The following is a 115,343-nucleotide window of genomic DNA, read 5'->3' on the forward strand; positions in this document are numbered from 1 at the left end:
AGGGCGGGTCAACATGATTTCTGCTTTATGTAATCGAAAACTACTTGCTCCGTTTACTGTCGAAGGGGCTTGCAATCGGCTGGTGTTTGAGAGTTGGTTAGAGCATTGCTTAATCCCGGTACTCGAACCTGGACAAGTGGTGATTATGGACAATGCTACCTTTCACAAGGGCGGGCGGATTGAGCAGTTGATTCGAGCGGCTGGTGCTCAACTTTGGTATTTACCACCTTACTCCCCCGACCTCAACAAAATTGAGAACTGCTGGTCTTGGCTCAACAGCCGCATCCGCAAACAACTCGACCAGTTTAATTGTTTGCGAGATGCAATCGAGCATGTCTTATGCTTGTCGTCCTAATTACCTTGGCGATTGCTATATTTAAGAGTGTTAGATTTATGAGCAAAATGCTCTAACAACAATCGGTGAACAAAAATATAACCGCCGCCCACTTTTTGTAACAAAATGCGCTCAGTTGCCCAGTCTAGAAAACGCGCATAGTTCCAAGGTATGTAACCGTTGCAATAAAGAATAACTCGTAAAGCAAAGTGTTTCACGCAAGCTTCACCCGCTGCAAACATTCCGAAAAATAACCCAATAATTAGTCCCCAAAATAGGGGAATCCCTATCACTCCAGCAATGATTCCTAACCCCAAGATTCCTACAATTGCAAAGAATGTTGCATTTCTTGCTGACTGCCAAATTCCTTGATTCGGAACTGTACTGGTTGCGATTCCTGGCCCCATCAACCCACGCATCAATATAAAAATTAGCCACGCACCCAGACCACCCCTTAGCCCAGAAATTAAAGTATCAGTTAACCCTGATTGGAGATTAAACACTAATCCAGAAACTAGCCCACTACTTAGTCCCAAGATTACCCCAGCAATCAGCCCAACAACTAGCCCAGATTTTAGGTTATCTTTTGCTTTTGCACTTGACCATTTCAGGGTTTCAACTGGGTTGATTTGATTACTAATCACTCCAAAAATTAACCCTGCACCCAGAAAACCACATAGTCCACTAATGAGTCCAACAATTAGTCCAACTTGCAGTCCCGCCGCGTGCCCAGAAATTATACCAGCCCCCAATGCTGCACTCAGTCCAATCAGCAAACCCAGCGTAACAGCATATATTCTTCTTTGCCTGTTTGTTGGCAACCAACTAGGCTGAATCCGTTCAATTAAAAATACCGTTTGTGACTTTTCAACTAACCTTTGTGCCAGCCAACTTAGCCAATGTATTGCTTGTTCTTTTGAATACTGAGTATTCCCACTTCTGCGCTCAAACATTCTTTGAATATATTTATCAAATAAATGTTGGCGGCGTTCTTCTAAATTTAGACCGGGTAAGTCAGTAATTGACATTCCTTGGTAAGCGAGGGTCATAATACTGAGTATTAGCGGGGATTTGGCTAATTCTTGCAGTGTCGTATCTGCTTGCAGTGCGGTGTTGAGTGCTGCTAGTTCTGTTCCCGTGCTTTTTAGATATTGGTAAATTTGTTCTAAAGTGAGCGGTTGGATAAAAACTGCGCCTTGAAATCGGAGGCGGTTTGATAACAATTCATAATCTTTGATGCGGCTACAAACAATAATTTCAGTTTGCCCGTATTCCTGGCTAAATTGATTAATTGCTTCAACACAATACTCCCGCCGTTCGGCACTGACTTCATCTAAGCCATCTAGTAACAGTAGTAGTTGTTGCTCCTTAATCCAATTCTTCCCAATTTCTTTAGAAACTTGATATTTAGTATTGAGTTCCCGAATCAGCCAGTCAGCAATTTTTTCTTTGGCATTTGTCCAGGCAGAAAGATTAAATACTACGGAAATTGGCTGATTGACATCTTTTTCGGCAAGATTAATCAGATCGCGGGCGAGTTCTAGAAGGGTTGTTGTTTTTCCTGCCCCCGGTTCGCCTAATATTAATAAAGTTCGCCCTTCTCCCATTTGATTGAAAAGGTCGATGACTCTAGTATTTTTAGATAAAGTTTGTCTGGGTTGGTCGGCAGTTTCCCAGACAATCCCCCAAGGTCGATCGATTGCATCCAAGCGTTTTTCTAAGCCGACTTCTATTAGCGCTTTGCCATGTAAGGAAGTTTCAAGAACGCCTTTTATCCAGTAATTTTTGACCTTATTGATCAATATCTGGCGATGGCGATACTCCTGACGGCTGTGGGGAATCCTAGGTTCTGACTTCTCTTGTCTAACAGATGGAAGGGGTGAGGTTGGTATCTCTGCAAAGTTAATCGTATTTACATCAGATATGGAAAGCTTTTGGGCGTGCGGCAAGGCTTGGTCGTGAGGTTGCAAAGCTGATAGCATGGTTTTGGCATCTGGATAGCGATCGCTCGAATGGCATCGCACTGCCTTATCCAAAACCTCTACTAAATTCGGGCTGAATCCTAGGGCGTCTGCATCCCACATCATCTCGCCCGTCTGAGGATTGATATGGAAGTCTTGAGGACGTTTACCTGTCAGCAGATAAATCGCAGTCAATCCTAGACTATAAATATCGCTTGCGTAGACAGGTTTACCCGCTGCTTGTTCTGGGGGCATATAACCCAGCGTCCCGACAGCAATTGATTGACTGATATCGCCTTGGGCGTCTACCGTCCTATCAATGATTTCCTTGGCGATGCCAAAATCGATTAAAACAGGCTTGTCATCCTGTTGTCGCAGAATAATATTGCTCGGTTTGATATCTCGGTGGATAATCCCTTTGGTGTGGATATAATCCAAAACTGGCAAGAGACTTGCTAGCATTTCCTTGACTAATTTTTCGCTGAGAAGTCCCTGCTGTTGCAATTTTTGACTCAGGGTAAAACCTTCAATCCATTCCTGAACTAAGTAAAACTGCTCTTTTTCTTCAAAATAAGCGTGCAACCGAGGAATTTGTTCGTTCCCTTCACCCAGTTGCTCTAAGATAGCTGCTTCTCGCTGAAATCGCTCTTGAACGAGTTGATAAACTTGGGGGTTATTGGCTACAGGTTTCAGTTGCTTGATGACACAAATACGACGGGAAGGCATATAGGTGTCTTCCGCCAAAAAGGTTTCGCCAAACCCACCTGTTCCCAACGCCCGAATGATGCGATAGCGGTTATTTAAGAGCGTCGGTGTCATCTCAGTTTACGCTGTTACTGGTTGCTGGTGATTCTATACAAGCATCATAGCTGGGAGCGATCGCGCTCAGTTGAAGAGGATATGAAGATGTGTAGGACGCAGTTTGAGGCGAAGCTGCGCTCTCACTTCGTGCAACTACTGTTACTCTGAGCTATATAGTAATCCTCAATAATTCGTGAAGGCAAGATACCCGACTTCTTCAAGAAGTCGGGTATCTGAACCGCTGGCATCTCACCACTCAAATGGGGTTGCTAATATACAGTTACATTTTGGCGAAGTGTTCTCTTAGCAAGTCGTGAATGAAGCGATAGCGTCCGCCGACTTGTTTAATCAACCTACGCTCATTTGCATAGCTGAGGAAACGCGCATAGTTCCAAGGAATCGCCCCACTCTTCCACAAGATTAGCCGCAACACAAAGTGTTGAATGACAGGTAAACCATCAAAGATAACTCCAAACATTAGTGCCAAACTAAACCCAGGAATTAGTATACTGAGAAGCTCCACAGTTTGTCCTCTAACTACCAATGGCACTGTATAAAAAAGTAGCACACTGAAAGGCAAGATAACTAAACTATTGAATCCAGTAATTTTTGCTGACTCTAAAATATCTTGGTTGGGCTTGTTTCTAGTTTTTATTTTATTATCAATAGTTACTTGATAAATAACCCCTAAAAATAACCCAGAAAATAACGCAATAATTAGCAAAAGCATCAGTTTGTTTAACCAAAACATCAGCCCGAGCGCCAGCCAGCTTAATATCCCGATCATTATATGTTTACGAGTTGTTGTCCCTGTCCAAGATATATTAAGTCTATTAGCCAATGCTATTGGATTAGAAGTAAGTCCACTATGTATTTCCACAATCAACCCAATAATCATCAGCCCAATAATCAGCGCCTTAGTCAGCCCAGTAATCAGCCCAATAAGCAGCCCGATAAATAGTCCATGTAGCAACCCGATAATTGACGAAATAATTAGTTTGTATACCAATTTTTCTAGCTTGTTGCTAAAAAATATAGGGTATATTTTTTCAATGTAAAATTCTGTTTTGTTCTGTTTTTTCAAGTTTTTTGATAGCCAAATTAACCAGCGTTTACTATCTTTTGGATCATATCCTTGATAGTCGTGAGGCTTTTCTAAGCGGAGTCTAATGTAAGCCTCAAACAAATCTTTACGGCATTTTTCTTGGTATACTTCGAGTTCAGCCGGAGAATTGAAGCGTTCAGCTTTGCTTTCTAAACCATTTGGATAAGCTACTGGAATAAGATGTAAAAACAGCGGCATCTTTGCCAACTCCAGTAAACCATTTGGGTCATTCTGCATACCATGCCAGAGATGTCCGCAGTTTAAGCGTTGCAGATAGCATTGGATCTGCTTTTCTTCCAGCGGTTTCAGACAAACTGCTCCCCGTAGCGTTAAGATTTCCTCACCTGCTTTGTACTCTTCTTCACGACAGCAGACAACAATCTGAGATAAACCAGAAGTTGTTTGCAGAAATTCATTAATTCTGTCAATACACTTTCCCTGACGAGTTTTCAATTCATCCAAACCATCCAACAGGGGCAATAATTTACCTGTTTCTAACCACTCACGAGTAATTGCATCTGGGATATTATTGCGAAACTTTAAATCAGCTACCAGCCAGTCAGCGATCGCTTGCTTATCATCTTTCCAGCTAGAAAGTTCAAATATTACCGGGATTGGCTTTTCCGGCTGTTGTTGGGCAGCTAAAATCAAGTCTTGCGCTAGTTCCAGCAGCATTGTGGTTTTGCCAGATCCGGGCGCACCTAAAATTAGCAATCTGCCTGCAATATCATCTCGCTCAAAGACATCTATAATTTTTTTGCCAGGTTCAGACTCAGCGGTTGCTCGTATAAATTTCGGTAGCCTCTCCCACCAACCAGGAGACGGTTTAGCATTCACCGTTACTTCTGGAGGTCGTCCCACCTCTTCCCGTTGGTCTTCCATCAGTAGCGAAATCAACAGATCGTCATGCAGAGAGTCTTTCCTCCGCACTGTTACATCAGTTCGCATGATTTCCAGCAATTCCTGCCGCCGTCGCTGTGAAATTGCCTCTGGTGTGCTGGAAGTTTCAGCGTTATTTCCTTGCCTACTTCTGAGCAAATACAGCGTCGTTGGCACCGCAAAAACGTAGCCAAAGCCCAAAGTCCAGCAAACCTTCTGAATCCAGGTAGCGTTTTGCTCTGCCTGTGCCGTAGTAATGAACCCGCCGCCAACGAGTGCTAGAACGCCGCACAACACTCCTAACCCAAAAATAAAGCACTTGCCGGGTAAGGAATTCTGTTTATCAAATGCGCTAGACAGCAGCCCCCCAATAACGGCTAGTAATCCCAGCAGCAATAAAAGCAGTAGCCGAAGCAAGTCAGGAGTTGTCATATTTAGAGATAACCAGGATTAGATGCCAAGCGATCGCAAGCTCAATCTGGGCATAATCGCACTATACTCACACAAATAAATTCGTCGCTATTCTATCCCTCTCCTCCTCTGCGTCCTCTGCGGTTCGATCATCTTTCATCGACGGATATCCCCGTGCTAACCTGTTGAGAATCATTACGCTGATACACTTGTACCTACCCGAACAGCCTAATTGACCAGCACCTATGGTCTATGTCAAGCGAGTGGAACTCAGTAACTTCAAATCCTTCGGTGGCACCACCTCAATTCCGTTGCTGCCGGGGTTTACCGTGGTTTCTGGCCCTAATGGTTCGGGGAAGTCGAATATTCTTGATGCGTTGCTGTTTTGCCTCGGACTCGCCAGTTCTAAGGGAATGCGGGCGGAACGCTTGCCGGATTTGGTGAATCACAACCAAACCCATCGCGGCACGGTGGAGACTAGCGTGACGGTGACGTTTGATTTGTCTGATGTACCGGATGCTTTCGCAGATGAGGAGGAGGAGACGCACAATGGGCAAGGAGAAAATCCTGACGATCCCACCCTGGAAAAAGTGAGTGACGATCCCCCCCTACCACCCCTTAAAAAGGGGGGGAGAAATGATAACTCAGACTGGAGTGTGACGCGGAAACTGCGAGTCACTCAGCAAGGCACGTACACCTCGAATTACTACATCAACGGCGCATCCTGCAACCTCACGGAACTCCACGAACAAATGAACCGCCTGCGGATTTATCCAGAAGGCTACAACGTCGTGTTGCAAGGGGATGTCACCGGGATTATTTCGATGAACCCGCGAGAACGGCGGGAAATTATTGATGAATTAGCTGGAGTGGCGACCTTTGACCGGAAAATTGTGCAGGCGAAGAACACGCTAGATTCCGTTAAAGAGCGGGAAGATAGCTGTCGCATCGTTGAGGCGGAACTGGTTGCCCAACGCGATCGCTTATCTCAAGATCGCATCAAAGCTGAAAAATACCAAAAACTTCGCGCCGAACTTCAGCAGAAAGAACAGTGGGAAGTCGTTCTAAAATGGCGCAGTCTTCAACAACAAGAGCAACGCCTCAAAGAGCAAATCGCAGCAGGCGATCGCACTTGTGTTGAGTTAACCACCCAACTAACTGCCCTCAATGGTCAAATCCAGCAAGCAACCGCAGAACTCGACCAACTCAACGCGCAAGTGAAAGCGCTGGGGGAAGAAGAACTTCTGGCTTTGCAATCGGTTCTCGCGACTCAGGAAGCGGAACGGCGTGCGGCTCAACGTCAGCAGCGCGAGTTAGAAACAGCACTTGGGACGACAACAGCGAATATAGAACACGAGGAGCGAAGTCTTCAACAACACCAGCAAAAGCTGCAACAGTTCGCTCAAGAACAACAAGTTATCGAAACCAACGATATCGCGTCTCTACGTGCCGCACGGGATGAAGCGCAGCAAGTTTTAGAGCAAAGACGGGAAGCCGCCAGTGCGATCGCTGCCGCCTCGGAAGCTTGGGTGCAGCAACAAACCGCCCTAAATCGCCAAATCGAAACTTTACTGCAAACGGTCGAACCGCAACGAACCGAGCAAGCGCAACTGAGAGAGCGTTATGCCAACTTGGGGCGGCAAATCGAGGAGCAAAACCAGCTTTTAAAAACAATTGAGCCAGAAATAACCACAAAACAGTCTCGATTAGCTGATTTTGAAATACAACTCAATGATTATGCCCAAGAAATCCAATCTTTAGCCCAATCTCTGGCAGCCGCCGAACACGAGTTGCAAATCCAGCAAGAAACTCAGAAGCGACTGCTACAAGAGCAACGGGACAAACAGCGCCAACTCGATAAACTCGAAGCGCAAGCCCAAGCCGAGCAAGAAGCGCAAGGCACCTTCGCCACAAAAGTGATTTTGCAATCAGGATTACCCGGTGTCTGCGGCTTAGTCGCCCAGCTAGGGCGCGTGGAACCCCGCTATCAGCTGGCACTGGAAACCGCCGCCGGTGGGCGTCTGGGAAATCTCGTAGTAGAAGATGACGGCGTGGCAGCAGCGGGAATCGAACTGCTGAAACAAAAACGGGCAGGGCGAATCACCTTCTTACCCCTGAATAAAATTCAGCCGCCGCGATTTTCTCAAACGGTGGCGCTGAGTTATGCGAATGGATTTATTGACTATGCGGTGAATTTGATTGATTGTGAGGCGCGGTATCGGGATATCTTCGCCTACGTCTTCGGCAGCACCGTTGTCTTTAATAACCTCAATGATGCGCGTCGTCACTTGGGGCAGCACCGGATCGTCACCGTCGATGGGGAACTGTTGGAAAGCAGCGGGGCGATGACGGGTGGCAGTAGCAATCAACGTTCCGGGCTGCATTTTGGGACGGCTGACGCGGCAGAATCAGCGGAAGCATCGGCGTTGAGAAATCGCTTGCAAGAAATTGAGCGAATTTTAGATCGCTGTGGTGAGATTATCAGTTCTTTGACCGCAAAAACCAAGCATCTGAGCCAAGAATTGACGGAGGCGAAGGCGAAGCGGCGGGAACAAGAACTGCAATGCCAACAGTTGCAAAAGGAAATTAAGAACTTAATTGCACAAACAGAACAAGCGCGATCGCTTCTTTCTAAAAATACCCAAGAATTCCACACGGCTGAGTCTCGCTTAGCCTCTCTCGATGCCGAATTACCGGCGCAGGAAGCGCAACTGCAACAATTGCGGCAAGCTTTAGCAGAATTAGAACAATCTCAAACTTCAAGCGAATGGCAACAAATTCAGGCGACGATTAAAACTGCCGAACAACAACTACAAGAACGAGAAAAAGCGCTTCGGGCTGCTGAGCAAAGATTAAAAGATTTGGAAAATCAGCAACAGCGATCGCAAGAAAAAATCCAAGAATGTCAGCAGCGCTTGCAAGAATATCGCACGCAACAGATAGAGCAACAAAATCAGCTAACAGCACTCAACACTAAAGCCGAAGAACTTAGCACTCAAATTGCCCAAACCCAAGCCGGATTAAAACAGCAAGAGGAGAAATTAGGGGAAATTAAACAACAACGCGATCGCGCCGAACAAGAATTGCGATCGCGTCATCTTTCCCAACAGCAGATGGAATGGCAACAGCAAAAACTTCAAGAAACCCAACAACAGCACCGAGAAGCCTTAGCCACCGTGCAACCGCAGCTAGAAGCACAACAGGCAGAATTACCCGATCCGCTGCCAGAAGTGCCCATGCTTGTCAATCCGGGTTCTACTGAGACGGAAGCGATCGCCTTTGACTCCTTAATCGCTCAACTCGAACAATTGCAAAAAGAAATGCGAGCGATCGCCAAACGCCTGCAAGCAATGGAACCCGTCAATATGCTGGCGTTAGAAGAATACGAACGTACCACCACCCGATTAGAAGAACTCACTCAGAAATTAGCAACATTAGAAGCAGAACGCACCGAATTGTTATTGCGAATTGAAAATTTCACCACCCTCCGACGCCGCGCCTTCCAAGAAGCCTTCGATGCAGTCAATCAAAACTTTCAGTCAATATTTGCCGAACTTTCCGATGGCGATGGCTACTTACAACTCGACGATTCTGAAGATCCTTTCGTTGGAGGTTTAAACCTCGTTGCACACCCCAAAGGCAAACCCGTACAGCGGCTTGCTTCCATGTCCGGCGGCGAAAAATCCCTCACCGCCCTGAGTTTCATCTTTGCCCTGCAACGCTACCGTCCCTCGCCATTCTATGCTTTTGATGAAGTCGATATGTTTTTGGATGGGGCAAACGTAGAGCGATTAGCTAGAATGATTAAACAACAAGCGATGCAGGCGCAGTTTATTGTTGTGAGTCTCCGACGCCCTATGATTGAGTCATCTGAACGCACGATCGGCGTCACTCAGGCGCGAGGAGCTTACACCCAAGTTTTGGGACTAAAATTGCAGTCTCAAAAAGAGTCTGTATGATTTGAATTAGTATTAGTAACTAATAGGATTCGAGATCGGGATTCGGCCTCCAATGACATCTGAACAAATCCGTCAACGCTCCGACATTTTAAATACCCAAGTCATCACCCGCGACACTGGTAAGCGCGTGGGTGTTGTCAAGGAGCTATTGGTAGACATCGATCAGCGCAAGGTTGTGGCGCTCGGTTTGCGAGACAATCTGCTCTCGATTGCGGGAATGCCCCGGTATATGCTCCTTGATAGCATCCGTCAGATGGGCGATGTGATCTTGGTTGAAGATGACGACGTTATTGAAGATATCGACGTTGATGCCTACAGCACCCTGATCAACAGCGAAGTGATTACGGAAACGGGCGAACTTCTAGGGAGAGTCCGGAGTTTCAAGTTCGATCCTGACAGTGGCAAAGTTTACTCCTTGATCGTTGCATCTTTGGGGTTGCCGCAAATTCCCGACCAGGTGATTAGCACCTATGAGCTGCCGATTGAGGAAATTGTCAGCAGTGGCCCGAATCGATTAATTGTATTTGAAGGCTCCGAAGAGCGTCTCGTTCAGCTAACGGTGGGCGTTTTAGAGCGTCTGGGAATTGGCAAAGCGCCTTGGGAACGGGAAGACGAGGAAGCTTACTTCCAGCCGACGGTTGCATCGGACAAGCAACTGGGAACTGGCATCCCCATTCGCACCCCGACCGTCACGCCACTCCGCACTTCCACCCCAGTCGTTGACAACCGCTGGGATGAGGACGAGTGGGAAGAACCAGAACCAGAGCCAGTTCGGAAGCGTCAAGCCGAATCCATTTATTACGAAGAAGACGACGAAGAAGATAACTGGAGCGAGGCAACAACCGAAACGCGGGGCGTTCGTTATGAAGATCGAGCCTACGTGGAATCTGAGCCATACGACGATGAAGAGGACTACGAAGAAGACGCATACGAGGAGAAAGATGTTTGGGAAGATGCTGAGGAACCAGAGCCTTACAAAGCACCCCGCCTAAACATTCCTGAAAAAACCAAAGCGCCGGAGTACGAAGACGGCACCTACTAAGGTGAACCCCACTCCAGATCCTTCCTGTGAACGTTGAACCCCACCCCTGCCCCTCCCCGTGAACGGGGAGGGGTTCAATATTCTCCCCTCTCCGTTCACGGAGAGGGGTTGGGGGTGAGGTTCCGAGTGTATGCACTAACAGAGACAATCTCAGTCCCACCCACTGCTTCTAAAGCAAGTTAGAAGCAGCGGGTGGGATTTTCATTCAAGAAAATTGCACGGCGCAATGTCTCCCAGCATCTTTACTTTCTTCGCCGCCAGACAAGCCAAGCGATTCCCAGTCCGAAAATGACGAATAAAGCGATCGCGCTAGCGGATGCGAAGTTGTTCGCACTAGCGGAAGCTAAGGTATCTCCAGGAACTTGCTCCTGAGTAGACGGCTGGCTAGATTGACTGACTTTTGGCACCGCCGTCCCTGCTGCCACGGTAACGGGAAATTTCAGCTCAAACGCTTGAAAATTTGCTCCCGATGCGGGTGTGCCACTGAGTTGCAGCTGATAAGTCCCCGGCTTGGGGAAGACAATCTCGGCACCCGGAATGCCTTGATACCCTTCTGCGGAAATGGCTTTCAGCGCGGGCGACAAGACGGGGGGGGCGTTTGGGGTGCGGGGTTCAGAGTAGACAGTTAACTGACAATTACACTGCTGCAAGGGGATGACTTGACCGCCCTTGCGCGTGAGTGCAAACCAGGTAAGAGAAGCTTCTCCAGCTTTGGGGTTGTCATTGGGTTCGATGTGCAGGGTACCGCCGACATCTTCTGCAATTTGCACCTTATGGGCAGTCGCGGGTGTAACCAGTAGTGTCAGGAAGAACACCGTTTCACCCATTGTCTGCAACAAATATCCGCGATTATCCCAACCCCTCTGATGAAGAGACGGTTGGTCAATTTGTAAGGTGATACTTTTACCGAGACTGGGAAGGAGGGACATATAATTTTTCAAGTGAAAAAAGTGACCAAATCCAGCGAACTCGCACCAGTAATACACCCAACGCCACCATTCCCAGTAGCCCTACCCGCAGCTGATTCGCCCAAGTCCCCCCTAAAGTACCGAGGTAATGGGAACCGATTAGCACCGCATGAATTACACACAGGAGAAACGCTGGAATGCTCAGCAGATGAATCTGTCGCCAGCGTTTGCCTAAAGATTTCTGTATCTGGTCAAAACTAGTTAGTGCTGCTGGAGTCATCAACGCCAAAGCGATCGCTCCCGCACCCATCCCCCATTGATGCACTGGCAACATAAAAAACACTGCGTTGAAATTCCTGTTCAGCGTATGCTCTACCATGTGAAAAGTGTGGGCAAGGGACAGCACATAAGCTCCCACTCCCAAGGCACGGCGGTAATGTAAGAATTGCGACCAGAAGCGGCTAACCGGACGGGCAATCAGCGCCAGCATCAAACAAAGTAACGCCGCGTGTCCCGTGTAATCTACCATTGTGTCGCCGGTTCGCATCAGGGTGAGGATACCAATCGTCAGCGTCACCCAACCGCCCAGCCGAAACAACTGGCTGCGTTTGTCAGCACTTAATTTAGATGCCGACACTCCGACACCCAGCATCATGGGCAGCGTTCCCAGCCCAAAAGCGAGCATGGTTGCTGCCCCCATCCAGAGACTGCCCGTTTCCGCTGCTTTGAGTTGAGCTGCATACAAGAATCCGCAGGGAATTAAGCCCCAAACCAGGCCCAATAAAGCCGGTGTTAAGGAGGGGCGATTTTGGCGATCGCTTGCAAATACCCCTCCGGGCGGCTGGCTCGATTTCAGTGACAGCTTGACCATTGCGGCGTTCAGACGATTGTGCCAGATGCCTTGCTTGAGGGGATGTAAAATCGGGAGCCGAGGCAGGAAATCTGGTTTAATCTGTGCCAAGCCAAACCAGATCAGCATCAGTCCGGTCAAAATAGCGATCGCGCGACGCAAGTCACTCCCAATCCCAGCGAATTGCCCTCCGGCAATTAACAGAGAACCCAGTGCCCCAAGTCCAATACCCGTGAGGGTATAACTGACAATCCGCCCCAAATTTAATAGCCCGTGAAAATACAGTTGCTGCTGCCAGCGGGGAGCGGTATTTTGCTGATGGGAAAGGGAAAACGCTACCGTGAGAGGGCCACACATTCCTACACAGTGACCAAAACTCCCCAAAAATCCCAAAGCCATGACTAGCAACAAATCCAACATTATGTTTGTTTCTTAGGAACCTCTCCAGGGGCTTGTTCGGTCGAAAGCTGGAATAGACCCAACTCCCTCAGTCGTTATTCTAGGTCTGGAAGGGGGGCGGCGATAAACAAACGGTAATTTTAGGTAGAAACATGAGGAAATGGATAGTCTCGGTGTTAGCACTGGTCGCGATCGCAGTCGCTGTCAGCAGCCATGAATTTTTCCAGCAGCGTCCGCAACCAGTTATTGAAAGCCGAGTCGAAAGCACTCCAGCACCTCCAGTCCAGCATTTCGACATAGCAGTGGCGTCTGAGAAGCCCGTCAATGCCCCGAATGTAGACCCAAAGCGGCTGATGGCGCACGTCAACGCATTAAACTTTCAGCGCTACACCCAGACAGAACGCGATCGCACCCGCAAATATCTCACCCAATCCCTCAAAAAATCGGGCTGGTCGCCCAAAATACAACCTTTCGAGGGCGGCGTCAACGTTGTTGCGACTCGCAAAGGCACCGATAAGAAAGCCGGAACCGTCCTCATCGCAGCCCATTACGACACTGTTTCCGGTTCTCCCGGTGCCGATGACAATGCCAGCGGCGTTGCCGTAATTCTGGAAATGGCTCATCTTTTCGGTTCCCGCCCCACTCCCCAGACATTACAATTAGCATTCTTTGACCAAGAAGAATTGGGACTCCGGGGCAGTCTTGCCTTTGCCGCAAAGCAGACAAATTTAGATAACCTGCGCGGCGTCATCGTCATGGATATGGTGGGCTATGCTTGCTACACCCCAGGCTGCCAGAAATTTCCCCCTGGTTTGCCCATCACTCCACCCAGCGATAAAGGCGACTTTCTAGCGGTCGTTGGGGACACCGAACACTTGCCACTGCTAGACGCTTTTAAAAAGTCCGCTCAACCCGGTTTACCCCTGGTTCTCACCGTACCCGTGCCTTTAAAAGGTCTCATGACCCCCGATGTGTTGCGTAGCGATCATGCGCCGTTCTGGTATCGGGGAGTGGGTGCAGTGCTGTTGACCGATACAGCGAATCTGCGGACTCCCCACTATCATCAGCCCAGTGATACGCCGACCAATTTAGATCGACCCTTCTTCCAAGGAGCCGCCCAGCTCGTTGCGAACGCGATCGCTCGGCTTTTGGAGAGCGATCGCCTGGAATCGGAGCCATCCACCTCCTCACCATCTGCTGGCAGCAATTTCGGGCAATAACGGCTGGCATTGCCCAAAAATAGTTGACGTTTTTTATATCCTATGCTAAAGAGCAATGCTTTAATCAGCTTCTCGGTGATACTCTAGGGAAACACCCAACTTTTCCCTAGTTTTTCACTTTTTCAGTGAAGCTCCTATGAGAATTCTGCTAGTGGAAGATGAGCAATACCTTGCTAAAACCCTGAACCAAGCGCTCGTTGACCAAAATTATGTAGTTGATTTTTCCCCTGATGGTCAAGCCGGATGGGAGCAATCGCAAACCTTTCCCTACGACTTGATTATCTTGAATTTGTGCTTGCCGAACTTGAACGGTATCGACTTTTGCCGACAATTGCGGTGCATGGGCGATCGCACTCCTATCCTCATCGTGGCTACTCAGGATAGCGCCGCTCAGAAGGTAATGCTGTTAGATGCAGGTGCAGATGATTATGTTGTTTACCCTTTTGACAAGCAAGAGTTACTTGCTCGCATCCGTGCTTTACTGCGTCGGGGTAGTTTGACAGTACCACCCATCCTTAACTGGGAAGGCTTGTGCTGTAACACGATTACCTGTGAAGTCACCTATGGCGGTCATCCTCTGGAATTGACGGCAAAAGAGTATCGCTTAATCGAGCTGTTCGTGCGAAATGGTCGCCGGGTGTGGAGTCGGAGTGCGATTCTCGACCGCCTTTGGCCCACTGAAGAAATCCCGCAAGAAGAAACAATCAAGACCCACATCAAGCGTTTACGGCAGAAATTGCAAGCGATTGGTGCCCCGAGTGATTTGATTGAAACTGTTTATGGTTTGGGCTATCGCTTGAAACAAGAGTCTCAGGTTTAAGTAGCGTTCAGTGAAACGAGGGCGATCGCTTCATCGGAAGGGAAGTCCCCCAAACTATCGATTGAATCTTACCCTGACCTCAGATTTTCACTTTTTGGCACTAACGTCATAGTTGGCACTAATGTCATAGATCGTAGATAAGTTAAAAAAATCGAAGTTCGTTACAGCCATACAGCCATAAATCTTCTAGCTGTAATGCAACTTTTACTCTGCTAGTGTCGTTTTTGTTTACACCTAAAACAAATGAATTTCACACATAGTAGCGATACAGATAACTCTCTTAATCAATCAGAAGCCAGTGAAAGACAACAACAAGCGAGGATAAGGAGCCAAAAAAACTTGATTACATGTCAAAATAACCATGAAAAGCGACAAAAAGCACTAACTGAGCAACAAAAGCTCCTAATCACTCAGCGAAATAGCCTAAGAAAACTAAGAAAAGAGCGAGAAAAACTGATAAGGCTATTGGCTTCTGCCAAAACGGTAATGGACTCAGAGGGTTCGGCTTTGCAGTCGGTGTTGAAGTGGGGAGACTTACACTTCAATCCAGCTACCCATGAAGCTACCTATGCCGGTCAACCTCTGAATTTAACTGCAAAAGAGTGTTGCTTACTAGAACTGTTCTTGAAAAAGGGTAGCTGCATATTAAAGCGAGATGAGATTCTCCAACGCCTTTGGCAGCCTGAAGAAATGCCTCATGAAGAGACCATCAAGGCTCACATTAAGCATTTACGGCGGAAACTGCAAGCAGTGGGCGCACCCGCTGATTTAATTGAAACCGTTTATGGCGTAGGTTATCGTCTCCAAAACAGCCCGCCCCGACCTTAAGCATGGTTACGCTGACAAAATCTAACTTTCCTTCTTCCCGACTTCTTCACTTTTAGGCGTTAACTTTTAGATAAAGCGTTTGAATAGAAAAGAAAAATGCCTTCTTGCCCTTGCTGTTCCCAGCCCTTAGTCCGCCATGCTGCTTTGGGGAAAGTTTACTGGTTTTGTAGCTATTGTTACCAGGAAATGCCAAATTTAATCACTCTTGTCAAAGCTAAACCAGGGTTTCACATAGACCGTTAGATGGGAAGAAGCTTAAACAACCAACATTGAGCGAACGATCTCAAAAAATCATCTGCGATACTGCTTCTTCATTTATCTAATTGGTTAATATTAAGATATTTTTCACAGCAGTTTATTCAGGGCAACAGATTCTGTTGAACAATACAAAATGAGTCAAAAAGAAGAAATTTATTTACTTGATGAAGCAACTCTGAATGCTCTTACAGTCTATTGGCAGAAAAATTGTATAAAAGAAGAAGACATCGATAAATACGGGTTCTTGGTATCCATGAGAGATGCTTACAAACTTGCTTCAAGATTTACTGAAGGAACCCCCTATCGAGATAGATGGTTTTGGATGCTGCATGAATTTATGCAAGATGAGTATAACAAAATGACTGTTGCTCAGTTTAATCTTGATGGGATAAGCACCCAGTTAAGGCAGGATTTTACCCGACAGCCTTTTCGCATTACCCCTATCCTGTAAAGAAAAGACATTACAAATTACCGATTCCCTGCTTTATAAATTAGCAACCGAATTGGTATGAGTTTTCGGCAAAGCCAGATTCATTCATCATCAGCCTTACAGAAGTAGGATAGTTATGACTCAGATACTTGATTCTCTTCCTCCAAATTCGTCTGATAGAATTCTCTGCTGTTATATCAATTCCACCAGCCAAATTCAGATCGCTCGGATTGCGAATATCCCAAATTGGTACTTTGAGCGGATTGTTTTTCCAAAAGAACGTTTTTTCTTTGAAGCGTTACCGGATGCTCAGCTAGAAATTCATACGGGTATGATATTCGATGCAAGTCTAGCGGATACAATCCCTTGCAATCAGCTATATATTCAAGAATTGACAGCTGAACTCGTTTAATTGCTACAGTTCTAAATGCTACAGTTCTAATTGCTACAATAACTCAAGGCAAAGTTGGCGGAAATGGTCGCCGCGTTGCTCAAAATTTTGGTATTGATCGAAACTGGCACAGGCTGGAGAAAGTAAGACAACTTTAGCGCCATGAGCTTGAGCTAATTCAGCCGCTCTAGAGACAGCCTTCTCCATCGTTTGTACAATTTCGTAACTGGAATAGCCAACGTCTTGTAGTCGCTGGGAAAAAACAGTGGCGGCGTCACCGATGAGTAATACGGCGGTGGCTTTGGTTTGAATCGTCTCTAGCCAACTGGTGTCATCACCCGCTTTGGCTTCACCACCAGCAATTAAAATCGCGGGACTGTTAACGGAAGCTAATCCAACTTGGGCGGCGTCGTAGTTGGTGGCTTTGCTGTCGTTGATAAAGTCAATCCCCGCCAGCGTGCAGATGTGTTCCAGGCGATGGGGAACGCCGGGGAAGTTTGTGATCGCTTCTTGGATCGCCTCTTTCTCAATTCCTGCCAGTCTCGCCGTCGCTACCGCCATCAGGAGATTTTGCAGATTGTGTTCTCCCACCATCCGCAACGCCGATGCTTGCACGATTTTTTCACCTTGTTTTTCAGCTTGTGGAGATTCCATTTGCGTCTCTACAACCCACCCGTCTTCGATGTAGAAACCTTTCTCCCCAATCAAATCGGCTTTATTCACACTTGTCCAGTAAGCATTGGGAAAGCGATCGCGTGCAGTTTTCCGCAGTTCGGGATCGTCTCCGTTCAATACTTGCTGCTGAGACTGACTCAGTAGATGTGCCTTAATGTTGTAGTAGTTTTCTAGGGTTTTATGACGGCTGAGGTGATCCGGCGTAAAGGTTGTCCAAACCCCGATTTTCGGAGCAACTGTAGCAGAGGACTCGATTTGATAGCTGCTGAGTTCTGCAATTACCCAATCTGGAGGCTTTTCCGCCAGCGCTAATTCCCCAGCAGCATAGCCGATATTGCCGCAGGCGGGAGCATGGAAACCAGCCGCTTGAAAAATCGCAGCAACTAAAGCTGTCGTGGTAGTTTTGCCGTTAGTGCCAGTAATGCCTACCCAAGGACAAGATTGGAGATATCGCCACGCGAGTTCTATTTCTCCAATTGTCTCGATACCTAGCTTCCTCGCTTCTATTAATATCGGTGCATCCCAAGGAACGCCGGGACTGACGACAATCATCTGGGGCAAATCGGAACCGTTAAGTTCCAAGGAATAGCCCAACTTCACGTCAATGCCCTCGTTGGCAAGCTGTTGTTGCTCTTGGCGAAGATTTTCGGACGAATTGCGATCGCTAATCGTCACCGCCCAACCTTCCCGTTTTAACAACCGTGCAGCGGCAATTCCCGATTTTCCTAGACCGATAATATGAGCGATGGGCATAAACTCAATGGCAGTGCAAAGTCCCTGGTTTAGCAATCCTGTATCATACCGCGATAACGGTATTTAAAAACTCATATCCCACCAATCGCCTCCTTCCTGATTCTTCCTTCGCTCTTTATAGCGAAGAGAGCACATGGCTCCGCTAGTGCGCCTTCGCGGTTTTTTTCTTTTTAATTTCTGCTTGCTCAGCAAGAAAATTCCCAAAATCAAACCTTCCTAACCGCCGACTAACTCTTTACAATCGCCCCAAAATCAGCCAACACACGGGCATGATTCCGAAGCAAACCCAGGATATTCAACCGATTGCGCTTGATATTGGGATCGGCATCCATTACCAAAACACTTTCAGCACCATCAAAGAAAGTGCTAACAGTCGGGGCAATCTGCGCCAAACCATCCACTAATAGCTGGTAATTTCGCTGTTCTTGAGATGCTTGAGTTTGCGGAACTATCTGCACTAAAGCATCATAAAAAGCTTGCTCTGATGCTTTCTGGAATAGTTCTGGACTCACCACCGTCTCTGGTTGTAACTGAGCTTTATCTAAATCGCCTTGGGCTGCTAAACGAGTCGAACGGTTGACAGTTTCGTAGATTTCATTCAGCTTGCCATTATTGCGAATTGTCTGGAGGAATAAAGCGCGATCGCGTACATCCAATAAATCTTTTAACGCTCGTTCTGTGTACTCCGGATCGTTTTCTCCCAGAACTGCATTCACCAAGTCATAATCAGTATTGCGCTCATCTTGTAGAAGATTGCGAATGCGTTGCAAGAAGAATTCCTGCAATTGCCGCACTAATTCCTCCGATTTTGTCTTCGGATATTTAGCCACAAAATCAGCAACAATTTTTTGCAGCAATTGATGCAAATTAATTGGTAAATCTGCTGCCCAAGTGATATTAATCACTGCATTCGCCGCACGACGTAAAGCAAAGGGATCGGAAGAACCTGTAGGTAGCATTCCCAACCCGAAGATACTGACCAAAGTATCCAACCTATCCGCTAAAGCAACAACTTGCCCTGTTATCGTTTGGGGTAAAGAATCCCCTGCACCTCGCGGCAAATAATGCTCAATAATTGCGGTTGCTACAGCCTCCGGTTCGCCACTTGCTAAGGCATATTTCTGTCCCATAATGCCTTGCAATTCCGGGAATTCTCCCACCATTTGGGTCACGAGATCCGCTTTACATAACAAGGTAGCTCGTTCGATATTGTTCCTTTCATCCTCGCCTAATTGCAGTTGCTCGTTAATGTGACCGGCAATTTTAACCAACCGCTCCACTTTTTCCCGAACTGACCCTAAAGATTCCTGAAAGGTTACTTTTTCCAGTTGAGGTAAATAGTTCTCTAAAGATTGGGACAAGTCAGCTTTATAAAAATACTGACCATCCGCTAATCGTGCCCGAATTACTCGTGCATTTCCTTCGGCTATAATGTCCGACTTCGCCGGGTCGCCATTAGAAATTGTGATGAAATAGGGAAGTAATTCTTTAAATTTTTCAGTTTTAAAAACTGGGAAATAACGCTGGTGAGTTACCATCACTGTGGTAATCACTTCAGTCGGAAGGCTCAAAAACTCAGAATCAAATTTTCCGACAACTGCTGTGGGAAACTCTACTAAATGAGTAACTTCTTGCAGCAAATCTGGGTAGATTTCGGTGTAGCCATCCATCTTTTGAGCCGCAGCCTGGACTTGCTCTCGAATTTTGGTTTGACGCGATTCTGGATTCACTTCCACTGAAGCAGAACGTAGAGAATCGACATAATCATCTGCCTGAGAAATCGTCACAGATTCGGGGTGCAAAACCCGATGAGCGCGTGTAATGCGATCGCTTTTAATCGTCTCCGAACCATTGACTAACTCTATAGGCAGTACGGCATCATTTAATAAAGCCACCAACCACTCAATCGGTCGCGGAAACTTGATGTCCCCATCGCCCCAGCGCATCAACCGCTTGCCTTCTAATCCAAAAATCCACTGGGAAACTAACTGGGTGAGAATTTCAGCCGTTGGGCGTCCGGCGATGGTTTGCCGAACAAAGACAAAATCGCCTTTGTCGGTGGGGCGAATTTCTAAAGCGTTGACTTCCACACCGAGCTTCCGCGCAAACCCTTCTGCTGCTTTTGTTGGTTGCCCATCTTTAAACGCTGCCTGCGCGGGTGGCCCTTTGACTTCTTCTTCTCGATCCGGTTGCTGAGTCGGCAACCCTTTTATCAGCACCGCGAGGCGTCTGGGTGTGCCATAAACTTCAATCGCCTCGTGAGCCAAGCTATTTTCGGTAAGACTGGCAGGAATGCGCGATCGCCATTGCGCGATCGCATCATTCACAAAGCTTGCAGGTAATTCTTCTGTACCGACTTCCAATAAAAATGAACTCATAGCGCACTATCTTTAATTCTTCGGGGGCTGAACGTTACCAGCTAGTTTAAACAGTTTACCGCGCTGGGAATCCAGACAGGCTGCATCTAAAACGATGTCGAGTAGAGGCACAGCAATACCGTGCCCCTACTGGTAATCAGGTTGAGGAAGCGATCGCCTCCTCCGTACCTAGATTTAAGTCAATCTCTCCGATCGGGAACGTGGATCAAATCAACTTACACTCATTCACGCATTCACGTTCTGTAGGGGCGTGGCATTGCAATGCCCCTGCCATGCCCCTACGCAAAACAATCGGAGCGCGATCCTGACCCAATCCAAGATACATCAAGCTTCTAAGGGGTGAAGAGCCACTAAAGACTTAAATTTTGGCGTCTCCATCAAAGCCGGATTCAGCCCAAACCAGCGCCCATTCTCATCCCGATATTCAAAGACAAACATACTTCTGAGCAGCGTCTGATATTCTTTATCGCCCTTCACATTTTGCTGCTGCACCACCCGAAACAATAAGTCCCACTCCTCTTCATCAATCGCCAGCGCCAAATCATCACGGTATTCTTTAATCACATTCTCCAAACAAGCACGGGAGAACGGTGGATCTTCTTGCTGAAGACAGCTGTAAAGCAATCCCAGTAAGTTCCGCACATGACCGCCACTGACCCGGCACAACCGATCCAGCGTTTCAGAAGCATCAAAAACCTTGGTCAATAGCTCTAGGTGCTGCTGTTCGTTCGCTTCTGGGAAGGCTCGTACCATCACCATCTTTCGCAGCAACGTCATTCCTGCCTCGCAATCCCGACCATCGCGGTTCCGCACCGGCACCATTGGCAACACTTTGGGAGCCACCCCACCCCCCAAACGATTCTTCAAAGCTTCGTAATCGTTAGAGAAAATTAAGGACAAGGGGATCGTGTAAACGACATGGCAACTCAAGCGGCGTAACTGTGCCCCCCGGTCGATAAACAGGTATTCTGGCAGGGTACCTCCCGAAGGCATTGGTCGAGGATCGACCCGATCCAGGTTATCGATAATCACCACCAAGCCTTTTTGACCGCGTCGCTTCAGTTCTTCGTTTGCCCGTTTCAGGATTTCTTCATTGATCGCTTTTAAAAAGCCTTCAGTGCGGGGTTCTAGGTACTGCCGCAACTGATCCCGCAGCTTAGGGCTATCTTTGGTTTTGGCAGTAATTTTGCCAATCCCCACAGACAATTGGGCTTCAGCGGAGACATCAATCGGAGTCTGCAAGATGTCTTTGATCTCGTTGAAGAGGTTAGAAAAGTAACTCGGTTTGAGTCGAATTTGAATTTCTTCCAGGCTTTCACTGACTTGACGCGCGATCGCCAGCAAAATATCGCTGATATCGATATTCGCCATGTCTAATTCTTGACTGGACTCGAAATAAACCACATGAAATTGCTGCCGTTCTAACTCGGCTTTCAAGCGAAATAGCTCTGTAGACTTCCCACAGCCGATGTGTCCGGTAAATAGTTGACTGGTGGGATCGTCGGGTGAAATCCGGGCAATGGTTCGCCCCACCGCCTCAATAATTTTGCCACCTCGCACCGCTGAGAAATCGATATAGTAGGGACGATCTTCCGCCCTAGAGAAGATGAGCGTCTTCGCAGGGTTACAAGCCTTATAGAATCTCTCCAAATCCAATTTCATGCCGACCTCTTGAGTATGCAGATCAATCCCTGTACTGATTTTTGTACTGCTAGACAGCTTCCGTTAAAGCGACCCTAGTCGGACTGGAGGGGCGCACCCCTCTTGCACTGAGATAGATACATCCTGGTAGAGTTGAGGGGATTTGAGAGGAATGCTTCGCCCTGAATCGTCTAACCACCGGCTACTTTGCGGCTATAACGCGATCGCTCTCAGCTTGGTTCTCAGATGCGCTTCGATTCAGGTCGAATTGCGATGATTGCCTCGCCGAATCGTGCCGAGTGATCCAAAAAGCGATGGAAAAAGCCCAGATTTTGGCGGCGAAGAGCGATCCCCAATTTTAAATTCTTTTTCCGTAGTCTAAACAGAGTTCATAATGACCCGGTCACGTTAATATTTAGACGTTAGAATTTCCCGCTACAGTTCCTGATGAGCCGTACTGAAAAGAGAAAGAGATTCTGTTAACGTCCTGTTAGATGAAATTGCCGAGGGAACCGATCGTGACTTTCTCCCCGGTCAGCGGATTGGCGAGCATAGGGCGATAGCCCCGTCAGGAGGGGATAGTCGGAACTCCCAAGCGCTCTGTTTAAGTTAAAGAAGGACGCGCCTAAACTTACGGCGAACCACCATCAAGCTGTGTTGAGTGCAGTCTACCTCAAGCACCACAAACTCCCGATTGAGAAGTTAGGATGACAAGCATCGCATCAGTATCACAAACCGAATTGAGCCAACGGCGTCAAAAACTACGTCGCCAACGACGGATAAAATCTTTTCAAGCGATGTGGCGAGCGATCTTCGTCGCCGGTTTAGCAGGCAGTTTAGTTTGGGTGACAACTTTACCCGCTTGGGTGATCCGCAAACCCGATCAAATTGCGATTGAGGGCAATAAAACGCTTTCAATCCAAGCGATTCGGTCGCTGCTGCCCCTATCTTACCCTCAGTATTTGCTGCGGCTACAGCCGCAAATCATCGCCGATAAGTTGGAATTACAACCTGCCATCAAGGAAGCTACCGTTACTCGGCAAATGTTGCCGCCAGGACTCACCGTACAAGTTACGGAACGACAGCCAGTCGCGATCGCCCTCCGCACGCGCACGCGCCAGACTCCCGCTTCCAGCCAAACCGCCTCAAATCGCAAAACGCGATCGCAGCCGGTATTGGGATTGTTGGACGAACAAGGTGTCTGGATGCCCTTAGAAAGCTACACCGAACTAGAGCGCACCATTCCCTTGCCGACCTTAAAAATCATTGGCTATCGGGATGAATATCGCCCCTACTGGTCGGCACTTTACCAAGCCGTTAGCCGCAGTCCGGTCAAAGTATTTGAAATTGATTGGCAAAACCCAGCCAATTTAATTCTGAAAACCGAGCAAGGATGGGTACATTGTGGTGCTTACACTTCTCGGTTTGCCTATCAGCTCACCGTTCTCGATCGAATGCGAGATTTGCCAGCACATTTTTCAACCAGCGAAATTGCCTATATTGACCTCAAAAACCCCGATTCCCCAGCAATTCAAATGAAAAAAGGCAACCCTCCCAAAAAAACCAAAACCTTATAAGCTTGGAGGGAACGCGAGTTCTGGCTTTAGACAGAAGGCGTCTTGTGAGCTAAATTCATTCTTCATCCTGCCAAGAGCGCATCTACTTTACGAATATCCTTCACCTTTTAGTAGGATCAGCCTTCAGACAGTTGACTCTAGACCTCTTCAAGAACGTCAATGCACTATGACTCTCATTGGTTTTAAGGGTCAACTTACCCTATAGTTGACTCATATCGCTACCTAAACTAAAAAGTTGTTTATTGACCCTTTCTATTGCAATGACGCTCAATAGTAAACCAGGGCTTGCCCACCAAAACTCAAATCCCTCAGGGAACGCAGGTCGTTCACCCGCAGTGGACGGCGCGAATCCTTTTAATAACACCGTGTTACATTTAGGCCATAATCACGATGCTAACGGAACACCCAGGGAAGAATCTAGGAGTGACAACATCGTGCTAGGTAGCGTCGCCAAAATTAAAGTCATTGGTGTTGGTGGGGGTGGGGGCAATGCGGTGAACCGCATGATTGCCAGTGATGTCAGTGGCGTAGAGTTTTGGTCAATCAATACTGATGCTCAATCGCTGTCTCACTCCTCGGCTGCTAAACGCTTGCAAATGGGACAGAAGTTAACGCGAGGTTTAGGTGCTGGAGGTAATCCTGCCATTGGTCAAAAGGCAGCGGAAGAATCGCGCGACGAGATCGCTCATGCCTTAGAAAATACCGATCTCGTATTTATTACCGCTGGGATGGGAGGCGGTACGGGTACGGGTGCAGCCCCGATTGTGGCAGAAGTTGCCAAAGAAATGGGAGCCTTAACGGTGGGCGTTGTCACTCGTCCTTTCACCTTTGAGGGACGCCGTCGCACTTCTCAGGCAGATGAAGGCATTGCCGCTTTGCAGGGTCGGGTAGATACGCTCATCGTCATCCCTAACGATAAGCTGCTGGCAGTGATTCCAGAAACCATGCCGGTTCAAGATGCTTTTCGAGTAGCAGATGATATCCTGCGTCAAGGTGTGCAAGGGATATCGGATATTATTACGATTCCCGGACTGGTCAATGTAGACTTTGCAGATGTCCGAGCCGTGATGGCAGATGCGGGATCGGCAATGATGGGGATTGGCGTGGGTTCTGGGAAATCGAGAGCCAGAGAAGCCGCCGTCGCCGCAATTTCCTCACCGTTGCTAGAGTCTTCGATTGAAGGAGCCAGAGGGGTTGTCTTTAACATTACCGGCGGTAGCGACCTGACGCTGCACGAAGTGAATGCCGCAGCCGAAACAATCTATGAAGTGGTCGATCCGAATGCGAATATCATTTTCGGGGCAGTGATCGATGACCGGATGCAAGGTGAGGTAAGAATTACCGTCATTGCGACTGGATTTAGCGGGGAAACTCAGTCTACACCGGCGGCGAGGGAGGCACGCACTTCCAGACAGCCACAGCGACCCATTGCACCGTCACCCGTTCCTCCTTCTACCCCCACGTTTGAGCCTAAACCTCAACAACAAGGTGGAGGATTGGATATTCCGGAATTTCTCCAAAGACGGCGTCCGCAACGCTAGAAGAATTAAAAATTAAAAATGGAACATTTCCTTTTTAATTTTTAATTGATGCGTGGGCAATCCAGCCTTAGTTAGCAGGGTGCGAAATTCTTCTAAACTTCCACGAAGCCGATTGAATTCGGTAGAAGTTCCGAATTCAATGATTACCTGTCCCAAAAGTGGGAAGACTTGACTGATTACAGGAGCGATCGCTACATCCATGCTCTCACGCCGCACGAATTTCCCCTCCTAAACTGGAAATCAGTGCGGCTCATCGTATATTTCCTCTGATTAGGTCTTTAGGCACATAACTCAGTTCTACTCGCTTCTCAAGGGCAGCATTGCAATAATTTGCCGATTCGTCGGCAAATTGTAAATTGAGCAGCACTCGATTTGCAGCAATTTGTAAAATCTAATCATTCAATTCAATTTAGATTGGGATTGGTTTCATCAAAATTTAGAGTAAAAGTAATTGTTAGTAGTCCTTAATTTGCGGGTATTAACTAATTACCCATTTCTCTTACCCATTCCTCATTCCTATGACCGTTAAAAACCCTTCAAGCGTACCTGTTGCTCTCACAATTGCCGGTTCAGATAGCGGCGGCGGTGCTGGCATTCAGGCCGATTTACGGACATTTGCCTTTCACTGCGTTCACGGCACCAGTGCCATTACTTGCGTGACAGCGCAGAATACGCTGGGAGTCACGCGGGTGGATGCTTTACCGACAGCAGCAATTGTCGCCCAGATTGAGGCTGTGGTGACGGATATTGGCGTCCAAGCAGCGAAAACGGGGATGTTGCTGAATGGGGAGATTATTGCGGCTGTAGCGCAAGCTGTGGAAGGTTTCAAACTGGACAAATTAGTCGTCGATCCCGTCATGGTATCGCGCACGGGTGCCCAGCTGATTGACAATAACGCTGTGGCAACGTTGCGGGATGTCTTAATCCCCAAAGCAGCGATTGTGACCCCCAACCGCTACGAAGCTCAATTACTGAGCGGATTGCCGATTCATAACTTGGATGATATGCGCTCTGCTGCCCAACGGATTTATCATTTGGGAGGTGGTGCGGCTGTATTAGTGAAAGGAGGCGGAATGGAGGGGAATCTACGCGGCATCGATATCTGGTTCGATGGGCACCATCTGGAAACCTTGAAAACCGCAACCGTAGAGACGACCAATACTCACGGCACAGGGTGTACGCTCAGTAGCGCGATCGCGGCTAATCTAGCCTTGGGCAAAGATCGGTGGTCTGCGGTTCAAAAAGCCAAAGATTATGTCACCACTGCTCTAAAATACGCTTTAGCCATTGGTCAGGGTCAAGGGCCAGTGGGACACTTTTTTCCCCTCCTACAATCGGAGAATTAAAACAATCGGAGAATACAAAGGTTATAGCAATGACACCGTAAAGATCGATTGGGGCACATTCCTAGTTGATTAAATAGCAAATTTGTTAAAAAATGGCTGTCAGAGTCGCCTCACTTTCCATTATTGTTGCCTTACCAAACTTAAACTAAATCCATGATGTCTAATCCCTCGACCCGCTCGCCAATGCAAAATGCTTATATTTCTGAGCAGACTCCCCAAATCCCAATGAATACCTACCGTCCCTCAGTGCCAATTTCGGTTTACAAAGAACTCTCAGCAGAGTTACAAACAGCGCAAGCGATGCTGGACTCGCTGAATTCCCAGAATCAGCAGTTAGCCAAAGAAAATCAACAGCTGCGCCAAGAAATCGAAAAAGTTGTTCAGTCAGCTTTGCACGCACAACAGGTAGTAACTTCGTTTCCCTCCGGGGGTCGAGTTGAAGTTCCCCCTCCCCCCATTGAACCGGAAATTCGGACTGGATCAAACGCAACACCTAAGCGGCGTCCTCCGCAGCCTCCTCGTCCTCCTCGTTCGGCTGCGATCGCTCCGCCAGTGGAAGTTCTACCTCCTCCCCCTCCCAAAGCGGAACCAGCACCATTACCTGATTTTTCAGAAAGCTTGGTAATCGAACAAGAAGAAGGTCGGTATCGTCGCCCAACTCAGCCAGAGCGTTCCGCAGATGTGAGTGGCTGGTGGTTAATCATCGTCATCTTTTTGATTGTGGCGACAGCGTTTGGCACTGGCTTTTTGATTGTGCGTCCGCTTTTGAATAATAGTCGTTGAGCTTGCTGGTTGACGGCTGAAAGATTAACTCTGCTAGGAGTCGGAAGAACCGGGTGCATCTGCCTGGAACAACCGCTTTGATACAAATGGGGAAAATATTGCCAAACCCGCGCATCTTCACTGTACTGTCTAGTCAACGATGTCTAGTTAACGAGTCAGCGATATCTAGAGAAACCTGTTAGTTAGGGTTGGCACAATGGATGCCTCTGGTAGGAGTGAAGAGCAATATGTATCATATAATACAAAAATCTTTGTTTGAGCAGTGATAAAACATAGCCGCCGCTTTACGAGTACCTTTGGTTGTACAAATTGATTGTACAGATCAAATCCAGAACGAACTGAGGAGTTAGAAGCTTGAAAAAAGTTGAAGCGATTATCCGGCCTTTTAAACTCGACGAAGTTAAAATTGCGCTAGTCAATGCGGGAATTGTGGGAATGACCGTTTCTGAAGTCCGAGGATTTGGGCGGCAGAAAGGTCAAACCGAACGTTATCGCGGTTCCGAGTACACGGTTGAGTTTCTGCAAAAACTTAAAGTAGAGATCGTTGTTGAAGACAGCCAGGTTGATATGGTGATTGAGAAAATCATTGCCGCTGCCCGAACGGGTGAAATCGGTGATGGTAAGATTTTTGTCAGCCCGGTAGAGCAGGTCATCAGAATTCGGACGGGGGAAAAGAATCTGGAAGCTGTCTAAGTCAGGACTGAGGACTGAGGGCTGAGGACTGAGGACTGAGGGCTGAGGACTGAGGACTGAGTCATCAAGGTTAGAGGTCAGGAGTCATTAAAAATCAGAAATTAGAATTTTTGGCGATCGCAAAATTCTGATTTCTGGTTACTGGACTTCTAACTTCTGGACTTAACCCTCAGTCTTTAAAGTCTGTAGCTGGGGTAAGAGAATTTTAAAAGCTTGACCGCGATGGCTCCACTGGCGCTTCAACTCAGGAGTCATTTCCGCAAAGGTCATTTGCTCTTTGGGAACGTAAAAAATTGGATCGTAGCCGAATCCTCCCGTACCGCGAGGGGCGTGGAGAATTTCGCCGCGGCAAACTCCTTCGGCTTGCAGGGCGATCGCGCCATCGGGACGAGCGATCGCGATCGCACAAACAAATTGCGCTTCCCGATTCAGTTCGTTGCCGAGTTCATTCAACAGGCGTTCAATTCGATCGGGGTCGGTTTTGCCGTAACGCGCGGAATAAATACCGGGTGCACCCTCTAAGGCGTCTACTTCCAAGCCAGAATCATCCGCGATCGCCCACTCTCCAGTCGCCTGTGCCACCTGGGATGCCTTCAGACAAGCGTTAGCCATGAAGGTGTCACCCGACTCCTCAATCTCCAGTTTCTCTGGCTTCAGGGTCAGTTCCCAGCCAAATCCGCTTAAATATGTCTGCATCTCTCGCAGCTTACCTGGATTTCCCGTAGCGACTACCAACACAGTCATCGCGATCGCTCCCTTGCTGAAATAAATAAACGCCTACACGATTATAGAAACCTGTTTTTGCAGAAGTTAAATTTTTTGGCTGGCGATCGCTATCTGGAAACTTCTAAAAAATCACCCATTCAGGTGAACTAAACAGCGGAACTAACTCGCACGATAGCAGCGTCAAGCTTCTTATCTGCTATATGCATTCGATGAGCGTTGGAGTGCCGCTCGTCTCACCTAACACGCTCTCCGCTTGCCAAAACAACTCTATTGAGGTTTCTATGAGACAGATTTTCAAAAATCACTCCAAACCCGTAAACTCTGGTAAAACAGTTCACCAATCCGATCGGGTTTTTGCCGCTTTAGTTCTAACTGGCATCTTGTCTTTAGGCGCAGGTCTGACACTGTTACAAACCGCATTTGCTGCCCCAGCCGGACTTTCTGAGTCTATCACCAGACTGGTTAAGGTTAAAGACCAGAAAGTTGGGCAAAATCTTGACCGTAAGCAAGCTAATCGCTTACCGCCTCGGATTGCTAACGCTGTTCGTCAAGATTTGTCGCGTCAAACTGGCATCGCTCCAGGAAAGCTCAAAATTACTCAGTTTAGTCAGGAAACTTGGAACGATGGCTGTTTAGGACTTCCGAAATCGGGTGAATTTTGTACTCAAGCATTAGTTCCCGGTTGGCGTGTTGTCGTGTCTAGCAATAACAAAACTTGGGTCTATCGCACCAATTCTACAGGGCAAGTTTTACGTCAAGAAAAGTCGAATACTCCTGGCAGTAACATCCCCGGAAACTTCCCCAAATCTGTTGCCAATGCTGTGATTTCTGATGCCTCCACGCAGCTGGGTTTGCCGGTAAACCAGATTCGCGTCGTCCAGGCCGAACAGAAGACTTGGCCTGATGCGTGTCTAGGGATTTACGCACCTGATATTTTGTGTGCGCCAGCGACAGTAGAAGGGTGGCAGGTGACGGTAGAAGCAAGCGGAAAACGCTTGGTCTATCGCACGAATGCAGCTGGTTCTGTCGTGAAGGTGGATCAACTCGCGAGTTTGCCGAATTCCGTTCGAGATGCAGTCTTAAGGGAAGCTTCCAGACAGTTCAAAGTGCCCACTACCGAACTCAGCATCGTTCAAGCTCAACAGTACAATTGGGATAGCTGTCTGGGTTTGGGCGGTATTAACGAGAGTTGTCTTACTAATGCAATACCTGGGTGGCAGGTAACTGTACAAAGCAAGCTACAACTGTTGGTTTATCACACCAACAGCGATGGTTCCATTATTAAGTTCAATCAAGCAGCAAGTAAACTAAGCGATGCTGGCATCCTCAAGCCAATGCCAATCCCGACTAGCGAACTACCACCATCCTTAGATAAAAATGTGGTGTTTCGAGCGATCGCCAGTGGCGGTTTTGCTGGCAGAACCTACGAAACTGTTTTATTGAATGACGGAAGCTTGATGCGGGTTCGCATCGGCGATGCTAATGACTCCGAACGTAGCGTTCTCCGCATTCCTGTGCAACAGGTACGACAGTTTCAGCAATTGCTAGAACAGCAGCAATTTGCCCAATTTAAGAACCTGAGTTACCCAGCACCCAGTGGTGCTGCCGATCACATCACCTACACCCTTAGCAGCCGCAAGGGTACAGTTCGCTACACCGAGATTAATCAAGGGAGTTTGCCTGCACCTTTAGAGAAGGTGATCCAAACCTGGAATCAGCTTGGCAGCAGCGCCCAAAGATAAGATCGGGCAGAATCTAGATACTCTCATTCTTAGCCAATAGGGAAAGCAGCCCCAGTCTGGGGCTGCTTTCCCTATTAGCTGATATCTTGCCAGTGAAGCAACTGAATAACACAGGGATTGCTGTTTGGCGATCGCTAAACAATTCCGGCTACGGATCCTTGAGGAAGGTGTTTTGGCGATCGCGACGACTTTTCAAGGGTTTCAAGAGTTTTAGAGAGTCTTGCCAATCGGTATTTTTGCAAAAGCTCCCCTGAGCGCACTTCACACCCAACAATGAAAGTCTCTGTAGTTTTGCCTAGTCCGCGCGATCGCGCCGTTGCGCTAACAGCACGTTAAAGTCAGCTCTAATGAAGTGTGATTTGGGTCTAAACTAAGAGTCGAGCCGCTTTCCGAAAAAGGATTTGACAGAATTTCACACTTGATTATTTATCTTTCATACTTTTTACTTTGTAATTTCTGCTTTTTTGGGCATCCTGAAAATAGACATGAATTTTTTTTAGGCTAGCGACTATGTCCACTCCGTTCCTTATTGTAGATTTGCGATTGGCTCAAACCCCTGCCAAGAAGGCTCAACCTAAAGCCCCTGCCAAAAAAACTCAAACCGCCCAACCAGCAGCCGCAGCCGCCAACGCTCAACCCGCGCCCATCTGGATGTACACCTCCGGAGGACTGCTGTTACTTCTCATTGCTGGGGCAGTATTTGTCAAGCTTAAAAAGGATGAGATGGCAAAGAAAGCCAAGATCCAGGATTTTAAAGTCAAAGACCTCCAGAAAAAGTTAAAGTTGGCGCTTGACTCTATTCATAGAATGGAAAGCAATCCTGACTTGGTTAACTCACGCGAATTCAACCTGGATTACCTCAGAATGCGAATGGATGAAGAGGTATTTCACTTTGCCATTGTTAATCAAATCAAAGTCAGAGTAAAAGACTTAATCACTATCGCCCTGCGTCCTACCCAAGCATCACAAGCCTCAGTGGGCATTGCCAGTACAGCGGGACGCCAAGTTGATGAGATTTTTGATGTCATTTATGAGACGGGAGAGGGGACGAAGCGCTCTAAGCGGGTGCTTTTCCGCATTCAAATCAAGTTAATGAAATTACCTACCCAAGCGACTTCTGCTACGATTAGCCAAATTATTGATTGTATTGAAACATTCCTCAGTCCAGCGGAAGACCACGATACTTGGCAACCCACAATTCAGGGTCGTCTTGCAAAACTACAATGGGATCAAAAAGCCAAACCGACACCTTTATTGGTCCTAGAACAATTAAGTGAAGGTGGCAATGTCACTATTCGCACGAAGCGCTAGGATGTTGAGAAATAAGTTCTTTTCCATCAGCAACCAGGGTGGATTCTGCTTAGTTATTCTTTAGTGACATCTTGCTCCGGGCAGTTGAAACCGCACAGCGATAGGAAGCACGCAAACGAAACCTGCCGAGAGCAGGTTACAAAACCCTTGTTTTCGGTTAGTCCGCGCTTTTAGATTTGGAATGCAATCGTCCCAGAATTCTATTCTGAGAGCTTGATGCAAGATATGAGCTTAGTTACAATCATCTCTAAACAAAAGGCTTTCTTGAAGTGTAAATGGAAAATGAAAAGATTGCCTTTTGTAGAATGAGCCATTCGCCAAAAACTATGTAGTGTATCAAGAGAAATCAACCCACTTCAATCGGATTTTTCACTCAGAAATCTGACTTAAGCAGGCGTTTTTTCGGAAATAACTGTATCGCGAACTAGACGCCCATCTTCCATGTGAATAATTCGGTCGGCAACATCTAAAATACGATTGTCGTGAGTTACCATCAAAATCGTACATCCTTGTTCCTTTGCCAATCGCTGCATCAGCTCGACAACATCGCGCCCGGACTTACTATCTAAAGCAGCCGTGGGTTCGTCAGCTAATACTAATTTAGGATGACTCACTAAAGCACGCGCGATCGCTACCCGTTGTTTTTGTCCCCCAGAAAGATTTTCCGGGTAGTAATTTACGCGATCGCCTAACCCCACCGCTTCCAACATCGCGGCTGACCTGGTTGCAGCTTCCTGTGACGGAATATCCCGATGCAGTTCCACCGACATTTGTACATTCTGTCGCGCTGTTAGGCACTTCAGCAAATTGTGAGCTTGAAAAATATAGCCTATGTGCCGCCGTACCTGCACCATTTGGCTTTTAGAAGCTCCAATTAGTTCTTGTCCTAATACTTTCAGGCTACCTTCTTGAGGAGACCTTAAACTGCCCATTAAAGTCAATAATGTAGTTTTTCCTGACCCTGATGGCCCAGTCATGATTGTAATTTCTCCCGGCTGCATTTCCAGATTTATATCAAATAAAATCTGTTTTCTGAGCGAACCTTTGCCAAAGTAATAATTGAGATTTTTAATTGCAACAATCGGTTCTTGCAGCATAATTTTTCAATTTCATTAAAATTAGCAACTAGCTATGTTAAAAAATACTATTTAAAAAATATCAGCGGGGTCGGCAGCTCGGAGCTTACGGACTGCGATCGCACCTGAAATCAAGCACATAAAAATAGTTAAAAGCAACACTACGGTTGCTCGAACAACAGTCATTGCAATCGGTAAATTTGTACCGCCTTTTATAAAAATATAAAGCCCTGACGCTAACGAAAAGCCAGGAATATAACCTAAAACTGATAAAATTAAAGCTTCCTGAAAAACAACAATTAGTAAGTATAAATCCGTATAGCCTATCGCTTTTAACGTAGCATATTCAGCTAGATGATCGGCAACATCAGTGTATAGGATTTGGTAGACAATAACTGTACCAACAACAAATCCCATTAAGGTTCCTAAACCAAAAATGAATCCAATTGATGTACTGGTTTGCCAATATGTCTTTTCAAACTCAATAAATTCTTCATGGGACAAAATTTGTACATCTGTACAATCTTTATCCATATTTTTTAAGTCTTGGCATTTCGCATCATTCTTCTTTAAATTAAAGGACTCCTTCATATTTTGAATAACTTGACTTACATCCGCACCGGCTTCTAAATTAACCACTCCAATATCAATCAATCCTCTCTGTCGTCTAGGGAACATCCGAAAAAAGTTCAAATCGCTCGTTATCAGATTACCATCGGCTCCAAATGATGCGCCTAGCGTGAATAAGCCTTGTACTTTGACGCGACGGCTTTCTACTTCTGTTTCAACAGTTTTTCCCTGCTTAAACCAATCACCAACTGCCCCAAATTCTGGACGAGACGCTTCATCAAATAAAACAACATCTGGAAGTTTAATTTTATCTCGGTTATTTTTAACTTCGGGTAAATTTAGAATTTCTGCTGCGGGATTAAATCCAATTACCATCAATTGGCGAGTGCGGCGATTTTCTGGATTTTTCCACAAGCCAAAGCCAAGATATACTGGACTGACCGATTTTACTCCGTCAAAGCTGAGAGCTTGATACAGTCGCCGCTGTGGGAAACTTTTCATGGCAATCAAAGCCGTGGACTGGGAACTGACCAAAAAAACGTCCCCCTGCATATTTTCATGCAAGCTTACGGAGCTTTGAAAAAGGGCATCGCGAAACCCTAACTGCACAAACATCAAAATGTCAGCAAAACCAATACCGGCAAGTGCCACCAGCAGCCGCATTTTTTCACGGGTAAGCTGTAACCAGGCTAGAGGAATTTTTGGCATGATTCTACAAAACTTGTTGGCAAGGGGCTAATGGCTAATTGTTCAAAAGCCATTAGCAAAAATAGCTAAATATGAATTTTGACGGTAACTTTAGAGTTAGTTAAACCGGCAACGCGGCGGCTGGACTCTGCATTTAGGCGAATTTTTACTTCCACCACTCTGGCATCTACATCTGCGGCTGGATCGGTATTTAAAATATCTTTTTTCCCAATTTGCAAGCCAATCTGATTGACCGTTCCTTTGAGTTCATCGGCAAAAGCATTGCCCTCGCTGTTAATCGTCGCTTGCTGCCCTAGCCGCACTTTTCCGATATCACTTTCATAGATTTCTGCGACAGCAACCATCAAATCGGTTTGCCCAATTTCGACGATTCCATTATTACCAATGGTTTCTCCAGGACGGGTATGAACTTTCAAAACTTGACCAGCAACGGGTACGCGGACATAGGCTGATTCCAAGTCGGCTTGCGCTTGTTTGACGGATGCGATCGCGTTCTCAATTTCGGCTTGTGCTGCTTGGACATCGACGGGGCGAATTTCCGCAATTTTTTCTAACGTCGCTTTGGCTTCGTTAATTTGCTGTTCTAAAGTGGCGATTGTCTCTTTAGCAGTGGCTTTGGCTTCGTTAATTTGCTGTTCCAGGGTAGCTACTTTCTGGTTAGCAGTGGCTTGAGTTTCGTTGAGTTGCCGAAGTGCCGTTTCTACTTCTAAGCGCTTGGTGTCAAAGAGAGAAGCTCCAACTGCACCTTGTTGATATAGCTGCTCATAGCGCTCAAACTCCTTTTTCGCATTATCCATCTGGGCAGTCAGGCGGGCAATCTTGGCAACAGACGCATTTTTTTCCCCTTGCAGTTCGGCTTCTAAGCGAGCTACCGTCGCCTGTTGAGTGGCAATTTTCCCGCGTAACTCCTCTTGAGTACGAGCGAGCGCTGCCTTCTGAGCGGTAATTTCCCCGGTTTGCGCTCCAGCCTTAACTTTATTGAGATCGGCTTGGGCGACTTTGACTTGTTGTTTTGCCTTGTCCAAAGCTGCTTGTAAGCGATCGCGATTGTCGAGAATTGCCACCACTTGACCTTTTGTGACCTTATCTCCCTCACCGACCAAAAGTTGATCCACGCGAGCAGCGCCCTGAACCGACATAGGAGCAGAGAGTTTGATCACTTCCCCTTGCGGTTCCAGACGCCCCAAGGCAGTCACAGCAAGCTTAGGAGGCGTACTCGGCTCTACTGCTGGCACCGGCTGCTGAGCAGCCTCTCGCAAGGCATAGAGGTTGTAAACGGTAACGCCGCTGGTTGCTAAAGCACCAGCCACGACAACCGCGATCGCCCACCGCCCTACAGGTTTTACGAATGGTTGATTCTTGGAGCCAGATTCCTGTGCCATAGCCTCTAAGGAAATTATTTTTATTAATTAATCTTAAGAGGTAGGCATCAATCTGGCGAGGGAATCTTACTAGCAGATTAAGCACTCGGTAAGTCAAACAGAACTGTCGTCATATAATGTTCTGCCCACTCCTCGCCAAAAGCTTTTTCTAGCACTCGACGGGTTTTGTCGTTTTGCTGCTGTTGGGTGCAGTAGTTGCGTTGACCCTGCAAAATTTCAGCTTGCTGTTCGGCAGAAACGGGTTTGGCGGCTTTGGCATTAACACAATGAATGTCTAAAAACGCCTCGACGCGAGAGAGAAACTGGGTTTCTTCCTCTGGATTACTGGGTCGAATAAAGATGCAGAATTCTGAAAAGATTGCGCCCCAAGCGGGTAGTTCGCGCGGTTGGGAAAATTGAAGGGCTGGTAGCGCCTGAAGTTCAGCGGTATAGTTTGCCGGTAAGGTACGGTCGCTGCTTGTAGGAGAAAGATCTGCGATCGCGGCACTAATCTGTCCCCGTCCCCCGACTAAATCGCAGCCAAACATTGGCAGCGCGTATTCTGGACGCGGAAACATCACGCAATGCAAAATATCCAGCATTGTGCCGACTTTTGCCAATTCCAGGTGCATTTTGCGGAACTGCGGCGACTGGTAGCAGCGATTTTCAATCGTTAGCTTTTCACCTTCTAATCGCCCTTCCACATACCCCAACTCTTCTGGCAGGTGGTAGGGAGAAAGGTCGAGATGGCGGTGCCAAACTGCCTCGATAGTGTCCGCTAAATTGCGAATCAGAGGGTGTTGTTGTTCGCGTAGGGAAGGCTTAGAAGTTTCGAGCATTTTTTTAAAATTTGTTTTCTTTAGCGTACAAGAATCCAGTAATAAAGGCAGGTAGGTTAAGGATATCAGCTTGCCACCCGCGATAACCCAGAGTTATAACAACAGCTAATAGCTAGGGGCAGGCGATAAGTATGAAGGGTGAAGTCTTTGGCGATCGCTACCAAATCGAACAACAGCTTGGAAAAGGCGCTGGAAGACGCACACTCCTAGCGCGTGACCAAAAAACGCAACAATTAGTAATAATCAAACTATTGACTTTTGGCAGTGATTTTGAGTGGGAGGAGCTTAAGTTATTTGAACGGGAAGCGGAAACTTTAAAATCTTTGACACATCCGGCGATTCCGCGCTACCTGGATTATTTTGAGCTAAATTCACCGAACTACAAAGGATTTGCCCTCGTCCAAACCTACGTGGAAGGGAAATCTCTAGAGGAACATCTCAAAGGAGGAAGAACTTTCAGCGAAGCAGATATCAAGCAAATTACCACTGCAATTTTAGAAATTCTCAACTATTTGCATAGTCGTCAACCTCCAGTTATCCACCGAGATATTAAACCCAGCAATATTTTATTAACCAATCGTTCTGGTAATAATGTTGGCGAAGTTTATTTAGTTGATTTTGGGGCGGTGCAGACTCTCGCCGCCAAGGAAGGCGGGACAATTACAGTTGTGGGAACTTATGGTTATATGCCGCCGGAACAATTTGGCGGACGTGCAGTTCCCGCATCCGATATTTACAGTTTAGGCGCAACTTTAATTTATCTGGCAACAGGTCAACATCCTGCTGATTTCCCTCAAACAGATAACTTGCAAATTGAATTTGAAAAAACTGCCAATCTCAGTCCTGTTTTAATCAATTGGTTAAAGCGGATGACACATCCCAGCTTAAATCGACGCTTGGCTTCTGCTAGTGAAGCACTACAAGCATTAAAACAAGAACATCCAACAGCAGATAGCTTTCCTCTAGTTGTCAAGAAACCAACTGGTAGCAAAATTTCACTGACTAAAAATGCAGATTTTATTAAAATTAGTATCCCTCCGAAGGGACTTACTGCTTCTACGATAGGGTTGTGCTTTTTTGCGATCGCTTGGAATTCATTCATCTTCGTGTGGACAAGCTCTGTCCTATTTGCACCACTAGGCTTCAACTTGTTTATGGTGTTGTTTTCACTACCCTTTTGGTTTGCTGGCGTGAGTATGATCTGGCAGATTCTCTTTGCGTTATTTGGACGATCGCAGCTTTATAGCAATCAAAAGCAAATTTCACTGACATGGGAAATATTTGGATTTAAATTCCATCGTCCTCGTCCAGCATTGAGACAGGATATTAACAGGTTGGTATACATCCCGAAACACCATAAAAAAGACTCAGAAGGAAACCGGGTTGATGTTCCAGGCAAAATCATTATTGAGGCAGGATTAAGGCAGTATGAACTTAACGCTGAGAGTGGCGGCATCCATGAAGCGGAACTCGAATGGTTAACCCAAGAACTTAGCGAATGGTTAGAAATACCCATTACAAGAGATTATCTTCCTCCAGCCGCTCGATAGTCTCCTATAGTTGATTGTGGATAGTTCGCAGGAAACGGGTATGTTTGGTTTAGGATGGCCTGAAGTGGGAGTAATCGCGATCGCAGCAATTTTAATTTTCGGTCCCAAGAAGATTCCCGAACTGGGAAGTTCGCTGGGTAAGACTTTACGCGGCTTCAAGGACGGAGTAAGGGGCGTGGACGAGGAACCATCAGATGAAAATCAAGACCTCAAATAACGGGTAGGGACACGGCATTGCCGTGTCCCTACAAATACATAACTGATGAGCGTTTAAAGGGTCTGGGCTACAGACGCCTTCAAGCTATTTTGATTTTCTATCGACGGTGCAACCGGCTGATGTCCGTTTTCCCCTTGAGGACGACGCGCCTCAATTAAGCTAATCGCACGGGTGACGCTTTCCGGCAAAATGACCACCAAACTGCCTTCTGGTGCTTGCCCCAGCGCCGTATTTATGGCGGTCGTCTCATCCAGAATGGTTTCATAGCGGGAATCTGGCTTTTCTTGCTGAATTCCCTGAGAGATTAAGGCAGCTGCCTCACCGCGAGGTCGCCCCCGCGTATCATCATCTTCCTTGATGATGATGCGGTCAAACATATTAGCCGAGAGTATGCCCAGAGTAACGAAATCTTCGTCGCGGCGATCGCCAGGGCCACCCACCACACCAATTCTCTCACCAGGCCAGTTGCGGACAAAACCACCTAACGCCTCATAGCTGGCTGCATTGTGAGCATAATCGATCAGAGCATTATATTTGCCCATCTCGAACATATTCATCCGTCCTGGTGTCTGAGCGGTTGAAGCGCGGAACGTATTTAAGCCCTGACGAATTTCCTCAATCTTCACCCCTTCCGCAAAAGCCGCCAAACTCGCCGCTAGCGCGTTGGCAATCTGAAAAGGTGCCCGTGCCCCCATCGTCAGCGGCACATTCACCGCTTGTTCAATCCGTAGTACCCAATCTCCCTTCAAAATCGACAAATAGCCATTTTCATAAGCCGCTGCCAAACCGCCCCGACGGGTATGTTCTCGCACCAGCTCATTTTCTGGATTCATGGTGAAATAAGCCACTTGTCCCTGCACCCGCCGCGCCATCGCTGCTACCAAGGGATCGTCGGCGTTCAGGACGGCATAGCCTTCTGGCATCACCGCTTCCACCACGACGCTCTTGAGATGAGCCATATCTTCGATCGTTTCAATATCCCCAATTCCCAGGTGGTCGGCAGCCACGTTTAAGACGACACCCACATCAGAGGCACTGAAAGCTAAACCAGAGCGGAGAATCCCCCCCCGCGCGGTTTCTAGCACCGCCACTTCTACCGTGGGATCGGAAAGAATCAGCTGGGCACTTTGAGGGCCGGTGTTATCCCCCGGTTCCACCATATAATCCCCAATGTAAGTGCCATCGGTGGTAGTGTAGCCAATCGTTTTCCCCGTCTGCTTGAAGATGTGGGCAATTAGACGAGTCGTTGTTGTTTTACCGTTGGTGCCAGTAATGGAAATGATGGGAACGCGAGTGGGCGCTCCAGGCGGAAAGAGCATATCTAGCACTGGGGCAGCTACATTTCGCGGCAAACCCTGGCTGGGACAAACGTGCATCCGGAATCCAGGGGCGGCGTTCACCTCAACAATCACCCCATCCATTTCTCGCAAGGGTTTGCTGATATCGGATGTCACCACATCAATTCCAGCAATATCCAACCCGATAATCTTGGCGACTCGTTCGCAAAGCCAGATATTTTCGGGATGAATTTCGTCAGTCCGGTCAACAGCAATCCCGCCAGTGCTGAGGTTGGCGGTTGCCCGCAGATAACAAATCTCTCCGGCAGGTAGCACGGTCTCTAGGGTATACCCCTGCCGTTGCAATAGCGTGAAGGTGGTGCGATCTACTTCAATTTTGGTGAGGATGTTATCGTGCCCTTCACCCCGATGGGGATCGCTATTGGTTAGCTCAATCAATTGCTCGATGCTGGATGTGCCATCTCCTACCACATGGGCGGGGACTCGTTCCGCAACTGCCACCAATTTGCCGTTGACCACCAATACTCGGTGGTCGCTTCCAGTATAGTAGCGTTCAACAATCACCGAGCGAGTTTTAGAAGCGCTCTTGGCAGCATCATAGGCTTCTTCTGCTTGTTGGAAGTCGGTGATATTGATAGTAATGCCCCGTCCGTGGTTGCCGTCGAGGGGCTTGAGGACGATTGGGTATCCCCCCACCTCTTGAATGGCGTCTTCAAGTTCGTCCAGGTAGTGAATTACCGTGCCGCGCGGAACCGGCACCCCGGCTTGGCGCAACATTTTTTTGGTGCCTTCTTTGTCGGAGGCAAGTTCGACACCCAAAATGCTAGAGTGGTTGCTCAAAGTTGCCTGCATCCGCTTCTGGTAGACGCCATACCCTATCTGAATCATGGCGCGAACGCTTAAAGGCATCCAGGGAATTCCCCGCGCTTCGGCTTCTTTGACAATGGTTTCGGTGCTGGGACCGAGGGCAGCAGCCCGTGCGAAATCCCTCAGGTCTTTAAGATCCTGTGCTAACTCCTGGGCGGAGTAGGTGCCGGTGTCTACAATACTCTGACAAAGGCGCACGGCGGCTCTGGAGGCATAGCGACCGGCTTGTTCATCGTGGTACTCAATGACCACCTGGTAAATGCCTGGGGTGGCTGTTTCGCGGGTACGACCAAAGCCAGCTGGCATCCCAGCGAGTTCCTGGAGTTCTAGGGCAACGTGTTCGATGATGTGTCCCATCATCGTGCCTTCTTTGACTCGGCTCAAGAAACCACCTCGACAGCCAGGGGAACAGAAGTGTTCTTCCAGACTTGGTAGCACCTGAATTAATCCCTCGTAGAAGCCAGGAATCTGATTGGATGGCTTTTCTGCAAGTTCTTCTAAATCTAGGCGCATGACGACCAATTTTTGCCGTCGAATACTCCAGTAGTTGGGACCCCGTAATGTCTGGATTTTTAAAATTCTCATGGCTACTTTTGCGGGTGATTCAGAGGATGTGGGCTGTCGAATCGCGGGTAGGGACGAAGATGCAAGCGATTTCACATCTGCTGCTTTTAAGAGAAAACTTTGCCAGAAAGGCTTCGCCCTTACTGAATCCGCTGCTACTTTAAGCAATTCCCTAGTTTCCAGCTTTAAAAAGTCACTAGACTGTTCTCCACGAACAGTTTTTTGCCAAAAAGGCAATCATGACAAGTTTTAAATTTGGAATTGAAGTACCGCTAGTAATATTCACTCATCAGCCATCGGGTAGCAGGATGACTCGCTGGTGTAAATGGTAGCGATCGCCATAACTAAGAATATGCAACCGTAGATTGAAAATACTAATCGGATCGGTTGCTCCCACTAAAGATTGATTGGTGTGAGATATCTCCCCAGGATCGACGATAGACACGGTGCCTTTACCGACTACCTGTAAAAGACCATCCGCTTCCACTAAGGCGCAGGTATCTTCGTCAATCCCGATCCCTAATTTGTCTGGATGAGCCGAAATCGCACTAATTAGACGCGCCATGCGATTGCGATTGTGAAAGTGTTGATCTACGATCACATCCGGTAAAATCCCTAACCCTAGCGTCATATCAACTAGGGAACGATTGGGAGACTCGCCGCTACCGCCTCCCGCAATCATATGATGTCCCATCACCGCCGCTCCTGCACTGGTTCCTGCCAGCGTAATCTCTCCCAGTTGCGCGCGGTATCGGACTCTTTCCATAAATGGCGTCTCGCCAAGCAGTCCACAGAGTCGCAGTTGATCGCCTCCAGTCATGAAAACCCCTGTACACTCTTCAATGTACTCCTGCATCAAGGGATCGTAACTCTGCTCCCGTTCGCGGATATCTAATACTTTCACTACTTTCGCACCCATTTCTTGAAAGATGGTGAGGTAGCGATCGCCAATCACCGCAGGTTCTCTGGATGCTGACGGAATAATCGCAATGCAGGCATCAGTCGAGCCAGCACGATTAAAAAAGGTTTGTAATATCTCTCGTCCGTGAACTTTGTCTTCCGCACCGCCGATCACCATGATGGCGGTTTTCGTTGATTGGGGCATCCTCTGTACTAAGGATTGAGGTTCTAACTGCAGCATCATGTTGCTCTTGAGCATAGGGTGATATCGAATACTATCGTTCTGCCAGTTGATAGGAATGCCAATTTATCCTGATGCATGGTTCTTGCTCAACTCTCTCTAACCCCCTTGCTCACCAGGACAATCCCTACTTTCACGCTTGTCAATCGTCTCAATTTCCTTATCAATCTTTACTGGCAGGCGTTCCATCAACATCACCAAACAATTTAATTGTTTTTCTAGGTTGTTGAGTAACAAACGTTACAGATCGCCCCTAGTTTGTCGCTTTTGGGCTTAATCCTATATGCATAATGCCAGATCGAGTCAACTTTTTTTATAAAATATTTAACATTATCTTGCGATTAGGGATACCGGGTAGTGGGTAATCGGTAGGAATTCGTAGGGAATGGGTAAAATCAACCTACTACTTAACTATCACCGACTTCTGCTGTGCGATTTGATATTGTTACTCTTTTTCCAGATTTTTTCTCCTCTCCTCTGAGTTCGGGACTGTTAGGGAAAGCTTTAGCCAAACAGATTGCTTCCGTGCATCTGATCGATCCCCGTAACTTTGCCACCGATAAACACCGCCGCGTGGATGATGAGCCTTACGGCGGCGGAGTAGGGATGTTGATGAAGCCAGAGCCGATATTTGGTGCTGTGGAGTCACTGCCAGTTCTAGCCAGACGCGAGACGATCCTGATGACGCCGCAGGGAGAACCGATGAAGCAACCGCTGTTTCGAGAATTGGCAGCCAATTATGACCAATTGGTAATTATTTGCGGTCATTATGAAGGTGTCGATGAGCGGGTGCTGAATTTGGTGACACGGGAGGTATCTTTAGGGGATTTTGTCTTGACTTGTGGAGAAATCCCGGCGCTGGCACTACTCAACGGCACCATTCGCCTACTACCGGGAACGGTGGGGAAGGAAGAGTCTTTAAAAGCAGAAAGTTTCGAGGCGGGGTTGTTAGATTATCCTCAATACACCCGTCCTGCTGACTTTCGCGGGTGGAAGGTGCCGGATGTTTTACTATCGGGGAATCATGCGGAGATTGAACGCTGGCGGCGAGACAGACAAATCGAGAGAACGCGCGATCGCCGTCCCGATTTATTTGCTGCTTGGTTGCAAGATTCCAGTTCTAACCAAAAACCAAAAACCATGAATCAGAATGAGCTTGAAAATGATATCGTCACCGTTAGCACACTACAGATAGCGCTAACAGCCCAAGCTGGTACGATTCAATCAAAATTGTCTGAATTAAGTCTTACGGCTAATACTCAAACCCAGGAAGGGTTGATGCAGCTACTACAAGCATCTGTGCAAGCACTGCTAGAAAATTCCGAATGCTGGACTCATGTGTTGGGGAGTTCACAGACAGTTTCTAGTCGGGAGGAAGCTGAAACAGTCTTCAACAAACTTTCGTTACAAGAACGTAGCAAATTTACGGCTGAAACCCTCTCTAACGTAGATGGCAAAGTTACCCAGCAACAAGTTGAACTCGATCCAGATGAAGAACAACCTGCATACATCGTCGTAACATTGCTAATCGGCACGGCTGACGATCAGCCGTTATTTGAAAACCTCAATTCTGCACATACTGTAAAGCTTGCTTTAGAGAAAGTTACAGCCATCAGCCTCGACTATCTAATGGTGTTTGAACTACTCTGGAGTCCTCAGGTAGAAACTGATGCACTTACTCAAGAGGAACTTTTGAGCGAGTACCGTGACCTGGTAGAGATCGCTTAATCTCAAGTTTTACAACTGACTGCTTGCAGGCTAAAAAGCTTAAATTATGGAGAAAATCAGCCGGGTTTAGTCTGTTCCAAATTATGATTTTCTCAGGTTGAAGTGGAGTCGTCCCGGTGTTAAAAAAGCTTTTCAAATATGTACTGGTAGGTGTAGTGCTGGTGCTGGGCTACCACGCGATCGCTTCTGCCATTAGTGCGGCATCGACTCGTCAGCCTGTGTGGTCAGTAAACCTACACGCTAGTACGGCACCAATCGCAACAGAGAACCGATTGCTGGTGCCAACGGGGAATACAAAGCCCTCAGCACTTCAATCACTCGATCCGGCAACCGGGAAGGTGCAATGGCGGAGCCAGCAGCCGATTGGCAGGGTGTTTGCTATAGAGGGTAATACTATCTATGCCAGCGATTTCGGGCTACTGCCACTAGTTGACGATCCCAAAAACCTGGTGACGCTTGATGCCAACACAGGCAAGACAAAAGCAGTATTGCCACTTGACAATTCAGACTTTGCGGGAATGATTGGAGTATCTCAGGGAGCCTTCATTCTCAACAGCTATGTCAGACAGGGAGTAGAGAGCGATCGCAACGAAATTTCTGCCCGTACTCCAGATAAACTGCTCTGGAAGTTTGTCACCCCCAAAGACAGTATGGTTTCTACCTTTGAGAGTGTGGACTCCAAATCGCCTGTGGTTCAAAATGGGGTAGTGTTTTTGCCCATCTTAGTTAATCCCAGTACACCCCAAAGAGGATACCAACTCACCGGATTGGATGCCGCTACAGGCAAAGTCCTCTGGACTTGGAACACCTCAGCTGAGCTAACGGATGTCACAGTTTTAGGAGACACTGTATATCCGGCAGTGTATAGCAAAGACCGTACAGGAAAGGAACCTGGTTGGGTCAAGGCACTCGATTTAAAAACGGGCAAGGAACGCTGGACTCATACGATGCGGGGCGGTGAAGCCAAGCTAGCGAGCGATCGCGAAGTCTTCATTTGGGATGGTGATGCCAAGACGAGTACGCGATTTGTCGTTTTGGATCGGCAGACTGGGGCTATGCTTCGGCAATTTACCTTATCTCGCCAGGATCGGCAAGAACCCAGACCCATCGCTCTGGCAGACAATATTATTTACACGGCTGATATGGAAATCGAAGGTGTCAGCGCTCTTGGTTTCTATGGTTCAGCAAAGAACCATAGTCGGGTGAATGCCTTCGATGCCACAAGCGGACAGGTGCTTTGGCACACCCCGACACTCCGTGAAAGCCATATTTATCGATTTGTTCTGAATGGCGATCGCTTGTTCTTAAGCAGTAACGGGCTAGAAAACAATGTCCAGAGTGTTGTGCAGTCCTTTTCTACTCGCTAGAACCGCTGACGCAAACTCCAGACCAGAAACCCGCCTGAGATCGCAGCGTAAAGCACAACGCTGACAGATGCGATCGCCCAAAAGAATGGATTCCAAGCACTCTGGCTGACATCAATCCCCATCGGGCCGACAAACCTTTGCAGCACATCGATACCAATACTACTTGCGATCGCGCCAACACCACTGATTAGCACCCACCAACCTGCTTGCGGCACTTTTGTTCTCAGCACCAGCCACTGTGCTACCCCCAGCAAGATGCCGTAGATACCATCAAACAAAAACTGAGGCAGCACGGACATCGTGGGCATCATGCCACCTATCAAGCCGGAAGCTGGGGGCATAAGAGTCACTGCCCATAGCCCGTTGATTACCGCTAGGGCGATCGCACTTCCCAAACTGGTTGCCAGCACCCAGGAGCGAATAGATGGGAGCCACTGCCTTAAAACCAGCCATTGAGCAGTTCCACCTAAAGCACCGCCGATCAATCTAAATACGATGAGGATTAACAAAAGGCTAGTGCTACCCCCAGTGAATCCTCCCCCTGTCGCTGATGCAACCACTCCGGCAACTCCGTCCACAATGATTTGCAGCAGTTTAGCCACGACACAGGCAACTAACCATTGCCACAAAAGTTTCTTCCATGCCAAAGATTTGTCTATCGTCACGCTCAATCACTCTTTAAGTCATTTATTCTGTCAAATGTGGCTTATTTTAAGGGCAGATTATTGACCACAAAACCCCATTTGCCGTCCTGATAAACAGCTGCCAGCCCTTCAGAAAACTTCGTCGCCACATCAAATTGAGGGGTAATCATAAACTTGCCAGTTTTATCAATAAAACCCCATTTACCACCCTGAGCAGCCGGTGCCAGCCCCTGAACAAATTGGTCTGTCTCTTCAAACTGCGGTGAAATAAGGATTTTCCCTGTTTTATCGATGTAACCCCATTTACCCGCCTGATTGATGGCTGCCAGTCCTTCAGAGAAATTTATCGCTTGGTCAAACTGAGGAGAGATAATCATCTTTCCTGCTTTATCAACATAGCCCCATTTTCCCTGTTTTTGGATAGCAGCTAATCCTTCAGAAAAAGGAGTACAGTCATTAAACTGGAGTGGGATAGCAACCTTACCTTTACTGTCAATATAGCCACATTTCTTGACTTGTCTGACGGCTGCTAAACCCTGAGAATATGCGACTGTCGCGTCAAATTTGGGTGGAACAATAAACTTGCCAGTTTTATTAATAAAGCCCCATTTCTTGCCCTGCTGAACCTCTGCCAATCCCTCAGAAAAAGGCATAGCGGGTAAAATCTGGGAATCAAACTGAGGAGGAATGATAAACTTGCCAGTTTTGTCAATGTAGCCAGTTTTGCCACCCTGCCGGACGGCTGCCAGCCCTTCGGAAAATCCACTACAACGCTCAAACTGTAACGGGATGGCAACTTTACCTGTTTTACTGAGATAGCCACATTTGCCAGTAAAACCGCCCAGTTGCACATCTACCAGTCCCTGAGAAAACGAGCCAACAATATCAGGTGCTTCCTCTCCTTCGCCATTGTCAGGTCCAACCCTAAATTTGAGAGGAATGATGAACTTACCAGTTTTGTCGATAAAGCCTTTTTTGCCCTCTTTTTCAACCTTAGCCAGCCCATCAGAAAATGGGTAGACATCATCAAACTGAGGAGCGATCGCCAGATTCAGAGTTGCTTTGGTTGCAAACATCTGCTCATCTGTTACATCGGCGGAAGCTTCTTGAGCTTGAGGATAGAGACTTATGGACAGGAGCAAGAATCCACTAAATAGGACAGTTCCACTTAAGGGATGTATAGATGTTTTGTTCACAAGCAAAATCTCTCAACGTTGCAGATGATGGATTGAAGAATCATCGTTGTTTTTTACCTTGAGTAGATGCTAATTGTTTCTCTGCCTGTTGCAGACTCTGGCGCGCATCTGCATCATTTGGATTGAATTTTAGGGCTTGTTTAAAAGCTACGATCGCTTCGGGTAACTTTTTCTGTTTCATCAAAGCTATCCCCAAAAGGTAATAGATGTCACCATTTTTATCTTTCTTTTTAGATTTCCATTCAATCCCTTTACGGTAAGTAGCAACTGCCTCATCTAATTTGTTTTGTTTAACTAGAACCTGTCCCAACCCTTGATAAGCATCTGTAAAGGAAGGATAGAGTTCAATCGCTTTGCGGTAAGCCGCGCTCGCCTCATCTAATCGGTTTTGCTCAGCCAGTATCCACCCCAGCCCTTCGTAAGGTGGATGGTAATTAGGTACAACCTGAATAGACTTTTGGTAGGCAGCAATCGCTTCTTCTGGTTTTTTCTGTATAGCCAAAGCATCCCCTAAGCGCAGGTATGTCAGGTTAGCCTTTGGGTCTAACTCAATCGATTGGCGATAAGCTGCTACTGCCTCATTTGTTTTTTCTTGTGCCAGCAAGGAGTTACCTAAGTGGTAGTATGCATCGTCATTCTTCGGTTCTAGTTCAAGCGTTTTGCGAAAACTTGCCTCTGCTGCGACCCATTGACGTTCGTAAGTGAGAGCAAGCCCCAACCATAGATGGTTCTTAGCTTTTGTAGGTTGCTGTTCGGTGGCTTTGCGACAAGGTGCGATCGCTTTTGCACTTTCTCCTTGTTCCACTAACGCAAAACACAGACCAAAGTGGGCATCAACCAACGTTGGGTCAAGTTGTAGAGCTTTGTTATAAGCTAATACAGCTTCGCTGAGCATCTTCGGTTTGGTGAATAGCCACTCCCATGCCAAAGATTGTTGTTGTAACTGGCTAGCAATCCGAATGCCTTTACCTGAACTTTCCCAGAATGTCATGTAGGCATTGCCAAGGTTAAGAAAGGCTTGAGGATCTGTAGGCATCGCTTGAGTCTTTTGGCGATAGGCAGCAATCTTTTTTTGATCTGCTTGCACCTGCCTCAAGGTCTGGTAGTCTCTGAGAAAAAACCAGCCGTAGTAAGCTCCTACCGCTAGACCCAAACCAAGAATAGAGAAAATAAAAATTTTCCGAGGTTGCTTGATTTTAAAAATCATAATTATTTTTTAATATTTACTGACTCTAATCCGACTATCAGGAAAAGTTCAGGAATTGGTAAGATAATAGGTGAAAATTATTTTTGATGTATAGATTTAATAAATTATTAAGTATTCTTTGATTTCAATGAACTAAACTAAAAAATAATTTATTTTTCCTAAGCGTGAGCTTTTTCTCGACTCAGTGAAAATTTTGCCAGAGGGTTTTATTCACATAAAAAGCTCCGCTTGATTGTAAGTGTCCACTCACCCATAATTCCGATATCTAGCCATTAATCCAGCATTCCGAACCTAAATTAATTCTAAAATCTTCTTTTAATGAATTAATGTGAAGATATCCGTAGATTGACTGCAACCTTATCACCTCGACAATAGCGGCAAGGAAAAGCTAGCGTGGAGGAGAAGAATGGAACTGCGAAAATGCTACGAAACGTAAAACTTCAGTTGCTTTGGGCTACAGTCCTGAGTTTCACGGTAGTCAACAGTGTGAATATTCATCTGCCCATTGGCAATCAAGAAACCGGGCTGAAGATTGGTAATGAAGCCGAGGCTAGAAGTAGTGGTGGACGAAGCGGTGGCGGCTCTTTTCGCTCTTCACCGTCACGTTCTAGTTCCAGCCCCAGTCGCTCCAGTAGCGGTAGTAGCTCCTCTCCCAGATACTCAACACCGTCGCAGCCCAGTAGGGGCAATACAGGTGGAAGAGCAGGCGGCGGCTCTTTTCAAAGAACCACTCCCCCGCCGTCCTCAGTGAGAACTCAACCGACGCGCCCGAACTCGTCTTGGAATGAACCTTACTATAGACAACCGGGAAGCACTGTCATCGTGCCGGTTCCTGTTGCACCGCCGCCCGTCTATACCTATCCCAACAGCGTTCCGCCGAATTATTATCCCAATAACGTTCCGGCGAATCAATCAACCTACCCTCAAACTGCGCCGGGAACTGCAAATTCTGTTCCTGCTCAAGTACCAACCAATTCTGGCTATTCTTCTACCGCTAGTAACTCATCGAGTGACTTTCCTTGGCTTTTCTTATTGATGTTGTTGGCAGTTGGGAGTATTGGGCTTTGGGCTTATTTTATCTTTTTGAAGAAGAAGGGTGGGAGTGCGGCTCAAGAACTAGAGAATGATACGGTTACGGTCAGCAAGATACAGGTGGCATTGCTGGCTCAAGCTCGAAGCATTCAATCTCAGCTGACGGAACTGAGCCTGAATATCGATACCGATACTTCCGAGGGGTTGATGCAGCTGCTACAAGAATCAGCTTTAGCGTTATTGCGATCGCCCGAAAATTGGACTCATGTTCTAGCGAGTTCGCAGACGGTGAAAAGTCGAGAGGACGCCGAGGCAATTTTCAACCAAGTTTCTATACAAGAACGCAGCAAATTTAGTGCGGAAACCCTTACAAATGTGGGTGGTAGAGTCAGACAACAAAAACCCGCGATGCCTGCCTTGGATGATGGCCCAGCAGCTTATATTGTGGTCACGTTGCTCGTCGGAACAGCGGATGACAAGCCGTTATTTGAAGAAATTCGCACCGCTGAAGCTTTGAAGTCAGCTTTAGAGAAAGTAGCGTCCATCTCCCCTGACTACCTGATGGTGTTTGAACTGCTATGGAGTCCCCAAGCGGAAACCGATAGCCTTACCTACGATGAGCTATTAACTGAATACACGGATATGGCGCAGATATAGCCGCAGCGTTTAGTCCTACCGCTTGCAAAAGTCCTTCGATGCCCTCAGACTGTAAGTTTGGGGCTATACAAACAAAGCCTGCCGACCCAGGCTTCAAGCCGAAATAATTTTATAGTCTCGCGTTGCGCGGACTTCGTTTGTGTAGCTGCGGCTTCGAGTCGCCAAGCCAAGTATTTTTGCTGAAATTTTGCTGAAAACGGATAAATGGCTAAGATTCGCATCGGAAACGGTTACGATATTCACCGCTTAGTTACTGGGCGTCCTTTAATTCTGGGAGGAGTGAAGATTGAGCATGAATTAGGATTGCTGGGGCACAGCGATGCCGATGTGCTGACGCACGCAATTATGGATGCGATGCTCGGTGCCCTGAGTTTAGGCGATATTGGTCATTATTTTCCCCCGACAGATCCCCAGTGGGCGGGGGCTGATAGTCTGGAACTGCTCAAGCAGGTGCATCAGCTAATTCGGGAACGAGGTTGGCAAATTGAGAATATTGACTCAGTGGTGGTGGCGGAACGTCCGAAACTCAAGCCCCATATTGAGAAGATGCGCGATCGCTTATCCGATGTCCTAGAATTAAAACCCGACCAAGTAGGCATCAAAGCCACTACGAATGAAAAATTAGACTCAGTTGGGCGCGAAGAGGGAATCGCCGCTTATGCTGTAGCCTTACTGGTAGCTTCCGATTAACTTGGCTCAAACCTATCGAGTCAAAAGGTTGAAAATGTCTAGGATAGGAATGAACGAGAGGCGGATAAGACAGAGACTCTCAACGCGCTGGGAGCATTAAGGCAATGGAAGCTGGAAGATTTGAACTTACTCAGGCTAACAATCACCCTGATATTATCGCCTGCAACCGTGAGGGGCAAACGGTTCTAGTAGTTGAAGTCAAAGCTACTCAACTCAAAGATAGTAAAGCCAAACAATGGGCGATCGAGAAACTAAAATCCTACCTGCAAGCGGCGAACACGAAAATTCCCTTTGCCATGCTGGCTGACCTTAAAAACATTGAGATTTTTCAATGGGACGGGGCTAATTTATCGGAATCCGTTAGCGTACTTAAGACTGTTACAGTGCTTAATCATTACGACCCCGAATTTAGCAGCAAACGGATTTTTTGGAACTATTTGAAGACATTAATTGAGGCTTGGCTGCGCGACTTAGCCTATCACTGGAAGTTGGAAAACCCGCCAGCATCAGAAGAATTGGCAGGCATTGGTTTGTTGCAAGTGCTGGAAGATGGAGATACTTACGCTGAAAGAGACTCTGAAGGTGGCGCTTCTTGGTGATACTTTACGTTTAGACTAATTTCTTACAGATAGGAAAGTGTTCCTCAGCGCCAATGTTAAAGAATTTAATACACCGGAAGTTCAAGCGGCTTTGCATGATGCTAGCGTGGTCTAAGTATTTAACCCGCACACAAGATTTCCTCGGTTGGTTAGCGTCTCAGTAAGTTTTAATTAATACTCGTACAGACAATCATTATGAAATTATCTGCTACTATTCCCCCAATTTTGCATCGTTTGTTAGCTGTCATGCTGGCGATGATAAGCGCGATCGCGCTCCATAGCTGTAGCCTGAATCAATTGAATACAAAAGCCGCTCAGGTGCCGCAGTTGGTGGACAGTATTCTGCAAGATCCCAAAACTTTTAACTATGTTCTGAGTCAAGAATCACCCAACGTTTTTAGCTTAATTTACGAAGGGTTAATTACTGAAAACGGCAATGGTGAACTTGAACCCGCCTTAGCTGAATCTTGGGAAGTCGCCCCAGACAAAAAGCGAATTGTTTTTACCATGCGGGAGGGCTTGAAATGGTCTGATGGTCAACCACTGACCGTTGATGATGTCATCTTTACTTACAATGAACTCTATTTCAACGAAAAGATTCCTACTGATATTAGAGACATTCTAAAGATTGGCAAAGATCGCCTGCTGCCCACTGTCCGTAAACTTGATGAACGACGGGTTGAATTTACAGTTCCAGAACCTTTCGCCCCGTTTTTGCGCTACACCGGACTTGCAATTTTACCTGCTCATGCGCTGCGAGAATCCATTGTCACTACAGATTCAGATGGAAAACCCAAGTTTCTGTCTAGCTGGGGAATCGACACCGATCCCAAAAAAATTATTGTCAATGGAATGTATCAGCTAGAAAACTATCAAACTAGCGAGCGGGTGACATTTCGACGAAATCCCTATTACTGGCGCAAGGATACTCAGGGTAATCAACAGCCATACATCGATCGTATTGTCTGGCAAATTGTCGAAAATACCGACACATCTTTTATCCAATATCGTTCTGGCGGTTTAGATACTCTAGGGATCGCGCCAGAATATTATTCTCTCCTTAAGCAAGAAGAAAACCGGGGAAAATTTAAAATTTACACGGGTGGCCCCGAACTCAGTACGACTTTTTTGGTTTTCAATTTAAATAAAGCCAAAAATTCTCAAAATCAGCCTCTCGTAGACCCCATTAAGTCTCGCTGGTTCAATCAGCTTGAGTTCCGCCAAGCGGTTGCTCACGCCATCGACCGTCAGAAAATGCTGAACAATCTCTATCGAGGGCTGGGAGAACCACAAAACTCACCGATTTATAAGCAAAGTCCTTACTATTTATCCCCAGAGCAAGGTCTCAAAGTCTACGACTATAATCCAGAAAAGGCGAAAGAATTGCTGCGAAAAGCTGGATTTAAATATAACCCACAGGGTCAACTTTTCGATGCAGATGGCAATCGAGTTCGTTTTAGTATGCTGACCAATTCAGGGAATAAGCTGCGGGAGGCTATCGGTGCTCAGATTAAAGAAGACCTTGGCGCAGTTGGGATTCAGGTAGACTTTAATGCGATTAACTTCAATACGTTGATTGAAAAAGTTTATACCCAACGGAAATGGGATAGCTATATTGGCAAAATTGGCGGTGGCGGCATTGAGCCAAATGGTGGGGCAAACACTTGGACAACTAAAGGGGGTTTACACACTTTTAACCTAGGACCGCAAGCTGGAGAACCTCCGCTGAAGGGTTGGGAGGTTGATGACTGGGAATTGGCAATCGAAAACCTTTACATTAAAGGTGCCAGCGAACTTGATGAAAGTAAGCGGCGAGAAATATATGTCGAAAGCCAACGCATTACCCAGGAAAATTTACCCTTTATTTATCTGGTAAATCCGCTTTCAATGGAGGCAGTGCGCGATCGCGTTCAGGGCGTTAAATTCTCTGCCCTTGGTGGAGCCTTCTGGAATCTTTATGAACTCAAAGTCGCAGAAAACAAAAACATTCCGTAAACAAGGCAAAAAACAATTGGGCGCAGGGAAAAGAAAGATTAATTTCCTGCTTCCTCTTTTTCTATCTTTTTGCTTTTTGCTTTTTCCTTTTGCTTTATTTGGCTGTCACCCAACTTTACTCAAAACTCAGGCAACTGAGAAAGTATCCCAGTTGGTGACAGCCACATTAAGCGATCCCAAAACTTTTAATTGGGTACTTAATCAAGAATTTCCCCATGTTTTTCTATTCACTTACGAAGGATTAACGTCTGAAAATAGCGTTACGGGTGAAATTGAGCCTGCATTAGCTGAATCTTGGGAAATATCAGAGGATAAACGGCGAATCGTTTTTACCCTCCGAGAAGGATTGAAATGGTCGGATGGTCAGCCACTGACAGCGGATGATGTTGTCTTCACGTATGAAGATGTGGTTCTTAATAAAGAGATTCTTACCGATGCCAGAGATAGCCTAAAAATTGGCACATCTGGTGCTTTTCCGCAAGTCAGAAAGCTAGATGCACGGCGGGTTGAATTTATTCTGCCAGAACCGTTTGCTCCTTTTTTGCGAACTACAACTGGCTCAAAAAACGATGCGATCGTGATTTTGCCAAAACACGCCCTTGAGGACGCGGTAAAGTCGAAAAACTCAGAGGGAAAACCCAGGTTGATGTCTATCTGGGGAGTGGATACCAATCCAGCGGAAATAATTGTTAATGGCCCTTATAAAATAGAAAGTTACACCACTAGCGAACGGGTCGTATTTCGGCGTAACCCGTATTACTGGCGACGAGATGTACAAGGCAATCAGTTGCCTTACATCGATCGGATCGTGTGGCAAATTACGGAAAATATGGATACTCAGCTGCTTCAGTTCCGCTCTAATGGTTTAGATACGACTGACGGGTGGGGGCGATTGCGTCCAGAAGATTTTCCACTTTTAAAGCAAGAAGAAAAGCGCGGAAAATTTACAGTTTATACAGGTGGACCGCGATCGGGCACGACTTTTATTTCTTTTAATCTAAATAAAGGACGCCGGAACGGACGCCCTTTGATCGATCCAGTTAAATCTCGCTGGTTCAATAATCTATCATTCAGACAAGCGGTTGCTTATGCCATCGATCGGCAAGCGATGATTAACAACACTTTGCGCGGTCTGGGTGAAATGCAAAATTCACCAATTTCTGTACAAAGCTCTTACTATATAACTTCGGCAGAAGGTCTGAAAGTATACGAATATAATCCCGAAAAATCTAAGAAATTACTATTAAGCGCAGGGTTTAAATATAATAATCAAGGTCAGTTGTTAGACGCTGATGGAAATCGGGTGCAGTTTACATTAATAACGAATGCTGAAAATCAAACCCGCGTGTCACTGGGAGCGCAAATTAAGCAAAGTTTGAGCCAAATTGGCATTCAAGTAGATTTTACCCCAATTGCCTTCAACACGCTTGTAGATAAACTCGCAAACACTTTAGATTGGGAATGTTATTTGCTCGGCTTTACCGGGGGCATTGAACCCCATAATGGTGCGAATGTCTGGTTGCCAGATGGCGGATTACACAGCTTCAATCAGGATGCCGTATCGGGGTCAAAGCCGATTCAGGGTCGAGAGGTGGCTGCTTGGGAGGCGGAAATTGGGCGTCTGTACATTAAAGCTGCCCAAGAATTAGATGAGGTCAAGCGCAAAGAAATCTATGCCCAAACTCAACGGATTACGCAGGAATATTTGCCGATGATTTATCTAGTCAACCCGCTGTCAATGTCAGCCGTGCGCGATCGCGTTACCGGCATCAAATACTCTTCTCTTGGCGGTGCCCTCTGGAATGTTTATGAGCTGGAAGTAACCGATTAACGGCAAAATTTACATCGCCAATTCTTGTTTTTGCATTTTCTATCCTTAATTTAAAGTCGTGACTCAACCTGAAGCTTTGCAATCCTTATTAGCAGCGGTTGCCGCTGGTGACGTTAGCCCAGAAGCGGCGTTAGAAAAACTCAAGCATTTTGCCTTTGAACCCGTGGGCGATTTTGCCAAAATTGACCATCACCGCACCTTGCGAACGGGTTTTCCAGAGGTGATTTGGGGACCCGGAAAAACACCCGAACAGATTGCGGGGATTATGGAGGCGATGCGATCGCGCAACCCTGTCGTCATGGCAACGCGGATTGAACCGGCAGTCTATGCCCAGTTGCAGGAAAAAGTGGCAGGTCTCCAATATTACGCTTCGGCGCGAATCTGTGCCATTTCTCCTGCCACCCTAGAACCCCAGTATTCGGGCACCATTGCCATCCTCTGTGCCGGTACTGCCGATTTATCCGTCGCTGAGGAAGCAGCGGTTACAGCAGAACTTTGTGGCTTCCAGGTGAAGCGCCTCTGGGATGTCGGAGTCGCGGGTATCCACCGCCTGTTAAGTAACCGTCACGTCATTGAATCGGCGAATGTGCTAATCGTCGTTGCCGGGATGGAAGGTGCTTTACCCAGCGTCGTCGCTGGTTTGGCTGATTGTCCCGTGATTGCAGTTCCCACCAGTGTCGGCTATGGTGCGAGTTTCGGCGGACTTGCGCCACTCCTGACAATGCTAAACTCTTGTGCAGCAGGGGTGGGCGTAGTGAATATTGATAATGGCTTCGGTGCGGCTATCTTAGCTGGACAAATTTTGAGAACGGCGCACAAACTGAAATCATCTGAGCAGTAGAGTGGTACTGCCCGCTCATGCTATGCGGGCGAGCAAATCACTTATATGCTGTTTAATGATGGAGAGATTTTGATGATATTTTTACCCATCAGAGAAACCCGATGCCTACCTCCAAGACAGAATCAAAGCAACTTCTAGAACGCTTAATTTTTGAAGATGAACGTCCTAAAGACTGGGTACAAGATGTTTGGGGATTGAGTCCCACTTTGGGAGAAAGTGCTGCAAAATTGTTAGAAGTTTTTGAAGCGTTGATTGAGTGCTGTCCTGAAGAGAAGTTAGAAAATTTATTGCAAACTTTATATCAGGACTCGCTTCAGTAATCATTTCAACTAAGAACGCGATCGCACTTTTTTTGAGGTAGAAGCGATCGCATCCTCATGACGATTGCTTCTAGGGAACTTGCGGGCAATTTGCTTAAGAGATTACCCGCCTTACACCAGACCACAGCGCTTGAAACTTAAGCAGCTTGGTTAGATTCATTCAAGGCAGAACGCTTATTCAGCGATAGCATCACGCGCGAAACTCCTGTAAACAGAACGCTGACACCTACTAGCGTTCCAATCAACCAAGGGGCATTGAAGGGCCACTGGAACCAAATCATTGCGCCCAACACTAGCGTAATGATGCCGTCTGTCAATACCCATGTCCAATTCTGTTGCGGACGCACCCGGAATGCCAGGATCAGGTTGAATACACCTTCTGTCAGCAAAAAGCTACCTAGCAACAGAGTCAGCGTCAAGACACCTGTTAAGGGGTAGAAAAATAGCATCACGCCTGTGGCAATGTAGAGGGCGCTCAACAGGAGTTTCCAAATGAAACCGCCTTGCTCGCGAGTTTGAAAGGCATAGACCGCCTTGGTCGCTCCCGCGCTAGCTAGGATCAAAGCAATCCAAGTCTCAGCGACAATTGTCGAGACATTCGGTACAGCGATCGCAACTATCCCCAGAATAATCAAAAGAGCGCCCGTCAAGAGCGATCCATTAATACCTTTGTTCTTGTTGATGTCAGTAGAAACGTCGGTTGTCATACAAATTTTTTTTCTATGCACGAGTGGGCTATATCTTCAGGCTAAGAAATTTCTCATGAACTGGATAGAACCTTAAGGTAGACCACCCCGCCACACCAAGCTCTACCCCCTGATATAGTTTGCGATCGCATTTTTCCATGAATTTGTGGGAGCGATCGCTTATTCTGGCTCCTCTGGTACTTTAGACTTGATGGGAAACCTAGAATAAAAGGTAAAGCTTGTCTGATTCTGCTCTTGGAGGCTGCCGCAATGGTACAAATACCCTCTAAATCCCTCACCTTAGAAGAGTTTTTGAAACTCCCAGAGACCAAGCCTGCCAAAGAGTATATCAATGGTGAGGTGATTCAGAAACCAATGCCTAAAACTCGCCACTCCAGGGTTCAGGGAAAGTTAACGGGTACAATCAATGACGTTGTTGAGGAACAGCGGATTGCCTATGCTTTTCCGGAACTACGGTGTACATTTGGAGGACGGTCAGTTGTTCCTGATATTGCCGTTCTTCGCTGGAACCGAATTGAATTTGATGATGACGGCGAACCTGTAGATGATGTATTAATTGCTCCAGATTGGACGATTGAGATTTTATCTCCAGAACAAAGTTCAAATCGAGTAACGGGTAATATTTTGCACTGTCTCAAGCATGGTTCCCGGCTTGGATGGCTAATCGATCCGAGCGATCGCTCTGTACTAATTTTCCTACCTAACCAACAACCAGAATTATGTCAAGGAAGCGATCGCTTAGCTGTTTTAGACGGCATTGACCTGGAATTGACCGCAGAGCAAATTTTTGACTGGTTAAGAATGAGAAGTTAAACGGTTAGGTTTGTCGTGCGGAAGCGCTCGCACTTATCGAATTTGCCGCTAACTCCATTCAAGACTCACTGCATAACATCGGTATCCACTTGAATATTGTGAGAGTCCGCTGTTTGCCTTCCTTTTCTATGAATTATGAATGTTGACCAGTTATCAAGAAATCAACCTCGGTAATATTACGGTGGTCTAAGAGTTTACATTTAAAATACACTATGTGCAACAAGAATTAACTCAAAAATAAAAATAGTATGAATTCAGAAATAGAGCAGCTCCTGCAATGGATTGCCAATATTGGAATTAAAGGCTTCGGTTTTCTTCCTTCCGCAGAACAAGTAGCACAAAATCACTTAGCAAAAGCTAGTAGTGTAGAAGATGCAATTAACTCTGTAATTGCATGGCGTACTACTTCTGCTGCTGGAACAGGATTTATAACTGGCTTAGGAGGAATTGCTACATTACCATTAAGTATCCCAGCTAGTTTAGCGATATCTTATGCATTAGGAGCAAATACTGCTGCTGCAATTGCAAAACTTCGTGGGTACGATATCAACTCGGATCAAGTAAGGACTATGGTACTGCTATCTTTGATTGGGGAAGCTGGAGAAGAAGTTCTACGTACAGCAGGTATCGCGATAGGAACTAAAGTTGCTAAAAATATAATTAATCAGATTCCTGGAAAAGTTCTAATTGAAATTAACAAAAAAGTTGGATTCCGGTTAATTACAAAAGCTGGAGAGAAGGGAGTGATTAACCTTATGAAATTCGTACCTATAATTGGCGGAATTGTCGGAGCTACTTTTGACGCGGGATTTGTTAATGCTTGTGGGCAAAGTGCCAAGAGAGTATTTTGCTAACATTGGACAGATAACGAGCACGCTTGGGGCTAAATTATTCTGTAATTCCCTTCATTGCCCCTTCTACATTTTCCAACTGTGAAATTTTGAAATACGGCAGTAGTCTATAGAATAGACTCCCATAATCAGTTATTCTAACAGCCAGCCAAATATTTCGCCTACCGTCAAGCGGAGTTCGCTAGCAAATGAAGGGACGGGAAGTTGCTGTTCTGGCTCGTCAAACACCTCTAGTTCTTGCTTGGGTTGATAAACAAATATAGTTTGTTCGTTTGGGTCAATTAGCCAACCCATTTGTGTTTCATATCTGAGAGAATGCAGGATTTTTTTTGTGACTTTCGTAGCACTTTGGTCTGGAGATAAGATTTCAATTATCCAATCAGGAGCTACTTGAAATACATTTGCTACACCGCCATTTTCCTTGCGGGGAATTCTCTCCCAGGTAAATACTGCTACATCTGGTACGATTGACCGTCCACCAAACGTACACCGCAGTTCTGGAAATGCTCGTGCAAGTTTTTGGGGCTTAACAACAGCATTAACAGCAATAATTAGTTCACCTTGGAGCGTACTATGTTCTCCCTGCGGCATTGGCTTTTGAATAATCTGACTATCAACGTACTCGCTGGCGGGTTCAGTTTCTGGTAGAGCCAAAAACTCTTCTAAAGTAAGAGGTTTAGCGGGTGTTTGTACCATTTGAGGTTACTCCCATTTATGCTGAATGCAAATATAGCTACGCAGGGTGAGCCTTACCTACCAAAACCATTGAGACTGATCGTTACCTATCCTCAACTTACCCGCCGTAACCAGCCAAATACGTGCTCAACTGTCAATTCTAATGGGATATCTTGGGGGACAGGCAAGCGATCGCTATCTCTGAGCAATGCCATCCGAGTATCTGACCACAGCACAATAATCACTCGTTCTGTCGGATCGATCAGCCACCCTAATTGAGTTCCTTCTTGCAGGCAAGTTTGAATTTTAGCAATCAATTTAGTGGTGCTTTGATCGGGTGAGAGAATCTCAATCATCCAATCAGGGGCACCTTCAACAGCGATATTCTCAGAAGGGACTCGGTCTTGGTGAATAACGGTAATATCAGGAACAACAGAATTACTACTTAAGATGCAGCGTAGCTCTGGAAAAGCTTCATAGGGTGAATCCGCTTGGTCAATTGCAGCCGTCAGCCGTTTCTGCAAGATGCTGTGGAAAGCTGTGGGCATAGATTTTTGATTGATTTGTCCGTCCATTAACTCCCAAGCTGGCGACTCCTCAATATTCGGCAGCTTCAGGAAGTCTTGCAGTGTGAGCCGTTGGGTAGTGGTAGCCATCAAGATTCGTAAGATTGCTTGTTACTTAGCGGTTAAAGCTAGGGTTGCGATAGGTATTGCCCACCGCAACCTTTGAGACTTATAGATTGAGTTTAACCAAGGCAGCAAGAACTGATGCTCAAAAGCGATCGCGTAACTTATGCCCCACAAGCGCGGCTTCTCTTGCCTACACTTTAAATTTCTCGGTAATCCGTTTCATCGCCTCATTCACATTTTCCCGGCTATTAAATGCCGATATGCGGAAGTATCCCTCACCCGCAGCACCGAAACCAGAACCAGGAGTTCCGACAACATTGCAGGTTTGCAGCAACTTATCGAAGAAATCCCAACTAGATAAACCATTTGGCGTTTTCACCCAGACGTAAGGTGCATTAACGCCGCCATACACCGCTAATCCAGCCGCTGTCAGTTGTTCGCGGATAATTTTGGCGTTTTCCATGTAGAAGCTAACTAGAGCCTTAGTTTGCGCTTGTCCTTCCTCAGAATAAACCGCCTCTGCACCGCGTTGCACGATGTAGGACACGCCATTAAACTTGGTAGACTGGCGGCGGTTCCACAGCTTCCACAGTTCCACATCGGAACCATCGGCGGCTTTGGCTTTAAGCGTTTTCGGCACAACCGTCAACGCACAGCGGGTTCCGGTAAAGCCTGCATTTTTGGAAAACGAGCGAAACTCGATCGCACAATCTCTTGCACCTTCAATTTCGTAAATTGAATGGGGAAGCTCTGGATCGGTTATAAATGCTTCGTAAGCCGCATCGAAGAAAATGATCGAGCCATGAGCTTTCGCATAGTTCACCCATGCTTTCAGGTGTTCCTTGGTGGCGGTTGCTCCCGTAGGATTATTGGGGAAGCAGAGATAAATTAAGTCAACTTTCTGCGAAGGAATCTCAGCGGTGAAGTTGTTCTCTGCGGTGATGGGTATATACACCAAGCCGCCAAACTCGCCTTTATCGTTAGCAGCGCCAGTGTGTCCCGCCATTACGTTGGTGTCTACATAGACTGGATAAACCGGATCGGTGACAGCGATCGCGTTATTGTCGCCAAAGATATCGAGAATATTACCCGTGTCGCACTTAGAACCGTCGGAAATGAAGATTTCCGAAGCATCAACGTCACATCCCCGCGCCTGGAAGTCATGCGCCGCAATTTTCTCCCGCAACCAAGCATAACCCTGTTCTGGGCCATAGCCTTTGAAGGAACCGCGATCGCCCATATCTTCAACGGCTTTAATCATCGCCGTGCGACACGCTTCCGGTAGGGGTTCGGTGACATCGCCAATCCCCAGCCGTATAATTTTTGCGTCAGGATTAGCCTCTGCAAAGGCATTTACCCGTCGTGCAATTTCGGGAAACAGGTAGCCAGCTTTGAGTTTGAGGTAGTTATCGTTAATCGTTGCCATGTTGAATCGCCACGAACGCCGTAAAATAGCTTACTGCCAATCGTCGCGTTACGATTCCACGGTTAATCCTGTTAAGTGAACAAAGATTATAGATTGGGTCAGTGCCCTAGCGTGACTCCCCAACTACAGACAGCCAACTAGGATAAGCAAAAGAATCCTTAGCTTGTAACTTTGGACCTGGGTAAGTTTTGAACACCTGGCTGGCTACCGCTTGAAGATTATCCATCAACTTGTTATCTTCGCCTGTAGCTTCAAAAGCCAGACTCCACGAATCCTTGCCATTAATCTTTAGTTGAGTGAGTTCAACAGCACAGTCTTGGTAAACACGCTGCGATCGCTCCTTTTTCACACTCATCCACGACTCTTTTCCCGCCACCTCTGCGGGAATAAAGCATTTTGAGGTGGGATCTTCACACGTCCACTTCGCCCATTTCTCTGCTTTCCCCTGCACCAAATCCCCAAAACGCAGCACTTCTAATTCGGCTTGACGCCACTTGATTTCCAGCTTTCCTTGCCGCAGTTTGATACCCAGGTAATCACAGTTAGGTAAGTATAAATACCAGTCTTCTCTGTTTTCTGGTGACTTTATCTGTCCACCGAGACTATCTTGATTGAACCACCGTTCAATCTCTGTGGGGATTTCGCCGCGCTCAAACCAGCGCATTTCCATCGTGATTAGCATCAGCTTGTCTTATCCAAAACGTTTAGTTGCCTACTTTGAGGCTCTGCGAACAAGAAGAAATTTATTGCCATATTGATTGTAGGGAGCGGCAACAATTTCATAAAACTATAGCAATTTTAAATAGTTCCTAAAGGCGAGATCCCTGACTTCTTGGAGAAGTCGCGGATCTGAACCGCTGGGATCTCAAAAATCAAATAGGACTGCTATAGAGATGAAAGCTGTAATTTTTTTGAAATTATAGAATAATTTAAGAATGAACTTAATGCATTAAATCAATGCTTGCTTTACATTTTAATCCAAGGTAAGAGTTGATTGAGAAAGGTTTCTATTATTCAAAATAAAGCAAGCACAGCCTCTATACTGATTTATCGGCAAATCTAGGATCGCCACCTAGACTCTAGGTAAACTGGCTAAGGCAGGAAACAAGGTTAGTTAGTGTGGGTCAAGGGCGTCGGGTTAAAATTGAGTAAAAGTGATTTAAATGATGTTATTAAGTGTTTTAGAGCAGGCTACTATTGCGGCACAGCAAAAAAACTGGTCATTATTAAACCAATGCTTGCAGCAACTGCCACTTAACAAAGCAGAGGGAAGGCAGGGAGAGTCGTTAACAGGAGAAGATTCTAACTCGCTTTACTTAGAGCAATTATTGAACCTGGCTTTAGATGTACTTGATGCAGGGGATTTTCAGGAACGGTGGGAAGTGGCGAAGGTGTTACCCAAATTAGGGGAAGGCGCGATCGCTCCTTTGATTTCCATTCTGAAAGACGAAGACGCCGACTTGGAGGAGCGCTGGTTTGCTGGTCGCATTCTGGGAGAATTTGACAATCCTGCCGTCATCACCGCCTTAGTAGAGCTGCTGAGAACATCTGAGGATGAAGAACTTACAGTGGCAGCAGCGGCTGCTTTAGCGCATATCGGCTCTCCGGCTGTGGAGGCTTTGACCGAACTATTAGCAGAGTCAGAGACACGACTGTTAGCCGTGCGATCGCTTGCTCAGATCCGCCGTTCCGAAACGATTGCGCCTCTCCTGAACGTGGTTCAAGATCCCCAATCTGCGATTCGAGCCGCTGCGATTGAAGCACTGGGTAGCTTTCACGACAGCCGGATTCCACCAGTATTGATGGATGCTTTGCAAGATCCCGCCGCGCAAGTGAGAAAAGAAGCGGTAATTGGCTTGGGGATGCGCTCCGATTTACTAGAACAATTGAATCTAGTAACTCAGCTACAACCCCTGCTATTTGACTTTAATTTGGAAGTTTGTCAGCAGAGTGCGATCGCATTAGGACGACTGGGAACAGATGAAGCCGCGGCTGCCTTGTTTCAGGTACTCTCATCCCCGAATACGCCGCTTACCTTGCAAGTAGACATCGTGCGATCGCTCCCCCAAACAGCAGCCGCCTTGGAGTATTTGCAACAAGCCCTTTCTGTTGAGTCTCCGGTGCTATGGCAGGAAATTGTCACCGTTTTAGGGCGAGTGGATTCTCCAAAATTAGTCCCCACCGCCGCTAAAATCCTGGTGACAGCACTTGAATCAGAAAGCTCAACTGCTCAAAATTCCAAGGTTAAACAAGCGGTGGCAATGGCATGGGGACAGCTAGGAGATGCCATTGCGATCAACCAGTTAATTGAACTGTTAGCAGATCCCGATGCGGGGGTAAAACTGCACGCGATCGCTGCTCTCAAAAAATTTCCCATTGCTTACCAGCAATTACAGCAACTCGCTACCACCGAAAATCTCACCCCAGAATTAAAACAAGGAATCGCGATCGCTTTAAAAGAATGGACAGTGAATAGTTAATAGCCACTCGCTATTAACTATTAACACGGAAGCGTTACGGTAAAAGTTGTTCCTAACCCAACTTGGCTATCCACCGCTATCTTGCCTCCGTGTATTTCTACGCATCTTTTGACAATTGCCAGCCCTAAGCCAGTTCCAGGAATTTTGCCAACATTTTTGGCTCGATGAAATGTTTCAAAGAGCCGCGCTAAATCTGCTGGAGGAATGCCAATTCCTTCATCTCTAATTTGGAAAGTTGCCTCTCCGTTCTGGCAAGTCAAGCCAAAATGAACGATGCCACCTTCGGGGGAATATTTAATTGCATTTGATAACAAATTATTCAGGATTTGTCGCAGCAATTTTTCATCCATAGAAACGATTGTCTCAAATTCGTTTTCAGTGACGGTTAAACATTCCAGATTAGAACCTTGAAGAGAGTAATTATCAGTATTTAAATTTTCAAGTTTGAATTGCGTTTGATTACTGACAAAATTTATCTCGTGCTGATTGCTAGCACTCAGTTGGATTTCTTCTACCAAATTACGGCAGAATTCTGTTAGATCGAGGGGGACTGGATTAAATTCTGATTTCCCGGCATCTGCTCTGCCGATTAAAAGCACATCTTCTAACAGGTCGGTCATATTTCTAACGATGTCTTTAATCCGCAGCAAATATTTGCTTTTTTTCTCCTGAGACCATTCATTAGAGCAATGTTCTAACATATGGGCAGAAAGAGAAATTGAGGTCAGCGGATTGCGAAATTCGTGGGAAACCATTGACACAAAGCGAGATTTCAATTCACCCAATTGTCGCTCTTGTTCCAACGCCTTGTGAATTTCTTCTTCTGCTTGCTTGCGAACGGTGATGTTGCGAATAATGCTAGTAACGAGAAATCCTTGCGGGGTTTCGATGTGGCTGAGGCTGACATCTACGGGGAACTCAGTGCCATCCTTGCGTCGGGCAAATAGCTCAAACCCCACTCCCATCGGTGGGACTTGAGGTTCACAACAGGAATCAGTGCGTTCTCGATCGTGTACGCGCCGGATGTAATCGGGTAGCAACATCTCCAGAGTATTGCCAAGCAATTCATCGCGCTCATAGCCAAACATTTTCTCAATTTGAGTGTTAACGAGAACGATGCGATCGCTTGCGCCAACAATCGCGATCGCGTCTGGTGCTGCTTCTAGAAATTGCCGGAATTTTTCTTCGCTTTGTCGGAGTTGGGCTTCTGCTTGCTGATGCTTGACAATTTCCTGTTGCGATCGCTCATTTGTCTCCTTTAACTCAGCATTGCGCTGTTTGAGATCCCACGAGAGTTGTCGCGTCCGCAACAACATCTTCACCCGCGTCTGCAACTCCATCTTCTCGATGGGGATTGTGACTAACTCATCAACACTCTTCCACGGGTGTCGAGTCATCAACCCCACATCCTGACGAGGAACGATCAACAAAAATGGCAGAAAAACTGGTAATTCAGTGGCTTTTCTAGCTTGCACCTCTTCCCAAAACTGCTTTAGAGCCACGCTATCTAAGACGCATAGGTCAAAAGCTGTGTTCAGGATTAAAGACTGAGGGCTAAGCGGTAAGGGTAGAACAGTACCCTGCCCGTGCTGAGTGCTGAGCAGCGCAGCCAGGGTGGGGAAATCCCGTTCCGGCTGAGAACTGAGAAGACGCCAATTTATCCCATTTCTACAGGACTGAGGATTGAGTAAAATTTCTCTGTTGTGTTCCTGCTCCTTAGCTCCTCGGCTCCCCGTCTCTTTTTCGTCAGGTAGCAATACTTCGTGATGCCCAGCAAGCCACTCTGAGAGCAGGCGGCGGTTTTCTTTTTGCTCTACAAGCAACAAAATCCGGCTCATACTTAATCTCTTAGTAGACTGCGAACGATCACTAGGAACTTTTTGACGACTAGCGGTTTAACTAATGTACTTTGCATTCCGTGAGCTAGGTTTTGCTGCTCAATCGCGACACTTTGCTTAGGCAAGAGTATTAGAAAGGGTATTTGCCGATCCCGAATTCGTTCGCAGCGTTTCCAAACACGCCGGTAAAAACCGTCTATGTCCACCAGCGCCAAACCGATTGCTTTTGACTGGCATAGGGCTAGATCGAGTGCCTCTAAAAGGTTAGCACTTTTGACACAATCCCCTTCTTTGCCGAGGAATTGAGCCACAAGTTCCAGGTAGCACGGGTTTCGCTCTGCCGCCAAAATAAACGGTCGCTCCTTCAAATTTCCCCCTTTGTTTTGGGTTCTCTCTAGTGCTATCGTAATTCAGTCATAAGTGCCGTGATATGGCTCACAATGGCTCAATATTCAGTTATTTGGATCTTGAGGTTAGCCTGAAATCGGATAAATTTTGAAGCGATCGCTTCCTTCCTCTTTTGCTACAGATAGCATCTTTTGCGCCTCAGCAATCAAGGCTTGTGGGGTGGAATTTCTCTCAGGAATTAACGTGGCAACCCCTAAACTGATAGTTACTCGGTCGCCAATCGGAGAATTCGCGTAGGAAATGTTTACATCTGCCACATTTAAACGCATTGCCTCTGCCACGACAATCGCCCCAGAGCGATTGGTATCGGGGAGAAGTGTCACAAATTCTTCACCCCCATATCGGGCGACAACGTCTCCACATCTTTTCACAGCAGCACTTAAAGCTTTTGCAACTTCTCTCAGACAATAATCGCCTCGCTGAAGTCCGTAGGTATCCTTAAAAGCTTTAAAAAAATCAAGATTAATCATAATCAACGACAGAAACCTTGCCTCTCTTGCTGCACGTCTCCATTCCCGTTCTAAAATTTCTTCAAAATGCTGGCGATTAGCAATTCCTGTCAGCGCGTCTCTAAAAACTAAGTCATCTACCTTTGGGTTAGACTTCTGTAAATTGGGTGCCGCTTTTAATAGCCGGTTGTCGCGGGCTTTCCCAAGCTCAAATTTAGATCTGTGTTTCAAAATCGAACTAACTCGCGTCAGTAGTTCTGCTTTACCGATGGGTTTGATCCGATGATCGGCAGCGCCAGCGATCAGTGTAAACTGCCAGTCCGTTGAGCCAGACTGGTTAGAAAGCATCAGAATGGGAATTGCCTCGTGCCGCAGCCATTCGCAAATCCGACTGTCTAGACTACAGATATCTACGATAGCGAGACTGATTTGTGCAGAATGTCTCAAAGCTTGCTCAAACTCCTCCAAGCTGTCAGCGGTGAGGATTGGATATCCTTCCTGAATCAAGAATTGTGCGATCAGTTGCAAGTTGTGGTGGTTTCGGCTGGCGACTAGGAGCGATGTTTGTTTCTTCATGCTGATTCATCAGAGAGTGCTAAGGGGTATCTTTTTCATCACTCATTTTGATGCGATGCCGTAGGCGATCGCTTCGCTGAGTATACGATTGGCGTATATCGTATTTATTTCCAAGGGTTTTCCCGTTCATGCTATGGTAAGACCCGCTTGTGCCACCCTGACTAAGCTGCTGTATCAAGCCCTACCAAAACAGTTAAGCAAATCCGCTAAATTCATTTCATCGGCTTTAAATGTAATTTAGGCTACATATCATGCGACTAGAGCAGTTGCAAGCCTTTCTAGCAGTTGCTGAAACCGGCAGTTTTCAGCAAGCGGCGCGAAAGTGTGGGTTCACTCAGTCCACTATTAGCAGGCAAATCCAGTCTCTGGAAACGGATCTCGGTATTTCCCTGTTTCATCGCACGGCTCAGGCAAAGCTAACAGTCGGAGGCGAACGCTTTTTGCCCCGCGCCCGCAAAATTTGTCAAGAGTGGCAACAAGCCACGCAAGAATTAGCAGACTTGTTGGCAGGAAAGCAACCCGAACTCTGTGTAGCGGCGATTCACTCGGTTTGCGCCCAATACTTGCCGTCCGTGTTGCAGCAGTTTTGCCGAGATTACCCGGCGGTGCAGCTGCGGGTAACTTCGCTTGGAAGCGATCGCGCTCTCAAAGTTTTGCGAGACGGAATGGTCGATGTCGCGATCGTGATGAATAACCGCTTTTTAACGGCTAGCCCGGATATGGTGGTCGATGTCTTATACAATGAACGCATCGAAATCTTGATGGCGGCAAATCATCCCCTGACTAAGTACCAACAGGTGCCCTGGTCAGAACTCGTTCACTACCCGCAAGTGGTATTTAAGGATGGGTACGGGATGCAACGCTTGGTACAAGAGCGATTTTTGCGGCAAGGCGCTAATCTTCAGGCGGTGATGGAGTTAAATACGCTTGATGCCTTTCGCGGTGTTGTGCGGCAAGGAGAATTGATTGCCCTTTTGCCCCAGTCAGCTTTGGTAGATGCTCGCCAGGATGCAACGCTGGCGATTCGAGTCATTGATTCCACACCCGCGCCAGGGACGCCAAACTTAGCCGACTCGCTGGCAGATCCCAGCTTGTCTCGTCAGGTAGTGATGGTAACAACGCGCGATCGCTTGCTGATTCCCCCCATTCAGCACTTTTGCCAGATGGTACGCGAGTTAGTCCCGATGCAATTTGCAGGAGCGATTGGCAACACAATAATCTGTTCGGATGCTTCTATACCTGTTAACTAATGGTTAATGGCTATTGCAAAAAATCTTTTGGGAATTAGCCATTCGCAAAAACTGATAACGATTGACTACGACAAAATACTATGAGTAATGAGTTCAGGGAAATTCTGCGAAAAGTGGGTAGTGGCGTCCATACGGGCGAAAATATAAGTCGCTCCGAAGCTGAGGAAGCGACACGGATGATGCTCCTACAGGAAGCAACACCAGCGCAGATTGGAGCATTTATGATCGCCCATCGGATTAAGCGTCCCACCGGCGAAGAATTGGCAGGGATGTTAGACGCTTACGACGCACTAGGGCCAAAACTGCAACCCATCGACTCAGAACGCCCGGTTATCGTTCTGGGGACGCCCTACGATGGGCGATCGCGCACGGCACCCATAACGCCACTGACAGCTTTAATCTTGGCAACCACTGGACAGGCGGTGGTGATGCACGGGGGCGACCGGATGCCTACCAAGGAAGGCTTGCCACTGATTGAGATTTGGCAGGCGTTGGGTGTCAATTGGGCTGAGTTATCCCTCCCTGTCGTCCAGCAGGTGTTTGAGGCAACTCAACTCGGATTTGTTTATTTGCCCAAGCATTTCCCCCAAGCGGCAGGACTGGTTCCCTACCGCGACCAAATTGGCAAACGTCCCCCCTTTGCAACGATGGAGTTAATGTGGTGTCCCTATGCAGGGGAAGCTCACGTTGTGGCAGGGTTTGTCCATCCTCCCACGGAAGGGATGTTTCAAGACTCTTCGGCATTGCGAGGCAACCCCCAGTATTTCACAGCGGTGAAAGGATTAGAAGGTAGCTGCGATTTACCGCGCGATCGCACGGCGATTATTGGAACTTGGCAACCCGGTTCGTCTCCGCAACGCCTCCTGCTTCATCCCCGTGACTACGGCTTTGAGGGAAAGGAAGTTGCCCTAGACTCCGCAACTGAATTGGTACAAGAAATGCAAGCCGTGCTGCAAGGTAACAAGAGCGAACTTATGCAAGCAGCTATCTGGAACGGTGGTTTTTACCTATGGCACTGCGGTCTCGCCCCAGATTTATCATCCGGTTTGACTCAGGCAGAAACTTTATTGGGTAGCGGTCAAGTTGCCCAGAAACTACAGGAGATTAGTCGGGTGATTTCTTCTTTAAGTTCTTCAGTCTTCAGTAGTCGGTAGGAGGAGAATTAGGAAAAAGTTTTGAGTTTTGAGTTTTGAGTTTTGAATTTAAGAACTCTTTTGTCACTCATTCCTCTTTTCCTAAAGTAACAAAAGAGGGATCAAAACTCTGAATTACCAGCAAAAAGTTTTGAATTTTGAATTTAAGAACTTTTTTGTGGCTCAAAACTCTACACTCTCATGACCGATTACTCAACGGCTAAAATCATTCCTTCACGGGCGAGTAATCCATTCGGAAACGCCGACTGGATTTGTCCTTCTACTTGGTCGAGAAAGTCATCGCTGTAGTCTGGTTCGTAGCTAAACATCACCAATTTTTTGACGTTAGCCGCATCAGCGGCTTTAACGCAGGTTTGCCAGAAGGGATTTTCGCAGGGTTGAATCGCAAAGTCACCTGCATGAGAAGACTCACCGTTTGCCCCCAAACCTTGGTCTAGTTCCGGGGAAGTCGCATTGCAAATGAGTAAATCGGCTTCACGGGCTAAGTGCAGCAGATTTTCATCAAGGGCATTCGGATCGTTGTCTGCACCCGTAGCGTAAACAGCCGTGCGTCCCTGCCAGGTAACTCGGTAGCCTATTGTCCGCAGGGAATTGTTGGTTAAACAGGTTTCAATCGTGATATCGTCTACCGCGAGCGTCTCGCCGGGAGTTAGATCGTAGAACTGTAGTTCTGATTGCATCACCTGTATAGGGACTGGAAAATTCGGAGGCGTCATCTGGTCGCTGAGACTTTGTTGAATCGATGCTCCATCAGATCCTGCTGCCCCATAAATATGAAAACAATTGCCCTTAATAAAGGCAGGAACGAAAAAAGGAACGCCTTGAATGCGATCGCTTTGCGAGTCGGTAAAGAATACGTAAGCTTCCACCGGCATTTGACGCAGTAATTGATTACCCAGTAACCGCAAGCCGGTGCCGCCATCAAAAATTAATCGTTTGGAGCCTACCCGCATTTCCACACAGGGAGTATTGCCGCCGTAGCGAAGCGTCTCCTTGCCAGCGGCGGCAATTTTGCCCCGCACACCCCAAAACTGCACCACAAACTCTGCGTCAGCTTGGGTTGACTGACTTGCTGTGGGATTGGAGATTTGAGGATTTGGTGCCGCTGGTTCTTTTGAAGACATATATTCGCTCAAGAAGTTAGCTGCACGCTTAGCAGATCGTCGTAGCGGCGGACTTCTATTAACCGATTTTGCCCGTCTACGAGGACAACTTTAGGTTGATAAGTTTTCAGTTCTTCTGGGCTAAATTGCCCGTAGGTCATGATGATTAAGCGATCGCCCTTCATGCCCAAACGAGCCGCCGCACCATTGAGTTCGACTGCCCCTGAATTTGCCGGTGCCGCGATTGCATAAGTAATCAAGCGCTCTCCATTCGAGACATTCACGACTTGTACCTGTTCATAAGGTAGTATACCTGCGGCATCCAACAGGGTTCTATCAATACTGATACTCCCTACATAGTCAAGATTTGCCCTAGTAAGCGTGCAACTATGAATTTTTGATAGAAGAAGCGATCGCTGCATACAAGAAAGGTAATTAACACCATTGAGAAAGTGCAAGGCGCTGATTGCTTCTCCTGCTATGCCTGCACTTTCCTCATGTTGTATCTATCAGCACTAGGGTTCGGCGCATGAAAAGTTTTCTCAGCTAAAGCTGATTCTAACGTTCTCAAACCACTTCATCCCTCAATTTTTTCCTAGTTCGCTCACCTAGCGCTCGTAGACCTACCCTTTGCTGCCAGCTTTAATACATTGTTCCACCAGCGGCATCACTTTATCGACATCTTGCCAACCCAGAATTTCCGTGACCTTTTTCTCTAAATTCTTGTAGGTCTTGAAAAATTCTGCGATTTCGTCTAGTCGGTGTGGCGCAAGGTCTTTGAGAGATTTGACTTGGGCATAGCGCGGATCTTTGTCGGGAACGCACAGAATTTTTTCGTCCCGATCTCCCCCGTCAATCATCTCTAACATTCCGATAGGTCGCGCTTGAATAACACACCCTGGAAATGTTGGCTCTTCCATTAACACCATGCCATCCAGGGGATCGCCATCATCTGCTAGGGTGTTGGGTACGAAGCCGTAGTCATAGGGGTACTGCACCGAAGAATAAAGCACCCGGTCTAGGGCAAAGGCTTGTAAGTCCTTATCGTACTCGTACTTATTTTTGCTACCAGCGGTAATTTCAACCAGAACGTTAATGAGACCTGGTTTGGGTTGAGCAGGAATGCGTGTTAAATCCAAAACGTTTCTCCAGTTTCTCCAAGCAACACAAAGTATTGGGGGTGCCCTGATGTCAGTTTGAAGGCTGTAGAGGCTTAACGTAGTTACTTTACAGCCGCTACGAATCGCACCCGTTGTTGAAGGAGGAATCAGAATATTCCTCCTTCATCCTTCATCCTTTCAGATAGCCCTTGTGAGCATTCTACGGGAAGAAGGTCAACACAGAATCTTCTGTTTACCCAGATTCCAGGATTACGCGATATCCATTTGTTGTATCTTGAAGGTCAGTCTTCGGGTATCGGGATTGAATAGCTGGTTTGCTGCTGCAAGCTTTGAGCGCCGCTTGGAGAGTAGTGAGCGATCGCAAACACAGGTAAGGTCAAAGTCAACAAAGCAATTGCAGTTCCTAGTAACTCTGCCCACCTTTGCGGAGGAGGTTGGTCAGAAGAGTTAGAGGACTGGCTACTTAATTCCATAAAAAGATAATTGCAAACTCAACACGATCAAATGAAACAGTGAAAAGAGGGGAAATTTTGAACCTCCTCTGTTCTTAATTCTAGCGAGTTCTTCTAAGCTGTCTGTCGTCTATTAAACAATCTCAACCTATAGATAGGTGCTATCAAACACACTGATAGATGTCAACCGTCTTTGGGAATAGAAGATTGAAGCTTAAAAGGAGGAGAAATTTTAGGTTAGTTTAAACATTTAACTTGCAAGTTGTTAACTTGCAAGAATCGGGGCTGAATTCTAGTGCCCGACGAAGCTATGATGCATAAAAGAAGCTCACACCGGAAGATGGAGTGGTAGCCATGTACCTTCCCACTGCCCTTGCCGACGAACTCAAGCTCTACCTAGAGCAACTGGCTGATAAGGGAGAGACACAAGCGCAAACCCTGTTGACTCAAATCGAACAAGTTGCGACTCCTAGCTCAACGCTGACAACGCTAACGGATATAGAGCAAGAAATGTCTTCCACACCTCCAGAAGGGATGGGTTTGAGGTGTTGAACACTGATGCCAACAGCAAGACATTCCAATAGCAAGACGAAGCTTTGTTCCTTTTCCGTCAGTAGTAGGTGGTAACGATTTTTTCCCTATCCGCTACTCACTCCCCCATTATCGATTCTGATGTCTCAGCCTCCTCCCAAACCTCCTATAAGATCGACGGACGCCAAGTCAGCTAGAATTAAGCGCCTGCGATCGCTTACTTATATTCTGGATAATGCAATCGCGATTCCGGGAACTTCCTACCGCGTGGGCATCGATCCTCTACTTGGACTGCTCCCTGGAGGCGGGGATATACTAGGAAGTGCCTTGTCAGGCTATATCGTGCTGGAGGCAGCGCTGCTGGGTCTACCACGAGAAGCTTTGGTGCGGATGGTGCTAAATATTATTTTTGAGACTTTAGTTGGCACTGTGCCGGTGTTGGGGGATTTCTTTGACGCTACCTGGAAAGCGAATGCTAAAAACATGATGCTTCTAGAAGCTCATCTCGCTTCTCCTCGGCAGAGTCAAAAAGCAGATTGGTGGTTTATCATTCTGCTGTTGGGTGGGTTGATGCTCTTTGTGATTTGCATTGCTGCTTTCAGTCTTTTTATCCTGAATCTGCTGTGGCAAACGATAACTAAATAAAAATTAAAAATTAAAAACTTTAATTCGTTTCTCCTTTCCAATCTGAATATTTTTAATTCCTTGCAAGCAAAGTTTATTGGCTAACCCTTGAATTCGATTCTCAAGGGAATTGTACAACAGATGAGTAAGAAAGACTGGTGGGAAGCCACATTTCCAAACGGGCGTCAAACGATAACCATTTCTGATGCTAACGGGAATCCTGTAAAAATTGCTTATGGCGAAAAAGGTACAGGTAAACCGCTATTTTTAGTGCATGGAATGGCGAGCTGGAGCTACAATTGGCGTTACGCGATTGAGCCATTGTCACAACATTTTCGCGTTATCTGTTTCGATGCGAAAGGACACGGTTTTTCCGAGATGCCATCACACCCGGAAATACTCGGTCATCAATCGCTCGAACTAGAGCAGATCGTGCGAGCGTTATGCGATGAACCGGCTGTTGTGGTAGCCCTATCTTTGGGGGCATTAGTGACCCTCGCCACCGCCCAAGCGCATCCAGATTTGTTCGATCGATTAGTTGTAATTAATGTACCGATTTTCCTCAAACGATTGCCATTTTGGGGGATGCAGTTATTAGCAGATTTGCCGTTAGATTTAGTTAAGATAGCGGATCATCTGCGCGTGACTCAACTGTTTGCACCGCTACTGTGGCAAATTGTAGCCTTCGGGCGTCGGGAAGTTGTAGTGGATTGGACACGAATTACACCCGAAGAAGTTTACTGGATTACTTATCCGTATGTTGAATTTCCGAATGCTTTGACAAAAACTGCCGAGGATTTACAACACGCGGCGCAAGAAATACAGCGTTTGGTAAAGAATGAACCGAATTTAATTCGTAACGTACAAGATAACCTGAGTGCGATCGCGTGTCCGACTCTAATTCTCTGGGGCGATCAAGATCAATGGTTCCCAGTTGCTGATGGCAAAAAACTTCATGCCTGTATGCCCAGCTCTAAGTTTAAGATTATCCCCAACTGCGGTCATGATGCGGCGGGAAGTCACGCAGATGCGATCGCGTCCGAGATTCTTGAGTTTATGCGCGATACAGATTTTCTAAATTCAGAATCTTTGTATCGTTTTTAGCAGTAAAGTTACCCTAAGTGTTGTCCATTTAATTCCAAACTCCACTAGGTGCAGGGAAATCCCGCACCTACTAGCTTATATAAACAAAGTCCGCGCCGTCGCCAAAGGCAAGCGATGAGAGAGATGTGTCGCCGTATTGTTAGGTTGCGATCGCTTTCCCGCCAGTTATGATAGTTTCTTCTCTGCTTGGAACCTCAGCCAGTTCTTAAATACGACCGATTTAGGATTCAACTGTTCAACCAAAAGGATGAGCCAAATTAATCCACCAGTAGTAGGCTGATTAGTAATAATTCGCTTATATTTTTAAATACACTTCGCACTCTAGTTTCAGAGGTAACTTCAGAAGTGATAAATATGTCCTTGTCTTTCATCATGCCGCTAGCGATTACCCTACTAGCTGTCTATATACTTCAAAATTCTGCTGACGAAATTTCCTATCTCGCCGCCGCAATTTCTCTTGTTGGTTTATTTGTAAGTTTGGTTGTAGCGCCTTGGCAAATTCAGGTATTGCTGCTATTGGTCGTACTGCTAAGCGCAAGACGACTTTTGCAGCAATGTCAGCCTGTAGTCGATGCTCAATTTGAGGCTCAATCCGAACCTAAGATTGAGCCTCAATCTGAGTTTCAGGAAGACGACAAGACTCAACTCAGCTATCGCGGGATTAACTACGAATCCACCCCTTCAACCGTTGAAGTAGCAGAAGTTGAAGTTACAGGAAAATACCGGGGTCAGGTTTGTAAAGTCCGTAAAACAGAAAATATTCCGGTGTCTCAACCGACATCGGGATTAAAATATCGAGGCGCTACCGTGATTTCTCAAGCTTCCCCTACACCTCCAGTTGAAGAATCAAAATAAACGCCAGAATCTTAGCCACAGATACAATGCCAGGCATTGAGGGAATTTTGCTCTAAGCGACCTGCACTCAAAATATGTTGCCCCTCTGGTTGGATTATGCCAAAGCTAATAAGCTAGCGATCGCAGGCAACAATTTGTTACAAGCTTCAACTAATGTTGCAGCACTTGGCAAACTGGCGACTGTGCCTTTCAAAATCTTCATTGCCGTTTTTGCACCCTTTTGCATTGCTCCCTCGTTGGGATTTTTCCCAGCTTCCGCCAAGGCTTTAACTTGTTCTAATGTTTCAGCTTTATCTTCTTCGCTTAAGTTAGTATCTGCTTCAATTGCAGTTTGCAACTGAGTCAATAATTCCTTAATACTGGGTTTATCTGGTTCAGGTGAGTCGGGTAACTGATTGACTGTATTGCTTACAGCACCGCTAATTTGACCTAAATTGATGGTACTGCCTGTCATGTTGTTCATTTCACCTGTATTAACAAAGCTATCCGTAGCGTTAATACCTTGGTTCTTGTTATCTGTCATAGTTGTATTCTCTCCACTTGCGGTAATTGTTAGATTAGACAATAAATTACCCTGGTTACTGGGATTACTAGCTAATATCATAGTAATTTCTTTAATTTCTTTACTATGACGTTTCTCAGCTTCTAGCAGAGCAACTTGCTTCTGCGCCTCTAGTCTTGCTAGATACGGTTCTTCAAAATCATGCTGAACTTTACCTTTGTCGGTTTCTTGGGGAACTTCGATTGTAAGTAAAACATCATTCCCCTTTTTTTCAATCGCTTGAATTGAATCACGGGTAATTTCTGGGTTTTCCTCCATTAATTTCTGGAAAGCTATATTAAAAGCTTCTGAATTAATACCGTTTCGCAGAAGTATCTGCACGGTATTAATTATCTTTTTATATAGTTTTTCAAAATCACCGGGTTCAAATATTTTATCGGGATCGTGAGGGCGACGCTCTCTATCGCCTGTTAGAGGGTTAGGATGTTCGAGGAGATAAACATATCGACAATCGACTTGCTCTAGTCTTGTTGTCGAGTCGATATTCCATGTTTCCAAACAAGCACCAGTTAAGGAAGCATTAGTAAAAGCAGTACCAACTGACTGAGCTTTCGTCAAGTTTGCCCCTTCTAAATTAGCTTTTTCTAACGTAGCTTCACTGAGATCCGCTTCCTTAAGATTAGCCTGGTTGAGATTTACTCCGGCAAGATTAGCACCTTTGAGATTTGCACCCGCATAAGATTTTTTATAGCCATTACCACCGGCTAATAAATCTCTTACAGCAGCCTTAGATAGGATAGAATCACCGACTCTAGCACGGTCAAGTTTTTTGGCTTGATGCCAACGAGTCCGCGTAAGAATAGCACCTCGAAAATTTGTACTTTTGAGTATTGCTTGCGTGAAATCAGCATCAGTTAAATCAGCACCCCGAAAGTTCGTGCCACCTGTAGCAGCAAAGGCAACAGCAAAGGTGTAAACAAAGGCATATTTTCCATCCCCAGCTAAGGCACGCCAAGCCATATAGATACCCAATCCTGCCACTGCGGCTGCCGCTGCCACTGCCACTGCGGCTGCCACTGCCGCTACCGCTGCCACTGCGGCTGCCACTGCGGCTGCCACTGCCGCTGCCACTACCCCTGCCACTGCCCCTGCCCCTGCCACTGGCAGAGCCACTACCCCTACCCCTACCCCTGGCACTACCCCTACCCCTGGCACTACCCCTATCCCTGGCACTACCCCTGCCACTGCCCCTGCTACTGTCACTGTCACTGTCACTGCCACTGCCGCTGCCACTACCCCTGCCAATAGACCTTGACGGATAGTAACGATAAAGAAGACTGCTAGCACTATTAAGAAGACCACACCAGGAATAATAGTGGTTTCTTTGATAGTAGGAGTAAAAAAATATGCTGTAAAAAAGCTAGTTAAGAACGAGGTAAATCCTGATAGTGCTGACAAAAGTAATGAGACGATTACGAGAAAAGTTGCCCAACGTCGTTGCAATCCCGCTTGAGCGTGGCTGAAGTTTGCTCCTTTCAGGATGGCACCAGTGAAGTTTGCCCCGCGGATATCCGCGTGCGAGAAGTCTGCACTTGTTAAATCTTGCCCTTTGAAAGATTTGCCTCTGAGATTAGCACGGCGAAAGTCTTGAGCCATGTTCAGTTACAGAGAATTGGGAGAAATTTTAATACAGGCATAACATATCTGCCTGAAGAATGCTCATCTGTACAACTAAGATTATTACCTTCTGAAGTTGTCACTACGTCTATATCAGCGTTTCGTAAAGCCTGTATCAAAGCTCGCCTAATCATATCTTCATCCAGATATAAACGAATCTGACTCACTTCAGCTTACCCGCGATATATGTTGCTTGTAAGCGGTCATCCTCTGCCTCTTCCTCTGCCAAATACGCTTCTATTTCATCTTTACTAGCGTGATAATAAGCCAATGCCGCATAAACCTGGCCTAAAGTCAGAAATCCGTACTCATTGACTATTTCTTCTGCGCTCAATCCCTGCTTAGACAAAACTGCCATTTACTCGACAGAAACTCTCCTCGCTGCAATTCGCGGACGACCTCCACAGGTTTCTGGAGTACGCACAATTAATGTCCCGATGTCGGTGATAGTTGACATATTTACCTCTGTAAGACTTGGCTTATATTTTAACGTTGCAGCGATCGCGCTTTTGTGCTAGAGAGTCTGCGGCTACGGGTTGTGTCATAATAAGGCGATCGACCCCCATAGAGCGCTACTAATGGTGCAATCACCCGAATCTCCCAGCGAACTGGCTGCTGCCCTTCAGAACCCAGTCGATCTAAATTTCAATCTGCCCGATCCAGAGGATGAGCAGATTCCAGAGTTTGAGTTTCAGAAGCTGGTAGACAATGCTTGGCTGGTGTGCGATCGCTTCGACTTGCAGACGGAAATCTGGCGGGGGCGGATTTTGCGAATCGTGCGCGATCGAGAGAAACAAGGCGGTGACGGACGCGGTACGGGATTTCTCAATTGGCTGAAAGAACGGGAAATTAGTAAAAGTCAGGCATATTCCTTAATTCAACTGGCAAATAGTGCTGATACCCTCTTAGAAGAGGGGCATCTTGACCCGGAGGCGATTCGTAGCTTCAGCAAACGCGCCTTCATCGAAACCTCTAAGGCTTCCCCAGAAATCCAACAACTGGTGACTGATGCGGCAAATAAAGGCGATCGCATTACCAGGCGCGAAGTGCGGCAACTCTCCGACGAGTGGACAGCGATGAATTCAGAGTTGCTACCTGATGAAGTCAAGGAAAAGGCAGCTGCGGGTTCTCTTCCCCCTCGATTTCTGTCTCCTTTGGTGCGGGAAATGGAGAAATTACCAGAATCTCACATCAGCGCCCTGAAAGAGGAAGTCGCCGGGAACCCCGATGTCGATACGGTTAAACAGGTAACATCGGATGCCCGGAATTTATCTAAATACTTAGACGCCGCCGCTCAAGTTCAGGCAATTGAGCGCACCTCTATTGACGTGGAAATGGCATTAGAGGAAGCTTTGCGTCTGGGTTGTCTAAATACCGCCGCCGATATGGTGAAGCAGGCGGCGCAGCTAGAACAGACAATTGCCAAATTTTACATGACCTGGAAGCGGCTGGGCAGTCTGACCGATAGGCTGTATGTAGATACTGGTGCAAGTAGCCCTCATTTGCGATCGCTCCTTTCTTGCCTGGAACGCCTTGCGGGTGAAGTTGTGGAGGTGAGTTTGGATGATGAAGGCGATCGCACGATTCGCCTCAAAGTCATCGCAGATAACGCCTAAAACGCTCTCTTCAGAGGCGATTAATCGCGGTTCTCCAGAGATATCCCAAGATAGGTCAATTCGATCTCTTCTTGGGGCGGATCAATTTTTTAACCTTCCTCCAAATTGCGCCCGGATTCAAGTAAGCCCGATATTTGGTTGCGGCTTCTTTTCCGACTAGCACTAAACCCACCCAAAAGGCAATTTCTCCCACAACCGCAAGAATCGGAACTATTAGGGCTTTTTGGGCGATCGCTAGCGGTAGCAAGGGCACCACTAAGAGGATTGCCACCCAAGGCAGGAAAGAGAAAACAATTAAAAATATACCGAGTTTCTGCATACTCCTGATTGTGACAAACTGTAACAAGATTGACAGGATATATGCACACTATCTTGTAGGGATATAGAAGACATCCCCTGCAAGCGTCAGATTAATTCTTAATCCCCGTCGCCGCAATCCCCCGAATGAACTGACGCTGCCCGACGAGAAACAGTAACACGACAGGTACGGTAGCGATCGCAACAGCCGCCATCAGCAAAGGCCAATTATTCGTAAATTGCTCCTGAAACTCTGCCAACGCTAGCTGCACCGTCCTCAATTCCGGTCGCGTTGTAAAAATCAGGGGCTTAAACAAATCGTTCCATTCCCCAATAAATGTGAACAGAAACAGCGTCACCAATGCCGGACGAGACAACGGTAGCATCACCCGCCACAGAATTTGTAGGCGGTTTGCCCCATCCAGCGCCGCTGCTTCCTCCAACTCCACTGGAATCGTTTGAAAATACTGCCGCAACAGAAAAATCCCAAATCCATTCGCCGCCGTAGGTAAAATCAGCGCCCAGTAAGTGTTGATCAAGTGTCCCCACTTTAAAACCAAAAAAATTGGAATTACCAACAGTTGAAAGGGAATTACCAGCGTAGCCAAGACAATCAGCAGAATTGCCTGACGCCCCTGAAACTTCAGCCGCGCCAACGCATAACCGGCGAGTGCAGCGGTGATCGTCTGAAACCCAGTTACAGCTAGCGCCACTAGGGTTGAATTGGCAAATGCTAACAGAAAGTTGCCGCGCCTCCAAGCTTCGCGGTAATTGGCAAAGCCGGGGTGAGATGGAAAGAAGCTTCCTCCAGGTGTCGCACCCACTTTGTCAAAAGAGGTAAGGAAGACGATGCCAAGCGGTAGTAGCACGACACAAGCGCCCAGCAACAGCAATAGCGGGATTGCAAACTGGGAAAGCTGAGTGGCTGACAATCGACCCTGTGGATTTTTCTTAGGCATGAATACTTACTTAAATTGACTGATCCCGTTTGGCTCCAGGATAGGTACAGTACAATTATTAGATTAAGTTACGTTACTATTCCACAGAAATTTAGGTCGGTCTAGGATCGACCTATTCGTGAGGAGCAGACAGGAGATTTATGCCGTCGCTTGAAACCAGCCTAGAAATTGACTTCCACAGTGAAACCTACAAGGACGCCTACAGCCGCATCAATGCGATTGTGATAGAAGGCGAACAAGAGGCTCATGAGAATTACATCAAGTTAGCAGAATTGCTACCAGAAGATAAGGAGCAGTTAATCCGTTTATCCAAAATGGAGAGTCGTCACAAGAAAGGATTTGAAGCCTGCGGGCGGAATCTCGAAGTGACGCCAGATTTAGAATTTGCTCGCAAGTTCTTCTCCGGACTGCACCAAAATTTCCAAGATGCGGCAGCAGAAGGCGGGATTGTGACCTGTTTGCTGATTCAAGCATTAATTATCGAATGCTTTGCGATCGCTGCTTACAACATATATATCCCCGTTGCCGATGACTTCGCCCGTAGAATTACTGAGGGTGTTGTGAAAGATGAATACAGCCATCTTAACTACGGCGAAGTGTGGCTGAAAAACCATTTCGAGGAATCCAAAGCAGAATTTGAAGCAGCCAATCGTCAGAACCTTCCCATCGTCTGGCGGATGCTCAACGAAGTCGAAAAGGATGCCAGTATTCTGGGAATGGACAAAGAATCTTTAGTTGAAGACTTCATGATTCAATACGGAGAAGCGCTGAGCAATATTGGCTTCACTACCCGCGATATCATGCGGATGTCAGCCTACGGGCTTGCCGCTGCGTAGTATAACTTGTGGGGGATGTCAAGTCAGGTAGTGCAGAGTAAGAGTGGGGAATTGCCTGAAACCAAGTCATCTATTTGAGGACGGAGTCAATGAAGGCGCTTTTACTCTCCCCCACTTTTCCCCAGTCTTTCTGGTCATATGACCGTTTTATGGAAATCGCTGGACTCAAAGCGGTGATCCCTCCTTTGGGAATTATTACAGTTGCAGCACTGTTGCCAAAAGATTGGGAAATTAAGTTTTATGACCGCAATGTGAAGACTGAGACGGAGGCCGATTGGGAGTGGTGCGACATCGTTGTTCTATCGGCAATGCTGGCACAACGAGAAGATTTTCACTTTTTGATCAAAAAGGCTGTCGAGTTAGGAAAAAAAGTGGCAGTTGGAGGGCCTTATCCAACGTCCGTTCCTGAAGACGCTCTCGCCTCTGGAGCACATTATCTAATTTTGGATGAAGGGGAATTAACAGTACCGGACTTTCTGCAAGCGATCGCGCAGGGTCAAGAAAAAGGTGTTTTTCGCTCCATCGAAAAGCCGGATGTTACCCTAAGTCCCCTTCCTCGCTTTGATTTACTGAAGCGAGATGCCTACTTGATGATGGCAATTCAGTTTTCTCGCGGTTGCCCGTTTAACTGCGAATTCTGCGACATTATCAGCCTCTACGGTCGCAAACCGCGTACCAAAGAACCGGCTCAAGTGTTGGCAGAGTTGCAAAGCCTCTATGACTTAGGCTGGCGGGGTTCCTTATTCATCGTCGATGACAATTTTATTGGCAATCAGCGCAACGTCAAGCGCTTGCTAAGAGAATTGATTCCTTGGATGCAGGAACACAACTATCCCTTCACCTTCATGACCGAAGCCTCTGTTAATTTAGCAGAGGATGATGAACTACTACAGTTGATGAAAAAAGCCGGTTTTTACGCCGTCTTTCTCGGTATTGAAACCCCAGATCAAGACAGCCTGCAAGTCACTCGAAAGCTTCAAAATACCCGCAACCCGCTTTTAGAAGCGTGTCGCAAGATCAACGAAGCCGGAATGCTAATTTATGCAGGATTTATTCTCGGCTTCGATGGAGAACGCGCGGGTGCTGGCGATCGCATTCAAGCCTTTGTCGAAGAAACCAGTATTCCTCAACCCATGCTCGGCATTTTGCAGGCCTTGCCGAATACGGCTTTGTGGACTCGGCTCCAAAAAGAGCAGCGTTTATTAGAAGGAGTTGGCATCACCGAAGTTGGAGATCAGAATTCCTTGATGAATTTTACGCCCAGCCGACCTCTAGCAGACATTGCCAGAGAGTACGTAGAAGGTTTCTGGACAATGTACGAACCCCAGAACTATCTCAGACGCTGTTTTAATCAATGCCTCAACATCGTTCCACCGCCAGGAAGAACGCAAAATATGTACTTCCCGGCTGGCAAAGGACTGCGGCTAGTCGCCCAGTTAATTTGGCATCAGGGCATTCGGCGACCTGAAATTCGCGGTCAATTTTGGCGACAGCTTTGGCTGATTTTACGCCAAAAGCCTCAATTCCTAAATATGTATCTCGGCTTATGTGCCGCTGGAGAGCATTTTTGGGAGTACCGCCTTTTAGCCAGAGAACGGATTACCCAACAGCTCGGCTACGATCCGATCGCTACGCCAGCCTCAACCGAACAAAAACCCGCGCTTGTAAACGTCTGATCCGAGCTTTCCGCTCGCTAGAAGGCAAGAAAACAGCCATTTATCAATGTAAATCAACCTGCCGCTCAGAAGAGCGGCAATTTTTTGTACTATTGTTAAGAGTATTTAACTATTTTTTCCCTTCCACCTTCTTTTCCTATCCAGAGGCGTAGTTAGAACCATTCATGTTTGGTTTAATCGGTCACCTTACTAATTTGCAACACGCTCAATCTGTGGCTAGAGAGCTTGGCTACCCAGAATATGCCGATCAAGGGCTAGATTTTTGGTGTAGCGCTCCGCCTCAAATCGTCGATCACATCACTGTCACCAGCATTACCGGGCAAAAAATCGAAGGTCGGTATGTGGAATCTTGCTTTGTACCAGAAATGCTGGCCAGTGGGAGAGGTAAGACAGCAGTCCGGAAAGTTCTCAACGCAATGGCTCATGCTCAAAAACATGGCATTAACATTAGTGCGCTGGGCGGCTTTTCCTCGATTATTTTTGAAGAATTCAACCTGCATGAAAGTAAGCAGGTTCGCAATATCAAACTGGAATTTGAGCGGTTCACTACCGGCAATACCCATACGGCTTACATTATCTGTCGCCAATTGGAAGAAGTGTCGAAAGAGCTGGGCATCGATCTCAGTAAAGCAACTGTGGCGGTTTGTGGAGCTACAGGCGATATTGGCAGCGCTGTCTGTCGTTGGCTAGATGCTCGAACTGAAGTGCCAGAACTGTTGCTGATTGCCCGGAAGCAAGAGCGATTGCAAGCTTTGCAGGCGGAACTCGGCAGAGGCAAAATCATGGGATTGGAAGAGGCGCTGCCTTTGGCTGATATTGTAGTTTGGGTAGCCAGTATGCCCAAAGGGATGGAAATTGATCCCACGGTTTTGAAAAAACCTTGTTTGCTGATTGATGGGGGCTACCCGAAAAACCTGTCAACAAAAATTCAGCATCCGGGCGTCTATGTCGTCAATGGGGGGATTGTTGAGCATTCCCTGGATATTGACTGGCGGATTATGAAAATCGTCAATTTGATGGAAGCTCCGGGACGCCAGTTATTCGCCTGTTTTGCCGAATCGATGCTATTGGAATTTGAAAAGTGGCACACCAACTTTTCTTGGGGACGCAATCAAATTACCGTGGAGAAGATGGAGCAAATCGGTGAATCCTCCGTGAGGCATGGATTCCGACCTTTGTTGACTTATTAGTCAGGAGTCAGGAGTCAGGAGTCAGTTGATAGAAAAAGGCTAGTTATTTTTTGTCTAGTGTTACTTCTTTCTTTGACTCCTAACTCCTGACGGCTGACTACTGACAACTGACTGACTACTGAGCATTGTACGGGCGACACCCTATGCTCGTCGCTGCACTACTGACCACCGATCGCTGACTAGGAACTATGTCAACTTCTTCTGAGCGCAAGCCGTTACTTCTAGATTTTGAAAAGCCTCTGTCCGAACTAGAGGCACGAATTGACCAAATTCGCGAACTTGCAGAAGATCAGGACGTCGATGTCTCCGATCAGATTCGTCAGTTGGAGGCACGAGCAGTGCAACTTCGTGAGGAGATTTTCAATAGTTTATCCCCGTCCCAGCGGCTGCAACTGGCTCGGCATCCTCGGCGTCCCAGTACATTAGACTACATCCAGGCAATGAGCGATGAATGGATGGAACTACACGGCGATCGCGGTGGGAATGACGACCCAGCGTTAGTCGGCGGCGTAGCTCGTCTGGGTGGGCGTCCTGTTGTGATGCTGGGTCATCAAAAGGGCCGCGATACTAAGGATAATGTCGCCCGGAATTTTGGGATGCCTGCTCCAGGCGGCTACCGCAAGGCGCTGCGGTTAATGGAACACGCCAATCGCTTTGGAATGCCGATTCTCACGTTTATCGATACGCCGGGAGCCTGGGCGGGTGTGGAAGCCGAGCAACGGGGGCAGGGAGAAGCGATCGCCTATAATTTGCGGGAGATGTTCCGCCTGGATGTCCCGATCCTCTGCACCGTTATCGGGGAAGGTGGTTCTGGCGGTGCGTTGGGAATTGGCGTCGGCGACCGACTATTAATGTTTGAACACGCCGTTTATACCGTTGCGACCCCCGAAGCTTGTGCAGCAATTTTGTGGAAAGATGCTTCCAAAGCTCCCCAAGCAGCCACAGCACTAAAAATTACGGCTTGGGATTTGAAAAACTTAGGCATTCTCGATGTTCTGTTGCCCGAACCTGTTGGCGGCGCTCATGGCGAGCCGCTAAAGGCAGCTGCCATCTTAAAAGACGCTCTGTTGCAAAACTTAGAAGAACTCTCCCAGATGACCTCTCAACAGCGGCGGGAGCTACGTTATCAAAAGTTTCGGAGTATTGGCGTTTATACGGAAATCTCTGCCTAGCGGGGGTTTACCTTAGAAGACGCTGTGACGAGTGGTATAATCAACAAGGTAACAAATTATTACAAGTTCTCAGTTGAGAGGAGTTGTCTTTTAAGAAATTAGCGCTGAGCTGGCAAGCAATTAACGGCGATAGCGAATCGATCGTAGACAACGACTCAAAAAATGAGAACTGTACGTAGTAAGCGTTCCCCTAGGCGATCGCTTGAGCTTATTTTGCTTTCCTACAGGGTAGCCAAACCAAGTAGGAAAAGTAAGCAAAGAGCTGATGGCTACCTAATCAAAAAATACGGGAAGAATTGATGACTTCTCCAATCGAACGGCGTGCCTTGATTACCGGGGCCAGTAGTGGGATTGGCAAGGCGACAGCTTTGGCATTTGCGAAAGCAGGATTCCATGTGGCTTTAGTCAGCCGCTCTGAGTCTAAATTAGAGGCTGTCGCTGAAGCTGCTCGGAAGACCGGGGTGACAGCGAAAGCGTATGCCCTGGATCTAGCCGATATTGAGCAGGTAAGAGAAAAGGTCGCCGCGATCGCTGACTCCTTTGGCTCGATTGATGTTCTGGTGAACAATGCCGGGATGGGCTACACCGGCGAGATTATGTCAACACCTTTATCCGAATGGCAACAAGTGATTGACCTAAATCTCACCAGCGTGTTTCAGTGTATCCAGGGAATTTTGCCCTCGATGCGCGATCGCGGCTCTGGGATAATTATTAATGTGGCATCTATTGCCGGCCAGCAACCTTTTCCTGGCTGGGGTGCCTACAACGTTAGCAAAGCGGCTCTGATTGCCTTATCGAAAACCCTCGCAGCAGAAGAACGTGCCAAAGGCATTCGCGTTGTAACGATCTCTCCAGGTGCTGTCAATACCCCAATTTGGGACACAGAAACGGTTCAAGTCGAACTGAACCGTTCAGCCATGTTAACACCAGAAATCGTTGCCCAGTCGATTCTGCACATGGCTCTCGTGCCAGAACAGGCAGTGATTGAGGAATTAACCTTAATGCCGAACGCTGGCGTTTTATGAGTTGTAAGTTTTGAATGATGAATTAAACCCAAATTCATCACTCAACAGTCTCAAAAAATCCCTAACGAACTCATCACTCCGTTAACCACTCCAAACCCTAACAAAGACTGAATCATGACTACTGCTTCTTCCCACGGTTCTAATGGCTCTAACCCATCAGGCGATTTGAGCGCCAAAATTGCTCCGCCGCGACCTGACCGCAACACAATGAATGGTAGAGAACCCAATTTGCAGCCGCCTCCGGAAGAACTCAACGATGAGATGATGAGTGCTGTAAGGACGCTGCTACTGGGAGTGGGTGAAGACCCGGAACGGGAAGGCTTACTCAAAACGCCTAAGCGAGTAGCAGAAGCAATGCGCTTTCTCACCAGTGGCTATACTCAGTCGCTAGAAGACCTTGTCAACGGAGCTATCTTTGATGAGGGTCATAACGAGATGGTTCTTGTCCGGGATATCAATGTCTTTAGTCTTTGCGAACACCATATGCTGCCATTTATGGGTAAGGCGCACGTTGCCTATATCCCTAACCAAAAAGTGGTAGGTCTTAGCAAGCTTGCTCGGATTGTTGAGATGTATTCTCGCCGCTTGCAGGTACAGGAACGGCTGACGCGCCAGATTGCTGAAGCGGTGCAGACGATTCTTGAGCCGAAGGGAGTCGCTGTTGTCATGGAAGCTACCCATATGTGTATGGTAATGCGAGGCGTCCAGAAGCCCGGTTCTTGGACTGTTACCAGTGCGATGGTCGGCGTATTTCAGGACGAGCAAAAAACTCGTGAAGAGTTCCTTAATTTAATTCGTCACCAACCCGCTTTCTTTTAAGCGTTGTTGGCAGTAACAGCAGGGAGATTTCGCTCCTCATAAAGAGAAAACTCCTAATTTCTTAAAGTAGGGACACGGCAAGGGCGTGTCCCTATAACGGTTAATGAATCGGGTTTTTATACCATTTGGTTCATGAAGCGCTACATTAACAATTCCCCCACCCCCAATAAATTGGGAGGCTAAGAAGTCTAAATGTTGCAAACAAAAGAACAAAATGGTTTTACAATCAGCATCCCCCCATTTGCTGACGCACTTGAGAAAGAGCATACCAAGTCTTTTCACCAACAATTCCATCTACTAATAAACCGTTGCGTTTTTGGAAGAATCTAACAGCAGCATCGGTGCGTGGCCCAAATACGCCGTTAATTTCATCATTAAAGTCACCGGCTACAAATAGCACCTGCTGAAGTGTGATTACCGCTTCACCTTTAGCTCCGCGCTTCAGCATGGGCATATTAACCGGAGCGCCTGTATAAAGTGCTTGCCAAGTCAACGGCCCGACAATGCCATCTTCTTTGAGAAAAACCCAATTCTGAAAAACAATGACGGCATATTCTACTTCTTGATTAAAAATTCCGTGAATAGCTCCGAAATAAGCGCATCTATCAGTTAATATTTGTTGTAATTCTCTAACTACCGATCCAGAGCTGCCTAACCCTAGAACGGGTTTATTAAACTGAGCTTGATTCGTGAAGGTTTGATTGGATTCGTTAGCAAGCATGATGTGGAGTCCTTTGGAGTTGTTGGTGTTCTACATCTCCAAAGTACTTTTAAGAAAGTGCTTGTCACTTCGCACAGTCGGGTAAACTAACTGGATTGGTTTGCTCTCGTTCTATCTGTTCACCCATTAGCAGGAGGCGATCGTGCCAAAAGAGCGAAGCTCCCTACAACTTGAACCGTGTTCCCCGCAGTTTCTCAAACAAATCCGCAACTCGATTTAAATCTTTATCTCCAGGCGATCGCTCGACACCACTCGATAAATCAATCCCGCTAGGATGCAATTGAGCGATCGCGTCCAAAATATTGTCTGGTGTCAAGCCACCGGCAAGCAACCAGGGACAGCTAGGATTGAACTGTTGGAGGTTCTTCCAGTCCAACGTTTTGCCAGTACCTCCCAACATTTGGGGATGATAGGCGTCCAGCAACAAGGTATTCGCACACTCTGCATAGATATCCGCCTGAGTTAAATCCTCTAGAGTTTTCACTCTCAGCGCTTTGATGATTTCCACGCTGGGCAGCAATTGGCGCAACTGACGGCAAAATTCTGGTGTTTCTCCGCCATGTAACTGCACGCCTGTCAAGTTAGCGACGGCGACACATTGATAGATTTCTTCCAGCGTTGTGTTGGCAAAGACACCAATCCGCTCAACGTCAGGGGGTAAGCGTTCCATCACGGAGCGGATTTGAACTGCACTGACGTAGCGCGGGGAGGAGGACACGCAAATAAATCCTAGGGCGGTTGCTCCCAGTTGCGCGATCGCTTGCCCCTGATCTGGTTTGGTAATCCCGCAAATCTTGACTCGCATTAAATTTTTTCGATTTGTATCAAAAATTAATATAACTGTTAACTGTTAAAACAAATTCCGACTTTTTACTAAGAGGTTTCTATAATACTTTGGGTTTTGATATTTGTGTCCAAGCAGGAGACAAGAACTTGATTCACTTGACAATACTCGCCGCTGTACAATCTACCGTTCCCGCGACCCCATCGTGGACTCCAATGGTCGGATTGGTGATGATTCTGTGCAACCTGTTGGCGATCGCCATCGGTCGCTTCGCTATCCAGAAGCCAGGAGTAGGGCCAGACCTGCCCCTGGCTAAACCCGCTTTGTTACGCAATTTTACAGTGCCTGAACTCCTAGCGACAATGAGCTTCGGTCACATTATTGGAACAGGCGTCATCCTCGGATTAACCAACGCAGGTGCCCTTTAAAAGGCCATTGTTTCTGCTTTGGGTGACTTAAAAATTTAGCTCATCCATCAGGAAGAATCAACAGTTCCCTCCGCGTTTTATAATCCCTTCGTTGCTGATTTTATCAAAGCAGGAGAAAAGAAATTGATTGACTTAAGTTTACTTGCAGCATTGCAGCAGACAGTTCCTTCAACACCAACAATCGGCCCTGGTGTATTCATTGTCATGACTGCTTTCAACATTCTGGGTCTTTTTCTGGCCCGCAACGCTGTCCAAAAGCCGGGAGTTGGCCCTAAACTGCCTTTCCCACTGCCCGGTTTTGGTAAGAACTTTAGCGCCGCTCAATTTATTGCGGGTTTGAGTTTTGGACACATCCTGGGAACAGGTGCCATCTTAGGACTGACCAATACGGGTCTCCTTTAGAAGCCCTCGCTCGATAATAACTGTCTTTTCAGTGAAGTTAGTAGGGTGGACACTGCTCACCAATTACCCCAAAGGTCGGCAAGGCTCACTCTCCTACTTCACGCTTCATTTTCCATCATTCATGCTTCTACAAGAGCCGTCGTATATCCTGGTAAGTGCAAGGATTTAGATGGGAAAGTTTGATGCAGGCAGCTTGGCGAGTTGGCTCTCTATTCGGAATTCCGCTATTTATAGATTATTCGTGGTTTTTTATTTTAGCTTTGATCGCCTTTGCGAATGCCCTGGATTTCTCACCCGTCTTGGGTCCAGTCCTCGGCGGGGGTGCGGGATTATTAATGGCTTTATTGCTGTTTGGTTCGGTTTTACTGCACGAATTGGGTCACAGTTTAGTCGCGCGATCGCAAGGGATTGAAGTAAATTCGATTACTTTATTTCTCTTTGGTGGGATTGCGGCGATTGACCGGGAATCCAAAACCCCAGGCGCAGCCTTTCAAGTCGCGATCGCTGGCCCTGCGGTTAGCTTAGTGCTGTACTCGCTATTTTACCTAGTGGCTCATGGACTGCCAATCTCCGGTATCGTGCAGGTCATGGCATTAGACTTGGCAAAGATTAACCTAGTCTTGGCATTATTCAACCTGATTCCTGGTCTCCCCTTAGATGGCGGACAAGTTGTGAAAGCAGCCGTGTGGAAGTTCACCGGAGACCGCTTTCAGGGCGTCCGTTGGGCAGCCAAAAGCGGTTTAATTTTAGGTTGGGGCGCGATCGCTGTCGGAGTGGCGATTATTGCTTTCAAGGATCAGTGGTTCAGTGGCTTCTGGATTTCCTTACTCGGCTGGTTTGGGATTCGCAACGCCCGTTTCTACGACCAGATGACCACCCTCCAAGAATCCTTGCTTCAGATCGTGGCGAAAGACGCCATGACCCAAGAATTTCGGGTGGTGGATGCGAACAAGACCTTGCGCCAGTTTGCCGATGAGTACATTTTGGAAGCTTCCCACTTTCCGGTTTACTTTGCAGCGAGTGAAGGTCGCTATCGCGGTTTAGTCTCTGTTGAAGATTTGCATTTCGTAGAGCGCGGTCTGTGGGAAACGCAAAATCTGCATAGTATTGTGCATCCCCTGACGGAAATTGCTACTGTTGAAGAGAAAATGCCTTTGGTAGAAGTAATTAACTGCATGGAAGCCAAGCAGTTAAATTGGATTACTGTCCTCTCACCGGCTGGGACAGTCGCCGGTATTATCGACCGGGGCGATGTTGTCCGCGCTGTTGCATCGAAGCTGAATTTACTGATTACGGAAGTAGAAATCAAGCGGGTTAAGGTAGAGGGCACCTATCCGCCGAGTTTGCAGTTACAAGCGATCGCAAAATCAACAACTGATTAATTGACACCAGAAAACGAGTCTGAATATGCTCATACAGCACTTCCAGATGCTCGCACGCTACAACACGCTGGCAAATCGCAGACTTTATGAAGTTTGCACTCGTTTGGACGATGTAGAACGCAAGCGCATCAGACCCGCCTTCTTCAAAAGTATTCACGGGACGCTTAATCACATCATGGTAGGCGATCGCATCTGGTTATCGCGGTTTGAGGGCAAAGAAGTCCCCTCAACCGGACTTGACGCAATTCTCTATGAGGATTTCGACAAGCTTACCAAAGCGCGTGTATTAGAAGATGAGCGCATCGAAGCCTTCTCAGATAGTTTAAACGACGAATTCTTGAGCGGTACGATCAAGTACCGCAATAACCAAGGAAATATTTATATCGATCCAGTTGATTTGTTGATCGCACACTTTTTTAATCACCAGACCCACCACCGAGGACAAGTTCACGATCTGTTAACGCAGACTGAAATTGCCCCGCCAGTTCTAGATATGCACCGAGTTATCCGACCTTAGAGTTAGTTGCATTAGCACTATCTATCTTGATTCTGTGAGCGAATTTGTTAATTCTGGCTGCGCTAAAATTTCCTGCCACTCCTCTTCTGACAAAGGCTGCACTAGCATCTCAATACCAAAACAATCGCTAGCTGCTACCGTTAAGGCTTCTACAACTGTTGGAACTAGCGCCTCTCCCGGCTGGTTAATCCCTAGCTTAACCGGCGTTACCGCCTCGCCAAACACCTGTTCAAACAGCGTCGCATCTGGTGACAAACGTATCGACCCGTGCTGCAAGATGGTATTGCCTCGCCTCATCTGGGCACTCCCAATTAATTTAGAACCATCCGCTAAAACTAAATCGGCACCCGTCGAGGTGCCAAAACAATTGGGATTGTGAATGTAACCCCGTCCTGCCGAACCATAGTGCAATTCTAGACCGAGCGATCGCCATCCCTGAATCAAAAACTGACAAATCTCTTGGTACGCTTGGATGCGACTGCCAGCGAGTCCTGACGTTACCACCATGTAGGTCAAATCGCCCTGGTGCAGCACTCCCCGTCCGCCAGTCGGACGCCGCACCAAATCCACTACACCCGCCGCAGCCAGCTGCTGCCAAGATGCAGGTAAGCGGTGTTGATGATATCCCAACGAAATTGCCGGTGGAGACCAGGTATAAAACCGTAAGGCTGGAGGATGCAAACCCAGATGGTGCTGCTCCAGTAACCATCGGTCGATTGCCATCTGGACGCGACCTGACGCTTCCAGCAGCGGAATAAAACGCCAGTAGCGGTTATTGGTCATTTGTCATTTGCCTAAAATCAATGACCAATGACCAATAACTAACTACCAAATTCAGCTTCTAAAGCTTCGTCGTTATTATCTGCAATCGTCGCGACAACGGTGACAGCGCGGGAAATTTCTCCGGGAGAAAGCTCGGCGACAGTGCGAGATGTCAGCACTGCCACTTGGTTCTCCACAATGCCAAAACGCGATTCAAACGTGTCCGACCAATTCATTTCCAGGAGTTTCCGCATCAACAGCGGTTCGTTCGTGGCAGGTAGCTTGAGAACATAAGACCAAACGGTGAAAGTATCCTCCTCGGTAATCCCCGTGAGTTGCACAAACACCTCAACGCTACCGTACTTAAATTTCCAAAGATAGCTGCTGTCTTCGCCACGGCTTACCATTGCCGTATCGTCCTGATCCAAGCTGGAGATAACGGTTTGAATCACATCAACATAATTGACTACCGTTGCATCCTCAATCAGCTCATTGGTAACGAGATCCTCTGTTGACAGTCCTTGGGTGGAAACACTTTCCACAGCAGGCTGGTTGGTGGTCATAATACCTTCTGCTTATCGTTTTGCGGTTTGCCTAGACCAACTCTATCGCCTAGAGGCACATTTGGAGGACACCTCTAAAGATTAGTTTTTTATTTTCAAGTGTTAAGTTGTTTAATCATCGCCTATACAGCGATCGCCTTCAGCCGCTTCTTCTGATTCTCGTTACTAGGACAGCTCTATCCATCCTAGTAACGAGCCTTAGCCTCGATGCCCTCTGTTGCTACTTCTCGACACCGTGTTTCAAACCATGAGCTTGCGATCGCTTTGTTCTCCATCTAAAGCCGTTGTCTTTTCAGAAACCGGCTTATGAGCAATCAAATACTTGCTCATAAAGTGAACTTCACTCGAAATATTCTCGAAGCCTGCTTTCTCCAACCGTTTCACCAAATCATCCGTTATGTAGTGTTTGTAGTATGGCTCGTGGAATGTTTCTGGGAAGTTTTCCATCAGTGGCACCAAGTCTGGAGCATCGCTGACCTGAATCGAGTCGCAGATAATAAAGACTCCACCCGGTTTCGTGACTCGGTAGCACTGTTCGATCACCTGCTGACGCACCGCTGCTGGAAGCTCATGGAAGAGAAAGACGCAAGTAACCGCATGGAAATGCTCATCCACGTAGGGGATTTTCTCAGCATTCGCTTGGAGGAGTTGGGGCAATTCTCCCGGATTTTCAGATAACATCTGATTCGCCTTCCGCAAGTAAGCAGGTGACAAATCGATTCCAAACAAAGAGGCTTCAGGCAAAGCACCCCGGATTAATTTCAAAGTGCGACCCGTTCCACTCGCCACATCGAGAATGCGAACTTGTCTGGGTGGAATAGAATCAAACGCTTTCAACCCTTGTTTCAGTGGCGCGAGAATCCGCCGCCGCATTGCATCTGCCGTACCACCAAAAAGAATTTCTACTTGCAAATCATAGAGATTTGCTGACCAGTCACTTAAGTAACCATCAGTTTGGTGATGGAAGTTTTGCAAGTAGTAGCTTGGATAACCATCCGTGGAAATGTTTGGAGAAAAGTCTTGATGCCGCTTTTGGTTCGCCCGCTGATGCACTTGCAGCGTATCCAGCCAAACCATCGGATAATAGCGGAAAAAATCGCTCCATGAGTTATCAAACAGTAAGCTAGCGGGATATACACCTCGCTCAACATCCTGCCAATCGGCTTCGATAATCCGATCGTGCCTTTGTTTCAGTTTTTGTATAACCTCTGGCGGAATCGGCTTGGTTTTCACCTCCACCGGAGGTGAAATTAAATTCAGCAACTGAGAATTTAATACTTTATGAGCTAAACCAAAGTAATTTTTGCCTTGCTGAAAAGTCTGATAGGTCAGCTTGGTTAAAGTCTCAGTAATAGTAGTTGCTGGGTCAAGGTTTGAGGTTGACTGCATAGAGGCTAACGATGGGTGCTGAAAACTGAGTACGACTATGAAAATGCTGCGCGGTTATATGTCTTTTTGTTAAGACATATTTCTTATGTTAACTCAGTTTCGACAACTGCCATCTGTCTCCAGTGGGACAAGAAAAAGCGCCACCCATAAGGGTGGCGGGCTAGGGATGAGTTGTTTTCCAGGAAGGGGATACCCCACCCCACAGCTTAGAACGCTTTAAGAAAGGCAAGCTCTAGATTTGGCAGGAATGCTTAGCAAAAACGTCAAGCTTTGTTCCTACACAATTTGCCTTCTCATGAGCGAGAAAAGAAATTAGCAATCATAGTAGAGAGCGAACTCGTAGGGATGGGGGCGCAGCCGCATCGGGTTGACTTCGTTATCGAGCTTGTATGAAATCCAAGTCTGGATGAAGTCTGGGGTGAACACGCCCGTCTCGGTCAAGAAAGCGTGATCGTTTTCCAACGCCTCCAGGGCACCTTCGAGCGATCCTGGGGTGGAAGGAACATTCGCCAGTTCCTCTGGGGTTAGGTCGTAAATATCCTTATCCAGGGATTCACCGGGGTCAATTTGGTTTTTGATACCATCTAGACCCGCACAGAGCATGGCAGCAAACGCCAAGTAGGGGTTAGAAGTCGCATCCGGACAACGGAACTCTAAGCGCTTCGCTTTAGGATTGGTACCAGATAGCGGAATCCGAATCGAGGCAGAACGGTTTCCTTGGGAGTAAGCCAAGTTCACGGGTGCTTCAAAACCGGGCACCAAGCGCTTGTAAGAATTGGTTGTGGGATTGGTCAAAGCCAACAGCGCCGGTGCGTGCTTGAGGATGCCACCGATGTAGTGCAACGCCATTTGGCTTAAGCCAGCATACTTATCGCCTGCGAATAGCGGCTGCCCATCCTTCCAAATCGACTGGTGGGTATGCATCCCAGAACCGTTGTCGTTAAACAGTGGCTTCGGCATGAAGGTGACTGTTTTGCCATATTTCTTGGCAACGTTCTTGATGACGTACTTGTAAGTCATCAGATAGTCAGCAGCTTGCACCAAAGTTGCGAAGCGGAAACCCAGTTCGCACTGTCCGCCGGTAGCAACTTCGTGGTGGTGCTTTTCAATCGGCACCCCGCACTTCGCCATCGTCAGCAGCATTTCTGTCCGCATATCCTGGGAGGTATCCGTCGGCGCGACTGGGAAATAACCCTCTTTGTAGCGAGGTTTATAACCGAGGTTGCCACCCTCTTCTTTTTTCCCAGAATTCCAACGTCCCTCGACGGAGTCTACGTGGTAATAGCCTTCATGCTGGTTTTGGTCAAAGCGGACATCATCAAAGATGAAGAACTCAGCTTCCGGTCCAATGAAGGCTGTATCGCCAATGCCGGTAGAAATTAGGTAGTCTACTGCCTTCTGAGCAATGGTGCGGGGGTCGCGGCTGTAAGGTTGGCCCGTCCGGGGTTCGATAATGCTACAGACAACGCTTAAAGTCGGCTCTGCCATGAATGGGTCGATCCAGGCAGTTGTCGGATCTAGCACCATTGCCATGTCTGATTCGTTGATGGCTTTCCAACCCCGGATACTAGAGCCATCGAAGGGTACGCCCTCGGTAAAGCTACTTTCGTCAATTTGGTCGTGATACATCGACAAATGCTGCCAGATACCCGGCATATCGATGAACTTGAGGTCAATGATCTGGATGTTTTTTTCTTTGACGTAAGTCAAAAATTCTTGCGGGGTCTGGAACATTACGACGGACTCCTTATTTTCTAAGCTGGCTCAGTCTGGAAAGCAGAAAAAACAGTAAGAGCGATCATCAGGGTTGGTGAATCGTCAAGTCAAGAGGGGGAGAACCTGGATTGAAAGCAAGCATTTTCAGGTGAGACTTCCCGATCCAGAAGTACAACTTTCCTGGCTGAAAATCTTTTGTCTCCTCTTTTGCCCATCTCAAGAACTCTCCCACTCAATTCCCAGTTGGCGCTTACGCGCCGCTACGCTAACAGTCTTCAGCCTTTTTTCAAGACGTAAGGCATCGATGTACTGGATCATCCTAGGGATAGGTGCCAGGAGATTTTGTATTCAGCTATACAGAATAAGGCAGTTGCCGTTTGACTTAAAGCGAGAAAAAGTTAAAAATTGTAGCGAGATTTACAAAAAAATCTTATAGGCGGCAACAATTTTACTAATCAGTAGCTTTGGCTACTTTTGTGCGGGGGGAAGCATGATGTTTAATTTAAATACGGATTTTGATCAAGATTTTGACGAACAAGAGGCATTTGAGTATCGTCCTGGGACGAGAGTGGAGCTAAAGCAGCGTCCTGGGGTGGTTGATATTATTGCTGAATATGACCCGATGATGGTGCCGCCCATTTGGTTGCTCAACGATCCGCAGCCGCGATATCCAGAAGAACTGACATTACTGCCAGTGCCCATGAGAGGGGTTTGTTGGTTGAAGCCGGTGAGCCGTCGAAAAGCTGGCTCTACGGGTCGGTCACGGGATGGCAACCAGATGCGTCAGAAGGCTTACAGCAGCACCCCAGAAAAAATTGCCCGCTAAAAATTGCTGCGATCGCTCTCAACAATGTGGAGATGCTTGTGGAGATGGATATATGCTAATGAAAGTGTTTGTTGTTGTAAACTACACCCTAGAAACTGGGTATGCAACAGCACACTAAACAATAGAAAATTATCTATATAGCTTGTTGTTGGGAGAGCAATTTCATGCGCGACGCAGTCACAAACCTGATTAAAAATTACGATGTTACGGGTCGTTACCTGGATCGCAATGCCGTAGATTCCCTGAAATCTTATTTTGAAACCGGCACAGCACGAGTCCAGGCGGCTGCTGTGATTAACTCCAATGCAGCTTCGATTGTGAAGCAGGCGGGGTCACGGTTGTTTGAAGAACTGCCCGAACTGATTCGACCAGGCGGAAATGCATATACGACTCGTCGCTATGCTGCTTGTCTGCGGGATATGGACTATTACCTGCGCTATGCCAGCTATGCGTTGGTTGCAGGTGATACGAATGTGCTGGATGAGCGGGTGCTGCAAGGTCTTCGGGAAACTTACAACTCTTTGGGAGTGCCGATTGGCCCGACCGTAATGGGCATCCAAATCATGAAGGACATTGTGAAAGAACAAGTGGCTGCGGCTGGAGTTGTAAATACAGCATTTGTAGATCAGCCCTTTGACCACATGACCCGCGATTTAAGCGAACAGGATGTCTAAGCAGCAGATAGCCACGAACAATTAGCCATTCGTCATTAGCTGGAGAGCGATCGCACTTTTTACCTTTTACTGGGATAAAGTGCGATCGCTTTTGTTTATGCTGCGCTGACGCTAATTTGAAGACACCAAAAGCCTATCTCGATGACAAACTCTCAACACTTAAGGGAACTAGATCGCCATGATTGGTAAATCCTAATAACATTGGCTCTTGCGGTCGAATAAACTTACCTGTCAGTACACAGCGTTGTTCTTGCTGCGCTGTAGCGGGGACGCTAGAGAGGATATCAGACCTAGAGAATTGAGGTTTATAATCATCGGATTTCTGCTGCACGTAGTTCCAGAGGATATCTCGAATCAAAGCTTGATATCCCTGATGACCTGCGAGTTCTTTGAGTTCTTCCTTCAGTTCTCTCTCCAAGCGTATGCTGGTGACTTCCATTTCAGTGGTTGAGGTGCGAGGTAGGGTACGCATGATTTTTTCTCCTAAAATTTGTGGACAGATTAGTAATACAAGTGTAGTATATTGAAAGCCAGATTCAAGTTAAACCGTTCAAGAAGCCTTCCTGTGACACATATACCTGCTTTCTCCATCTCAGCCAGCGATTCCGACTCCTTAACGAGTTGGGAATCAGCCGGCGCGGGCGTGGAGTTTCTTTTTATGGGTGGATATGGTTGTCAGAGACGAGGTACGGAGATCGATCAAATTTTGGATCGCAATAATGGTGGGAGTCTGCGGTTTGCAGAACTCAAACTAAACAAACAAAGCGGGAGGTACAGGCTAAAAGTAGCCGTACCAACATAGGACGAGAAGACTCAAAAAGTTTTTCCAACCCCCGCTTCTAATTACCAGAGGCGGGGGTTAATTGTATGAGGAGCCAAGTCGTGACGAGCGCAACTGACGTGTTAGGTAGGTCGGTAGTCGTATTTTCCCAGAACTACTTGCCCATAAGCCGGGTCAATATTAAGCGAGCGATCGCTCTGTTGATCGGTGGGAAAGCCGAACCTTTGCAGTTTAGCGATGCACCTGGCTGGCAAGTGCGATCGCCCAGCGTGGTGATCGAGGTGCCAGAACAAATTCGCCTCACCATCACGAGTGCAGAGCGAGTTTGGAAGGTTCCCCCAGTGAACCGTCGGGAATTGCTGCGGAGAGACCACCACACCTGCCAATACTGCGGCAACACGAAACAGTTGACGATAGATCACGTCCTTCCCTTATCAAAGGGCGGGAAACACACCTGGGACAACGTAGTTATCGCCTGCGAAAGGTGCAACCAACGCAAAGGCGATCGCACTCCGACTCAAGCGGGAATGCCCCTTCGTACCCAGCCTAAAGCCCCCATGCACCCTGCTGTTGCCTTTGCCGAACAGTTCTGGCGCGAACAGCACGATCACCTGGATTTGTAAGGAGACACCAAGCAATGCTGAAATTAACTTACACAGAAAACGGCTTTTACTTGGAGTGTCTGGCTCAATCTCTGGAAGAGTGGGTGACACGGCGGGTGATTTTAGCGCTGCGAGTGGGTACCCCCATCTCAGTCGAACCCAGCACCGCTTCCTTCTTACTTCCGGCTAGTTTGCCAGAAATCGGACGGTTGGTAGAGGAAGCGCAGCAGGAAGGTTCTGAAATTATTGGCTTGTGTGCTTGCGATGCCGAGTACGTCGAAGTCAGCCTGCACGGTAGCTGGGTGGACGGAGGCTCGAAAAATGGAGAGGGCGTTTTTGTGACTGCAATGAGCGATCGCGCTGAATTCTTCCTCTTCAAGCTTTGGCAAGATGCACAAGCTTGCACCTCCTCCTTGAGGTAATCAAATCACTTTTGGGGTGGGTCGAAAAACCCACCCTTTTTCTTAGTATTTGTGTGGACATTTGCCGGATAATACATCAAACTATTGGTATGTCATAGCGGGATACCACACTGAGATTGATTAAACATTAGTTATGTCAGCCAGCAGCAATACCAAAGAAAGCAGAATTGATTTGAGACTGAGCCAAGAGCAAAAAAAGACGCTTGAAAAGGCAGCTGCACTGATGGGACTCAGTGTAAGTTCTTATGTGCTTTGCCACTCACTTGATGCTGCCAGAAAGGACATTGCCTTTCATGAAACACTGGTTTTGTCAGATAGAGATCGGGATCTCTTTTTATCGATACTAGAGAATCCGCCTGAACCGAACGAAGCTTTAAAATTGGCGATGTGTGAATATCAGGAGTACGAAAAGTAATACTTTGTGGAATGGATTTTTCACCCTCTCGATAGCAGTGTAAGGAAGGATGCTTTCGACTGCGGAGTTCCAAAGTTAAACGATTACCTGAAGCAATACGCTGGACAAAACGATAGAAAAGGCATTGCCAAAACCTTTGTTGCTATTCCCAAAGAAGATGGTAATGAAGTTGTTGGCTATTACACCATCAGTATGTCTAGCATTACGTTTGACTCGCTTCCAGAGCAACTAAGAAAAAGATTACCCCGTTATCCTGTTCCCGCTATGTTAATCGGACAACTTGCCGTTGACACCTCAATGCAAGGGAGAGGATTGGGAAAAAGATTACTAATGGATGCTCTTAGTAAAGCAGTTCGCCTTGCAGATGAAGTAGGGATTTTTGCAGTTAGAGTTGATGCTCTGGATGATGAGTCAAAGCAATTTTATCTGAAATACGGTTTCGTTCCCTTAATTGATTATAAATTCTCGCTTTTCCTACCAATGGCAACAATATTAAAGAGTCGTAAATAGCAGGTAGTTTCGTCGCTGTGGTCAAGCAGATTTATTGTTAAATGGCGAACTAGGAGCTTCACCCACTTGATTCTTCCTCTTCAAGCTTTGGCAAGATGTACAAGCTTGTACCTTCTCCTTGAACTAACTGTAGGGGCGCACGGCTGTGCGCCCTTTCCTTGAGAAAAAGGGTTATGTCTTCTACTACCTGCATAGAACAGCGAACAGATAGTCTGGATCTATTCGGTTATCCAGGTTAGGATTCTTACTCAAAATAAATGCCCCTCCTTCAAACACGATTAAGGGAGGTTTATGTCCACGAGGATTATAAGCACCAATAGTGGAATAAGGGCTACCATACTTTCCGTATTCATTCCATACACTTGTTGAAGAATAGGGGCTGCCATATTTTCCGTACTGGTTGCAAATTGACTCGGTGGCATACTGGTTGCTTGAAACCACACCAAGCTCCTGTTTATCGGCACCCAAGATATATGCGTTGCCATCTAGATCGCGAATTATATCTTCAATGCTGGCTTGAGCTACAAGCTGCTGTTGCAACGGAACAGTTGCTTGAGACTGTAAGGGTAAAAAAATTCCACTTATTAAGGTGGCAATTGTAGAGAAAACGGTTGTTTGAAGGGATTTCATGATTATTCTCCGTAAATAACCCATCAAACTAAGTATTCCCATTAGCAACTGAGTTCTATCGTTTGTAATTGTTAAATAGCAGCCTTGGCGATTAGAATCGCGGCTATACAAACGAAGTCCGCCTGCGCGGACTTTTGAAACCTGCCTCCGCAGGTTTTGTGTGTGTAGGCGCGAATTCTATTCGCCAGCTTCACTAGAACACCTGCCAAACGATGCAGTCAAATAGGAGCGATCGCTAGCCTTGAATAAATTTAAGCGCGGCACCGTTCATGCAGTAGCGTTTGCCAGTTGGGCGCGGACCATCGTTAAATACATGACCTAAATGCCCACCACAGCGATGGCAATGCACTTCAATTCTAGTCATAAAAAGCGTCTTGTCTGTGGAGGTGCCGATTCCCCCTTCAATGGGAGCATAAAAACTGGGCCAACCAGTATGGCTGTCGAATTTCGTGTCAGAGGTAAAAAGCGGTAAGTCACACGCCGCACACGCATAAATTCCTTTACCGTATTGCTTATCAAGCGGGCTAGTTCCAGCACGTTCGGTACCGTGTTTACGCAAGACGTTAAACTGTTCGGGCGTCAAAATTTCACGCCATTCTTCCTCGGTTTTGTTGATTTCAAAATTATTGTTTGAAGCTGCCATATCTCCCGATTTCCCAATTAGATTGCGTGATAACCATGCCGCGCCTACAATTACAGCGCCAGCTTTTAAAAGATAACGTTTTTTCATGCTGCATCATTCAGTTGTCAATGTGAGGCGAGCCAGTTCAACTTTGAGAGAGTTTATTTGGCTCTATCTCTAGGATGCGCGATCGCGCTCATGCGAAGCGAGGCGTTAGCCTAGCGCCGACCTGTTGGTTCGCACTGCATTAAGTCTGATAGCCGGATTAAAATTCGCTAAGAAGCCTAAAGCAGGTAAAGAGCCATCGGCTCAAATTTGCTTGAGATAGAACTCAAACCGTTGCCGGAATTGTTCAACTGTCAGATTTTGAGTCCAATATTCCACTAAAGCGTGACCAAATGCCCAAGCATTGCGTTCTGGTGAAGAGGGGTTTTCCAACAGTAGAGGCCAAAGGGATAGCAAATCAAAGTTGATCGGGTTTTCGCCCGGATTCAAGAGCGAGAACAAATCATACGCCATCTGAAGTTTGCCAATCACAACCGGCAATTGCTCCACGGGAATTTGGTCTGCTAGCAGGTATGCTAGATTTGGTCGTCCGGTTGTCAGTGTCGCAATGAACTGGAGAACGGGACTTTTGAGGAGTGCAGCCAGTCCCTGTGTCGTTGTCATCTGAAAGGTGTAGCGGTCAATGATTTTGGCAGCAGCGGCAGTGCGGGCATCCAAGTTACGCAAAAAACGGGCAAGGCGGAGTTGCTTGGTAGGCGCGATCGCATCCACCAGTGCTAATGAGAGTGCGTCCATTCCCCACGCAGTTCGACCCGTTTTCGTGTCACCTGTAACGACAGGTAGAACCAGATTGCAGAAGTTGCCTAGAAGCTTCGCCCGATACTCGGTCGCTTCCCGAATCGCGTTTTCCTTTGGGCGATCGCCTGCTTGCCAGTTGTAGGGAGGTTCCCACTCGCGGATGGGACGCAGACGATCCACCTGAGTGACGATGGCGATCGCGCTCAAGTCTGCAACTTCCGCCTTCATATCTTTGAGAAAGTCCACATCCATTTGCAGTGCCGGATCGAGGGCAGGAGTGACTAAGAGCAGCAAATCTGCATTGGTGGCATAATCCAGCACCAGTTCTCGTAAATCCGCCCGGTTCACTTGTTCGTACCCCGGCGTATCCCAAAGCGTCAGGGTTTCCCCCAATTGGCTCTGCCAGTGGTAATTCTGAATTTTATCGGTGCTGGGCAACACATCCACGGCGGCTCGATCTGCTTGAAATAGCGTATTAATCAAGCTGCTTTTTCCAGATCCGGTTCGTCCCACTAGCAGAATATTGACAGGTTTTTGCTCAACCGCTTCGACGGGTTCTGCTTGCGCCAGGATGTCTCGGAGGGTTTGCGTCTTTGCCTTGGGTAGCGTCGGTGTGGAAGTAGAGGATTCTGACTCTGGTAGTGTAGTCGTTCCTCCATAGAGAGCGATCGCTTGCCGACATAAGTTCCGCAGAGCGGCTTCCCGAAGCATCTGGCTCAAATTCCCCAGCAATTCCTGATTTGCCTGATTACTGGAACGCTGAGTGACTTGTTTTGCTACCGCCACCACCGGATTCAAGAACCACTGTGCCCAATTCCAGGCTTGCCAGAGTTTCCGAGCCGATGGTTCCAGCTTGCGGTAAACTCCGTATGCCTCGTATGCCTGCCCAATCGTGACCCGATCGAGGGCAGGAGATAACTTCTGTATCCACCCGTCCAGATCGTCCACCGTTCCCCGAATCAGTCCGTAAGCTTGGGTAACGTGAATGTTGAGCAGGGGATACTTTACTTCAGGATTGTAGACATGAGCGATCGCACTGACCAGATCCTGGCATCGCTGCCAAAAGGTTTGCCAATCTTCCCAAATCGGGCGATCGCTCTGTGCTGCTTTCAGGATTTCTTGATAGGCGACTTCTGCTTGATTTACAGCATCATTTCCGGCTGGTAGCGCTACAGTGTCGCCTGCACCAGATTCTAGTTCGGCGCTAACCTCCGCCATGACAGATTCTATTTGAGCGATCGCCGGTCGCGTCCACTTCACTAGCAGCCAACGCCAACCCACAAATACAACGGTAAACACGCCCCAGATCCAATTAATCCGCCACTCGTGAATCTGCAACCCTGCCGATATCAGCAAGAAACCAACGATCGTTGCGATCGGCGTTGCCAACACCACCCACTGCCACACCTTTAATTGCACCATTACTCCACCCCTCGATTAGACTTCTTATACCGTTATTGTCGATCTAACTGCCTCTGATGCTAGACCCCATGATGCGGGATAGCATGACGAATCAGCGTGTACGATCGCTGATTTCTTCGCGTGAAGTAAAGCTACACGGCGTGTGCGAAAGCAATATGAGAAGAGCAAATTGCCAAGATGATCCTATGCCATAATTTTAATCGCACCATTGCACTATGCCTGCTTAATAACATTTACTCGCTATGTTCGCTAACAAAAAGCTTATTAATAGTCTTGTTTCTAAGATTGGCAAAATAGAAAAAGAAACACTGGCTGCTATGCGCGATGGGAGAGTTGAGCAAGAGCCAGCAATTACTGATAGATTACTAGGCGTTATGGAGTATGTCTTGAATGGTCAAACCACAGCCGGAGTGAAATGGACGGTTAAGACACTTACAGATAGAGGGCGAGGAAGCCAAGAAAGCGAATTTGGTGCTGACTTCTTAGCAGCATTGGAGCTTTCGCTAGACGGCTACCAAGTTGCAAAAGGATTTTTAGCACAGTCAAAGCTTGTTGAACCCAGTCAGACTTTTAACAGTAACGAAGTCAATCGCCTCAAAGAGCAATGCGAGAAGATGTTATCGCATTCCTCCGCCTCCTTTGTTTTTCTCTATTCTCAGCAATCTGGTATTGTTATTGTTCCTGCACTAGAAGTTCTCGCAGCCAGAGATTGTAACCCTCATGAACTTATAAGCAGACCCATGAAAAAGTTCTATCAAGAACACTTCGAATGCTTTATAGGAGATAGAGATATCCGTTGTGCAACTCCTAATGCTTTGGAAGGATTACGCACTCGCTATCAAGCAAGGCAATTGGTTTTCTTGTCTGGCTCTCAAGAGAATGAATCTGTTCAACTGGATCTGTTCAACTTCTGAGACAATCATTCAGGAAGGCCGCTAGATGGCTGTCTATTTTGTAGATAACAGTGCGCTGGTCAAACGCTACATCGGTGAAAGTGGTTGAGCATGGGTTTTGAGTTTGTTCAACCCCGTACTAAACAACGACGTACTAATTGCTGCAATTACAGGTGTTGAGAGCGTCGCTGCAATTACACGACTGGCGCGTGGCGGAAGTATCAGTGCTATGGACGCGACAGCAGCGTGTGGTCAGTTCAGGAGTGGCTTGCAGTGTGAGTACCAAGTTGTCGAAATCACACCGAGCTTCATCAATTCTGCGATGGCATTAGCGGAAGCAATTGGATTAAGAGGCTACAACGCAGTTCAGCTAGCGGTAGGTCGTGAGATAAATGCCCTCTGCATAGCTAGCAGTTTGTTCCCTGTAACCTTTGTATCTGCTGACGACGAGTTGAATGTAGCGGCAGCAAGTGAGGGTCAGCTCATTGAAAACCCCAATGACTACCTATAGGAGACTAACATAACAACGAGCGATCGCTTTTCGTAAAATAGAGCGATCGCTCTGTTCGTATAAATTGGTTTTGGTTGCACGTAGGAAGCAATGCCATCGCCAATGATTGGGCTATTCTAGAAGTAGAGTTAGCCAAAGTTGTCGATTAGAGGAGCTATGACAACCGCTACACCAGCAACTAATCCACCTGTTGTCCCAAAAAAGCTGCCTTTTTTGGAGTCAATCTGCTGGCAGACAGGAGATGTCTATCGGTTTACTCCGGAGCAAATGCTGAGTCGCTATGAGCGGGGTTGGAAATATCGCCAGCTATTTAGCAATCTTGAAGGCGAAGAACTAAGTTTTCTCAAGGAACTTGCAAAACGCTATAATTCCTGGCTACAAGCCTGTTTATGACCTTCAGGTTTGATCGCCATCATAAAATCCTCACGATTCTTGAAAGTTTAGATGCTGAGGTACTTAGGAAGGGTTCTGCTTACTTCGGTGGGGGAACCCTTCTTGCACTTGATTTTGAAGAATACCGCTGGAGTAAAGACGTTGATTTTATTTCACCTGTTGGTGAATCAGGCTATAAGTATCTCCGCACAGTCATATTTGATGGTGGATATGAAGCACTGTTTCGCGATCTGAGTAGAATCCAAGTTGGACGTGGCACCACTGACCAGTATGGAATTCGGATGATGGTTATTGTTGATAATATCCCCATCAAGGCTGAAATTATCGCTGAAGCTCGTTTTCAACTAGATCCGCCAAGATATCCAAAGTGGTCATCTGTCGCCTGCTTAAGCCTCAATGACTGTTTCACGTCCAAGCTGCTTTCAAATTGCGATCGCTACATGGACGACAGCGTTGAGGCAAGAGATTTAATCGATTTAGCAATTCTTAGGCTGCAATCTTCGATTCCACAGGAATCAATTGAGAAAGCTGAGAAAGCGTATGAAGTTATACGTCCTTTAAAACTTGCGATCGCACGCTTTCAGGAAAGACCCCATTACAGGCAGGAATGCTTTCTCAGTCTGCAAGTTGATAAAGTTAAGATACCCAGAATTATTGACGGTGTTGATTTCCTAGCTACCGATTTAGGCTTGGCTACTACCGAGAGACATTTTAAGGAGCAGCATGATATTTTTACTGATTGAGAAACACAAGAGGGAATAAGGGAAGAGCCATAACCATGCAAAAGTGACACTATGCTAACGGTAACGATTGAGGAAATTTAGCGAAGATATTGCAACTTACCTTCAGCAAGTCGAAGCAGGTGAGACTCTTATTGTCATGCAAGCAGGAAAGCCTGTTGCTGAAATTAGACCGATTTCGCCAACTGTTAAGCAACTTCGACCTTTTGCTTTGTGTGCTGGAGAGTTCACCGTACCAGATGATTTTGACACTCCTTTACCAAAAGACATTCTGACTGCATTTGAGGGTACATGAAACTACTGTTTGATACCCATGTGTTTCTTTGGTTCATCAGTGGCGATTGTCGATTATCAAATGACCGCAAGGCAGTATCTGCGATCCAGACAATGAAGTATATCTGAGTGTTGTCTCAGTGTGGGAAGCAATTGTCAAGTATCAATTAGGCAAACTACCACTGCCATAGTCTCCCAAAACTTATCTACCCGAATAGCGCGATCGCTTAGTGTGCTGTAAGCATTCGCCATCTCATCGCCAGTCTTCATCCAGAGAAAAATAGTGTTGCTCAACTTGCAAAACTAACCCAAAGTTTTTTTAAGATTTCAGGTAGCGATTGCTATTCTGCATCTATCGCGGGGAATAATAGTATTAAGTAGATGACGCTATGTTTTTCTTTAGGAAATGAGGACTCAGTTTTAGTAGCAGCGATGAAACTTCGAGAAGCTAATTCACTAAGGCTTGTAGATATGGAAATGACGATTAGACGATAGTCGTTAATAATTCAACCGTTGCAGGATGAGTGAAGGTTGTACTTCATTCTTTGCCCGCTGATTAAGCAACTCGGTCACAGTTTCATCTAAAAGTTCAGGAAATTCCATAAGCGCAAAATGTGGAAATTACTGAACTCTTGAAGACCTTGTTAAACAGTAATTACACGGAAGGTTTTGGGAGCAGCAAACCAGCTTCCTGAAACACTTTGCTCTTGAAAGCTAGATTTTACTTCAACTCTAACGCCCTGAATTGGAGCAGAACATGATTCAAACTACAGATACAGCTAAGTTTACGACGACTGACCTAAATCGCTTTGCTGAAGAACTCAATCGAGATGGAATTTGTGTGATTCGGGGTTTATTTGAGAGGAGATTAATCGAAGAGTGGGGAGACGCTTTTAATGAATTATTCCAAAAGCGCCAAAATCAACCGGGTGGTCTGGCACCGCGCGAACAATCCCGCTTCTATCTAACCTTCCCGTGGGTTGCTCCCTTTGCCAATGTAGATGTGTTTGCCAATCCAGTAATTTTGGGGATTCTCAATCGCGTATTCTACCAAGAATATAAGATGGTGCAATTGGGGGCTGATATTCCTGTACAGGGTTCGGATTACCAGGAAATTCACCGGGACTTTCGCCCACTTTTCTCAGATCAAATAGTAACGCCACTGTACGCGCTGGCGGTTAACTTTCCGCTAGTAGAAGTAACGGCAGAGAATGGACCGTTTCAAATGGCGCGGGGGACTCATGTCATGCCGCGTGAGGAAGGATTGGTGAAGGTCAGGGGTGGCGAAATTCCGATGGAGTCTTTCTATACGCAGCCGGGTGATGTGATGATTCGCTCGCCGCTAGCGCTGCATCGAGGCTCACCGAACCGGACAAACACACCCAGACCGATGGTTGTGATGGGCTATGTGATGCATTGGCTGCACACCGCAAAAGTAGACTTGACTGTGCAACGGGACTATTATGAAAGTCTGCCAGAGGAAATAAGGGAATTACTGCGGTGCCACGTGGTAGAGCAGTTGCCAGAGAACAAAGTTGAAACCTACGTGAATTTCAAGTATTAGGACGCTAATGTCTCAATTTGAGCCGACGCCTGAAGAATTCCCTAGCAAGCGCACCTATACCAATCCGGTGTACAACGGCTATTTTGCCGATCCGTTTGTTTGGGAACACGAGGGAGTATATTACGCAATCGGCACGGGTGCAGCAGAAGCAGAGGGAGAGGTGGACGAAATCGGCAAACAGCGCGTCTTTCCCCTCTTGCGCTCTGAGGACTTTGTAAGCTGGGAGTTTGCGGGGAATGCACTGCTGCGCCCAGACGCTGCTCTCGGAGATAACTATTGGGCACCAGAAGTTGCTTATTGCGATCGCAAGTTCTATCTCTACTACTCAGTAGGACACGAAGACAAGCGGCATCAGTTACGGGTTGCAACGAGCGATCGCCCGTTGGGACCTTATCAAGACATCGGTGAACCCCTTATAGACCCTGAATCGTGTCCTTTCGCTATCGATCCTCATGCCTTTCGGGATGACGATGGGCAATGGTATCTGTTCTACGCCCGCGATTTCTTGGATACAGAAGGAGGCGTAAGGGCTGGAACGGCACTGATGGTAGACCGATTGATAGGAATGACAAAACTGGCTGGAGAGGGGAAAGTTGTTTTACGCGCCCGCTCTGACTGGCAAAGGTTTCTGGCAAACCGTTTGATGTACGGCAATCGCTATGATTGGCATACCTTAGAAGGCCCTAGTGTCCGCAAACATGGCGATCGCTACTACTGCTTTTACAGCGGTGGGCGCTGGGAAACGGAAAACTACGGCGTTGATTATGGCGTTGCAGATAGTGTCATGGGTCCTTACTCCGATGCGGGGAATGAAGCCGGACCCCGCGTATTGAAAACTGTTCTCGATCGGGTTCTCGGTCCCGGTCATAACTCAATCGTTGTCGGTCCCGATGGTAAAACTGATTACATCGCTTACCATGCTTGGGACACGGACAGGTCGGCGCGGCGAATGTGCTTGGATAAATTGATTTGGACGGCGGATGGCCCGCGCTGCGATGGTCCCACCTGGACATCGCAGACTATCTAACAGCGAATAGCGAGCGCGCTTACCGAAACCGAAGCAATTCCAGCGATTGCTGGCGGCAAGATGTCAAGTGCGATCGCTATTGAGGAGTGTCATGTATACGGGCAATTCTCTGGAAAGATTTTTAGCCTAGAATCCAGGTTACAGAAATTGGCGACCGTCCTTCTTTTCACCAAAATCAGCGAAGAACCTTAGCCACTATGCCACCTGATCGGGAACTTTGGGTAACTTGATGATAAAGCTTGTTCCCTTGCCTTCAGCGCTTTCAACTTCAATCGTCCCTTCATGTGCTTCAGTAATACTCTTTACCAAAAATAATCCTAGTCCCCATCCCGTTTGCTCCTCAGCAGAGATAGTTCGACGAAATTGTTGAAATAGGATTGATTGAGCGTCTAGGCTAATCGGATCGCCTTCATTATGGATAGTAAGGCTGATCTGCGTTTCAGTTTGCTGAAGCGTGAGTGTAATCGGCGTGCCAGACGCCCCATATTTCACAGCGTTAACTGCTAAGTTTTCAATCACCCGCCGTATTTCTTTACGGCTGCAATAACTCCTGATATCAGAATCACAAACCACAACAAACCGATCTCCATAAGCGAAGCTCAAATCCTCTACTACCTCTTGAACTAGCACCTCTAAATCGCATTCTTCAAATTCAATCTTTAAACTCTGCCCTGTCCGCAGCCGACTTGCATCAAGCAGATTTTGAATCATCGAATCCAGCCGATTGATTGCATTGAGCATCCTCGCGGCTATATCCACGTGGCTATCTCCTCGTTCCACCCGACGCAGAGTCAGTTGAGTTCCCATTTTTACAACATTAAGGGGGCCTCTGAGGTCGTGAGTTAGCGTCACCATAAATAGCTCTTGAATATCTCGCAGCGTCTCGGAGAATTGAGTGGCAGCGTCATTAACGGCTTGCTCAATGGAGTCGATAATGATGTCTCGTTCCCTCACGTCTAAAGGTGCTTCTTCCTCTAAAACTTGAAAGATGACTTGACGAAGGATGTGGTACTCGAAAATGAGTTGAGTCATGGAGTAGTCGGCATAACCGGCCCGCTCATGCCCATGCTTCTTGCCAATCCGAGTGCTTTCTACCTTGTCGGCTGCGATTCGGGCAGGTGTCCTGTCAATTCTGTTTGAGAGTTCATCTACCAGTTGGTTTAAGTACAGAGGTAGCGAATTTCGTAAAACAAGAGACTCATGATGCATTGATGCTTTGACTTCATCACGCGCCCGCTCCTCCCACAGATGCATAATTCTTTCAGCATTTTGCTTAAGACGGTCAGACGCTTGATTAGACATCGTTCTTGATTCTCTGCATGCGTGCAGGTAAGGGAAAGTTTCCAAGATGTGGGTTTGATTGAGTTTGAGCAGGTTCGGGCAGCAAGCAACAGAAGTTGCAATGCCTCTGTATACCCCGTCAAGTAGCAGACAAGGTTAAATTACCAAAGATGGTAAGTAGTTTGGACAAGCAGCAGAAAGATATAATTGTAGCGAACTGCAAACCCAAACGCTTCAAACCGCTTTCCAATACAAAACTGAAACTACATTAAATTGCAAATAAAAGGTTAGTCTAAACCCCAATAGCTGCAAATCAAATCACATTATCTGTAAACCGACTGCAAACATAATTTTGAAGCCACATTATCTGCCAATAGCTTTAGGGTAAGCGAAAAAAACTGCTCAAGGATTATTTTTAACTACTACAGTCCGATTTCTACCACTTCATTCGGGCATATATGTCTGGTCAATAAGTCCTTTTAATTCGGATACTTTTGGTAATGTATTCTAAAAACTAGCGTTGGTCAATCAAACCGCTACTTGATGAAGAGGAAAGACTTCATGCACAGAAGGAACCAGTAATGCAATTTTCTGATGGCTTTAGTGTGTATCTCTCTCAGGGTAAAATTATGTCAGTTTCGCTTCCTGACGATGAGATTTAACACCTCACTGCACTAAACGGCTGGATGAAAGCGCTTTACCAATTAGGTTGACAATTTTTAATGCGTCTGGGTCGTCATCGGTATACGAGCGATCGCCTTAGCCCAAAAACAGATTGCTGAATTCTGGCTGTCATCCTCATCGCTAAGCCTGAACGTATCGAGAAATGCCATCCACTCCTCCATCTCCTGGGGAGGTACCACCATTCTCACTACAATTCGCCCGTAATCGGCGCTGTTGTTGCAGTCGCGACTTCAGTTCTTGTCAAACCCACCTCCCGGCTGATTTCGGTAGTTAGAAAGGTTTTATTTATACTTAGTATAAAAATTTCCTATATCTTTTTAGCGGCTCAATTGCCATACAGTGGTTCTACGCAACATCTGATGCGTAGAACCACTGTGTCACTTCAGTCATGATTAAAACCTTTTTCAAATTCTTGGTTATCCAGGATGGGGAGTAGATATGGATACAAGCCTGATCGTTTCTAATATCCTAAATCCACCAATCCTATTCTTCTTTCTAGGTATGGTGGCAGTTTTTGTTAAATCGGATCTGGAAATTCCGGCTCCTTTCCCAAAGTTACTGTCACTTTATCTACTATTTTCCATTGGCTTTAAGGGAGGAGTAGAACTGATTAAAAGCGGCTTAACCCAGGAAGTGATATTCACCATGCTGGCAGCCGTATTGATGGCGTGTGCCGTCCCGATCTATACCTTTTTTATCCTGAAGCTGAAGCTGGATATCTACGATGCAGCAGCGATCGCCGCGACTTATGGCTCCATCAGTGCCGTAACTTTTATCACGGCAGGAGCTTTTTTGACCGAGTTGGGGATTGATTATGATGGTTATATGGTTGCAGCCCTAGCGCTTATGGAATCTCCGGCTATCATCGTCGGGCTGATTCTGGTCAATCTATTCACACCCAGCCAGGGAGATCGGGACTTTTCCTGGCCCGAAGTGTTGCAAGAAGCCTTCCTGAATAGCTCCGTATTTCTGCTGGTTGGTAGCCTGATCATCGGAGTCCTAACTGGAGAACGCGGTTGGCACACTTTGGAACCCTTTACTCAGGGATTGTTCTACGGTATCCTGACCTTCTTTTTGCTCGACATGGGGTTGGTTGCAGCTAGAAGGATTAAGGACTTGCAAAAAACGGGCGTTTTTCTCATTTCTTTTGCAATACTAATCCCAATCCTCAATGCAGGCATTGGAATTTTGATTGCAAAATTCATCGGAATGCCCAAGGGGGACGCGCTCTTATTTGCGGTACTTTGTGCAAGTGCTTCTTATATTGCTGTTCCCGCCGCTATGCGTTTAACGGTTCCTGAAGCGAATCCTAGCTTGTACGTTTCTACCGCACTAGCTGTAACGTTTCCTTTCAACATCATTGTCGGAATTCCCGTATATCTGTACGGCATTGAGATGCTTTGGAGATAACATCATGCATTCAGTTAAACGAATAGAAGTCATCGCAAATTCAGTTGAACTTGGCAAAATTTTAGACAGTTTAAAAAAATCAGGTGTAACCGGGCACCTAGTCATCCGAAATGTTGCCGGACAGGGGCTTAGAGGCGGTTCTGAAGATTTAGATATGACGATGCTGGATAATGTCTATGTCATCGCATTTTGTGCGCCAGAAAAACTTAAAGGTGCTGTGGAAATTATTCGACCAATCCTCAACAAGTTTGGAGGCAGCTGTTACATTTCTGATGCGATGGAAATTCGCTCGACGAGATGCGTTGCTTCGTTGTAAGGTGGCTGTTTCTATCTTCTGTGAAATCTGAAGAAACTAAAAAACAAAAATAAAGTCTAGCTTCGGCTTTGAACTTTGAATCGTTTATTCTGCAACTTTTACTTCTTCAATAGCGATGAATCAAAACAATGGGTTGATGGGGCGGCGCAATTTCTTGAATTTAACGGGAAATGGCGGAATAGCACTGATGGCTGCTGTGACAGGAAGTGCATTCTGGGGTGTGCAAGCAAATCGAGCGATCGCAGCGACCGTTGAGCCTCCCAGCCCTGATGCCGCCCTAAAACGGTTGATGGAGGGCAATCAACGGTTTGTGCAACACAAGGCTAAACATCCCGATCAATCAGAGGCACGGGTTAAAGAAATTGCCCAAGCACAACACCCTTTTGCAACGCTGCTAACCTGCGCGGATTCGCGGGTATCTGCGGAAATTTTGTTTGACGAAGGACTCGGTGACTTATTTGATATCCGGGTTGCCGGAAATATTGTGACTCCAGAAGTGCTTGGCAGTTTGGAATACGCTGTCGCTATCCTCGGTACTCCTGTGATTATGGTTTTAGGTCACGAACGCTGTGGTGCTGTCACTGCCGCAGTCCAGGGGGAACGTCTCCCTGGAAGCATGAATTCTTTTGTTAAAGCCATCAAACCTGCGATCGCTAAGACAAAAGATGAATCAGGCGATCCGGTTGATAACGCTGTAGTTGCAAACGTTCGGTATCAAATTGAGAAATTAAAACAAAATTCAACGATCGTTTCGGAACGATTGCTAGATGACAAGCTCAAAATTGTCGGAGGTCGTTACGATCTCGATACCGGAAAAGTCACGTTAATTTAGGATTGCGTACAGCAGGCATCTGAATTTCCGGCAACGCTGATTCCACTGCTGCGAACATTCGCTCTGCTAACGCTGAGACTAGATGAATTCGTCCCTACTCTCTCTGCTAAATGATGGTTGCAATAGATGGGTAGGGGCGTTTGCATAGCCTGGTAGATAAACCCCGCAGGGTAAAGTAGACCGAGAATTACATCCTAAGGTTGGTTGGCAGGCTGAATTTTGAGCAAATCGGATGGAGTTGCAATCCAAGTTTGGATAGGTCAAGGGGCAGATGCAGTCGAACTCTATGTCCTACGCTCCATAAAACTAGATGACCGATCGCGATATGATAAGTGCGATCTGCGCTTCGCTATCGCTAGCAAGAAATAGATACGTGCTAGTAAACTATGGCAACCGACCCTCTCCACCTGCCTCCGTTTGACTCAGATGATGCCGAAACGCTCAACGTCATCATTGACACGCCCAAGGGCAGCCGTAACAAATTTGAGTGGGACAAGAAGCACGGGTTGTACAAGTTGGGCGGCGTACTGGCAGCAGGCGCATTTTTCCCATACGACTTCGGTTTCGTACCCTCGACTCTAGCCGACGACGGCGACGCTATCGACGTGCTGGTATTGATGGAGGAGCCTGCCTTCGTCGGCTGCCTTGTCCCATCGCGGCTCATCGGCGGCTTTGGCGCTTTTCAAACCGAGGAGGGGAAAACCGCACGCAATGACCGCTTGCTCGCTGTTGCCGCCAACTCCCGCAACCAGCATGACGTGAAAACGCTCGACGACCTGAATCAGAACCTCATCCACGAGATTGAACACTTCTTCGTGTCGTACAACGCGGCTAAGGGCAAAACGTTTGAGCCTCAAGGTCGCTTTGGACCGGAGCAAGCCCGCCAACTGGTTATTGAGGCTGCGGAGCGTTTTCGTGAGTGTTAGCAAGTTGTCGGATTCATCAAAATCGTTGAGGCAGTTTAGGCGGCGTAATAGAAACGCTCGTGGATTACTTTGCCATTTTTCCATCTCTGTACAGAAACTTGATCGTGCGTGACGTTGCCCCATTCAGAATGAGTGTAATCGACAAACCATTCAGAAATAATCACGTCTTCGCCATAAGCAACCGCTTTCAGTTCTGCTGCACGAAATTCGGTCACTTTAGAAAAGAAGTCCAGTTCTCTAGCGCGATTGGCGGCTTTCCCCACAGTGGCAGGCGTTTCATTTTCCTGCATCACTACATCCTCGCCATAGTATTTCTCAAAGGCTTCCATCGCTTTCCCTTGTAAAACCAGGGTCTTGATGTCTTCAAAGTTGGCTTTCAGGTCTGTTGCTGTAATCATGATTTTTGTTCTATTGGTTAGCTCAGAGTTGTCAGGTGAGAAACTTGATTTGGCTCACAACATTAATCATGTTTCATTCCTTCGGGTTTGAGAAGACTGCAAAATGGAATATGATTTATTCCGTTTGAGAATCAATCCCCATGTCAGACCTGATCGCCTGCATCAAGAGTTTTGTGCGAACCGTAGAAACAGGCAGTTTCTCCGCCGTTGCTAGAGAGATGGGTACCACTCAACCCACGATTAGCAAACAGATTGCTGCACTGGAAGACTATCTGGACGTGCAATTGCTGCTGCGATCGACACGCCAAGTGAGTTTGACCGATGAGGGAATGCGCTTTTATGAGCGTTGCCAATCCGTTCTCGAAGCACTCTCCGAAGCCGAATCTAGTGTGGGAAAACGGCAGAACCCGTCTGGACTATTACGGCTCAATTGCTCGGTTGCGTTTGGGCAGATGCAGGTACTCCCTCGCCTGAAACGATTTCTCGATCGCTATGGGGATATCAAGATTGACCTGACGATGTCTGACCACTTTGTCGATTTAGTTGGAGAGGGACTCGATCTAGCGATCAGAATTGGCAAGTTTGTTGATCCCAACTTAATCTCACAGCCACTCGGCACATACCGATTTGTCGCAGTCGCATCGGCGGACTATTTGGAGAAGTTTGGTGAGCCACAAATACCAGCCGACCTTTTGCACCACAACTGCATTGTTTATACCCGGCAGTCTACGGGTAATGAATGGCATTTTCGAGGCACGACAGTAACAGTGAGTGGAAATCTACAAGTCAATAACTCGATGGCGCTACGTGAAGCCGTGTTGGCAAACATTGGCATTGGCACCTCC

Annotated in this window: 109 protein-coding genes and 4 pseudogenes (1 of these 113 running past the window's edge); 66 read left to right on the forward strand and 47 right to left on the reverse strand. The window is 47.0% G+C overall.

What is annotated here, in order from left to right:
• Nucleotides 1-355 (forward strand): IS630 family transposase (locus NDI44_RS02970; RefSeq protein WP_190412297.1); only part of this gene is annotated, 355 nt, incomplete at its 5' end.
• Here NDI44_RS02970 and NDI44_RS02975 read toward each other — a convergent pair.
• The gene (locus tag NDI44_RS02975; RefSeq protein WP_190412298.1) at nucleotides 352-3,114 is read right to left on the reverse strand and encodes a protein kinase; all 2,763 of its coding nucleotides are present in this window, start codon (nucleotides 3,112-3,114) and stop codon (nucleotides 352-354) included. The genes NDI44_RS02970 and NDI44_RS02975 overlap by 4 nt on opposite strands.
• 262 nt (nucleotides 3,115-3,376) lie before the next feature.
• Entirely contained in the window at nucleotides 3,377-5,512 is a 2,136-nt protein-coding gene (locus NDI44_RS02980) for an NACHT domain-containing protein (RefSeq protein ID WP_190412299.1), read from the reverse strand.
• Between the two features lie 224 nt (nucleotides 5,513-5,736).
• Between NDI44_RS02980 and smc the strand changes: the two genes are divergently transcribed.
• Together smc and NDI44_RS02990 are read left to right on the forward strand one after the other, a co-directional pair.
• A complete protein-coding gene (gene smc, locus NDI44_RS02985) occupies nucleotides 5,737-9,450 on the forward strand; it encodes a chromosome segregation protein SMC (RefSeq protein ID WP_190412300.1) in 3,714 nt (1,237 codons plus the stop codon).
• 52 nt (nucleotides 9,451-9,502) lie between these two features.
• Nucleotides 9,503-10,492 (forward strand): PRC-barrel domain-containing protein, encoded by a 990-nt coding sequence (locus NDI44_RS02990; RefSeq protein ID WP_190412301.1) that lies wholly within the window; start codon nucleotides 9,503-9,505, stop codon nucleotides 10,490-10,492.
• Between the two features lie 242 nt (nucleotides 10,493-10,734).
• Here NDI44_RS02990 and NDI44_RS02995 read toward each other — a convergent pair whose 3' ends face one another.
• Together NDI44_RS02995 and NDI44_RS03000 are read right to left on the reverse strand one after the other, a co-directional pair.
• Nucleotides 10,735-11,421: a hypothetical protein gene (locus tag NDI44_RS02995; RefSeq protein WP_199304820.1), complete on the reverse strand. Its 687-nt coding sequence runs from the start codon at nucleotides 11,419-11,421 to the stop codon at nucleotides 10,735-10,737.
• Nucleotides 11,396-12,670 (reverse strand): sulfite exporter TauE/SafE family protein, encoded by a 1,275-nt coding sequence (locus NDI44_RS03000; RefSeq protein WP_190412302.1) that lies wholly within the window; start codon nucleotides 12,668-12,670, stop codon nucleotides 11,396-11,398. Before NDI44_RS03000 ends, NDI44_RS02995 begins: the two co-directional genes overlap by 26 nt.
• Before the next feature lie 131 nt (nucleotides 12,671-12,801).
• Between NDI44_RS03000 and NDI44_RS03005 the strand changes: the two genes are divergently transcribed.
• From NDI44_RS03005 to NDI44_RS03025, 5 genes are all read left to right on the forward strand, one after another.
• The gene (locus NDI44_RS03005; protein ID WP_190412303.1) at nucleotides 12,802-13,869 is read left to right on the forward strand and encodes a M28 family peptidase; all 1,068 of its coding nucleotides are present in this window, start codon (nucleotides 12,802-12,804) and stop codon (nucleotides 13,867-13,869) included.
• Nucleotides 13,870-14,005: 136 nt separating this feature from the next.
• Nucleotides 14,006-14,689, forward strand: coding sequence for a response regulator transcription factor (locus NDI44_RS03010; protein WP_190412304.1), 684 nt, complete (start codon nucleotides 14,006-14,008; stop codon nucleotides 14,687-14,689).
• Nucleotides 14,690-15,154: 465 nt separating this feature from the next.
• Nucleotides 15,155-15,517 carry a winged helix-turn-helix domain-containing protein gene (locus NDI44_RS03015; protein ID WP_199302601.1) on the forward strand — a complete coding sequence of 121 codons (363 nt, stop codon included), beginning with the start codon at nucleotides 15,155-15,157 and terminating at the stop codon, nucleotides 15,515-15,517.
• Nucleotides 15,518-15,908: 391 nt separating this feature from the next.
• Nucleotides 15,909-16,226, forward strand: coding sequence for a hypothetical protein (locus NDI44_RS03020; protein ID WP_190412306.1), 318 nt, complete (start codon nucleotides 15,909-15,911; stop codon nucleotides 16,224-16,226).
• A gap of 115 nt (nucleotides 16,227-16,341) precedes the next feature.
• Nucleotides 16,342-16,617, forward strand: coding sequence for a DUF1830 domain-containing protein (locus NDI44_RS03025; protein ID WP_190412307.1), 276 nt, complete (start codon nucleotides 16,342-16,344; stop codon nucleotides 16,615-16,617).
• 33 nt (nucleotides 16,618-16,650) lie between these two features.
• Here the strand turns inward: NDI44_RS03025 and murD are convergent, their stop codons facing one another.
• The 3 genes from murD to NDI44_RS03040 all read right to left on the reverse strand — a co-directional run bounded on the left by murD (nucleotide 16,651) and on the right by NDI44_RS03040 (nucleotide 22,064).
• Nucleotides 16,651-18,024, reverse strand: a complete 1,374-nt coding sequence (gene murD, locus NDI44_RS03030; protein WP_190412308.1) for a UDP-N-acetylmuramoyl-L-alanine--D-glutamate ligase — start codon at nucleotides 18,022-18,024, stop codon at nucleotides 16,651-16,653.
• Between the two features lie 227 nt (nucleotides 18,025-18,251).
• Nucleotides 18,252-20,402, reverse strand: coding sequence for a glycine--tRNA ligase subunit beta (gene glyS / locus NDI44_RS03035; RefSeq protein WP_190412309.1), 2,151 nt, complete (start codon nucleotides 20,400-20,402; stop codon nucleotides 18,252-18,254).
• A gap of 324 nt (nucleotides 20,403-20,726) precedes the next feature.
• Complete coding sequence (locus NDI44_RS03040; protein ID WP_190412310.1) at nucleotides 20,727-22,064, reverse strand: P-loop NTPase fold protein; 1,338 nt, start codon at nucleotides 22,062-22,064, stop codon at nucleotides 20,727-20,729.
• A 686-nt stretch (nucleotides 22,065-22,750) separates the two neighbouring features.
• Between NDI44_RS03040 and NDI44_RS03045 the strand changes: the two genes are divergently transcribed.
• Entirely contained in the window at nucleotides 22,751-23,620 is an 870-nt protein-coding gene (locus tag NDI44_RS03045; protein ID WP_190412311.1) for an FtsQ-type POTRA domain-containing protein, read from the forward strand.
• Nucleotides 23,621-23,880: 260 nt separating this feature from the next.
• Nucleotides 23,881-25,161 (forward strand): cell division protein FtsZ, encoded by a 1,281-nt coding sequence (ftsZ, locus tag NDI44_RS03050; RefSeq protein WP_190412850.1) that lies wholly within the window; start codon nucleotides 23,881-23,883, stop codon nucleotides 25,159-25,161.
• A gap of 12 nt (nucleotides 25,162-25,173) precedes the next feature.
• Here the strand turns inward: ftsZ and NDI44_RS03055 are convergent, their stop codons facing one another.
• Nucleotides 25,174-25,377: a hypothetical protein gene (locus NDI44_RS03055; protein ID WP_190412312.1), complete on the reverse strand. Its 204-nt coding sequence runs from the start codon at nucleotides 25,375-25,377 to the stop codon at nucleotides 25,174-25,176.
• A 302-nt stretch (nucleotides 25,378-25,679) separates the two neighbouring features.
• On the opposite strand from NDI44_RS03055, the gene thiD reads away from it, so the two are divergent.
• The 3 genes from thiD (at nucleotide 25,680) to NDI44_RS03070 (ending at nucleotide 27,983) form a co-directional block, all read left to right on the forward strand.
• Nucleotides 25,680-26,507, forward strand: coding sequence for a bifunctional hydroxymethylpyrimidine kinase/phosphomethylpyrimidine kinase (gene thiD / locus NDI44_RS03060; RefSeq protein WP_190412313.1), 828 nt, complete (start codon nucleotides 25,680-25,682; stop codon nucleotides 26,505-26,507).
• 153 nt (nucleotides 26,508-26,660) lie between these two features.
• Nucleotides 26,661-27,290 (forward strand): hypothetical protein, encoded by a 630-nt coding sequence (locus tag NDI44_RS03065; protein ID WP_242037042.1) that lies wholly within the window; start codon nucleotides 26,661-26,663, stop codon nucleotides 27,288-27,290.
• 354 nt (nucleotides 27,291-27,644) lie between these two features.
• Nucleotides 27,645-27,983, forward strand: a complete 339-nt coding sequence (locus NDI44_RS03070) for a P-II family nitrogen regulator (RefSeq protein ID WP_190412314.1) — start codon at nucleotides 27,645-27,647, stop codon at nucleotides 27,981-27,983.
• 162 nt (nucleotides 27,984-28,145) lie between these two features.
• Here the strand turns inward: NDI44_RS03070 and rdgB are convergent, their stop codons facing one another.
• On the reverse strand, nucleotides 28,146-28,727 hold the full coding sequence (rdgB, locus tag NDI44_RS03075) for an RdgB/HAM1 family non-canonical purine NTP pyrophosphatase (protein ID WP_190412315.1): 582 nt from the start codon (nucleotides 28,725-28,727) through the stop codon (nucleotides 28,146-28,148).
• A 263-nt stretch (nucleotides 28,728-28,990) separates the two neighbouring features.
• Here rdgB and NDI44_RS03080 point away from each other — a divergent pair, with 263 nt between their 5' ends.
• Entirely contained in the window at nucleotides 28,991-30,451 is a 1,461-nt protein-coding gene (locus tag NDI44_RS03080) for a hypothetical protein (RefSeq protein WP_199304821.1), read from the forward strand.
• Between the two features lie 510 nt (nucleotides 30,452-30,961).
• On the forward strand, nucleotides 30,962-31,762 hold the full coding sequence (locus NDI44_RS03085) for a hypothetical protein (protein WP_190412316.1): 801 nt from the start codon (nucleotides 30,962-30,964) through the stop codon (nucleotides 31,760-31,762).
• A 386-nt stretch (nucleotides 31,763-32,148) separates the two neighbouring features.
• Here the strand turns inward: NDI44_RS03085 and NDI44_RS03090 are convergent, their stop codons facing one another.
• The 4 genes from NDI44_RS03090 to NDI44_RS03105 all read right to left on the reverse strand — a co-directional run bounded on the left by NDI44_RS03090 (nucleotide 32,149) and on the right by NDI44_RS03105 (nucleotide 36,316).
• A complete protein-coding gene (locus NDI44_RS03090; protein ID WP_190412317.1) occupies nucleotides 32,149-32,859 on the reverse strand; it encodes a DevA family ABC transporter ATP-binding protein in 711 nt (236 codons plus the stop codon).
• A 51-nt stretch (nucleotides 32,860-32,910) separates the two neighbouring features.
• Nucleotides 32,911-34,116 (reverse strand): ABC transporter permease DevC, encoded by a 1,206-nt coding sequence (gene devC / locus NDI44_RS03095; protein ID WP_190412318.1) that lies wholly within the window; start codon nucleotides 34,114-34,116, stop codon nucleotides 32,911-32,913.
• Nucleotides 34,117-34,181: 65 nt separating this feature from the next.
• A complete protein-coding gene (locus tag NDI44_RS03100) occupies nucleotides 34,182-35,498 on the reverse strand; it encodes an ABC exporter membrane fusion protein (protein WP_190412319.1) in 1,317 nt (438 codons plus the stop codon).
• 77 nt (nucleotides 35,499-35,575) lie between these two features.
• Nucleotides 35,576-36,316 carry a phycocyanobilin:ferredoxin oxidoreductase gene (locus NDI44_RS03105; RefSeq protein ID WP_190412320.1) on the reverse strand — a complete coding sequence of 247 codons (741 nt, stop codon included), beginning with the start codon at nucleotides 36,314-36,316 and terminating at the stop codon, nucleotides 35,576-35,578.
• Nucleotides 36,317-36,447: 131 nt separating this feature from the next.
• On the opposite strand from NDI44_RS03105, the gene NDI44_RS03110 reads away from it, so the two are divergent.
• Entirely contained in the window at nucleotides 36,448-37,866 is a 1,419-nt protein-coding gene (locus tag NDI44_RS03110) for a serine/threonine-protein kinase (protein ID WP_190412321.1), read from the forward strand.
• A gap of 40 nt (nucleotides 37,867-37,906) precedes the next feature.
• Complete coding sequence (tatA, locus tag NDI44_RS03115) at nucleotides 37,907-38,083, forward strand: twin-arginine translocase TatA/TatE family subunit (protein WP_190412322.1); 177 nt, start codon at nucleotides 37,907-37,909, stop codon at nucleotides 38,081-38,083.
• Between the two features lie 53 nt (nucleotides 38,084-38,136).
• Here the strand turns inward: tatA and cphA are convergent, their stop codons facing one another.
• Both cphA and NDI44_RS03125 read right to left on the reverse strand, forming a co-directional pair.
• Complete coding sequence (gene cphA, locus NDI44_RS03120; protein ID WP_190412323.1) at nucleotides 38,137-40,833, reverse strand: cyanophycin synthetase; 2,697 nt, start codon at nucleotides 40,831-40,833, stop codon at nucleotides 38,137-38,139.
• A 268-nt stretch (nucleotides 40,834-41,101) separates the two neighbouring features.
• A complete protein-coding gene (locus tag NDI44_RS03125) occupies nucleotides 41,102-41,953 on the reverse strand; it encodes a cyanophycinase (RefSeq protein ID WP_190412853.1) in 852 nt (283 codons plus the stop codon).
• A 429-nt stretch (nucleotides 41,954-42,382) separates the two neighbouring features.
• Here NDI44_RS03125 and trmD point away from each other — a divergent pair.
• From trmD to NDI44_RS03140, 3 genes and pseudogenes are all read left to right on the forward strand, one after another.
• Nucleotides 42,383-43,066: pseudogene (trmD, locus tag NDI44_RS03130) on the forward strand (tRNA (guanosine(37)-N1)-methyltransferase TrmD); the annotation flags it as partial.
• Between the two features lie 27 nt (nucleotides 43,067-43,093).
• Nucleotides 43,094-43,681: a DUF1517 domain-containing protein gene (locus tag NDI44_RS03135; protein ID WP_242037064.1), complete on the forward strand. Its 588-nt coding sequence runs from the start codon at nucleotides 43,094-43,096 to the stop codon at nucleotides 43,679-43,681.
• Between the two features lie 116 nt (nucleotides 43,682-43,797).
• Nucleotides 43,798-45,048 (forward strand): PQQ-binding-like beta-propeller repeat protein, encoded by a 1,251-nt coding sequence (locus NDI44_RS03140; RefSeq protein WP_190412325.1) that lies wholly within the window; start codon nucleotides 43,798-43,800, stop codon nucleotides 45,046-45,048.
• On the opposite strand, the gene NDI44_RS03145 is transcribed toward NDI44_RS03140, so the two are convergent.
• Genes NDI44_RS03145 through NDI44_RS03155 form a run of 3 tightly spaced genes read right to left on the reverse strand, consistent with a single transcriptional unit; the run spans nucleotide 45,045 to nucleotide 48,095 of the window.
• The gene (locus NDI44_RS03145) at nucleotides 45,045-45,713 is read right to left on the reverse strand and encodes a hypothetical protein (protein ID WP_190412326.1); all 669 of its coding nucleotides are present in this window, start codon (nucleotides 45,711-45,713) and stop codon (nucleotides 45,045-45,047) included. The two genes, NDI44_RS03140 and NDI44_RS03145, sit on opposite strands and share 4 nt — an antisense overlap.
• Before the next feature lie 41 nt (nucleotides 45,714-45,754).
• Nucleotides 45,755-46,888 (reverse strand): WG repeat-containing protein, encoded by a 1,134-nt coding sequence (locus NDI44_RS03150; RefSeq protein ID WP_190412327.1) that lies wholly within the window; start codon nucleotides 46,886-46,888, stop codon nucleotides 45,755-45,757.
• Between the two features lie 40 nt (nucleotides 46,889-46,928).
• A complete protein-coding gene (locus tag NDI44_RS03155; RefSeq protein ID WP_190412328.1) occupies nucleotides 46,929-48,095 on the reverse strand; it encodes a tetratricopeptide repeat protein in 1,167 nt (388 codons plus the stop codon).
• Nucleotides 48,096-48,515: 420 nt separating this feature from the next.
• Between NDI44_RS03155 and NDI44_RS03160 the strand changes: the two genes are divergently transcribed.
• From NDI44_RS03160 to NDI44_RS03190, 7 genes are all read left to right on the forward strand, one after another.
• Complete coding sequence (locus NDI44_RS03160; RefSeq protein WP_190412329.1) at nucleotides 48,516-49,784, forward strand: DUF1517 domain-containing protein; 1,269 nt, start codon at nucleotides 48,516-48,518, stop codon at nucleotides 49,782-49,784.
• Nucleotides 49,785-49,988: 204 nt separating this feature from the next.
• Complete coding sequence (gene ispF / locus NDI44_RS03165) at nucleotides 49,989-50,474, forward strand: 2-C-methyl-D-erythritol 2,4-cyclodiphosphate synthase (RefSeq protein ID WP_190412330.1); 486 nt, start codon at nucleotides 49,989-49,991, stop codon at nucleotides 50,472-50,474.
• Between the two features lie 104 nt (nucleotides 50,475-50,578).
• Nucleotides 50,579-51,073, forward strand: a complete 495-nt coding sequence (locus NDI44_RS03170; RefSeq protein WP_190412331.1) for a type I restriction enzyme HsdR N-terminal domain-containing protein — start codon at nucleotides 50,579-50,581, stop codon at nucleotides 51,071-51,073.
• A gap of 195 nt (nucleotides 51,074-51,268) precedes the next feature.
• Nucleotides 51,269-53,068 (forward strand): ABC transporter substrate-binding protein, encoded by a 1,800-nt coding sequence (locus NDI44_RS03175; RefSeq protein ID WP_190412332.1) that lies wholly within the window; start codon nucleotides 51,269-51,271, stop codon nucleotides 53,066-53,068.
• Nucleotides 53,031-54,899, forward strand: a complete 1,869-nt coding sequence (locus NDI44_RS03180) for an ABC transporter substrate-binding protein (RefSeq protein WP_190412333.1) — start codon at nucleotides 53,031-53,033, stop codon at nucleotides 54,897-54,899. Before NDI44_RS03175 ends, NDI44_RS03180 begins: the two co-directional genes overlap by 38 nt.
• Before the next feature lie 58 nt (nucleotides 54,900-54,957).
• Nucleotides 54,958-55,740, forward strand: a complete 783-nt coding sequence (gene larB / locus NDI44_RS03185; RefSeq protein ID WP_190412334.1) for a nickel pincer cofactor biosynthesis protein LarB — start codon at nucleotides 54,958-54,960, stop codon at nucleotides 55,738-55,740.
• Nucleotides 55,741-55,841: 101 nt separating this feature from the next.
• Entirely contained in the window at nucleotides 55,842-56,060 is a 219-nt protein-coding gene (locus tag NDI44_RS03190; RefSeq protein WP_190412335.1) for a hypothetical protein, read from the forward strand.
• Nucleotides 56,061-56,197: 137 nt separating this feature from the next.
• Here NDI44_RS03190 and NDI44_RS03195 read toward each other — a convergent pair whose 3' ends face one another.
• Entirely contained in the window at nucleotides 56,198-56,767 is a 570-nt protein-coding gene (locus NDI44_RS03195; RefSeq protein WP_190412336.1) for an HdeD family acid-resistance protein, read from the reverse strand.
• 249 nt (nucleotides 56,768-57,016) lie between these two features.
• Between NDI44_RS03195 and NDI44_RS03200 the strand changes: the two genes are divergently transcribed.
• On the forward strand, nucleotides 57,017-57,580 hold the full coding sequence (locus NDI44_RS03200) for a Uma2 family endonuclease (RefSeq protein ID WP_190412337.1): 564 nt from the start codon (nucleotides 57,017-57,019) through the stop codon (nucleotides 57,578-57,580).
• A gap of 248 nt (nucleotides 57,581-57,828) precedes the next feature.
• Nucleotides 57,829-58,434 (forward strand): EcsC family protein, encoded by a 606-nt coding sequence (locus tag NDI44_RS03205; RefSeq protein WP_190412338.1) that lies wholly within the window; start codon nucleotides 57,829-57,831, stop codon nucleotides 58,432-58,434.
• Nucleotides 58,435-58,563: 129 nt separating this feature from the next.
• Here the strand turns inward: NDI44_RS03205 and NDI44_RS03210 are convergent, their stop codons facing one another.
• The 4 genes from NDI44_RS03210 to NDI44_RS03225 form a co-directional block, all read right to left on the reverse strand.
• The gene (locus tag NDI44_RS03210) at nucleotides 58,564-59,127 is read right to left on the reverse strand and encodes a Uma2 family endonuclease (RefSeq protein ID WP_190412339.1); all 564 of its coding nucleotides are present in this window, start codon (nucleotides 59,125-59,127) and stop codon (nucleotides 58,564-58,566) included.
• 92 nt (nucleotides 59,128-59,219) lie between these two features.
• Nucleotides 59,220-59,762, reverse strand: a complete 543-nt coding sequence (locus tag NDI44_RS03215) for a Uma2 family endonuclease (RefSeq protein ID WP_190412340.1) — start codon at nucleotides 59,760-59,762, stop codon at nucleotides 59,220-59,222.
• Between the two features lie 166 nt (nucleotides 59,763-59,928).
• Nucleotides 59,929-61,164, reverse strand: a complete 1,236-nt coding sequence (locus NDI44_RS03220; RefSeq protein WP_190412341.1) for an LL-diaminopimelate aminotransferase — start codon at nucleotides 61,162-61,164, stop codon at nucleotides 59,929-59,931.
• 106 nt (nucleotides 61,165-61,270) lie between these two features.
• Nucleotides 61,271-61,846, reverse strand: a complete 576-nt coding sequence (locus tag NDI44_RS03225; protein ID WP_190412342.1) for a hypothetical protein — start codon at nucleotides 61,844-61,846, stop codon at nucleotides 61,271-61,273.
• A gap of 481 nt (nucleotides 61,847-62,327) precedes the next feature.
• On the opposite strand from NDI44_RS03225, the gene NDI44_RS03230 reads away from it, so the two are divergent.
• Entirely contained in the window at nucleotides 62,328-63,644 is a 1,317-nt protein-coding gene (locus NDI44_RS03230) for a HEAT repeat domain-containing protein (protein ID WP_339380640.1), read from the forward strand.
• Nucleotides 63,645-63,664: 20 nt separating this feature from the next.
• Here NDI44_RS03230 and NDI44_RS03235 read toward each other — a convergent pair whose 3' ends face one another.
• From NDI44_RS03235 to NDI44_RS03245, 3 genes are all read right to left on the reverse strand, one after another.
• Nucleotides 63,665-65,482, reverse strand: coding sequence for an ATP-binding protein (locus tag NDI44_RS03235; RefSeq protein WP_190412343.1), 1,818 nt, complete (start codon nucleotides 65,480-65,482; stop codon nucleotides 63,665-63,667).
• A gap of 2 nt (nucleotides 65,483-65,484) precedes the next feature.
• On the reverse strand, nucleotides 65,485-65,850 hold the full coding sequence (locus NDI44_RS03240) for a response regulator (protein ID WP_190412344.1): 366 nt from the start codon (nucleotides 65,848-65,850) through the stop codon (nucleotides 65,485-65,487).
• A gap of 105 nt (nucleotides 65,851-65,955) precedes the next feature.
• Nucleotides 65,956-66,915, reverse strand: coding sequence for a diguanylate cyclase (locus NDI44_RS03245; protein ID WP_190412345.1), 960 nt, complete (start codon nucleotides 66,913-66,915; stop codon nucleotides 65,956-65,958).
• 251 nt (nucleotides 66,916-67,166) lie between these two features.
• Here NDI44_RS03245 and NDI44_RS03250 point away from each other — a divergent pair, with 251 nt between their 5' ends.
• Entirely contained in the window at nucleotides 67,167-68,165 is a 999-nt protein-coding gene (locus NDI44_RS03250) for a LysR family transcriptional regulator (protein WP_190412346.1), read from the forward strand.
• Nucleotides 68,166-68,245: 80 nt separating this feature from the next.
• Nucleotides 68,246-69,319, forward strand: coding sequence for an anthranilate phosphoribosyltransferase family protein (locus NDI44_RS03255; RefSeq protein WP_190412347.1), 1,074 nt, complete (start codon nucleotides 68,246-68,248; stop codon nucleotides 69,317-69,319).
• 188 nt (nucleotides 69,320-69,507) lie between these two features.
• On the opposite strand, the gene NDI44_RS03260 is transcribed toward NDI44_RS03255, so the two are convergent.
• The 4 genes from NDI44_RS03260 to NDI44_RS03275 form a co-directional block, all read right to left on the reverse strand.
• A complete protein-coding gene (locus tag NDI44_RS03260; protein WP_190412348.1) occupies nucleotides 69,508-70,443 on the reverse strand; it encodes an MBL fold metallo-hydrolase in 936 nt (311 codons plus the stop codon).
• An 8-nt stretch (nucleotides 70,444-70,451) separates the two neighbouring features.
• On the reverse strand, nucleotides 70,452-70,844 hold the full coding sequence (panD, locus tag NDI44_RS03265) for an aspartate 1-decarboxylase (RefSeq protein WP_190412855.1): 393 nt from the start codon (nucleotides 70,842-70,844) through the stop codon (nucleotides 70,452-70,454).
• 201 nt (nucleotides 70,845-71,045) lie between these two features.
• A complete protein-coding gene (locus NDI44_RS03270; RefSeq protein WP_190412349.1) occupies nucleotides 71,046-71,561 on the reverse strand; it encodes an inorganic diphosphatase in 516 nt (171 codons plus the stop codon).
• Nucleotides 71,562-71,824: 263 nt separating this feature from the next.
• The gene (locus NDI44_RS03275; protein ID WP_190412350.1) at nucleotides 71,825-72,016 is read right to left on the reverse strand and encodes a hypothetical protein; all 192 of its coding nucleotides are present in this window, start codon (nucleotides 72,014-72,016) and stop codon (nucleotides 71,825-71,827) included.
• Nucleotides 72,017-72,349: 333 nt separating this feature from the next.
• Here NDI44_RS03275 and NDI44_RS03280 point away from each other — a divergent pair, with 333 nt between their 5' ends.
• From NDI44_RS03280 to NDI44_RS03295, 4 genes are all read left to right on the forward strand, one after another.
• The gene (locus NDI44_RS03280; protein ID WP_190412351.1) at nucleotides 72,350-72,547 is read left to right on the forward strand and encodes a hypothetical protein; all 198 of its coding nucleotides are present in this window, start codon (nucleotides 72,350-72,352) and stop codon (nucleotides 72,545-72,547) included.
• Between the two features lie 120 nt (nucleotides 72,548-72,667).
• The gene (locus NDI44_RS03285; protein WP_190412352.1) at nucleotides 72,668-73,171 is read left to right on the forward strand and encodes a DUF4112 domain-containing protein; all 504 of its coding nucleotides are present in this window, start codon (nucleotides 72,668-72,670) and stop codon (nucleotides 73,169-73,171) included.
• 120 nt (nucleotides 73,172-73,291) lie between these two features.
• A complete protein-coding gene (locus tag NDI44_RS03290; RefSeq protein WP_190412353.1) occupies nucleotides 73,292-74,254 on the forward strand; it encodes an alpha/beta hydrolase in 963 nt (320 codons plus the stop codon).
• 354 nt (nucleotides 74,255-74,608) lie between these two features.
• A complete protein-coding gene (locus tag NDI44_RS03295) occupies nucleotides 74,609-75,109 on the forward strand; it encodes a DUF4278 domain-containing protein (RefSeq protein ID WP_190412354.1) in 501 nt (166 codons plus the stop codon).
• 94 nt (nucleotides 75,110-75,203) lie between these two features.
• Here the strand turns inward: NDI44_RS03295 and NDI44_RS03300 are convergent, their stop codons facing one another.
• Together NDI44_RS03300 and NDI44_RS03305 are read right to left on the reverse strand one after the other, a co-directional pair.
• Entirely contained in the window at nucleotides 75,204-77,267 is a 2,064-nt protein-coding gene (locus tag NDI44_RS03300; protein WP_190412355.1) for a pentapeptide repeat-containing protein, read from the reverse strand.
• A 184-nt stretch (nucleotides 77,268-77,451) separates the two neighbouring features.
• Nucleotides 77,452-77,745 (reverse strand): annotated as a pseudogene (locus NDI44_RS03305) (DUF433 domain-containing protein).
• A 121-nt stretch (nucleotides 77,746-77,866) separates the two neighbouring features.
• Between NDI44_RS03305 and NDI44_RS03310 the strand changes: the two are divergent.
• Nucleotides 77,867-78,904, forward strand: coding sequence for a hypothetical protein (locus NDI44_RS03310; protein WP_190412356.1), 1,038 nt, complete (start codon nucleotides 77,867-77,869; stop codon nucleotides 78,902-78,904).
• A gap of 55 nt (nucleotides 78,905-78,959) precedes the next feature.
• Here NDI44_RS03310 and NDI44_RS03315 read toward each other — a convergent pair whose 3' ends face one another.
• Nucleotides 78,960-79,223: a transporter suffix domain-containing protein gene (locus NDI44_RS03315; protein WP_190412357.1), complete on the reverse strand. Its 264-nt coding sequence runs from the start codon at nucleotides 79,221-79,223 to the stop codon at nucleotides 78,960-78,962.
• 91 nt (nucleotides 79,224-79,314) lie between these two features.
• Nucleotides 79,315-80,160 (reverse strand): carbohydrate ABC transporter permease, encoded by an 846-nt coding sequence (locus NDI44_RS03320; RefSeq protein WP_190412358.1) that lies wholly within the window; start codon nucleotides 80,158-80,160, stop codon nucleotides 79,315-79,317.
• Nucleotides 80,161-80,300: 140 nt separating this feature from the next.
• Between NDI44_RS03320 and NDI44_RS03325 the strand changes: the two genes are divergently transcribed.
• The 6 genes from NDI44_RS03325 to folE all read left to right on the forward strand — a co-directional run bounded on the left by NDI44_RS03325 (nucleotide 80,301) and on the right by folE (nucleotide 86,878).
• Nucleotides 80,301-80,996 (forward strand): aldehyde oxygenase (deformylating), encoded by a 696-nt coding sequence (locus NDI44_RS03325; RefSeq protein WP_190412359.1) that lies wholly within the window; start codon nucleotides 80,301-80,303, stop codon nucleotides 80,994-80,996.
• 89 nt (nucleotides 80,997-81,085) lie between these two features.
• A complete protein-coding gene (locus NDI44_RS03330) occupies nucleotides 81,086-82,672 on the forward strand; it encodes a B12-binding domain-containing radical SAM protein (RefSeq protein ID WP_190412360.1) in 1,587 nt (528 codons plus the stop codon).
• Between the two features lie 164 nt (nucleotides 82,673-82,836).
• The gene (locus tag NDI44_RS03335; RefSeq protein WP_190412361.1) at nucleotides 82,837-83,862 is read left to right on the forward strand and encodes a long-chain acyl-[acyl-carrier-protein] reductase; all 1,026 of its coding nucleotides are present in this window, start codon (nucleotides 82,837-82,839) and stop codon (nucleotides 83,860-83,862) included.
• 188 nt (nucleotides 83,863-84,050) lie between these two features.
• Nucleotides 84,051-85,034: an acetyl-CoA carboxylase carboxyl transferase subunit alpha gene (accA, locus tag NDI44_RS03340; RefSeq protein ID WP_190412362.1), complete on the forward strand. Its 984-nt coding sequence runs from the start codon at nucleotides 84,051-84,053 to the stop codon at nucleotides 85,032-85,034.
• A 299-nt stretch (nucleotides 85,035-85,333) separates the two neighbouring features.
• Nucleotides 85,334-86,059 (forward strand): SDR family oxidoreductase, encoded by a 726-nt coding sequence (locus NDI44_RS03345; protein ID WP_190412363.1) that lies wholly within the window; start codon nucleotides 85,334-85,336, stop codon nucleotides 86,057-86,059.
• 114 nt (nucleotides 86,060-86,173) lie between these two features.
• Nucleotides 86,174-86,878, forward strand: a complete 705-nt coding sequence (folE, locus tag NDI44_RS03350; protein ID WP_190412364.1) for a GTP cyclohydrolase I FolE — start codon at nucleotides 86,174-86,176, stop codon at nucleotides 86,876-86,878.
• Between the two features lie 226 nt (nucleotides 86,879-87,104).
• Here the strand turns inward: folE and NDI44_RS03355 are convergent, their stop codons facing one another.
• Nucleotides 87,105-87,599: a peptidoglycan-binding protein gene (locus NDI44_RS03355; RefSeq protein WP_190412365.1), complete on the reverse strand. Its 495-nt coding sequence runs from the start codon at nucleotides 87,597-87,599 to the stop codon at nucleotides 87,105-87,107.
• Nucleotides 87,600-87,762: 163 nt separating this feature from the next.
• Nucleotides 87,763-88,404 (reverse strand): phosphoribosylanthranilate isomerase, encoded by a 642-nt coding sequence (locus NDI44_RS03360; protein WP_190412366.1) that lies wholly within the window; start codon nucleotides 88,402-88,404, stop codon nucleotides 87,763-87,765.
• Between the two features lie 128 nt (nucleotides 88,405-88,532).
• Here NDI44_RS03360 and psaK (NDI44_RS03365) point away from each other — a divergent pair, with 128 nt between their 5' ends.
• The 4 genes from psaK (NDI44_RS03365) to NDI44_RS03380 all read left to right on the forward strand — a co-directional run bounded on the left by psaK (NDI44_RS03365) (nucleotide 88,533) and on the right by NDI44_RS03380 (nucleotide 91,112).
• Nucleotides 88,533-88,811, forward strand: a complete 279-nt coding sequence (psaK, locus tag NDI44_RS03365; RefSeq protein WP_190412367.1) for a photosystem I reaction center subunit PsaK — start codon at nucleotides 88,533-88,535, stop codon at nucleotides 88,809-88,811.
• Between the two features lie 123 nt (nucleotides 88,812-88,934).
• Nucleotides 88,935-89,213, forward strand: a complete 279-nt coding sequence (gene psaK / locus NDI44_RS03370) for a photosystem I reaction center subunit PsaK (protein WP_190412368.1) — start codon at nucleotides 88,935-88,937, stop codon at nucleotides 89,211-89,213.
• A gap of 182 nt (nucleotides 89,214-89,395) precedes the next feature.
• Nucleotides 89,396-90,595 carry a site-2 protease family protein gene (locus NDI44_RS03375; RefSeq protein WP_190412369.1) on the forward strand — a complete coding sequence of 400 codons (1,200 nt, stop codon included), beginning with the start codon at nucleotides 89,396-89,398 and terminating at the stop codon, nucleotides 90,593-90,595.
• Between the two features lie 25 nt (nucleotides 90,596-90,620).
• Nucleotides 90,621-91,112, forward strand: a complete 492-nt coding sequence (locus NDI44_RS03380; protein WP_190412370.1) for a DinB family protein — start codon at nucleotides 90,621-90,623, stop codon at nucleotides 91,110-91,112.
• Nucleotides 91,113-91,133: 21 nt separating this feature from the next.
• On the opposite strand, the gene NDI44_RS03385 is transcribed toward NDI44_RS03380, so the two are convergent.
• The 4 genes from NDI44_RS03385 to glnA all read right to left on the reverse strand — a co-directional run bounded on the left by NDI44_RS03385 (nucleotide 91,134) and on the right by glnA (nucleotide 95,560).
• The gene (locus tag NDI44_RS03385; RefSeq protein WP_190412371.1) at nucleotides 91,134-91,895 is read right to left on the reverse strand and encodes a biotin/lipoate A/B protein ligase family protein; all 762 of its coding nucleotides are present in this window, start codon (nucleotides 91,893-91,895) and stop codon (nucleotides 91,134-91,136) included.
• A 38-nt stretch (nucleotides 91,896-91,933) separates the two neighbouring features.
• Nucleotides 91,934-92,437, reverse strand: a complete 504-nt coding sequence (locus tag NDI44_RS03390; RefSeq protein WP_190412372.1) for a YbjN domain-containing protein — start codon at nucleotides 92,435-92,437, stop codon at nucleotides 91,934-91,936.
• A gap of 240 nt (nucleotides 92,438-92,677) precedes the next feature.
• On the reverse strand, nucleotides 92,678-93,790 hold the full coding sequence (locus NDI44_RS03395) for a methyltransferase domain-containing protein (protein ID WP_190412856.1): 1,113 nt from the start codon (nucleotides 93,788-93,790) through the stop codon (nucleotides 92,678-92,680).
• Nucleotides 93,791-94,138: 348 nt separating this feature from the next.
• Complete coding sequence (gene glnA, locus NDI44_RS03400; RefSeq protein ID WP_190412373.1) at nucleotides 94,139-95,560, reverse strand: type I glutamate--ammonia ligase; 1,422 nt, start codon at nucleotides 95,558-95,560, stop codon at nucleotides 94,139-94,141.
• Nucleotides 95,561-96,032: 472 nt separating this feature from the next.
• Here glnA and NDI44_RS03405 point away from each other — a divergent pair, with 472 nt between their 5' ends.
• Nucleotides 96,033-96,368, forward strand: a complete 336-nt coding sequence (locus NDI44_RS03405; RefSeq protein ID WP_242033985.1) for a hypothetical protein — start codon at nucleotides 96,033-96,035, stop codon at nucleotides 96,366-96,368.
• 164 nt (nucleotides 96,369-96,532) lie between these two features.
• Nucleotides 96,533-97,042 (forward strand): allophycocyanin subunit beta, encoded by a 510-nt coding sequence (apcB, locus tag NDI44_RS03410; protein WP_190412374.1) that lies wholly within the window; start codon nucleotides 96,533-96,535, stop codon nucleotides 97,040-97,042.
• A gap of 133 nt (nucleotides 97,043-97,175) precedes the next feature.
• On the opposite strand, the gene NDI44_RS03415 is transcribed toward apcB, so the two are convergent.
• Nucleotides 97,176-97,514 carry a hypothetical protein gene (locus NDI44_RS03415; protein ID WP_190412375.1) on the reverse strand — a complete coding sequence of 113 codons (339 nt, stop codon included), beginning with the start codon at nucleotides 97,512-97,514 and terminating at the stop codon, nucleotides 97,176-97,178.
• Nucleotides 97,515-97,924: 410 nt separating this feature from the next.
• On the opposite strand from NDI44_RS03415, the gene NDI44_RS03420 reads away from it, so the two are divergent.
• The 4 genes from NDI44_RS03420 to NDI44_RS03435 all read left to right on the forward strand — a co-directional run bounded on the left by NDI44_RS03420 (nucleotide 97,925) and on the right by NDI44_RS03435 (nucleotide 99,772).
• Nucleotides 97,925-98,446, forward strand: coding sequence for an HNH endonuclease (locus NDI44_RS03420; RefSeq protein ID WP_190412857.1), 522 nt, complete (start codon nucleotides 97,925-97,927; stop codon nucleotides 98,444-98,446).
• Nucleotides 98,447-98,460: 14 nt separating this feature from the next.
• The gene (locus NDI44_RS03425; RefSeq protein ID WP_190412376.1) at nucleotides 98,461-98,847 is read left to right on the forward strand and encodes an alr0857 family protein; all 387 of its coding nucleotides are present in this window, start codon (nucleotides 98,461-98,463) and stop codon (nucleotides 98,845-98,847) included.
• 133 nt (nucleotides 98,848-98,980) lie between these two features.
• Complete coding sequence (locus NDI44_RS03430) at nucleotides 98,981-99,262, forward strand: DUF1778 domain-containing protein (protein ID WP_190412377.1); 282 nt, start codon at nucleotides 98,981-98,983, stop codon at nucleotides 99,260-99,262.
• A 6-nt stretch (nucleotides 99,263-99,268) separates the two neighbouring features.
• Complete coding sequence (locus NDI44_RS03435; protein ID WP_190412378.1) at nucleotides 99,269-99,772, forward strand: GNAT family N-acetyltransferase; 504 nt, start codon at nucleotides 99,269-99,271, stop codon at nucleotides 99,770-99,772.
• A 183-nt stretch (nucleotides 99,773-99,955) separates the two neighbouring features.
• Here the strand turns inward: NDI44_RS03435 and NDI44_RS03440 are convergent, their stop codons facing one another.
• The 3 genes from NDI44_RS03440 to NDI44_RS03450 all read right to left on the reverse strand — a co-directional run bounded on the left by NDI44_RS03440 (nucleotide 99,956) and on the right by NDI44_RS03450 (nucleotide 103,250).
• Complete coding sequence (locus NDI44_RS03440; RefSeq protein ID WP_190412379.1) at nucleotides 99,956-100,402, reverse strand: hypothetical protein; 447 nt, start codon at nucleotides 100,400-100,402, stop codon at nucleotides 99,956-99,958.
• Nucleotides 100,403-100,637: 235 nt separating this feature from the next.
• On the reverse strand, nucleotides 100,638-101,132 hold the full coding sequence (msrB, locus tag NDI44_RS03445) for a peptide-methionine (R)-S-oxide reductase MsrB (protein WP_190412380.1): 495 nt from the start codon (nucleotides 101,130-101,132) through the stop codon (nucleotides 100,638-100,640).
• Nucleotides 101,133-101,333: 201 nt separating this feature from the next.
• Nucleotides 101,334-103,250, reverse strand: coding sequence for a GTPase family protein (locus tag NDI44_RS03450; protein ID WP_190412381.1), 1,917 nt, complete (start codon nucleotides 103,248-103,250; stop codon nucleotides 101,334-101,336).
• Nucleotides 103,251-103,492: 242 nt separating this feature from the next.
• Here NDI44_RS03450 and NDI44_RS03455 point away from each other — a divergent pair, with 242 nt between their 5' ends.
• The 8 genes and pseudogenes from NDI44_RS03455 (at nucleotide 103,493) to NDI44_RS03490 (ending at nucleotide 108,651) form a co-directional block, all read left to right on the forward strand.
• Nucleotides 103,493-104,164: a hypothetical protein gene (locus NDI44_RS03455; protein ID WP_190412382.1), complete on the forward strand. Its 672-nt coding sequence runs from the start codon at nucleotides 103,493-103,495 to the stop codon at nucleotides 104,162-104,164.
• A 97-nt stretch (nucleotides 104,165-104,261) separates the two neighbouring features.
• Nucleotides 104,262-104,654 carry a type II toxin-antitoxin system VapC family toxin gene (locus NDI44_RS03460; RefSeq protein ID WP_199299550.1) on the forward strand — a complete coding sequence of 131 codons (393 nt, stop codon included), beginning with the start codon at nucleotides 104,262-104,264 and terminating at the stop codon, nucleotides 104,652-104,654.
• 156 nt (nucleotides 104,655-104,810) lie between these two features.
• Nucleotides 104,811-105,047, forward strand: a complete 237-nt coding sequence (locus NDI44_RS03465) for a hypothetical protein (RefSeq protein WP_190412383.1) — start codon at nucleotides 104,811-104,813, stop codon at nucleotides 105,045-105,047.
• Entirely contained in the window at nucleotides 105,044-105,790 is a 747-nt protein-coding gene (locus NDI44_RS03470; RefSeq protein ID WP_190412384.1) for a nucleotidyl transferase AbiEii/AbiGii toxin family protein, read from the forward strand. Before NDI44_RS03465 ends, NDI44_RS03470 begins: the two co-directional genes overlap by 4 nt.
• A gap of 67 nt (nucleotides 105,791-105,857) precedes the next feature.
• A complete protein-coding gene (locus NDI44_RS03475; protein ID WP_242037046.1) occupies nucleotides 105,858-106,082 on the forward strand; it encodes a type II toxin-antitoxin system Phd/YefM family antitoxin in 225 nt (74 codons plus the stop codon).
• Nucleotides 106,079-106,366: pseudogene (locus tag NDI44_RS03480) on the forward strand (type II toxin-antitoxin system VapC family toxin); the annotation flags it as partial. The gene NDI44_RS03475 and the pseudogene NDI44_RS03480, both read left to right, overlap by 4 nt.
• Nucleotides 106,367-106,817: 451 nt before the next feature.
• On the forward strand, nucleotides 106,818-107,624 hold the full coding sequence (locus tag NDI44_RS03485) for a phytanoyl-CoA dioxygenase family protein (protein WP_190412386.1): 807 nt from the start codon (nucleotides 106,818-106,820) through the stop codon (nucleotides 107,622-107,624).
• Between the two features lie 7 nt (nucleotides 107,625-107,631).
• A complete protein-coding gene (locus NDI44_RS03490) occupies nucleotides 107,632-108,651 on the forward strand; it encodes a glycoside hydrolase family 43 protein (protein ID WP_190412387.1) in 1,020 nt (339 codons plus the stop codon).
• A gap of 195 nt (nucleotides 108,652-108,846) precedes the next feature.
• Here the strand turns inward: NDI44_RS03490 and NDI44_RS03495 are convergent, their stop codons facing one another.
• Together NDI44_RS03495 and NDI44_RS03500 are read right to left on the reverse strand one after the other, a co-directional pair.
• Nucleotides 108,847-109,953 carry a HAMP domain-containing sensor histidine kinase gene (locus tag NDI44_RS03495; protein ID WP_242031243.1) on the reverse strand — a complete coding sequence of 369 codons (1,107 nt, stop codon included), beginning with the start codon at nucleotides 109,951-109,953 and terminating at the stop codon, nucleotides 108,847-108,849.
• 698 nt (nucleotides 109,954-110,651) lie between these two features.
• Nucleotides 110,652-110,834 (reverse strand): annotated as a pseudogene (locus tag NDI44_RS03500) (hypothetical protein); the annotation flags it as partial.
• Between the two features lie 220 nt (nucleotides 110,835-111,054).
• Here NDI44_RS03500 and NDI44_RS03505 point away from each other — a divergent pair.
• The 4 genes from NDI44_RS03505 (at nucleotide 111,055) to NDI44_RS03520 (ending at nucleotide 114,100) form a co-directional block, all read left to right on the forward strand.
• Nucleotides 111,055-112,026, forward strand: coding sequence for a sodium-dependent bicarbonate transport family permease (locus tag NDI44_RS03505; protein ID WP_190412389.1), 972 nt, complete (start codon nucleotides 111,055-111,057; stop codon nucleotides 112,024-112,026).
• A 4-nt stretch (nucleotides 112,027-112,030) separates the two neighbouring features.
• The gene (locus tag NDI44_RS03510; RefSeq protein ID WP_190412390.1) at nucleotides 112,031-112,342 is read left to right on the forward strand and encodes a P-II family nitrogen regulator; all 312 of its coding nucleotides are present in this window, start codon (nucleotides 112,031-112,033) and stop codon (nucleotides 112,340-112,342) included.
• Nucleotides 112,343-112,457: 115 nt separating this feature from the next.
• Nucleotides 112,458-113,174: a carbonic anhydrase gene (locus NDI44_RS03515; protein WP_190412391.1), complete on the forward strand. Its 717-nt coding sequence runs from the start codon at nucleotides 112,458-112,460 to the stop codon at nucleotides 113,172-113,174.
• Nucleotides 113,175-113,560: 386 nt separating this feature from the next.
• Complete coding sequence (locus tag NDI44_RS03520; protein WP_190412392.1) at nucleotides 113,561-114,100, forward strand: inorganic diphosphatase; 540 nt, start codon at nucleotides 113,561-113,563, stop codon at nucleotides 114,098-114,100.
• A gap of 35 nt (nucleotides 114,101-114,135) precedes the next feature.
• On the opposite strand, the gene NDI44_RS03525 is transcribed toward NDI44_RS03520, so the two are convergent.
• Nucleotides 114,136-114,498 carry a SnoaL-like domain-containing protein gene (locus NDI44_RS03525; RefSeq protein ID WP_190412393.1) on the reverse strand — a complete coding sequence of 121 codons (363 nt, stop codon included), beginning with the start codon at nucleotides 114,496-114,498 and terminating at the stop codon, nucleotides 114,136-114,138.
• A 140-nt stretch (nucleotides 114,499-114,638) separates the two neighbouring features.
• Here NDI44_RS03525 and NDI44_RS03530 point away from each other — a divergent pair, with 140 nt between their 5' ends.
• A protein-coding gene (locus tag NDI44_RS03530; RefSeq protein ID WP_190412394.1) for a LysR family transcriptional regulator crosses the window boundary here: on the forward strand, nucleotides 114,639-115,343 show its 5' portion. The gene runs 177 nt beyond the window's last position; the window shows 705 of its 882 coding nt (coding positions 1-705); it begins with the start codon at nucleotides 114,639-114,641; its stop codon lies off the right edge, out of view.

The sequence above is a fragment of the Trichocoleus sp. DQ-A3 genome (assembly GCF_039961975.1).
In the GTDB taxonomy this organism is placed as follows: Bacteria; Cyanobacteriota; Cyanobacteriia; order Cyanobacteriales; family FACHB-T130; genus FACHB-T130.

Coding starts and splice junctions, on each gene's coding strand:
- NDI44_RS02975 (WP_190412298.1), bottom strand. CDS start 3,114: ATGACACCGACGCTCTTAAATAACCGCTATCGCATCATTCGGGCGTTG.
- NDI44_RS02980 (WP_190412299.1), bottom strand. CDS start 5,512: ATGACAACTCCTGACTTGCTTCGGCTACTGCTTTTATTGCTGCTGGGA.
- smc (WP_190412300.1), top strand. CDS start 5,737: ATGGTCTATGTCAAGCGAGTGGAACTCAGTAACTTCAAATCCTTCGGT.
- NDI44_RS02990 (WP_190412301.1), top strand. CDS start 9,503: ATGACATCTGAACAAATCCGTCAACGCTCCGACATTTTAAATACCCAA.
- NDI44_RS02995 (WP_199304820.1), bottom strand. CDS start 11,421: ATGTCCCTCCTTCCCAGTCTCGGTAAAAGTATCACCTTACAAATTGAC.
- NDI44_RS03000 (WP_190412302.1), bottom strand. CDS start 12,670: ATGTTGGATTTGTTGCTAGTCATGGCTTTGGGATTTTTGGGGAGTTTT.
- NDI44_RS03005 (WP_190412303.1), top strand. CDS start 12,802: ATGAGGAAATGGATAGTCTCGGTGTTAGCACTGGTCGCGATCGCAGTC.
- NDI44_RS03010 (WP_190412304.1), top strand. CDS start 14,006: ATGAGAATTCTGCTAGTGGAAGATGAGCAATACCTTGCTAAAACCCTG.
- NDI44_RS03020 (WP_190412306.1), top strand. CDS start 15,909: ATGAGTCAAAAAGAAGAAATTTATTTACTTGATGAAGCAACTCTGAAT.
- NDI44_RS03025 (WP_190412307.1), top strand. CDS start 16,342: ATGACTCAGATACTTGATTCTCTTCCTCCAAATTCGTCTGATAGAATT.
- murD (WP_190412308.1), bottom strand. CDS start 18,024: ATGCCCATCGCTCATATTATCGGTCTAGGAAAATCGGGAATTGCCGCT.
- glyS (WP_190412309.1), bottom strand. CDS start 20,402: ATGAGTTCATTTTTATTGGAAGTCGGTACAGAAGAATTACCTGCAAGC.
- NDI44_RS03040 (WP_190412310.1), bottom strand. CDS start 22,064: ATGAAATTGGATTTGGAGAGATTCTATAAGGCTTGTAACCCTGCGAAG.
- NDI44_RS03045 (WP_190412311.1), top strand. CDS start 22,751: ATGACAAGCATCGCATCAGTATCACAAACCGAATTGAGCCAACGGCGT.
- ftsZ (WP_190412850.1), top strand. CDS start 23,881: ATGACGCTCAATAGTAAACCAGGGCTTGCCCACCAAAACTCAAATCCC.
- thiD (WP_190412313.1), top strand. CDS start 25,680: ATGACCGTTAAAAACCCTTCAAGCGTACCTGTTGCTCTCACAATTGCC.
- NDI44_RS03065 (WP_242037042.1), top strand. CDS start 26,661: ATGATGTCTAATCCCTCGACCCGCTCGCCAATGCAAAATGCTTATATT.
- rdgB (WP_190412315.1), bottom strand. CDS start 28,727: ATGACTGTGTTGGTAGTCGCTACGGGAAATCCAGGTAAGCTGCGAGAG.
- NDI44_RS03080 (WP_199304821.1), top strand. CDS start 28,991: ATGAGACAGATTTTCAAAAATCACTCCAAACCCGTAAACTCTGGTAAA.
- NDI44_RS03085 (WP_190412316.1), top strand. CDS start 30,962: ATGTCCACTCCGTTCCTTATTGTAGATTTGCGATTGGCTCAAACCCCT.
- NDI44_RS03090 (WP_190412317.1), bottom strand. CDS start 32,859: ATGCTGCAAGAACCGATTGTTGCAATTAAAAATCTCAATTATTACTTT.
- devC (WP_190412318.1), bottom strand. CDS start 34,116: ATGCCAAAAATTCCTCTAGCCTGGTTACAGCTTACCCGTGAAAAAATG.
- NDI44_RS03100 (WP_190412319.1), bottom strand. CDS start 35,498: ATGGCACAGGAATCTGGCTCCAAGAATCAACCATTCGTAAAACCTGTA.
- NDI44_RS03105 (WP_190412320.1), bottom strand. CDS start 36,316: ATGCTCGAAACTTCTAAGCCTTCCCTACGCGAACAACAACACCCTCTG.
- NDI44_RS03110 (WP_190412321.1), top strand. CDS start 36,448: ATGAAGGGTGAAGTCTTTGGCGATCGCTACCAAATCGAACAACAGCTT.
- tatA (WP_190412322.1), top strand. CDS start 37,907: ATGTTTGGTTTAGGATGGCCTGAAGTGGGAGTAATCGCGATCGCAGCA.
- cphA (WP_190412323.1), bottom strand. CDS start 40,833: ATGAGAATTTTAAAAATCCAGACATTACGGGGTCCCAACTACTGGAGT.
- NDI44_RS03125 (WP_190412853.1), bottom strand. CDS start 41,953: ATGCTGCAGTTAGAACCTCAATCCTTAGTACAGAGGATGCCCCAATCA.
- NDI44_RS03135 (WP_242037064.1), top strand. CDS start 43,094: ATGAATCAGAATGAGCTTGAAAATGATATCGTCACCGTTAGCACACTA.
- NDI44_RS03155 (WP_190412328.1), bottom strand. CDS start 48,095: ATGATTTTTAAAATCAAGCAACCTCGGAAAATTTTTATTTTCTCTATT.
- NDI44_RS03160 (WP_190412329.1), top strand. CDS start 48,516: ATGCTACGAAACGTAAAACTTCAGTTGCTTTGGGCTACAGTCCTGAGT.
- ispF (WP_190412330.1), top strand. CDS start 49,989: ATGGCTAAGATTCGCATCGGAAACGGTTACGATATTCACCGCTTAGTT.
- NDI44_RS03170 (WP_190412331.1), top strand. CDS start 50,579: ATGGAAGCTGGAAGATTTGAACTTACTCAGGCTAACAATCACCCTGAT.
- NDI44_RS03175 (WP_190412332.1), top strand. CDS start 51,269: ATGAAATTATCTGCTACTATTCCCCCAATTTTGCATCGTTTGTTAGCT.
- NDI44_RS03180 (WP_190412333.1), top strand. CDS start 53,031: ATGAACTCAAAGTCGCAGAAAACAAAAACATTCCGTAAACAAGGCAAA.
- NDI44_RS03190 (WP_190412335.1), top strand. CDS start 55,842: ATGCCTACCTCCAAGACAGAATCAAAGCAACTTCTAGAACGCTTAATT.
- NDI44_RS03195 (WP_190412336.1), bottom strand. CDS start 56,767: ATGACAACCGACGTTTCTACTGACATCAACAAGAACAAAGGTATTAAT.
- NDI44_RS03200 (WP_190412337.1), top strand. CDS start 57,017: ATGGTACAAATACCCTCTAAATCCCTCACCTTAGAAGAGTTTTTGAAA.
- NDI44_RS03205 (WP_190412338.1), top strand. CDS start 57,829: ATGAATTCAGAAATAGAGCAGCTCCTGCAATGGATTGCCAATATTGGA.
- NDI44_RS03210 (WP_190412339.1), bottom strand. CDS start 59,127: ATGGTACAAACACCCGCTAAACCTCTTACTTTAGAAGAGTTTTTGGCT.
- NDI44_RS03215 (WP_190412340.1), bottom strand. CDS start 59,762: ATGGCTACCACTACCCAACGGCTCACACTGCAAGACTTCCTGAAGCTG.
- NDI44_RS03220 (WP_190412341.1), bottom strand. CDS start 61,164: ATGGCAACGATTAACGATAACTACCTCAAACTCAAAGCTGGCTACCTG.
- NDI44_RS03225 (WP_190412342.1), bottom strand. CDS start 61,846: ATGCTAATCACGATGGAAATGCGCTGGTTTGAGCGCGGCGAAATCCCC.
- NDI44_RS03230 (WP_339380640.1), top strand. CDS start 62,328: ATGATGTTATTAAGTGTTTTAGAGCAGGCTACTATTGCGGCACAGCAA.
- NDI44_RS03235 (WP_190412343.1), bottom strand. CDS start 65,482: ATGAGCCGGATTTTGTTGCTTGTAGAGCAAAAAGAAAACCGCCGCCTG.
- NDI44_RS03245 (WP_190412345.1), bottom strand. CDS start 66,915: ATGAAGAAACAAACATCGCTCCTAGTCGCCAGCCGAAACCACCACAAC.
- NDI44_RS03250 (WP_190412346.1), top strand. CDS start 67,167: ATGCGACTAGAGCAGTTGCAAGCCTTTCTAGCAGTTGCTGAAACCGGC.
- NDI44_RS03255 (WP_190412347.1), top strand. CDS start 68,246: ATGAGTAATGAGTTCAGGGAAATTCTGCGAAAAGTGGGTAGTGGCGTC.
- NDI44_RS03260 (WP_190412348.1), bottom strand. CDS start 70,443: ATGTCTTCAAAAGAACCAGCGGCACCAAATCCTCAAATCTCCAATCCC.
- panD (WP_190412855.1), bottom strand. CDS start 70,844: ATGCAGCGATCGCTTCTTCTATCAAAAATTCATAGTTGCACGCTTACT.
- NDI44_RS03275 (WP_190412350.1), bottom strand. CDS start 72,016: ATGGAATTAAGTAGCCAGTCCTCTAACTCTTCTGACCAACCTCCTCCG.
- NDI44_RS03280 (WP_190412351.1), top strand. CDS start 72,350: ATGTACCTTCCCACTGCCCTTGCCGACGAACTCAAGCTCTACCTAGAG.
- NDI44_RS03285 (WP_190412352.1), top strand. CDS start 72,668: ATGTCTCAGCCTCCTCCCAAACCTCCTATAAGATCGACGGACGCCAAG.
- NDI44_RS03290 (WP_190412353.1), top strand. CDS start 73,292: ATGAGTAAGAAAGACTGGTGGGAAGCCACATTTCCAAACGGGCGTCAA.
- NDI44_RS03295 (WP_190412354.1), top strand. CDS start 74,609: ATGTCCTTGTCTTTCATCATGCCGCTAGCGATTACCCTACTAGCTGTC.
- NDI44_RS03300 (WP_190412355.1), bottom strand. CDS start 77,267: ATGGCTCAAGACTTTCGCCGTGCTAATCTCAGAGGCAAATCTTTCAAA.
- NDI44_RS03310 (WP_190412356.1), top strand. CDS start 77,867: ATGGTGCAATCACCCGAATCTCCCAGCGAACTGGCTGCTGCCCTTCAG.
- NDI44_RS03315 (WP_190412357.1), bottom strand. CDS start 79,223: ATGCAGAAACTCGGTATATTTTTAATTGTTTTCTCTTTCCTGCCTTGG.
- NDI44_RS03320 (WP_190412358.1), bottom strand. CDS start 80,160: ATGCCTAAGAAAAATCCACAGGGTCGATTGTCAGCCACTCAGCTTTCC.
- NDI44_RS03325 (WP_190412359.1), top strand. CDS start 80,301: ATGCCGTCGCTTGAAACCAGCCTAGAAATTGACTTCCACAGTGAAACC.
- NDI44_RS03330 (WP_190412360.1), top strand. CDS start 81,086: ATGAAGGCGCTTTTACTCTCCCCCACTTTTCCCCAGTCTTTCTGGTCA.
- NDI44_RS03335 (WP_190412361.1), top strand. CDS start 82,837: ATGTTTGGTTTAATCGGTCACCTTACTAATTTGCAACACGCTCAATCT.
- accA (WP_190412362.1), top strand. CDS start 84,051: ATGTCAACTTCTTCTGAGCGCAAGCCGTTACTTCTAGATTTTGAAAAG.
- NDI44_RS03345 (WP_190412363.1), top strand. CDS start 85,334: ATGACTTCTCCAATCGAACGGCGTGCCTTGATTACCGGGGCCAGTAGT.
- folE (WP_190412364.1), top strand. CDS start 86,174: ATGACTACTGCTTCTTCCCACGGTTCTAATGGCTCTAACCCATCAGGC.
- NDI44_RS03355 (WP_190412365.1), bottom strand. CDS start 87,599: ATGCTTGCTAACGAATCCAATCAAACCTTCACGAATCAAGCTCAGTTT.
- NDI44_RS03360 (WP_190412366.1), bottom strand. CDS start 88,404: ATGCGAGTCAAGATTTGCGGGATTACCAAACCAGATCAGGGGCAAGCG.
- NDI44_RS03375 (WP_190412369.1), top strand. CDS start 89,396: ATGCAGGCAGCTTGGCGAGTTGGCTCTCTATTCGGAATTCCGCTATTT.
- NDI44_RS03380 (WP_190412370.1), top strand. CDS start 90,621: ATGCTCATACAGCACTTCCAGATGCTCGCACGCTACAACACGCTGGCA.
- NDI44_RS03385 (WP_190412371.1), bottom strand. CDS start 91,895: ATGACCAATAACCGCTACTGGCGTTTTATTCCGCTGCTGGAAGCGTCA.
- NDI44_RS03390 (WP_190412372.1), bottom strand. CDS start 92,437: ATGACCACCAACCAGCCTGCTGTGGAAAGTGTTTCCACCCAAGGACTG.
- glnA (WP_190412373.1), bottom strand. CDS start 95,560: ATGTTCCAGACCCCGCAAGAATTTTTGACTTACGTCAAAGAAAAAAAC.
- NDI44_RS03405 (WP_242033985.1), top strand. CDS start 96,033: ATGATGTTTAATTTAAATACGGATTTTGATCAAGATTTTGACGAACAA.
- apcB (WP_190412374.1), top strand. CDS start 96,533: ATGCGCGACGCAGTCACAAACCTGATTAAAAATTACGATGTTACGGGT.
- NDI44_RS03415 (WP_190412375.1), bottom strand. CDS start 97,514: ATGCGTACCCTACCTCGCACCTCAACCACTGAAATGGAAGTCACCAGC.
- NDI44_RS03425 (WP_190412376.1), top strand. CDS start 98,461: ATGCTGAAATTAACTTACACAGAAAACGGCTTTTACTTGGAGTGTCTG.
- NDI44_RS03430 (WP_190412377.1), top strand. CDS start 98,981: ATGTCAGCCAGCAGCAATACCAAAGAAAGCAGAATTGATTTGAGACTG.
- NDI44_RS03440 (WP_190412379.1), bottom strand. CDS start 100,402: ATGAAATCCCTTCAAACAACCGTTTTCTCTACAATTGCCACCTTAATA.
- msrB (WP_190412380.1), bottom strand. CDS start 101,132: ATGAAAAAACGTTATCTTTTAAAAGCTGGCGCTGTAATTGTAGGCGCG.
- NDI44_RS03450 (WP_190412381.1), bottom strand. CDS start 103,250: ATGGTGCAATTAAAGGTGTGGCAGTGGGTGGTGTTGGCAACGCCGATC.
- NDI44_RS03455 (WP_190412382.1), top strand. CDS start 103,493: ATGTTCGCTAACAAAAAGCTTATTAATAGTCTTGTTTCTAAGATTGGC.
- NDI44_RS03465 (WP_190412383.1), top strand. CDS start 104,811: ATGACAACCGCTACACCAGCAACTAATCCACCTGTTGTCCCAAAAAAG.
- NDI44_RS03470 (WP_190412384.1), top strand. CDS start 105,044: ATGACCTTCAGGTTTGATCGCCATCATAAAATCCTCACGATTCTTGAA.
- NDI44_RS03485 (WP_190412386.1), top strand. CDS start 106,818: ATGATTCAAACTACAGATACAGCTAAGTTTACGACGACTGACCTAAAT.
- NDI44_RS03490 (WP_190412387.1), top strand. CDS start 107,632: ATGTCTCAATTTGAGCCGACGCCTGAAGAATTCCCTAGCAAGCGCACC.
- NDI44_RS03495 (WP_242031243.1), bottom strand. CDS start 109,953: ATGTCTAATCAAGCGTCTGACCGTCTTAAGCAAAATGCTGAAAGAATT.
- NDI44_RS03505 (WP_190412389.1), top strand. CDS start 111,055: ATGGATACAAGCCTGATCGTTTCTAATATCCTAAATCCACCAATCCTA.
- NDI44_RS03510 (WP_190412390.1), top strand. CDS start 112,031: ATGCATTCAGTTAAACGAATAGAAGTCATCGCAAATTCAGTTGAACTT.
- NDI44_RS03515 (WP_190412391.1), top strand. CDS start 112,458: ATGAATCAAAACAATGGGTTGATGGGGCGGCGCAATTTCTTGAATTTA.
- NDI44_RS03520 (WP_190412392.1), top strand. CDS start 113,561: ATGGCAACCGACCCTCTCCACCTGCCTCCGTTTGACTCAGATGATGCC.
- NDI44_RS03525 (WP_190412393.1), bottom strand. CDS start 114,498: ATGATTACAGCAACAGACCTGAAAGCCAACTTTGAAGACATCAAGACC.